Genomic DNA, 115,343 nt, shown 5'->3' on the forward strand with positions numbered 1-115,343 from the left:
TCTTCGGCTTCAATATATCCAATTTCTTGATCTGCACCATAACGAATAATTTGTCCGGCTTTTCCTTTTGTATTTGGTGCAAAATCGAAAGCTAAAAAATTACCATTTTGTAAATCGAAAAACGGAATCCAATAGGGTGTGGTGTACATTAACAAGGCTTTACCTTGGTTGGTTGAGTAGGTGTCTAACAGGTCTTCTTGCGTCCATTCATCGTAAATATCTTTCCATTGTTTCCATTCTTTATATATAGCTTCTGCGCCCATTATAGCACATCTATCAATACCATTATGCAACGTTAAGTATTCTTTTATTATTGTAGGAAAAGGAAAACCGGCCTCTTTTTCAAATTGAGCAAAAATGGCATCATTGTTAATTGGTGGCTTTAACTTTAATCTTTTTTCTGTAATTAAAGCGATAAAAGATTGTGTAACCTCTTTCATATTAATTTCAGCTTCTAACTGAATAAAAGGTTTTAAGAAATCGGCTTTTTCTTTTGCTAATTGTTCTGCTATAAATTGATTAGGAATAAATTCATTAATAAAAGCACCTGTGTTGTCTTGAAACGTAATATCTTTAAAATTAGAAACAGGCTGAGAACTATACAAACTCGTACTAAAGTTATAAACAGATTCTACAAAATTTTTAACGACGTCATCACTTCTAAAACGCTGAATATTTATAAACCATGCTTTAAATAGTGGCGTATTTTCTATTTCAAAAGTAGCAACAGTTCTGTCTTCTAAAAATCCAATTCCGTAAAATTTGGTATTAAATTTATAATCTGGTGTAATAAGTGATAGTTTGAATAATTTTTTCCCAGAGCGGGTTTCAATAGCCTCTAAAAGTGCATCTCTAAACGTAAAAGAATTCTTGTAATGTTTTGGATCTTCAAGAGTTGGAAGTGTCTCTATTTTGATAGGTTCAAAATTGAAATCATCCCATTTTAATAATTTGAAATCTTCTGAATACGTTACGTAATTATTCATGTTTTCTTAATTTTTGGCAATGCTAAAGTACTCTAGAAAACTAAAATTTTTATCCCTGAAACTAGTGATTTTATAAAAATGAAGGTATTGGTTTAAAACCTAATCTTACTTTTTAAAATGTCTTCTAATAATGGAAATTGTGTTGGTTCAATTTGACTGACCTGAATTCTTATCTTTTTTTCTTTTTCATTCGGGGTTTGATAGGTGATAATCATAACCTTTCTCTCAACAACATAAGATTTAAGGGCACTATAAGACACCTCTTTTTTACCTATAATTCCGGCTTGAAATACAAAGTGATGTTCTGAAAATTTAAACACTTTAAGGTTTTTGTTGAAGGCATATAGACTAAAAAATATTATACAAAATGCTATTGGAAAGACTATTTCTATTGATGTCGCTTGTAGAGTTATTAGGCTTAGTCCTATCATAAATAGTGCAAAAATCAAAGGTTTGTTTTTTGCTTTAGAACTTAGTTCAATTTCAGATTTAGTGTTTGTTTTGTTCATACGTTATAATATATCTTCTTAGATATTTTTATTATGGTTTTATAAAATCAATTTTGAAGTTTCTCTATGCATTCTCGTCTAGGGCCGTAACTTCCGTGAACAGATTTGAATGTTGTATCTAATTTTTGAAGTAAATTCTCGTAAGAAAAACCAGGTAACTGGTCGAGACAGGTAATCATTACATGCTTTTGAGGTTTTAAATCTTGATGATGAATGGCATCAGAACTTAAAGCATAATTAAGTAATTCTGGATCTAAAGCTTGTGTTCTAAACTCCCCTTGAAACTCGTTAGTTACATTCGCTTCATTTTCATTATTCTGAAGTGAAACAGGTTTTGTGTTAGACATTGGTCCGTTGCCATGTCGTGTTTGGTAACAGCGCGTTATGTAATAAATATCTATTTCTACTTCAGCTTTTAAATGTGTTTTTATAAGCTGAATAGCGTTTTTAGAAGTGGTATAACTCCACGTGGTATGCGGATGAAAACCATGTTGTGTATCTAATAAAATACCTTGACTGCCTTCAAAAATAAAATGCTCGAATGTTGTTTTTAATTCTGAAAGAGAGGTTAAACTATAATACTTTTTAATATCTAAACAACTGTCAGTAAAATAATCTTCGTTGTAATCTTTAAGTTCGTTTTTGTAATAATCTTGAATCGATTTTGGCTGACTTTCTAGTTTCGTTTCATAATACAATTTTATACTTTCTAAACGTTGTTTTAAAATCCATTGAAATTGTAAGTCGTTAGCATAAAGATATACTTCTGCTTTATTTCTAGCGATGGTTGTACCGAAACCCAATCCGCAAGAGCCGTGATTTTGTTGTTTTTCAATCGCTCTATTATAAGCAATATCGTAAAACGTAGTAATCATCGCCAATGGATGAAAATACAATTTTGGTTTATAGGTTTTTAAGAAATCACCTTCGTCTAAAATGGCAGGAGGAAATAGGGTAGTGTGCTCCGAATAATACGTTGGTACACCCAATAAAGTCCCAGAACCAAAATTACTAAACGTATGGGTAAGTGTGTCTGTACTTACGGTATGTCCAATTTGGTGACCTCCTGAAAACCGAACCACTACACTTTCTTTAGGATTTTGTGATGCCAGAAAATCGGTCGTTAACCCTTTTCCAGCATCACCAAAACCTAAATCTATAACCAAACTACACTTTGTCATTTATAGCATGTTTTCTACTTCTGTAGTGTCAGAAGACGTATTTGTTTTAGCATTATACGGTTTATGATTTTGAATCACCACCTCTGCAATACGTTTTGCTACGGTTTTAAAATCAGGAACTTCTATAAAGTTTTCTCCCAAAAGTGCCTTCCAATTACCTTTACGACTATCTTGTTTTGCCCAATCATTATGCTCTAAATGCATATGGAAAACATTATATTTTTCTTGTGCTTCTGCAATAATAGCTTCTGTAGTTATGGTTTCTGCTTCATTTGTACAGGTATATCTTTTAATGATTTCTGCAGGAATGGTAGGAAAAACAGGTTCATCTCCAATGGTGAATAAAAAACCTTTTTGCTGTCTTTTTTCCCAACAATCAATAGCGGTATGACGTGCAGCAAACAAATGCGCTAAGTTGTAACCTTCTTGATTGTTTCCGCCACCGCCACCTTCTAAATAGACGCGTGTTAACCAACGGTCTAACAATTCTGCAGACGATTCAAATTGTCCAACTTGTAAAGGTGCACTATCATAAATAAAATCTCCAATCCCTAAAAATAGTACTTGCGGATCTTCAATTCCGGCTTCCATTAAAGAACCTATAAGGTCTGGTAAGGCTTCTTTTACAATATGTTCTGGCACAAACCCCATACTTCCAGTCACATCTAAAGCGACAATAATAGATACTGTTTCAGGATGTTCTTCAGAATCTCTCGATTCTCTTACGACTGCTTTTGTAGGATCCATTTCTGGATCTATGTGTCTGGATGTAAATATTTCTTCTCTAGACTTGTTACCATAGTCTTTCATTTTTCGTAAACGCTTATAGGCGTCGTTACTAAATCTTCCTCCTCCCATAATTATAGTTCATTTATTATTCCGCCAAATAAGTGTGTATAGCGCTTTTTGGCTAATTCTAATTTAATTTCAAAATTTCTAATTTTCACTGACATTTCTAAGTCTTTGGCTACATAATCTTTGGCATCAAAATCTGAAGCTAAGACCAAACTATTTGCATCTGTAGGGCTCATATCTAGCATATTTTCTTGCTCACGTTTTAAACGTTTTAAAGACAAAGCTAAATCTTCTGTTTCGCGTTTGTACATGAGTTGTGCATCTTCTGCAATAGCATTGGCACGATCATCTCTTATTTTTTCGTTGTTACGTTTTAAGGATTCTAAAAACGCAGCACTTTTAACTTGGTCTTCCATAAAAAAGGTTTTAAGCAAAGTTAAAAGAAGCTATTGTTTTTTTTATCCCTGATAACCGTGATATTGTTTTGAGCTTTCTTATTCCGAATAAAAAATCACGGAAAACAGCCATTTAAACTCTTAAGGATGTTGTTATCTTTGGTCTTTTAAAAGCATGTAATTATGACGACAATACATTTATCTTCAACAGGTTTAAAAATTAATTTAGTGTCTATAGAATTTCCAGTTTCAATAGAAACTTTAAAAGATGGTTTAGATGCGAATTACAGAAGTGTAAAACTAAAAGAGAATACCATTTTTACTTGGGATGATTTAGGGATTTTAGGCTATTCAGGCGATGGAGAACATATCGATTCTCTAACGTTAGAGTTAGAACTTGATGCTTTCGATTTTTGTCCGAAAACCAAGTTCTCTGGAACATTTTATTTTAATGATGAAGAGATTATAAATTATTATAAAACGCATAAAGCAGAGCATATTGCGCTTTTTGAAGGTGATGATTGTGGTGCTTTAGTACTGAATAATATGAGTGCTTGGTTTGATGTTAATGATAACCGTATTAGTGCCATTGAAATAAGTACTTATGAAATTTATAACCGTTGGGAAGGTATTCCGGAAGATAAGTACAGTATTAAACCACTGAATGAAGAAGAAATCACCTTTGTAGATTTTGGATTTAAACTGTCAATTATTGAAGAACTGATGTATGTTAAAGGATTATTAAAACCTCTATTTGATATACACGAATTTGCAAGATGGTATAAAGAACGTGACATTGATATTAATGAAGAAGGCTACGAGCCGATTGCAGAAGTAGAGCAATATTTTAAAGATTTACCCATCCCAAAACGTTTAGCTTCAGAAATCACGGAGATTTATCAAGATGGTGGAAACGATATTTATATGAATTTATCTCCATTTTCAGGTGGGGCAGTAGAATATTGGGATATAGAATCTGCAGAAGATGCTAAACAGTTTCCTAATTTAAAAAAAGCAACATTATGTTATGCTAAAGATTGTGTTTATGATGAGTTTTCAGCACTAGGAATTGATGCAGAATCGTTATAGAATATTAATAAATTAAAGCCTATGATTCAAGATTTATATCAAAAAGCCATACAATTTGCAGGAGAAAAACATCACAATCAAAAGGTGCCAGGAAGTAATTCAAATTATGTATTGCATCTCTCTAATGTGGCGATGGAAGTTTTAATGGCTTATCAAAACGAACCAGATTTTAATTTGGCTTTAGCCATACAAATAGCATTATTACACGATACGCTTGAAGATACTGATACGAGTTTTAATGATATAGAAGCTACATTTGGTCTTAGTATAGCCGAGGGAGTGCAAGCGTTAACTAAAAATAATACCATTCCGATTAAAAGCGAGCGTATGCTTGATAGTTTAAATCGAATAAATAGTTTAGAGAAAGAAGTTGGTCTTGTAAAATTGGCAGATAGGATTACAAATTTACAGCAACCCCCAAGCTTATGGAATCCTGAAAAGATAAAAGCTTATCACGAAGAAGCCATTTTGATTGCATTTAAACTTCAAGATAAAAATAACTATTTAAATGTCAGGCTTCAATTTAAAATTGATGATTATGCAAAGTATGTTCATTAGGCGTGAGAGGCTTTTTTTAGTAACGAAAAAATGAAACAGGCTAAATTCAGTAAAAATAAATATCACTAGTTTCAGGGATAAAACAAAAAAGTATTAATTCTAATTTTGTCTTGTAAAATAAAAACAACAAGATAATGGGATTAGCAATTACAAGCGGAATATTAGTAGATTTCAAGGAAAATGAACCAGAAGGTTACGAAGCTTATCAAACATACTTCAACAATATAAATATAATATTGGCAAAGAATAATGTAACACCTCACCAAGAACCAGATGTTTTAGAAAGGGCACCTCTATCCTCAGGCGGTTTTCCTTATAGTTTTTTACATTATTTAAGACGTTTTGCTGCACATGTATGGGAGAATGAAGGTAATGATAATTGGAAGCCAATACTTTTTTCACAAGATGAAGAGCCTGGTGCAGATTCTATTTTAGAAGACCACTATTCTTATATGTCTAGTCATCTTTTAACACATTCAGATTCAGAAGGTTTTTATATTCCTGTAGAATTACCAGAAATTCTTTTTGACAATGATGAAGCACCCGTTCCTGGGGCAATGATTGGTTCTTCTTACGATCTTTTAAGGGAATTAAAAAGTCTTTCAAAACATTTAGGAATTACATTAAACGAAGATGATATTGTCTCAAATTTACCAGAATTGAATGAGAAAATTCAAGCTAAAGGTGATTTTTGGGTAGAGACATTGGTTTGTGCTACACTTTTAGATGCTTCAAAATTTAGCATCACTAACAACACAGCTATCGTTTTTAATTAAATAGAAACGCTTTAAACTAAAGATATTTCTAAGTAAAAAGGACAAATGGAGTTAACAAGTAAAAATATAGAAAACACTAAACAAGACTGGAATACTTTAGGAAGTAAATATGCTTCTGATGTAAATAAAATGGTTGCCTTTGGTGAAACTAACGGATGGGAAAATTGGAAAGGGGAAGAACCTAAAGATGAAAGAGGTCATTTGGCAGATATGGTCTATCAACTTTTAAAAGAAGCTAACAAAAATGATACGGTTGCTCAATTTAGAACAGATTTTCCACCCGCACACACGCCTTTTGTTCAATTTATGAAAGAAAAAGGACAAAGTGTAGAGCAATTACATTTTATAGATCATCAGAAAATTGTTTTTTTAACCGGAGCAGCTTATCAAAAAAGGCAAGCTTATCTTCTTAAAGACGGTGAGACTTTAGAGCTTGATTCATCTATTAAAGCCATAGGGAAATCAAAACAACATAATGTTTTTGCCATTGCCGCAAATAATACTATTGTAACGACACAAGGTTGGGAAGGTGAAATTATAGCAACTTTTACTTTAGATGAAGCTAAAAATATAGGGATTACAGAATTGATTCCTTTTAACGACGGACTTAAAGTTCTTTTAGTATCATCAGACGGTATTTACATTATTTCTAATGATACTGAAAATTTAATTCATCCTTTACCAGACCCAGAAGATGATGAGTGGGAGCCTTATTTGGATATGGAAAATGCAACGCTTTCTAATGATAATAAATATATCGTTGTGGGCGATCAGTGTTACGATCATAGAATTTTAGATCAGAATGGTACTGAAATTGGGGAAATTGGTCCGCAATCTGATTACCCCGATTTTTGTCTTTTTTCTAAAGACGATAAACAGTTAATTACAAATTCGTGTCACTTTTATAACGGTATAACTATTGGTGTAGATACTTCAAGTTTAAAAAACCTTAGTATACCTGCTTATGACGGAAGTGAAGATTGTACAACTATAGATTCGGAAATGAGAGTTTATTGCGGCGTTTCTACTTCGGAATTCTATATTTTAGGAGATGCATTCGGGTATATTAGAGCTGTAGATACCGCTGGGAATTGTATTTGGAGATATTTTTTAGGATCTACAATTACAGGTATTACCATTTCTGAAGATGAAAAGACGCTGTGGGTTGGTTCTGCTTCAGGAATGCTTCATAAACTACAACTAGAAAAAGGGCTTAGAGATAAACACACTATAGGGACTGGTAATCATTACGAAGAATTTAGGCTTGTTTTATGGAAAGATGAACCTATAATGAAATGGTAAAAAGGAATCCATAATTATTTCACTTTACTAATCGTATTTAGAGAAAAAAGCACGTCTATAAAAGCGTGCTTTTTTTGTTGTTTATTAGTTAGAAAATAAAACAACCTGAATTCAGTATGTATAAATCTCACTAGTTTCAGGGATAAAATAATAGAGTGTTAGTTCTAATTTTGAACTGTAAAACAAACACATTCAAAAATGAAAAATACTCTACTTTATTTCACGTTAATATTAGGCCTATTTTCTTCTTGTAGCAAAAAAAGTTATACAGCTTTATATAAAGAAGGTAGTACATTAACAGCTAATGAAACTCAATATCATTTGTCTAAAAACCTTTTAAAACTAGAGGTGATTTATACGCTAAATGAACCAAGAGTTTCTATAAATGGAATAGATCAAGCATTAACATCAAGTTCTACTAAAGTTACGATTGAAGATCCTATTAAAATCACAAAACTTTTAGTTGCAGATCAGTCACAAACATTTGTGGTTACCGGAAAGCAATTGTCCGAAACCTCATTTGTAAATACGGGAATAAATGGAAAAAACAGTATTCAAAAACAAACCATAAGTATTCCTTCTTCAGAAATAATGGCACGTAATACATTGCCAGTAGCTTCGCTTACAGATTCTAATATTGAAGCAGAAGCATATTCTGCAATTTTAGAAATGAACGATAAATTAGATAAGATTACGACTAAAGATGAGGCAGAATTAGCTTTGAATTTAATCTCTTTCTATAAAAGCCAGTTCAAAATGTTAAATGAAGATTTTAAGCCTTACGTTAAAAAATCGAAAATAAAATACACTGTAATTATAGATCCAACAGCATTATATTCTGAAGAAAATCGTTGGTCTAATACTAAAGATGATAAGATTTATCATACCATTTATCCAAAGCATATTTTTGAAAGTAAAGGTGTGTTAAAGGATATTTTAACATTAGAAATTCCAAAACCAGAAGCTTCGCTAGCATCTCAGTTAGAAATAGAAGAAGGTATAGAAGGTGTTGTTTATCGTAGTCCATCTACAGTGAATTTTACCTTATCGCTGAAAGATGTTTTTGTTGCATCAGATTCTTTAGCATTAGCGCAGTCCGGAACTGTTAAAACAATTTCAATTAAAGATTTAGAAAATAACGAAGGCGTAGCAATACAATTATTTAAGTCTAAAAATTTAGAAAACACTCAAGAATTTCAAGAAAAAATAGAGCCATTAGATTTTGATTATAATGATACTATAGAATCATCACAAGAAGTAATTAAAAGTGAGTACGAAGAAAAATTAAAAAATATAGATTTACTTGTTAAAGGACTCGAAAAACGTATAGCTGAACTATAAGAGCTCTTGTGAAATTGAATATCACTGAAAACAGTTAGGTGAAAAAGGACGTAAAGTTTCATCTTTGTAAGATGCATGTTTGGAAATTATTCTTTGATAGCACAATCTTATGACTGCGAAAATTTTGATGATACCACGATGTTTGGATAAAAAGTAAAAATATGACTGTAGAAGAATTAAAAAGTAAAATTTCTAAATCGGTGACTAAATTCAGTACTGGAGGATTTAGACCCAAAAATACTATTGAAGAAAGTTGGATCGGTAAAGTCTTTGCTTATAATGAAGATGAAGACATTCCGTTAGATAAAAACGGAGATCAAATGTTTCCGTTGGCGCAATTTTACCTTCCTAATTTACCTTACGTTCATCCAAGTCTTAAGGATACCAAACTCATCACTGTTTTTGTCTCTGCAGAATGGCCAGAATGTTTTGAAGATATGGGAGAACATTGGGTAATAAGAGAATATAACAACTTAGAAAATATTCAAATTAAAAATCTAGAAAATTCAGACTCGTTTATAAATGCTTTTCCGTTACACGCAGAATTAGACGAAAATGATTTCCCGTTATGGGATGGTGGCGGTTTATCTCTAGAAGATCAAGCAGAAATTTTAAAACTAGAAGACGAAGATGTTATCGACGATTATTTTGATATCACAGATGAAATTACAGCACATATTTACGACCACAAAATAGGTGGTTATCCTTCTTTTTGTCAATCCGGAATTGGAGATGCTGATGGTTTTGGAAAAGGGTTTCAGTTTGTGTTTCAAATTTCATCAGATGAAAAAGCAAATTTTAATGTGGTAGATAATGGTAGTTTAATGTTTGCTAAAAATAACGACACCAAACATTGGAGTTTGTATTACGATTTCTATTAATTGAAAATTGCAGAATGGAAAACATAAAAATTGAACAGGCCTACCAAAATACATTTTCAGGTTTAACAATGTATTATAGAGATTGCGAGCTTTCAGAAGATTTGGTTACGCGCTATAAAATAGACCAAATTATACAAGAGCGTGGTTTTACAGATGTCTCTAACCAAGCAGAAGGTTTAGCTAAAAATGTACGTTTTGCTATCGCCTCTAATTCGGCTTCTAACTTAGGAGGCATAAATCCGGATGTAGCAAAATATGGTTTTCATTTAATTGCTTCTGGAGCCTATTTTAAAGTTCTAGATATTTATAAAATTGGGCATAAAACACAGATTATGCTTATGCATTTTAATGAAGACTATTTAGAAATTTTCAACGGTACTAAATCTAATATAGAAGATAAAATAGTACTTGTGGGTAGAAAAAGTTTAGATACCAAAATAGTAATGCAACCACATTCTATTTTAAATAACGAAGAATGGATAGCACGAACAGCACATCCTATCGGAGTGTCTAAAACAGGGACGTTCTTTCTTTAATAATAACAAAAATCATAAATAAAACAAGAAACTATGAGTCAAGACAACAATATCGTTTTTGCTAAACAAAACGAAAAAATGAAAGCGGCTTACCTTAAAGCACAAGACACGTTTAACTATTTCTGGAGAGAACTATATTGGGAAGCAAAACGTGTGGTTCCTGCACATAATTTAGCGTTAGTAAAAATTCCTTTTCAACAAATGGCAGAAGGTGATGACCAACCTACAGTAGAACATATGTGGATTAGCGAAATAGCTTTTGATGGAGAACATATTACTGGTGTTTTAATGAATTCACCTAACCTATTAACCAATGTTGCAGAAGGTGATACCGTAACTAGAAAAGTCTCAGAAATATCAGATTGGATGCTAGCTATAGACCGAAAAACTTATGGCGGTTACACCATACAAGTCTTACGTTCGGATATGACGGCGGAAGCAAGAAAACAACACGATGAGGCTTGGGGATTAGATTTTGGAAACCCTAACCATATTCTAGTGGCTTATCAGCAAGAAGACAATGAAGAAAACCTTATTGAACACCCAATGAGTAAAGTGATGGAACAACCTGCTAGAGATTATTTTGAAGCTAATCTAGACGTAGTAAAGGCTGTAGATGAAAACGGGGTTACTAGATTACACACAGAAACTATTGCAGGAAACAAAACAGCAGTAGATATTTTATTGGAATTAGGCGCGGATAAAACGGCTAAAACCAATACAGGTAAAACCGCTTTAGACTTTGCTACGGCTTTAAATTGGTCACACCTTATACCTGTTTTAAAATAATGTAACGCATCATTTTTGAAATGAAAACCACATTTACATCCATTTTTATAGGAATTTTATCCATACTTGCACTTTCTTGGTTGTTTATTAACCATCAGGAAGATGTAAGCATGGATTTAATTTTTGATAAAAAAATTATAGATGGAGACCTTGTTTTTCGCTCTGTAAATACTGGAACTTTAGACGCAACACATTATAATGAATTTGGAATTATTGAAAAATCTTTAGGAAAACTATATGTTTGGGATAACCAAAATACAATGAAAAGAAGTTTTCAAGACTGGGTGAAAGAAGGAAACGGTGGGCATATTAAAGTTTATAGTATAAAATCTTCAAACTTTAATATCAATACCTTAGAACTTCAAAACGGAACTTATAGCCATGTTATGAATTCTGAAGCCTTAGAGTTCGTAACTGAGAGTAAGTGAAAAATTTAAAAAATCTAAAATGGATACGATAGCAAATAAATACATAGCAACACTCAAATGCGCTTATTATAATGCAAAAGGAAAAGACATTTGGGATCATTTTGAGAGCGTAAAACACGGTGCTGCATCCGAGCATTTAGATCAGGTAAAACTCATCTTTCCTGAGGTTCCTGAAGCACTATTGCATTTACTAACGTTTGTAGATGGCACGTATTGGAGAACGTATGGTGATGACGATATTATTTTGTTCTTTTTAGGTTCAGACATGGCTGAATATCCATATTATTTATTGTCTTCAGAACAGATTATTGAAAATGAAAATGTAGCAGCAAGCTATTATTCAGATTATATAGAAAGAGCTTATGAAGGTGTCGATATTGATGAAAAAATCACCAATAAATCAGAAAATCTAAAGTGGCTTCATTTTTCAGATTGTATGAATAATGGCGGAACGTCTCAGTTGTTTATCGATTTTAGTCCTTCAGAAAAAGGAACAAAAGGACAAATAGTACGGTTTCTTCACGATCCAGATGAATTTAAAGTGATAGCAGATAGTTTTGAAGCCTATTTACAAATGCTGATGGATAATGAAATAGGGTTTATTAATGAGGATAATTTAGAATAAAATGGACAAAACAACATATAAAAATAAATTTACAGAAGAAGATGCTGTGGGTTGGATAGCTATAGACAACGCTTTAGAAAATATTTACGGATACACCGAGCCAAAACATTACGGCCCTTTATGTGGTATTTATTTTAGTGTAGGCGGTACAGATCCTATAGATGGTGCCAGTATTTACGATTCTAATCATCAGGAAGCACACAAACATTTGGTGAGTTATGGGATGTCTGGATTGTATTATGATGAAGATAAGACAGAAGAAGAGTTTAGCAAATGGGGTTTTGAGTTTACTTTCAGATTAAAACCTTTTAAAGAGGATAAAGGCGAGCCAATTTGGGCGATTCAAGTTATGAATAATTTGGCGCGCTATGTTTTTAGCAGTGGTAAATGGTTTGAAGAGAATCATTTTATACCTGCAAATGGTCCAATTAGACGCAATACAGAAACTAAAATTGTAGGTTTTGTTTTTGCTGTTGACCCCGAATTAGGAAAGATTGAAACCCCGCATGGTGAAGTTGCATTTTTACAACTTGTAGGTATTACAGAAGATGAGGTAGAACGTTTAAAAGCAAACCCTACAACAACTGCAGTAGAAGAATTAATTAAGGAATTAAAAGAAACAAATCCATTATTAATAACAGATTTAGAACGCAAATAGTTTAAAGTGTTTATTATGAATTTAGAAAACACCATCACACTAATTGAAAACTTCCAAGTAAATGACGAAATTGAAGATTATGAAATTAGTGAATTTTTTGATGCTATTGGCTTCCAATTAGAAGCTATAAATCGTTTTACAGATGCACAAAAGCAGCAACTCATTCAAACGCTTTTCGATTTTTTAAAACGTCAAGATCCAGAATTAGATGAAGATTTTTCTTTTATTCATTTAATAGAAGCTATAGATCAACCCGATTACAAAATTTATAATGCTGAATTGCTGAAATTCAATACAGAAAATGGTACGATTACTTCGACACTTTTATTGAACCGGTTTATTAATGGTTTAAAAGAAGAAGAACGTAAAAAATACATTGATTTATTAAAATTGATTTCTGAGAATAGGAATTATACCGATTTAGTGAGAGCGGAAGCATTGAGTTATTACGAACATCAAATGGAAAAATAATGAACATAGAAAACGCACTCTCAAAAACTAAAAATATTTTACTTAATTTAAGTACTTCAGAGACTAAATCAGAAGCATTAGATTACTTGTTAGCCAACTTTAACGGATGTGTAGTAACACGTTTTTCTGATATTAAAAACACAGAAAAATCAATCCGAATTTTTGCTCTGGGAGATATAACTTTGTTAGACGTTAAATCTGAAGACGTTTTCATTATCAAAGAATTTTCTTCTAATTACGAAAACCATTCTACGTCAAATTTGAAGATGATTAGTGAAGGACAAGTCCCAATAAATGTACACAATGCAGGTGTGTTTTATCGTCAGTTGTTTGAAGACGAGAATTACTTTTCTAAAATAGAGACAGAGCATCAATTTCAACATTTAACAGAATCTACCAAACAATCTGTAGCTTTAAGAAAAGGCATTTATTTAAGTGAAATCACCAAAGGAAAATCGACTAAAAATGAAGAGCAACTTCATTTTAAATTATTACGATGTTCTACCAACTTAACAGGACCAACAGATAATTTTAGAGCTACAGATACGTATATAGTCAACAAAATTAATGAAGCGGTAAAATTTGATTTTGAAAAAGAGACCGAATTAAACCACGTATTAGCTCAGATTTACGAGAATAAAAAGAAAGATAAAGACCATCCTAAAGATGTAAAAGCGAAGATAAAAGCACATTCCGACAAAACGAAAGATATGCCAACAGAAGGTTTAATTGCCTTCTGTACGTTTTATGATACAACTAATTTTGATAAATTGAGTCCTTCTAAAACGAATAAGTTTGATAGAGTTTATGGTAAATCTAGCGGATTAAGTCGCTTACTTTTCAAACTTAAATCGTTTGTAAACGATGCTACTTTAGTTAAAGAATTTTCGGTGACTTTATATCCGAATTCTGTGTTTTTAATTCCGTTGTCTACCAATAGATTATACACGCACGAGATAAGACCATCGGTTTTAGATATCGATTTAATTCCGATTAGAATGGGGTATGTTATACGCTGTTCTAATCTAGAGGCTGTTTATACAAACGGTCAAACCTATATTAAAAATGAAGACGAGCGGATTAAGTTAGAACCAATGGTTACCGAAAATCTAGAAGATTTAAGAACGTCTTATTACGAAGAAAACAAGACCGTAAAACGTGTAGATTATGGTAAAGTTCACTTTAGTATGAATACAGGAGATTATAAAAAACCAATCTATTAATCTGAAAGCATTATTGTATGAATACGTATCCGTTTTATAAAACGACACTTCCTTTAAAAACCAATTGTTTCGAATCTTTATCTAAAGAAATCAGTTTTGAAGCCTTAGGCAAAGGACGCGTTGGAAATACTATAATAAAGTGCTTAGATAAAGGTATTCCTGTAGTAAGAACAACAACGAAGTTTAGTATTCCTGCTCATTATTTTACTGTAAATCATCTTGATATTTTAAATCATATTAATAACACATTAGAAGCCGAAAATCAACCAAAAACAGCTTTTAACTGTGGACTTATTGAAATATATGACGAGAATTATACCAAAATGGGCTATCATTCCGATCAAAATTTAGATCTAGAACCGAACTCTTATATTGGTTTGTTTTCATGTTATAAACATCCAGAAACGCTTACGGATGCAACAACTCGTATTCTCAGAATTAAAGATAAATCTACCGAAGAAGAATTTGATATCGCATTAACACACAATTCTTTTGTTTTATTTTCTGTGGAAATGAATGCTGAATATTCACATAAAATCATTTTAGAAAACCCAAACCGCGAAGCACTAAAATTAGCCGATAACAAATGGTTAGGCATCACTTTTAGAACCTCTAAAACCTTTATTGAATTTAAAAATAACAAGCCTTATTTTGAAGAAGGTGCAGTAATGGAACTCGCAAATGAAACGCAAGAAAAAGAATTTTACAAATTGCGGGGTCAAGAAAATAGAAGTCTAGATTTTACATATCCAGAGATAAAATATACGCTTAGCAAAGCTGATTTAATAAAGCCTATTAGCTAATAACAAAACTAAAAATGAACTTATGATACTCGCTTTTGACACTTATTATTACGACGGAAAAGCCAAAACCATTGCGGTAAGTTTTAACGATTGGGAAGACGACGAACCAACAAAAATTTATACTGATATTATTGAAGGTGTAGCACCATACGAACCAGGATCTTTTTACAAACGCGAATTACCGTGTATTTTAAGTCTTCTTAAACAAGTAAATCTAGAAGAAGTAGACTTAATCATTGTAGATGGTTATGTGATTTTAGAAGAAAAACACTTGGGCTTAGGTGGTTATTTGTACCAAGCTTTAGAAGGAAAAATTCCGGTTGTAGGTATTGCAAAATCTGAGTTTGTATCTAAAACTTCTGTATTTAAAGAAGTGTTTCGTGGCGAAAGTAAAAAACCATTGTATGTGACCTCTATTGGTACAGATAGAGATGAGGTTTGTAACGCCATAGAACGTATGCACGGTAAATACCGAATGCCAACATTACTACAGATTGTAGATACTAAAACAAAAGAAAATACTAAGAACTAATACTTTAAAAAGTTACAACTATGAATGAAAATTTAATTATAACCTCGGTAGATGAACTAAAACCAATGTTTAGAAAAAATTACAGGGAGTTTATTGCTGAAAAACCAAGGACTGTAATTTTTGAGGAAGAGGAATTTAAGTTATATAATTTTGAAAAGATGATGGAGCTTACCAACATAGATGGAATGGAAGTCAGTAAGATTCACGCATTAACCCCGTATGTTAAAACATTAAGTGAATTTATGAATCCTATATTTAATGATTTAAATGGATACAAGTGGAGTTTAGAAAAATTAGCTTTAGGTAAAGCTATTGGTGCTAATTCTGAAGGTGATTTATTATTTTTTGGTTGCTATGATAATACTAAAGTACATTTATTTCGTCACGATGATGGCAGTATAAAGAGAACTAAATTAACTTTGTTTGAAATTATTAAACAATTTTCTGAGTAAATTTTAGGTACTTAGTGTAAATAATAAAAAAAGCCCAATTATAAATTTTATAATTGGACTTTTTAGTTTTTTTATAACTGAAATTATTCGGTATATCTTAAAAACAAATGCTTTTTATTTTTAATGATATCTGCTAATTTTTCAAACTCTGATTCGGTGGTGTTATACAGTTTTGCCAAGTCAGTTACCAATGTTTTTAATTGATTGTCTTTTAAGGGTTCATTTCTAATAAATCCTAAAAAGGAAGCCCCTATGCCAAAAAGTTCAAAATTATAGGTTTCAAAGAGGTATTTTGATAACGCATAATTTTCAAAAGGACTAAAGTCGGCATCAAAATAACCATTCGGAAATCCGGTAAGTCCTTCGTATGGTTGTTCTACAGGAAGAATCTTCAGGACAACCTGTTGGTCTAAAAATGCTAAAGGGGATTCATTAATATTTTCTAAATCTAAAACATCGTCTTCAGAATTGCTTATGTCTTTTTTACAAACGGTTTCAAAATCAATTCCTTTTGTTTGTTTTAAAAAGTTTTCTCTTATAATGAAATATTCAGATGGTGTAGACAAATGCCCCAAATGCTCGTTATCTTCATCATAGCAGGCTTTATCAAGTCCAGATAAATCATAACCTTCTGTATCCAGCAGAGCATTGTAATCACAAGCGTGCCCACTAGTATATTCGGCTTGACCTAAATCATCTAAGGTTAAGATTATAGTCTTGTCAGGATGATTTTGTTTATAGGTTTGATAAACCTCCATAAGTTCCTCGTACGATTTTATATTTTCGATTAAGAAACTGTCAAATAACCTTTCTTGGTAAGGCTCCCGAGTTCTAATTAATTTTTCTATATTCATAGCTTTGGTTTAAATACTAAATAGCATCAAAAATTACACATTTGATTCTTTACTGAACTCTTTTTTCAATTGGGTATAACCTGGCGTTATTAAGTTCTTGTATTTTTCTGGATTCATATTATGTCCGCCAAAACCAGAGAGGTAATATTTTAGTTCTTTCAGTTTTAGTTTCTGAAAATATTCAGGAACTGCATTTTCAAATTTACAATTGTCAATATCTAAGCGTTCTAAATGAGGTAAATCGGCTATCCAAGTCGGTAAATCTACAAAGTCATTTCCGCCTAAGGATAAGGTTTTTAAAGTTTTAATCTGCTGAATGAATTCTGGCAATACTTCAAACTTATGGTTGATTAAAAACTCGGTTAGTTTTAATTCTGAAATACTTTCAGGAATGCTGTTGACATCGTCGCCAATGCCCATAAAACTTAATTTTTTCAAGGCTTTAAACTGATTTAGTTTTGCATAGCCTGCCATTCCAAATTGATAACTTAAGGCAATATATAGAGATTCTAAAACGGGTGCTTCTAAAGTTTCAAGGCTTTCAAAGGTGGTGTAACTTAAATCTAAAGCTTTTAAATGTGGCAACTTGATTTTAGGAAACGTAGTAGCAATCTCATAATGCGCCATATTTAAGGTTTCTAAATTTGGCATATTAGAAATGATTTCTTCTAAATTTTCAGCTTTATAAAAGTCTAATTTTAAATATTTTAATTGAGGCGTGAGTTTAGGTGTTAAAGCCACAGCGCTAGCTTCATTATTATCTAAATGTAAATGCTCTAAATTGGTACAATAGACCAATACATTTTGAAAATGACCTGTATTTGTATAGGCTTTTAGGGTGGTTAACACTTCCGGTTTTGGTAAGTATTGTGTTATATCTTCTTGGGTGTTTTCGCACTCGTTAATACCCGAAAAATGAAGTGATGTCGTGATTAAATTTTGAAACAAAACTTGAGGTGCTTCAATCGCTAAATTCCCAAAATAAGCCTGTTCTGTTTCTAATAATTTTTCTGTGGCAACATATTCTTTAATGTCAAATAAGTGCAAGTCTTTAATCTTAAAAGGCAAATTTATAGCCTCTAAAACTAAATCACGACAACTGTTAAAACTTAAATACTCTAAATGTTGCAAGTCTTTTAAACCTTCAGGGATGCTTTCAATAGTAACACCATACAATTTTAAATAGCGTAATTGCGTACAGTTTTCAATATTTTGAAACAGGGTTTCGGTATGACTTCCTTGATGAATATCAATAGATTCAAGTGTTGTTAATTGTCCTAAATTAGCTGTAACCTCAGAGAAATTAGTGATGTAATGAATTTTTAACTTTTTTAGATCGGTAAACCGTTCAGGGTGCAATAAAACGTAATTTAAAATTTTGACATCTCTGATTAATAATTCAGAATTTGAAATTGGTGATGTACTAGGTATTATTTCTATGTTGTCATCTAACGTAATATACTCGCAATTAGAAGTAAATATTTGACTGTCTTCAATGGTTTTAATTAAAGGAACTGCTTTCAATTTAAATACAAAAAGCTTGTGCAATTTATCAAATCCGCTAGGTATCTCATTCAGATTTGGACATTTAAAGAGGTTGAATTTTTCGAGATGCATTAGTGTTGAAATGCTACTTGGTAGTTTGGTTAAATGTTCTAATCTTATAAAATTCAATTCCTTTAAACTTGTTGGTAATTGCAGTTGAGATGCGTTTTTTAAATTGACTAGAATGAAATCTAACTCTTCTAAATTTGTAAACTTTTCTAACTGAAGTGACTCTTGAAATTCTGTAGTAATATTGCTTAATTCTAGTTGCTTTATGTTGATTAAAGACCAAAATGATTCTGGAAATGTTGCGAGTTGAGTTAATTCTAGAGTAACGCTTTCTAACTGTTGTAAATTTCCAATAGAAAATGGCAACGCTTGGTAATCGCCTTTAATTTCTAAAGTCGATAAAGAGGTAATATCACAAATTTCTTCAGGCAAACCGTTGCTAAATACATCACTTACTTTTAGGTGAGCAATACCATTTAAACGTGAAATAAGATCAGGTTGCTTTTCTAGTGTTTCTGCAATCGCTTCCTGTCTTATAGAAAGTGATGAAAATTGAAAAGCATTGTAGATTTTACCTATAGGAAATAATGGATCTTTAAGTCCGTATTTGAGTAATGCTTTTAAAACTTCTGTAGAATTTTCACCATCTGCAGGCAATTTATTACGGGTGTTAAAAGCGCTAAGAAGTTCTGGGGTACCGTTTGTTTCTAAGATTTTAGAAATCTCATCAACAATAATAGGATCTCTTAAAGTTTTACCAACAGCAAAAAGCTCATAAAGATAAGCTTTTGGATAATTTGGTTGCGTTTTTAATTGCTTGTAATATCGATTAAGGTTGGAAGGGTCTAAGATCATTGTATAAATTTCTAAAGTAAAACGTTGATTTTTTTAGTAACAGAATTCAAAAGGAATGCGATGATATTTTAAGCCGACATTCGGTTAATCGCTTCCATACGTTTTAAAATAATAGGCACAAACAAAGCGAATTTAGCATTAAATTCTTCTTGAGTTTTTGCTGTATTTAAGTTTTCACCCATCGATACCCAAGTCACATACAAAGCGTCTTCAATATTAGATTCATCAGTATCTATATTTAAAGCTTTAATAAGACTAAAATTTTCATCCTGACTGTAAAACCCAGACTCTTTAACGATTTCAAAAACGAGTTCAAAAATGCTTCGGGTGTCTAAAAGTTCATTGATTTTAACTTCTGCTTCTTTTGAAGCACTAATCGATTCAAAGACATCCACCATTAAATTTTGTACTCTGCCGTTGATACTAAAGTCTAGATTTTTCAATTTTTGTGTTTTTAAGTTGAAAAAATAGTCACCGATGCGTGTGCACAGGTAACTATTTGTTTATTGATTTCTGAAAATTATAAAGGGATATGTCCTACAATGTCACAGTTTGTTACTGAATACACAAGGTCTGCGATACGTTCGTTAGGATTTTCATCATCATTCCAATTGTACTTATGTAGGTAAGCAAACTTATCTTTAGTTTCTTTATCTGCGTGTTGTGAAATAATCATTAGTTCACCATATTTGGATGTAGACACAAATAAATCTTCTGAATCTAGCATAGCGTGAGCTTTTGTCATTTCTACTTTGCTAAAGACGCGTTCACTAGCAAAATACGTATCAATAGAAATAAGTGCCTTATTGTCTAACGCTTCGGCATATTCTAAAGTAGATTCTAAATCGTCTAAGTTTTGATACGCGTCATTAAGTAGTGTTGTTCCATCATAAATTTCTAAATCGGCCATCGTTAAGTACACAAAACCATCTGGTGTGTCTATTCCATACACAGCAACTATTTTAGAAGGATCTCCTTCATTATCACCTTTTATTGCTGTGGTTTGTAGAATTTCACCATCTAAGCCTTCCCAAGTTCCAGCTTTTACAATAGGATAAACTTTATATTCTCCTTGGCTTGCTTTTTCCACGATGGTTTTAATCTCGGCTAAATTTTCTTTTCTATTAAGTGTATTAATTTTCATGTTATTTGTTTTATTATTTATGACAAAATTAAAGACACATAGAAGTTTTTTTGTCACTGTATTCAGCCATTTGTTTATTTAGTGGTATATCTTACAAGATCAATTTTGTTCCGTTTAATGCATAAAAAAAGGGTATTCACGTTTTTGTAAATACCTTTTTGTTGTTCTTCTTTTTGTTCGGATTTAATATTAAATTTTATTGAAGCATTATGTTTTATTAGTATTCAGACAAATTATCCAAGGCTATGTGTCCAGTAATATGTCCTCCTTTCATCGTAAAAAGGATATTGGCTATTGGCGCATTACCATAACTATCATCTTTCCAAGCATCTTTATGCATACTTAGAAACGCGCCAAGCAACTCGTCGTCTGAATCTCTTGAAATGACCATCATACAAGAACGCCTTGGTACGGAAACAAATAATTCCTCGGCATGTAACATAGCGTGTGCTTTTAGCATATGTGCATTAGAAAGAATGCGTTCACTAGAAAAATCATGGCCACTAGAGGTTAATATTTTATTTTGAAACGCTTTAGAATAGGTGAATTCTGTTTCATAATTTCCTAAGTTTCTAAAAGCTTCATTTGTAATTTCCTTTTGGTCCATAGTTTCTAAATGTTGTTGCGTTAAAAACACAAAATTATCAGGCGTATCTATACCGTAAGCAATAACTACTTTTGGCCCAGCTTCTGTTTTTATTAAATTAGAATTTAATGCCCCAGCTTTAAGTCCAACCCAATCACCTGGTTTTAAAATAGGATAGATTTTTTGATCCCTATTTTTAGTCTGCTCAATGATTTTTTCTATTTCTTCTTGAGATTTTTCTTTTCCGTAAAGTGTACCGCTCATAGTGTTGTGTGTTTATTGTTTGCTGCAAAATTAGAGTAGCAATTGTCATTTTTTATCACGGTATTCCGCTATTTCTAAGTGTACTTAATTAGTTATAACGCTTATTTATATAGCATTGAAGCCATAAAAAAGGCATTCTTAAAATTAAGAATGCCTTTTTTTATCTGTTTTTTTTAATTGAATTTATAATGGAATATGTCCTACAATATTACCATCTTTTACAATAAAAAATGAATTTGTTATTGGTGCGTTACCAAAACTATCATCTCCCCAAGTATGATTGTGTAAAAAAGCAAACTTATTAATGGTATCTTCATCTGCTTGTCTTGAAATAATAGTCATACAAGTTCTTCTTGGAATAGATACTAATAATTCTTCAGCGTCTAACATGGTATGTGCTTTTAACATATGGGTTCTAGAAAGAATGGTTTCACTAGAAAAATCGTTTCCGTTAGCACCAACGGCTTTATTATCTAAAGCTTCAACAAATGTTAATCCTGGATCACATTTTTCTAAATTGGTGAAGGCTTCTTGCGTAATTTGTTTAGCATCCATAGTCTCTAGGTGCTTTTTAGTTAAAAACACAAAGTTATCAGGTGTATCCATACCATATCCTATAACGACTTCAGCGCCATCTTCAGATGGTATTAAAGTAGAGCTTAAAGCTCCTGCTTTTAATCCAACCCAGTCGCCAGGTTTTAAAATAGGATAAATCTTTTTATCGCTATTCTCTGTTTGTTCTACTATTTTAGCTATTTCTTCAGGTGTTTTTTCTGGGCCATGAATGGTATTACTCATAAGATTATATGTTTTTTATTTATTTCAAAATTAGAGATACATCTCAGTTTTTTTATCACGGTATTCAGCTATTATGAAATATAATGGTTTGTCTAAACAGTGATTTTTTTTACTTTTTCATAAAAAAAGAAAAGGTGCTCTTGTTGATAAGAACACCTTTATTATTTGTGATAATTAGCCTGTTTTAAACTGAAGTTCTTTACGGACAATCTAGTAACTCTATTAAAAACAGACCGTCTTGATTTTTTATAATTGCGATACTACGTGTTATACCTATGCCTTTAAAAATGTATTTATTGTCTTTCTTTTCTATAAACTCAGGCATTAAAATAAAATTTCCTTTTGAAGTGATATCAATATTAGGATTATGGACTGGTAGTTGCTGGTAGACTTCATGCAATGTCATATGTTTATATAGGTAAGTATTCTCAAAACAATCATTAAAATCTGTATAGGTATGAATTATATGGTCATAGGTTGCTATCTCTTCTTCAATTTCAAATGGCTTGTCGTTAAATTTTTCAATTCTCTTATCCGTTGTTTTATGTATTATTTTTCCTTTAAAATTTGGAATCATAATACCATCGTAAATAGACTCTAATTGGGGTCTAAATGTTGTCAAGTCTGAACTATGAATAAATCCAGAACAGACTTGATTTTTTACTTTAATAAAATCCCCTTGAAGTTGAAACCCTTCGCTAATGTGTATAGATTGTTTTGTTTCAAGAATGTGCTCTGCAACAATTTTCTCTCCAACTGAAATGCGCTTTATTAATTTTGAATCTAACGCAGGTTTTTCATAAAGTTGAGCGCCAAAAACATTGATGACAAAGAACGTGTTTTTGTCACTTTTTTCTTTTGAAGAATTACCCGTTGCCATTTCTAGACCTGCGCTTTTCATTGTTTCAGTGTTTTGGATTGAAGCCTTTTTTATAATTATTTTTTATGAATAAAAGCCGTTACTAAATTTACAACATAGCGTTTAGATTTATAGATATACGATACCTTCTCTATTACCACTTTTTACGTATAAAAGTATATTAGCGATATGCGTATTGTCGTTAGTTTTATCGTTCCAATTATGTCTATGCACGTATAAAAACATATCTAAGAGCTCTTTGTCAGAATCTTTAGGAATAATAAGTATATTACCACGTCTAGGTATAGATACAAATAATTCTTCTGATTCTAAAAAATCATGAGCCATACGCATCTGTGTATAACTAAGAGCTCTTTCACTAGAAAATCGAGTACCATTAGAACTCAACACTTTATTATCAAATTCTTTTTCAAAATTAAATGCTTGTTCAAGCTCGTCTAAGTTGTCGCTAGCTTCTTGATATAAGTTTCTATTCCCAAAGAATTCTTTATGTTTCTTTGATAGATATACCAAACCATTTGGCGTTTCTACGGCATAAGATTTAACAACTAAAGGGATATGATCATCATTGTCTTCATAAACTTCTACATTATAGAGCGCTCCATTTTTAACACCTGGCCAACTTGCTGGTTGTAGTACAGGATAAAGTTTATATTCTCCATCTACAGCTTTTTGCACGTCTTGGTCTATTTCTGCTAAATATTGTTTTTTTTCTTGATCTGTCATGAGTATAGTGATGTGTAATTAATTTAATACAAATGTATAAGCGTATGTGATAGGTTTTATCACTGTATTCTGTGATATAAAAAACTCGTAAAACTATTATTAATTTCCTTTGTCTATAAAATACATTACTATTCTAACAACTTTTAGAGCTAATGATTCACTTAAAGAAGTAAGCTAATGTTATTTTGAGTTATAAAAAAAAAGTATTCTTAGCATTAAAAGCTCCTTTTGATAATAGAAAATTAGTCTATTATAGGATAAAAATTAATATTTTAAATACATAATATGATTGGGATTACTATGCGTCTCAGATATTTTGAAATCATAAGCGCCGGCAATTTTAAAATTCATTTTTTGATAAAAATGTAAGGCCTTTTGGTTTTCTGTCCATACGGCAAGCCAAATGCCATTTTGTTTATTTTTTATAGATAATTCGATATTAAAATTAAATAGTTGAGCACCTAATTTTTTGCCCTGAAACGATTCTAAAATATACAATCTATCAAACTTAGAAATATTAATATCTGCTATGTTTTTGTTGGTCGTGTGCAATTCTATTTTAGAAAATCCAGCAATAACTCCATCGCAATATATAAGATGATAATGTACATTGGAATTATCGAATTCTTTTAGAATGGCTGCTTTATTATACGTTCTAGAAATATAATCCTGTATATCTTCTTTAGAAGCACTATGTCCATGAGATTCTAAAAACGTTTGTTTTCCTATTTCTACAATGAGTTCGGAATGTGTTGTGTTTGCTTTTGTAATTTCAACCATTTCAATTCGTTTTATCTTTTATTCTTTATTAATTGAACTTAATAGATAAAGAAAGGTATTCTAGTGGATAAGCATACCTTTTTTAACATATAAATCGAGTAGGGGATTAGTCTACTTTATAAACCAATTTCATAGTAATTGAAGCTGTTTTTTTTCTATTAGCAGTATTAAAAGTTCCTCCTCAAAAATAATCTTCTCCTGAATTTTGACCTGTAATTTGAAAGATTTCCATTTTAGCAGATTCTAAAGTGCTTAAATTACCACCTGAAAATTTAGCTATATTTTCGGCACGTAATCTGGCATCTTCTGTAGCTTTAGAGATCATTTCAATCTTGAGATCGGCAAGTTTGGTGTAGTAATATCTTGGTGCTTGCGAATAAAACTGAACGCCTTGATTTAATAATTCTGTAATTTCTCGAGATACTTTTTCTATTTTATCGACTTCTTTAGATTCTATTTCTACAGACTGTGTATGCTTTTCCTAAGAAAATTGAAGATGCAACGATTGCTATTCCAAAAATAATTGCATTTGTATACTGTTTCATAATATGTAATATTTTTTTATTTTGATGTTCTAAAACCTTTATTTAAATGTGGTCTTCATATTTTATTCATTTAATAACTTCTCTTCTGTCATTATTTTTTTTGCTATTTCGGTTTGTTTATTTCCATGATGCATTGTACCGGGTAGCATAATTATTCGTTTCTTAATTTTTCCGTTTACGTCTTTAAAAAGGACTTCAAATCGAGAACGCGTTATTCCTAATATTGCTTTTTTTAATTTGATACTTTTAATATCTTTTCTTTCGATTATTGGTGTTGTAGAATTATTAATGCTTGTAAATATTCCATACATAAGAAATAAACTAATTATTGAATAAAATATTGATATCGGAACTTGACCTGTTTGAAAGCTATCAAATGCTGAATAAAGTAAGAAAGCAGAAATTCCTCCATAAATTATTAAAACTCGAGTTATGCTTTTTCCAACAGCCACCTTTGCTACATTTCCAATAATTCCATCTCTTGTGAGTATAATTTTATCTGGTAAAATATGACAAAATCCTGTTTTAGTTTTAAATTGTTTTTCCATTAACTTTCTATTCGTTTCTAAATCCTACGCTTCAATTTTTAGTTCTGTAAGATGAATTGTTTTGTCATCTGTAAATTGATAACTTCCTTTGCCCGAAACTTGTTTCGTTAAAATGCTAACATCATCTCCATAAGAAATACCAGAATTTACATCGCATATAAATTTGGCATTTTTAAAAGTGAAAGATTTATTATTAACTTCAACAGAAATGTTGATTGGTTCTAAAGTAAGATCCCAATAACTGGAAGCTTCATTTCCAAAATCTAGATAGACTAATAAATTGCTCCAGGTTTTATGATGATTTATAATTTGTGTGGTTAATTGGTTTTGTATGGTTTCGGTTGTCATGAATTATAGATCTACCAATACGTACCGACTAGAAACGTCATTCTTATGAATGCAATGATACTTTCTGAAGTCAGTTCTAGCGGTGCTTTTAAATCGGTAATTTCATCATCGTCTACAAAAACAACAAATAATCCGTCTTTAAAAGCTAACAATACATTGTCTATTGCCTTTTCTAAATTTGCTAAATCGGTATTAGCTAATTCGCCAAATTCTACTTTACCTGTTTGGGCTTTGTCTTGTATTTCGGCAGGACTAAGGAAACCAATGACATTAACTTCTGTTCGTTTTTTATTAAAGGCTTCCACTTGATTTTTTACACAACCAATTAATAAATCTTCTAAATTTTTCGGGTTTTCTTCTAGTGTAAAAGGGACTTGTTTTACCTTTTTTTTACCTAATCTTTTTAGTTGTAATGTTAGTTCCATTTGAATACGGATTTTTTTGCGTTAGGGATTGCCGTGGAAAGCCCACAGTGCGCTAGCACGCGGACTTGCAACATAAAGCCCGACCTCGCCTAAGCGAGGTAACGCCCTAATGCTTGTATTAACTATTAATTTGTGCCAAAATGGTTGGATCTTGGATTTTATTGTCTTCTGAAAGTAATTTCATTTTAGAAATAATTTCTGCCGATTTTGGATCTTCATCTACGAAAGGCAAGAACATACGACCGCGATGCTGACTATGTACCGGAATGATGGATAATGCCAATCCGTTTTTGCTAACCTGTCCGCTTCCTAAATGAATGCTGTATTCGCCAAGTTTTCCTTTAATAAACAGGTGACGTTCTTTAACGGTAATGTTTTTAAGTTTGAATAATCTTGCAGATTCTTCGGCCAAGGCAGCACGCATTTGCATGGTACTATGACTTGCTTCTGGATCTACACCACCAACATGCGCAACACTGACCACAAGATCTACGTCTCGCATAATTTCGCTAAAAACTACGGATGGGATCTCTGTAAGCGGAATTTTTTTGTAAGTATCTATGGAATGGAAACAGACATCTTCTAGTGTTGGTGCTTCGGCTTCAGACGGCGAATACCAATCTGCCATGGCGTACATGGTTGCTATAAAACCACGTTTATGATATACTTTTTGTAAGCCTTCTTCCATACTTACCGTCCAACCGCGAGTTCTTAAAAGTGCTACGGTTTTTTTAGGCTGAATTTGGTGTCCTTGGTAACGTTCGGAACGTGTGCTGTGTTCGCGTTCATCATCGGTAATTAAATACAGCTCTCTAAACACTTGTTTAAAGGGTTGTACTAAGCGTTCTGCAAACAGGTGTTTTTGATACAGATCCCATTCTACATTTTTGTACAAGTGAGATGGATGCGCTATAAGTAATACGTCGTCTTCTGCTAATTGGTGTGTTTTTCCGGTAGCATCTGTTAAAATACCTTTTTTGTAAAACCCTGAAATTTCTTTTTCTGGAACGTACATAACCAAATTGCTCAACATCACTTTAACGATAGGATGTTGCATCATATTATGAATTTCTTGTGCTGTAAATTCATCTTCGTTTACCATTGCGTTTTCTAATGATAAACGTGTTCTGCTATATTGTCTAGACAAGTATGTTTTGTTTTCTTTTAAAGCAATAACTTGTTTGTCTTTTCGCAATTTAGCAGGGATGTTTTTTAATGATTTTCCGGCTTTAGTGACTTTAAAATCTGTTTTACCAAGGTCATTAATTATTAATTCTATCTCTGTTTCTTCTATGGTAATTACGGCATTTTCCATGATTTTTTGGGTAGCTTTCGCTTCCATTGCCCAACTGAAACGCACACGGTCTTGGTAACCTGCGGTTCTTGATAAATTATCTAAACCAATTTCTACAGCGGTAGCTTCACTTTCTTGGCGTTGCGCCCCAAACTGTTTGCTTTCTTTTAAGAAATCTTGCAACAGGTTGTATCGCTTTAATAAATCTTTTTCTGGTATGGTTTTACTTAACGGAATTAAACCTAATGCACGTACGTAATCTTTATCGCGTTTGTCTTTGATTTTCTTTAGCGTTTCGGTGATTTTTACTTCGCCTAGCATGACGCTAGAATAGAGTTTTACTTGTCTATGTCCGTTTCCATCGGTAATATATTTGGCCGCATCGTGTAATAATTTCCAATTGGTTTTCCCAATAGTTTTGTACACCTTATTAAACCAATCGACATCTATAGCACCAAGGGCAAAATCACTTTTTGGAATGTTAGAATAACGCGAAATAATGGTTTCTTTTTCAGAATTCATATAATCTGAAGCGTGTGCCTGAAACCACCAGACTGCATCTTCAAGTTTTTCTAACCCTAAATATTCACCAATTACACCAGTCCATTGTGTGGCATAACACGCTAATTCTATTAATCGTTTTTTAGTGACTTTAGAAGCATCTGCACGTGCCGCAAAATCGGCATAACTTTCAGTATCTTTAAAAATCGATTTTTTTAGAAGACCACTAAATATTGTTTTTTTACTATCGCCGTAATAGCTATAACCACGTTCAAAATTATCTTTTCCTAAACGTTCTAAAATTCTAAAGACATAATCTACACCTTCTATGCTGTGAATACCATTCATGTATCCTGTGGCAGTGGTTTCTAAATCGCCACGTTCTAATTCTGTTTCTAATAAATTGGTTTTTAAAGGTGCTAATACGTGTTTAGGCACGCAATCTCTTTCTATCCATTTATAATTCATTCTGTAATTAAAACCACCGTCCATAATGACCATTAACTCACGAGAATTTAAGGCTTGAAAAAGGATGTCATCATCATTAATTAAGCCTTTTTTGTAAAGTCTTAATGTAACAGCAATACTTGGATATGGAACTATTCCTGGTCTACTGAATTGTTTTGTAATTACCTTTACATCGTCAGTTGTATTAGGATAAGCTATATCTTGAGCTACTAAATAGATATAAGTTCCCCAATATTTTTGAAGTTGTGCTTCTGTGAGAAGCTCTAAATTATTCATACTTAAACTTGGTACAAGTGGTAAAATAACATTTGTCCAGTTAAACGTTTTTTTATTATAGCGATAATTAGAGGTTTGATACTGTATTGCTTTGAGGTTTTTAGGAAAATTAGCAATCATATCTTCCATTATATCTAGCTTAAAATTAGCTATAATTCTTTCTTCTGCATAGACATTAAACAGACGTATTAAAATTTTGTTATAGGCATCAGATTTTGAATTGTACCGATCTTCTTTATCTAATTTTAAGCCACTTAAATCTGGATAATACTGTCTAGCAAAAGGCTCAAAATCTTTATAATCTCCAAATGGGTTATTATGATTCTTAATGTAACGAATTGCAGCATACATTTCAAAATCATTAAGCTTACTTTGCTCGTGCCAAGCGATCCAAATTTTAGCTAAAGGAATGTTATGTAACAGTTCTTCTGGTGTTGCATCATCGCCTAAACTTTTAATATCACGAATGCCTTTTTCTATGTAAGTTGTTGCTATTTCTCCTTGATATACTTCTGTTTGATATTCGTGATTTCTGTTTTTAGTTACAATATCAATTAACGTATTAACTGCTTTAATAATTTTATTTGCATCTATGAATTCTTTGAATTTAAACCCTGAAGATTCTGAAGTGGTAATTCCTAATTTATCGAAGAAACTCGTTTTTTTCTCAAAACGCGATTGTGGAATATATAATGGTGTTAAGTTGTCATAATCAATAGCTCCAAAACCATTACTGAAGTCGAATTCTTCGGCGTTATCTTTAAATTTATCTAAATAGACTTGTTCATTTTTGGTGATTTTAGGGCGTTCGTTATAGAGGCGAATTTGGTCTTCTACAAAATTAGACTGTTTATTTTCGTCGTGTAAAAGAGTCAACATCTCTAAACCTGCTATACGCTGGTCTATACTTTTTGCTGTCACTAAATTTGTAGCACTGTTTCTTAAACGGTCGGCTGGTAATTCTACTAACAATTTAATTAATGAGGTCCGTAAGTTTTTATGTTTTCGTCTTAATAAATCTTCAGCAATCTCTAAATCTTTATCATACAAGTGCATTCTACTAAATAAGTTAAGTCCTGTAGCCATTAATAACTCATTTCTGTTGTAGATTGCTTTTCTCGCTAAACCTCTTTTCCAAGAGTTTTCATCGTAATTTAAACGTTCTTTTTTCTCTGTATTTTGTTCGTAATTGTAAAAAGAATAGCTGTAATCTTTAGGGAATACTTTACGGATGTAGCTTTCTCTAAATTCTGTTGGAAGTATGTCTAAATCATTCGCGATTAATTCTAGTTGTTCTTCATTAGCACCATTGATTAAAAACTGGTAGAAATAATAAGAGTTAGGTGTAAAACTCCACCAAGAGAATATTTTACTTTCGAAGGTTTTCCCTTGGTCTTCGGCCGTTTTAGCGACTTCAAATAACCTTAAGAAGGTTGTGTTATCTATAACTACTGTTGATGGTAGGTTTACTGCCATCCAATGATCTAGAGCGTAATCTTTACCTAAGTTATTTTTGAAGTATTCGACTAAAGAATCGTTTGTTCTATCTGTTGAAGAAATAAAATATAAGGCTAGAATTTTTTTATTTCTATCTTCTGAAGTATAAACAATATCTAAAGCTTTTGCATTAGCTTTATCTACATCTAAAATAGCTATAGACCATAAGGCCACTAAAACTTCTAAGTTATCTTTACTTTTAAGAAGTGTATCAACTTCTTTTAAATCTAAAATTAAAGATTGTGCTAACTCTAGCACACGATTAATTACTGATTTTTTAGGGATTTCCCAATTTAAACCAAACCAAGTGCTTACCGCTCGAGTTACACTAGTAAAACGCGTTAAGTCGTTTTCTAAAACAATATTAATCATATATTTTAGAGCGCCAAGACTAGATTCATCTAAAGCTTCTAAAATAGTTTGTCTTAAACCTTCTTGACGTTGGGCAGCGAGTAATAACTTGGCTACCATTTCCCAATGTTTCTCATCTTCAGAAAGTAATAATGCTTTTATAATATCTGCACTAATACCACCAATTTCATCTTCAGCTTGAAGAATATCATCTAACAATTCGTCAAACATTCCATTTCCATTATGGAGTAAAGTCGCTAAAAAAAAGCTATTTCCGTGAGGAAAATAGGTGCTGTATTGAAAATGTTCATGTAATGTTAATCCGCCAAACCCCTTTCTGCTTAAACTTAAAAAATGCGTAAAAACTTGTAATTTATTACGTAATGTATCTTCTGTTTTTACAGATCTAAATGCTTTTCTATCATAACCTCTCTGATAAGGTATTGTATCCATAAAATCCCACATATCTGCTAAATACGGCGTTTGAATAATACCAAATAACTGCATTCCTAAACGCATACCTTCTTGAGTTCGCCAAGGATTATTATTAATAGCATCTTCAGAAACCGCAATGTAATCGGTGGCACTATAATAGGTTCTTCTTTCGCCTTTGTCGATACGTCCTAAAATTTTAGCTAAAACGCGATAAGGTTCAGAAAATGCACGAAATTCAAACCGATCTACATCTGGTTTCTTATTTTTTTCAACGTATTTAGTTGCTTCTTCTATTGGAATCATTACTTTTTCTTATTAAACTCTTACTCTACTAAGACGAGTTGTGATTATTGTTTCAATTTATTTCTTTATAAAAAAAGATTACTCTTAATGGTTGGCAAGATAAAAGTAATTCAAGTTTTTTTACTCACGGTATTTAGGGATGTTTTTAATTAAATATTTAGATGGAGTTTTAAATATCACAGAATACAGTGACAAATAACACCCTGTTTTAAAATAGGTTTGTAAAACCAAAATTAAACGGCCTTATGATACTTGCTAAACACGAACTTGGTTTCAATTTTTATGAAGATGAAACATCTTTTGAAAAAATTAAAGCTTGTAAAAATTACCCAGAAGATTTTTATTACGAGATTTTTGTACTTGCTAAATCTACTAAAAACAAGCAGATTAGAACTGAGTGTACCAATATCATAAAAAAACAGGCACCAGAAGCTTTACAACTCGCCTTTAAGAGTCGAAAAAAAATAACGACAATACAAGATTCTCAATCTTTTAACAAGAAACTGATTGCTGTATTAGAGTACGGCGTACTTTCAGAAGACTTAGACCTTTGTAAACTATACACACTTGTTTGTAAGCGATTAACGCTTTCGCTTGAATATAGAAGTAAAGAAGTTATTGAACTTCTCATAGAAACACCACGTCTTTTAAGTCAGTTTAACGGTGTTAAAGAATTAACAATTAGCACCTCTAGACAGGAAGAAGGTTTTAGAAACGTTGTAAACAACATAACGCAACTTTCTTCATTAGAAAAACTTGAGCTTGAAATTGATTATAAATACATACCAGAAGAACTAGAACGATTAGTTAACTTAAAAGCGTTTATACTAGCAGCACCAAACCTTGTCTGGATTCCTATAGGAATGACCAAGTTAAAAGCACTTAAAAAGTTGGAGTTTAGAGGAAGTTTTGCTTTTGGTAATGACGAGCCTAATCCTAACATCGTTAACTTTACTTGGCTTAAAGAACTTACCAGTTTAAAGCATTTAAAAATAGGCTCTTTTGCAGTACAAGATCTCTCTGATGTTGAGCTTCCGGCAAGTTTAAAAAAATTAGAGCTTTTTAGGTTAGAAAATCTAACCGCTTTACCCGAAACACTTGGTCACTTACCAAAACTAAAAACATTAAGGCTAAGTGGTATGAGGGAGCTAGAACACTTTCCTGCATCTGTTAGTGAATTTAAAACCTTAGAGGTTTTTGAAGCTGTTCATTTATCTAAATTAAAGAAAGTTCCTGCTGCTTTTATTTTTGGACCCAATATTAAACGTTTGCTAGGTTTGTATACAGAGTTTATACCTTATGGTGAAACACCTGTAACTAAGCTAAAAAGAATTGATTTCACCCATCCAGAGCTTCTTAGTTTTGTATTAGATAATGCCTTGTCTTTTACTAATTTAAAAGAGATAGAAATTAATTGTGATGCACCAAAAAGAAGAAGTGCACATACGCTTTCTTCATTTAAAAAACTTAAAAACCTTAAGTATAGATTAGCGCATCATTTAGAATGGGTTTTAGAGGATATTCACGAATGTAAAAAGCTAGAAGACGTTCTTATTTATGGAATATATAATAGGACTGATGCTGAAATAACAAACGCTGATGTTACTAATTTTCCTCAGGCATTTTCTAGAATAGAGCATTTGCAAACCTTAAAAGTACACAATGCAAAAGCACTAGTTTTAAATACAGATTATTTACCTATAAAGACAGACAGTCTTACCATTACAGATATAAAAGTCATTGAGCCAGGTATTGAAGATTTTGAGGTAACTAATCTAAAAGTAATAGATACACCTATTACCGCATTGCAAAAGTTTTATTCGGTAATACGTGCAAAAAAAATGAAGTTAGGCGATGAAAATAGCGTTAAAAATGAGACTTTAGATTTTGATAATTTTAAAGACCCTGAAAGCATTAAAGATTTTATATTTAATAGTAATGTAAAAGGCTTAGATAAGGCATTAAAAGCACTTTGTAATTTACAAACACTAACCATTGATTTTAATGTAGATAATGCCGAACAAAACAATGGTTTAACCGCTTATACGCACCATAATTTAAAAAACTTAACCATTAAAAATTTTAATGGTAACACTAATGTTATTAAATTATTATTAGAGCATACGCCTCATCTAGAATTTTTAGAAATTTACGATTGTGTAGGACTTGCCGATTTACCTAAGGTTACTTTAAATAAACTAAAAACGCTAAAATTATTTTATAGCGATGATATACAGTCTATAGAAAACTTAACAGTGCCCAACATAGAACTTTTTAAAGTTTTATCGTGTGACAATTTTGGTTACGATGCTATGGTTACGGCATCGCATTGGAAAACGCTTAAGTTTCTTTGGTTACAGAACATTAGTAGAGCTCTTGAAACCTACCCGGAGACCATTGCAGACTTAAATTTAGATACCTTTTTTATTGATGGATTTTTAACTAAAAGACAAATACCAAAATGGATAGGCAGAATGAAATCCTTACGAGTTCTAGGAATAGAACAGTTTTATTATTGTCCATTACCGGAAGAATTAGCCGAATTAACCCAATTAAAAATAATGAGTATCAGAGGCTGTGATTTTACAGAACAAGTATCTGATAAATTTAAGAATCTGAATTTAGAGGATTTAATTTACAGGTATTCAAAATTTAATGGAAACAATATGAAATCCTCTAAATTTTACGCATTAGCTAAAAATAAAATCTTAAAAGAGGATTTTGATAACAGATATGAAAAATATGATCTGTACTGTTAAAGAAATTAAAGCACAACGTACTGTATCTAAAAAAACTGTTTCCAAAAGAAATTTATACTTTAAAAATTAACGATTATTATGACAAAACCAGCAGAAACACCTGTTTTCAAGTTTTATACAATGGATGAGTATTATGAAGACATTAAAAAGTGTAAAAACTTTCCAGAGGATTTTTATTATGAAATTTTTGTGATTGCAAAAGCAACATCTAATAAAAAAAATAGAACAGAGTGTGCTAACATCATAAAAAAACAAGCCCCAGAAGCTTTACAAATAGCTTTTAAAAGTCGAAAAAAAATAACACAAAAAGGAAAGCGTGTAGCCAGAATGATTTCTATTTTAGAATATGGATTGCTATCTGAAGACTTAGACCTTTTTAAATTACATAACCTAATTGGTGGAGGATCAAAACTATGGCTTTTTCATTCTTCGACAGATTTTTTAGATCGCTTGTTAGAACATCCACATATATTAAGACGATTTAACGGCGTAAAAAGTTTAGAAATCCATTTAAAAGATTTTGGTAATAAATATGATAGTATTCTTAATGAGATATCAAAATTAACGTCGTTAGAAGAAATAGATCTCGAGGGAGAGTTTGAGCAACTACCAGAGGATTTTGGTAATTTATCAAATTTAAAAAAGCTAAAGCTTGTTGCGCCTTGTTTAAAAAGGTTTCCAAGTACAATGTCTCAGTTAACATCCTTAAAAGAAATACGTATTGAAGGCGCTTATTGGACTGGGAAATCTACTCCCAATATGAATCTAACTGATTTTAATTGGATTACAAAATTTACTGAATTAAAAGAGTTGAAACTACGTTTTATCGGCGTTCAAGATCTATCTCAAGTCAAGTTTTCAGCATCCTTAAAAATTATAGAATTTTTTGGCTTAGATGAATTAATAGCATTGCCTAAAGATGTTAGTAATTTAAAGCAACTAAAAGAGTTTCAGGTTTTATCTAAAAGCATAGATAGCTTACCAAATGGTTTTGAAGATTTACCAAAATTAGAACTTTTTAAACTTAATGCTCCTAAGATAGATTCCATATCGTCTACCCTCTTTTTTGGAGACGAATCAAGATGTTTTGAAGAAACGCCTAGACCTAAATTAGAAACAAAAATTACATATAGCGAAACTAATATATCACCAATGACAGAAGTAAGTCTGCGAGAATCTATAGAAATAGATTCGCCCAAACTACTTCATTTTGTGTTAGATAATGCGTCGTTTTTCCCTAATTTAAAGACGATAACAGTAGATTGTGAAGCACCAGAAATTCCACATAAAACATCGTTAGCTACATTTAAAAACTTAACAACACTTAACTACAAACTAGAACATAAACTAGATTGGCTTTTTGAAGAGATAGAGCAATGTACAAATCTTAAAAATGTAGAATTATACAGGTTTCAAGAGTCAGGTACTAGAGATATAAAATTAGCTGTTAGAATTTTTCCTAATGTGTTTTCAAAAATAGAGCAGTTAGAAAACTTGACGATTAAAAATGCGAGTGCTTTAGTTGTAGACACCGACCATTTACCTAAGCATATAACCAATTTAACTATTTCTGAAATTAAAGGCATAAAAGCAGGAACAGAACAGTTTGAAGTGTTTCACCTGGAAATTAAAGCCACACCAATTCTTAATTTACAGGAATTTTATGCAGTAATTAGTGCGACTAAATTTAATCTTGGACATAGAAATAATGATGTAAATAATGTTTTAAATTTTGAAACCTTTAGACATCCAGAAAAAATTGAATCGTTTGATTTTACCAGTAATGTGAGTCAGTTAGATAGCTTACTTAAAAACTTCATAAATTTAAAGGAACTTACCATTACATTTAAGAAGGCCAATTCAGAACATAATAATGGATTAACGGCCTTTAAACACAACAATTTAAAAGTGTTAAGAATTGATGATTATAACGGAACTACCGAAGCCTTAGAGCGTTTATTAACACATACACCAAACCTTGAATTTTTAGGAGTATTTGAAGCCACAGGTTTTGATGCTTTTCCTGCTGTAAGCTTGCCTCAACTTAAAAAATTAAGAATGCAGAGTGTCGCTCTTAAAACCATAGACAACCTAAACGTTGAAACTATTGAAGCGGTAAAACTGATACATTGTGATTATATTAACGATGAAAGTATTGAAGCAATATCGCATTGGAATTCTTTAAAACACCTTTGGTTAGAAGGCTTAGATGAAAATGGAGGCACATACCCTGAATCGATTTCTGAATTAAATTTAGAAACACTTTTTATCAGAGCACATCATAAAGAAGAAAAAATCCCTACTTGGATTGCTAATCTAAAAAATTTACGTGTTTTAGGAATAAACAATTTTAAACAAGTTGTTTTACCTGTTGAATTAGCCACATTAACACAGCTTGAAGTATTAAGTATTAGTGGATGTGAATTTTCAGAACAAGTATCTGAAGACTTTAGAACCCTTAACCTACAAAAATTGGTGTATTGGACCTCTAAATTTAATGGTAGTAATATGAAATCTGAACTCTATGAGCCATTGGAGAATAAGTTGGTGTCTCAACGTAATTTTGATGATATAGATAGTGAAGTCCCTTTTAGGGTGTAGCTAAAAAGAATAATTTACAGCGAACCGCAACCTAAAAACCCTGTTTCCAAAAGAAATTTATACCTTAAAAATTAACGATTACTATGACAAAATCAACAGAAATCCCTGAATTCACCTATTATAAAATGGATGAATATTATGAAGAGATTAAAAAGGGTAAAAACTTTCCAGAAGATTTTTATTACGAAATTTTTACGATTGCAAAAGCAACAACAGATAAAAAAAATAGAGCAGAGTGTGCTAACATCATAAAAAAACAAGCCCCAGAAGCTTTGCAACTAGCCTTTAAAAGCCGAAAAAAAATAACACAAAAAGGAAGGCACGACGATAGAATGATATCTCTTTTAGAATATGGATTGCTATCTAAAGACTTAGATCTTCTTAAATTACACGATCTAATGACGAGAAAGAATAGAGAACTGGATTTTTTTTGGTTTTCGGTACATTTTTTAGATCGCTTGTTAGAACATCCTCATATAATAAGCCGATTTAACGGTGTTAAAAAATTCACAATCCATTTAATAGGAAAAGGCAATAAGTATGATAGTATTATTAAAGAGATATCAAAATTAACGTCTTTAGAAGAAATAGATCTAGAAGGTGATTACGAACAACTACCAGAGGATTTTGGTAATTTATCAAATTTAAAAAAATTAAAACTTGTTGCCCCTTGTTTAAAAAAGTTTCCAAGTACAATGTCTCAGCTAATATCCTTAAAAAAACTACGTATTGAAGGTGATTATTGGAATAGAGCATGTAAGGACAACCTGAATTTAAATGATTTTAATTGGCTTACAAATCTTACGAAATTAAAAGTATTAAAGCTGTACCATGTTGGTGTTGAAGATATGTCTCAGGTCGTGTTTCCGGCAACCTTAAAACGTATAGAATTTTTTTGCTTAGGTGAATTAAGAGCATTACCTAAAGATGTTAGTCATTTAAAGCAACTAAAAAAGTTTCAGATTTTATCTAAAAGCATAGATAGCTTACCAAGTGGTTTTGAGGATTTACCAAAATTAGAATATTTTGAGCTTATTGCACCTAAGATAGATTCCATATCATCTACCTTATTTTTTGGCGATGCGTCTAGATGTTTTGGAGATACACCTAGACCTAAATTGGTAACAAAAATTACATATAGCGAAACTAATATATCACCAATGACGGAAGTAAGTCAGCGAGAATTTATAGAAATAGATTCACCAAAACTGCTTAACTTTGTGTTAGATAATGCGTCGTTTTTCCCTAAATTAAAGACTATAACAGTGGATTGTGAAGCACCAGAAACCCCACATAAAACAGCGTTAGCTGCATTTAAAAACTTAACAACGCTTAATTACAAACTAGAGCATAAACTAGATTGGCTTTTAGAAGGGATTGAGCAATGTACAAAACTAAAAAATGTAGAATTATACAGGTTTCAAGAGTCTGGTACTAGAGATATAAAATTAGCTGTTAGAGTTTTCCCTTCAGTATTTTCAAAAATAACGCAGTTAGAAAACCTTACCATTAAAAATGCTAGTGCTTTAGTTGTAGACACCGACCATTTACCTAAGCATATAACCAATTTAACTATTTCTGAAATTAAAGGCATAAAAGCAGGAACAGAAGAGTTTGATGTGTTTAATGTGGAAGTTAAAGCCACACCAATTCTTAATTTACAGGAATTTTATGCAGTAATTAGTGCGGCTAAATTTAATCTTGGGCATAGAAATGATGATGTCAATAATGTGTTAGATTTTGAAAACTTTAGACATCCAGAAAAAATTGAATCGTTTGATTTTACCAGTGATGTGAGTCAGTTAGATAGCTTACTTAAAAACTTCATAAATTTAAAAGCGCTTACCATTACGTTTAAAAAAAATAACCCAGAACATAACAATGCATTAACGGCCTTTAAACACTCTAATTTAAAAGTATTAAAAATTGATAATTATAACGGAACTACTGAAGCTTTAGAGCGTTTATTATCACATACACCAAACCTTGAGTTTTTAGATGTATTTGAAGCCAGAGGTTTTGATGCTTTTCCTGCGGTAACATTGCCTCAGCTTAAAAAATTATTAATGCAGAGTGTAGCTGTTAAAACCATAGACAATCTAAAAGTAGAAACTATTGAAGCGGTAAAACTGATACATTGTGATCATATTAGCGATGAAAGTATTGAAGTGATATCGCGTTGGAACTCTTTAAAACACCTTTGGTTAGAAGGTTTAGATGAAAATGGAGGTATATATCCTGAATCAATTTCTGAATTAAATTTAGAAACGCTTTTTATCAGTGCACATCATAAAGAAGAAGAAATTCCGACTTGGATTGCCCATATGAAAAATCTACGTGTTTTAGGTCTAAACATTTTTAAACAAGTTGTTTTACCTGTAGAATTAGCATCATTAAAACAGCTTGAAGTATTAAGTATTAGCGGTTGTGAATTTTCTGAAAAAGTATCTGAAGACTTTAGAAATATGAATTTAAAGAAGTTGGTATACTGGACCTCTAAATTTAATGGTAGTAATATGAAATCTGAACTCTATGAACCCTTAGAAAACAAATTGGTATCTCAAAGAGAATTTGATGACGAAGATAGTGAAGCGCCTTTTAGAATCTAAAGGTATACACTTTATTGCAAAAAAAAGAGCTTCATAGAAATATGAAGCTCTTTGAGCGAGAGACCAGGTTCGAACTGGCGACATTCAGCTTGGAAGGCTGACGCTCTACCAACTGAGCTACTCTCGCATTTTGTAATTAAATTACTTTAATTAATGGTATTTCAATATTTAAAATCGTCATGTTTATTTTTAGATTGATGACACGCAATCTGATAAATTTTTAAATTTCGTTTTAATAAAAAAACGTTGTATTAAAAATTATTTGTGGGGAGAGCAGGATTCGAACCTGCGAAGACGTAGTCAGCAGATTTACAGTCTGCCCTCGTTGGCCGCTTGAGTATCTCCCCAAAATTTTAATTCAATATTTCAATTTAATAATAAAAAAACTTCATAATAAAATGAAGTCTTTTTGAGCGAGAGACCAGGTTCGAACTGGCGACATTCAGCTTGGAAGGCTGACGCTCTACCAACTGAGCTACTCTCGCAGTATTGGTAAGCGGATGCAAATATATAAATATTTTATAAAATGAACCTAATTTTAAGCACGAGAATTCTAAAGAATTTATGATTTTTAATTCTTGAAAATTAAAAGACTTATTGGTAGGTGATTAAGGTTGTTTTTTGCTTATTAAAAATACTTCTAAAGAGAGAAATAAAAAGCTGAATAGGAATTTTTAAGATAATCTGATTAGATTAAGCTTTTAAGACTGTAATATAATAACCGTTTTTAAACGAGAAGAAATAATCAAATCCTCCCCTTTATCGCTAAAGGGGAGGTGTATTTTTTTATTTTTTTGATTCTGCAACAGAAACCTTACGGAATTCTTTTAACAATTTTTCTAATGCTAAAGATGATTTTCTAGCTCTAGTTCCAGCAGCTTTGTTTCCGCTTTCTAATTGTAAGTTTGCATCAGTTTGAAATGATTCAATTGTACTTTGGATGTTTTCGATTAATTCTTTCATATGTTCTTTGTTAAAATTTTAATTTGAAAAGGCGAAAATATAATTATTCCGTTGAATAACATATAAACAGGGGTTAAAATATAGCTAAAGTTCATTTAGAATAAATAAGGAAATTAAAGTGACAGATGTATTTAATGTCTTTTTTAGCTTTCTTAGTTTCTTAATGTGCTCTAGTTTAGTTGTGTATGTTTGTTTTTTTAATATGAATACGCAATGGTTATAAATTAAAATATTTTAGAATGAATGTTAAAATAAAAAGGCCTTATTCGCAAATAAGAGCTTTTTGTGATTATTTAATAATATTCTTTTATGAAGAAATACGATTAATTGTTTTTACTTTTTTCAGATTGTGATTTGTTGCTGCTAAATTTCCATACTAAAGCTACTAAAGCAATTGCAGGGATAACTAACCATGCCCATTCTCCCATAAAAGAGTCATGAGAATGATGTTCTACACCTGGGTGTGCTAATAAAATTTGAGAACTTATTACGAATAATAAAATTGAAAATACTTTTTTCATTGTTTAGAGTTTTAAGAGTTAATATTGAGTTTGCTTATAACCTGATAAGGCGTTTGATTTGTTTCTTTAGCCAGTCTTTGTACATCGTCAAATTCAGGCTTAATTTTTGTGTGATTTGTAGGTGTCGTTGTTTCTTTAACTTCAATTTCACCTAATGCTGTTTGCTTTTTTACTTGTACTCTTGGCAGTTCAATTCGATCTATAGGGAAATAACGAAGTCCAATAGTACTCGTATTATCAAATAGATAATTTGATACTTTTTTTAATTCATCTTTAGGAAGAATAACACTTAATAAAAAAGCGAATCTTCCTTTTTTCATAAGTTGTTGTGTTATACTAAAATCTACAGCTCCTGAAGTTAATAAACCATCTTGAAAGTCATTACCTAAGTATTCTGGAGACATATCGTCTATAGAAGCTTCTAATTGAAGGTAAGTGTCTTTCTCAGCTTCATCTTCAATTAAAGAAATACGAACCACATTAGCATTATGAAAATCTTTTTTGCCCGGTCCGTAAGCTGTTTTTATTGGAGTGTAAGCTTTACTTTTAAAATCTGGATTAAGATATCTTAAAATAGCAGCACCTGTTGGTGTAATCTTTTCACCTTCTTCATTACCAGGGTAAATAGGCATACCTTGAAGTAATTCTGCGGTAGCAGGAGCGGGAACCGGTAACATACCGTGTTGTGTTTTTACAATTCCAAAACCGGTACAAATAGGTGTGCAATATACTTTTGAAATATTCAACTTATCAATTAACACAGCATTTCCAACAATATCTATAATAGAATCGACTCCACTTATTTCATGAAAGTGAATGGTTTCTAATGGCATATTGTGAATTTTAGACTCGGCTTCTCCTATCATTAGAAAAATCTCGTGTGCTATTTTCTTTGCATTAGCGCTGATATGTGCATTGTCAATTATTTTTTTAATATCACTTAAATGACGATGTGCTCCATGATGGTGATCGTGAGAATGCTCATGTTCATGTGAATGTGAATGGTCGTCATGGCTGTGCGAGTGATCATGACTATGCGAATGATCGTGGCTATCTGCATGATCGTGACTATGTGAATGATCATGAGAATGAGAGTGTCCATGATCATCATGTTCATGGCTATGCGCTGTGCCTCCCTCTACATTTAAATCTAAGACTTCAACATACTTGCATGTAATCCCATTTTTATCGGCCTCTTGGATTTCTATTTTACCATCAGGTAAATGTAAATCTTTAGGTAAATTTAGTAATTTGTCGTAATCACCGAGCAATTCACTAAAAGCACTCAAAAACATGTTCCCTGAGAGTCCCGAAAAAGCTTCTATATATATTGTTTTCATTTTTCTATTAGTTTTAACATTCTAAAAGCACTCATGGCGGCTCCATAACCATTATCAATATTGACTACGGTAATTCCGTTTGCACAACTGGCAAGCATGGCACGTAATGCCGTTTCTCCATCTTTTGCAGTTCCGTAACCTACAGAAGTTGGTACAGCAATAATAGGCTGGGGGATAAGTCCACCAACAACGGTTGGTAATGCGCCTTCAAAACCTGCAACGATAATTAAAATATCGAATGTTTTTAAGATTTCTAATTTGTCTAACAAGCGGTGTAAACCTGCAACGCCTACATCATGAATTACACGAGATTTAATTCCCATATATTCTAAAGTATAAAAGGCTTCATTGGCAACACCAATATCTGAACTTCCTGCGGAAACAATTCCTATTTTAGGCGTTGTGTCTTCTGATATTTCTTGATGTGAAAGCATAAAGATTTCAGAATCATCATCATAGAATGCTGTTTTAAATGTTTTTAATAACACTTTTGCTTTCTTAGCTTGCAGCTTTGTTACGAGTACGTTTTTATTTTTTTCAACATAATCTTTCAATAAATCTGAAAGTAATGCTACGCTTTTTGAGGCTCCGAAGATGACTTCTTCAAAACCTAAACGGCGTTTTCTGTCTTCATCTATGATAAAGGCTTTATCCATTTAATACGCGATTTAATTTACCAGAAACAAATCCTTCTTCATCTATTGTGACTTTAGAGAAACCTAAGGCTTTTATTTCTTTAGTGATTTTTTTAAATTGACTTTTTAATACTTCTAATTCTGTTACAGGAACTTCTATGGAAGCTTCTTCTCCTTTATATCTGACTCTAACATTATTGAAGCCAAATCTGTTTAAAACATATTCAGCATGCTCAATTTGTTTCAGTCTTTCATTATTTACAGCAGTTCCATAAGGAATTCTAGAACTTAAGCAAGGACTTGGTGGCTTAAAAGCAGTTTCTAAGCCTAAGGCATTTGCCATTTCTATAACTTCAGCTTTATTAATATTTAGCTCGGCTAAAGGTGATTTTATTTGATGGTTTTTAGCGGCTTCTAAACCAGGACGATAATCGCCTAAGTCATCTAAATTAGTGCCGTTTAAAATAGTGTATTCAGGATAGCGTTCCTGAATAATATCTACCATAGCTTCGTAAAGATGCGTTTTACAGAAAAAACAGCGATTTGCCGGATTTGCTGTATAATTAGGATCTTCTAATTCGGTAGTTTTAATAACCTCTAAGTTTATGTTGTGTGTCTTACAAAAGTCCGTTGCGATTTTAAAATCCTTAGATTTTAGACTTTCTGAATTAGAGATTAATCCAATAGCAGCATCACCAAGCACTAATTTTGAAACATACAACACAAGGGAAGAATCTACACCTCCAGAAAATGCTGTAACGGTTCCTTTATGGTCTTTAAACCATTGTTTTAGCAATGCTAATTTTGACATATATTGATTTTTGTTTTTACTGAATGATTAAATTATTAAGCTTTATTACCTTTTTCGTCAACAGTATAGACTTTAAAACCATCAGCATTTGATTGTTCTATCTCAAAAGTGAAAGGCTTATCTTTTAAAACTTGTGGTTGATGCTTAACAGTCCCTAAAATATTTCCATTAGAAACAATTTCGTAATGAGATATAGGGTTTTCTGCAGCATAAGCGGTTTGCCAAGTAAGTTTTGTTCTTCCATTAACAACTTCTTGCTTAAGGTCTCTAGGTCCTGTCATATCTATTTTATCAAGCTGAAAGAAATTTGTTCGTTCTCCTGCTGCCTTTGCTGTTTTAGCTTCTATTTCAAGTCTTCTTTCTTTAGACATTGCATCAGGTTTTACTTGAGATGCATAATAATTTTGAGTTAACTGACATTTAAGAGGATCTTCATCTATTTTACCAATTCCTATAATTAAAGTATCTACACCAGGTGTGGTTAATACATATTCTATAAGATCGCTACTTGGCAATTCTGCAGAACCTACTTTACGATAAATTTGACTTGGTTTTCTAGAGAAACCTGGCACTTCTTTATACATGGTTCCTGCTCCAAAAACTTTCATACCAATAATACCTATTCCTTTTGCTTTAGCTAGTGGAATTACATTGTGTTTCATATTAAAATACAAGTGATCATTCGAATTAACTGACACTAATAAAGCATCTAGTAATCCATATTTATCACGTTGCATAAAGTCAATCATGGCTTCAGGATTATTATGTCCTGAAAACCCGATGTGTTTCAATAATTTTTCGTTTTTAGGATTTGTTCCTGTAAGATTGGTGCCATCTCTAAAATCTCTTAATACCACTAGAGCTCCAAAATTTTCATCTGGTTTAATTGGTGTTTCAATACCTTTGTATAATATATCGTTTTCCTCGATAGCTTGTAAAGCATGAACCATAACGATATCTACATAAGAACCTTCTGGATAGTAGCCTTTTCCATCACCAAAAAGTTGAGTCATAGTTCTTCTTATATCGTCTGCAGCTGTTTGCACATCTTCACCATTAGATTTGTTTCTTACATTTTCAACTTCTTTCCATCCTGGTTTTCCCCATCTCATTAATGTTTTACTTGTAATGGTAATAGATTCTCTAAGTTTTTTATCGTAATTCGATTTCCCTGGAATTAGGTTCATTTTTTCAAAAGCAGAGTGATAATGCATTTGACTTAGATCGTAAACATTTGATGTGTCATAATAATTTATTCCTAAATCAAAGGCTTTGGTAATAATTTTAACGGGATCGATATCATCTGCTGTCCATTGTATAGATGCTTGTCCACCTAAACCTAAAGTAGTTACTTTGTTTTTCATACGGCCAAATGGTCTCATCATAGGTGCAGGTGCTTTATCAGAGAAACTAGTTCCTAAAGGTAAAAACAATGCACCGGCAGTGGCCATACTTGATAGTCTTATAAAATCGCGTCTTGAAACTGGATACTTACTTTTCATGTGTTTAGGTTTTCGATGAGCTTCTAAGATAACAATACTAAAAGTGAACAATGATGAGTTTAAATCTATTAAGTTTTTTTTAACATGATAATGAAGTTTAAGGTTAATCCTACAAATATTTGGGTTAATATTGTAGATATAAAGTGTTTTAAACTGTGCTATATCGTTTAAGCATTAAGCTTTTTTTAAGAGTATTTTTTATGGTTTTTAGACTTTAGTTTCTTATCTTTTATTTTAAAGTATGCTACTTTGAAATAAAAGTTGTTCTTATCAGTTTAAATATTATGAGAGTAATAAAGTGGATTAAGTATTAAATAAATCAAAACCTAGATTTAAAATTCGGATTTCTATTAGTGATACTGTATATTCACGCCCTAACAATAATTTAGAAGCCCTGAAATATTATAAAATATTTTCAGGTTACATGAATCAGAAAGGATATGCTTCTAAATAAATAGCTTTTTTTTAAATTAAAATAAATGGATTTTACTAACCCTTTAGTATACGGAGTTCCGTGTTTTTTAGGTCTTATTGCCTTAGAGCTTACATACAGTAAGACTTCAGATGATAAGAAAAACCTTTACAATTGGAAAGATTTAACATCTAGTGTATTACTAGGTTTAGGATCTGCAGTACTTGCAGCACTAATAAAGACACTTTCTATAATTACTATTTTTTATTATGCAGATGAATTATTTAACCCATTAGTAAATGGTGTTAGAACTAATATTTTTGGATATGAATCGTTTGGCTATGCTTGGTATGTATGGTTGTTATGTATGCTATTAGATGATTTTAGCTACTACTGGTTTCATAGACAAAACCATATGGTCCGTTTTTTCTGGGCAGCACACATTGTACATCACTCTTCAGATAATTTTAATTTAGGAACCGCTGTTCGTAACGGTTGGTTTACTCTTTTTTATAAACCTTTCTTTTATGTTTGGATTATAATGATTGGTTTTCCGCCAGAAATGCTTGTTGTTTGTTTAGGAATTGAGGCGCTGTGGCAATTTCAATTACATACGCAATACATTAAGAAAATGGGCTTTATAGAAAAGATATTAAATACCCACACAATGCACCAAGTACATCATGCTCGTAATTTGGAGTATATGGATAAAAATCATGGTGGTTTTCTAAATGTTTTTGATCGAATTTTTGGAACTTGGAAAGAATTAGATGAATCTATTGATATTGAATATGGTGTTTCAACGCCTCCAGATTCTTATAATGTGTTTATAATTTTAACCCATGAGTATAAGAACATTTGGGAGGATACTAAGAAATCTAAAAATTGGTATCATAAGTTAATGTATATCTTTGGACCTCCAGGTTGGAGCCATGATGGAAGCACATTAACAGTCAAGCAAATGAGAAAAGAGCTTGCTGAAGAATCTAAAAAGGGAAATATACAAAGTGCCTAAATCTATGTTATAAGTTTATTGATAGAAGTAGAGTTCCTACAACCCATAATGTAGTAGATAAGATACCTCCAATAATTAGGAAGTGTTTAAATTTATAAGCTCCAGTTCCATATATAAGTGTATTAGTTTGATAACCTACAGGTGTGAAAAAACTAAAATTTGCACCAAACATTACGGCGAGTAAGAAAGATTTTACGTCTAAATTTAATCCGCTTGCGACTGCAATAGCAATAGGTGCCATAATAATTGCAGTTGCATTGTTAGATATAACTCCTGATAATAGTATTGTGATTCCAAAAAGTAATCCTAAAACTACTATTGGATTTTGATTACTCATTAAGGTTAATAAATGTTCTGATAACCAAATATCTGCACCACTATTAGTCATGGCAGTTCCTAGAGGAATCATGCCAGCAAGTAAGAATATAATCTGCCAATTTACTTTTTGATAAACGCTTTCAAGTTTAATACTATTAGTTAAAAGCATCATAGCAACACCAGCTAAAGAAGCTGTTAATATGGTTAGTACACTTGTTGCTGCTAATGCAATCACTCCAAGTAGTATTAATAAGGCTACAGTTGTTTTAGACTTAGCAATATTGGGTTTAAATTCATGTTCATTTAATATCGCTATATTTTCAATATTATATAGATCAGAAATCTTATGTTCTTGCATCTCTAATAAAACACGATCACCAGGCTTTAGGTTGATGTCTTCTATGTTTTTTCGTAATAAACGCTCTTTTGTATTTCTTAAATTTCTTCGCTTTTTAATGGCAATAGGGAATGCTCCTTCAAAAGAAATCCTTCTCAAGTCTTTTAAGGTTTTACCAATTAGGTTAGAGCCAGGTAGAATAAGTGTTTCTATGTAGGTTACATCATTTTTTTCTGTGTCATTATCTATTGTATTAACGTTTTCTAATTGTTGCTTTTGTCGTTTTTCATTCAGGACAAATCCATTTTTTTTAAGAATAGATTGAAAGTTCTCCAAATTACTCATTAACACTAAATTATCTTTAGCTTTTAATTTTATGTATTTACCAGGATCATTAATCACTTGCTGATCTCTAATTAATTTAAGGATTTTAGAATCTTCTTGATTTAGAAATTCTATGTCTCCAAATTTTTCTCCAAGTAAAGGAGAATCTTCAGTTACTTTAATAGTAAAAACATAAGAATCTATATGATAATCCGTGTTTAGATTGTTCTTTTTATTCTTTGGTAAGAAGCGAGAGGCAATGGTCATTATAACCAGGCCAATAGCTAAAAATATAAGACCGTACCATGAGAATTCAAAAAAGGTAAAAGATTCAACACCTTGTTTTTTCGCAATTGCGTTAACGATAAGGTTGGTTGATGTTCCCATAAGTGTGCAACTACCTCCTAAAATTCCAGCAAAAGATATTGGCATTAATAATCGAGAAGAAGAGAATCCACATTTTTCGGATAGTCTTGTAATTATTTTAATAAAAATAATAACGACAGCTGTAGTGCTAATAAAAGCAGATATACTCGCTGAAATAAGCATAAATGTTGGAGTTAATAAAATGAGAGGTAATATCTTTAGTTTTTTAATACCATCAGAAAGTAATTGAATCACTCCATTTTCTTCAAGACCAACAGCAAGTATCATTAAAGCTAAAACGGTAACTGTTGCAGGGTTTGCAAAGCCGCTGATAGCTTCTTCTGGAGTTGTTAATTGAAGCAATACCAAAGCAACTATTATAAAAAAGGCAATTTTATCTACAGGAAAAAACTCCGTGATAAATAAGATAATACTTATCCCTATTATAATAAAGACTAAAATTATTGAAAGCTCCATAGATTTTAATGCCAGAATTTAAATTTAGTGACAGAAGAAATAGAAGAGGTGCTCATTAAGATATTTAATTGCTTTGATTACAAATCGAACATTTTTAATTCTTTTTAGATTAGTTTAAGCCGTATATGAGTTAATGAAGCTCGGTTCAATTAGAGATCTTTGTTTTTTAATCTAAACCATCTAAAATTTTCGATTTCGTATGACTAAATTGAGTTTTAACCACCGACTAATTAAAACAATGGCTTTCATTGTTCTTTCATTTTTTACAATATCTACAGTACAATCACAAGCATATACCAAGCAAGAATTAGAGGATTCCTTGGCTACACAACCTTATTTTTCAATACACAAGGATAATTTCTTTGTTACTGGTGTTCCTACAAATAAGACAATAAATAGTTCTACGGCGAATGCTAAATATCAAATTAGTTTTAAACAGATATTAACTCGAAGTAAATTGCCGTTAGATACCTATTTGTATATGACATATACTCAAAAAGCATTTTGGAATATTTATAAAGAATCATTTCCGTTTAATGATATAAATTTTAATCCATCGATTGCTTTAGGTAAAGTTTTTTACGATAAAAATGAACGCTTAAAAGGAATAGGTACTTTAGCTTTTGAGCACGAATCTAATGGTAGAGATAGCTTAGCTTCTCGAAGTTGGAATCGTATAAGTTTAGAATATACCACAGGAATTTCTAAAAATACAGTCGCTAGTTTTAAAGCATGGGTGCCATTTTCTCATAAAGAAGGAAACCCAGACCTTTTAGAATATGTTGGATTAGGAGAAGTAAATATCTCGCATACTTATCAGCCCGATAAGTTAATTTTTGATTTAAGATTGCGAAAAGGTTTAAATTTTGAAGCCAAAGGTTCGGTTAGAGCAAGAGTTTATTATAATCCATTTGGTAACAATATCTCTAATCAATACTTAATGTTAGAATGGTATGTTGGGCAAGCTGAAGGGTTGTTAAATTATGAACAATCACAAAGTATGATTAGGGTTGGTTATGTGATTAGAACCAATGAATTTAAGTGGTTTAACGGTAAAAGTAAAAAGACTATAAATTAATTTCCTTTAACCCGTTTCCATAAATCTGATATTAATTTTTTGCCGTCTCGTTGTGTTTTTTCCTGTTCAATAAAGTTAATATTTCCTGCGGTATCTGTATCAATCAAATATTTAAAAACAAAATTTTGAGATTGAGGTTCCGTACTTAATAACCCAAATCGTAGATCATTATAATATAATTTATTTTCAGATTTAGTAATCGTATACCAACCTTCAGAAATCGCAATCATGCGTTTTACCTTTTCATTATTGATTAAATCTCCTAATAATTCGTGATTTTTAGGATAGGTTTCAAAGGAGATAGGTTTAGTGTCAAAAAAGGAATAAGTTCCTAATAAATAGTTGTTTTCGGTTTCAACATTCGCATTCCATAGAATGGTATTTAGTGCAGATGGTCTGGTGTCTATTTGTTTATAATTGATATTTTGATTTAATAATGCATCTTCAAACTGATTTATAGCCAAGTCTTTTAAAATAAAAGTGAATGCTAAATATGCCGTACTTAAAGTAAGACCAATTCCGTTGTATAAACGCCTTTTTTCTGAAGTTCGTTTTTGAAACATTGTTAGAATTAAGAACACTAAAAACGGGACAGTATACAAAGGATCAATTACAAAAATAGTTTTAAATGCGAGTCTTAAATCTAAAGGCCAAAAGAATTGTGTTCCCCAAGTGGTATGTGCATCTAGCATTGGGTGTGTTATTAAAGCCCAAAAGAATAACCAAGACCAACCTTTAAAATCTTTATATTTTTCATAGCGTGAAACGATCCAACCAAATATTGGAGCAAAAATCACAGAAAATAAAATTGAATGTGTAAATCCACGGTGTATTGCCAAAGCAGAAACTGTATCTGTAAAGTGAGAAGCAAATACATCTAAATCTGGAATTGTACCTGCAATAGCTCCATATAAAATGGCTTTATTACCTACTTTTCTTCCTAAAACAACTTCTCCTACAGCTGCTCCTAATACGATTTGTGTGAGTGAATCCATAATGTTTTCAAAGATAATCTTTAGTATTAAAGTATGCTATAGAAGTTTGTTATATAGTTAAGATTGTATTAAAGTGGTCATTTGTAATTATCCAATAAAAATGTAAGCAGATGTATAAAATGTAGCTTTTTAGAGAGGGTAATTACTGTAACATAAGTTGCTTAACTTAAAGTTTAAAGTTTGTAACTTTATTTAAATTTCTTCGTAAAATGAAAAATAGTATTTTAATACTTGTTTTAGTCCTTGTTTCTGTGAGTTGTAATTCTAATAAAAAAGAAGAAAATTCATATAGCAAGGTTAATAAAATTGAATCAGATCACCCAGGTAAAAAATTAATGGAGACCAATTGTTATGTCTGTCACAGTTCTACAGCTAGTGAAACAGATAGAATAGGACCACCGATGATAGCCATAAAAAGACGTTATTTAAGAAATGAAATGACTAAGGAACAATTTACAGCTTCAATGCAAGCTTGGATTAAAAATCCTTTAGAAGAAAACGCAAAAATGCTAGGTGCAGTTAAAAGATATGGGGTTATGCCTAAACAGCATTTTCCTGAAGAAACTATCGCTGAAATTTCAGAATATATGTTTGATTTTGAAATAGATCAACCCGAATGGTTTGAAGAACATTACAATAAAGGAAATAGAAATCAAAAGGGGAGAGGAATGAGTAATGGACAAGGAAATAAGAAGGGAATGCAACAAGCTCAATCTAATTTTGAAGATTTACCATATGGCGAACGTGGTTTAAAATATGCTTTAGCAACAAAGGCTGTTTTAGGTAAAAACTTAATGGGAACCATTCAGAAAAAAGGAGTGTTAGAAGCATTAGCTTTTTGTAATGCACAAGCATATCCTTTAACAGATAGCATGGCGGTTGTGCATAATGCAAGTATTAAACGTGTGACAGATCAACCAAGAAATCCAAAGAATAAAGCAAATGCAGAAGAATTAGTTTATATTAACACCTTTAAAAGCATGGTTGCTAGTAACAAAGAAGTAGAACCAATTGTAAAAGAATTAGAAAATAAAGTAAGGGTTTACTACCCAATTACGACAAATGCCATGTGTCTGCAATGTCACGGAAAACCAAATGAAACCATAGAAAAATCAACATTAACAAAAATCAAGAGTTTATACCCTACGGATAAAGCTATTGGTTATAATGTAAATGAAGTTAGAGGAATTTGGAGTATTAATTTCGATAAATAAATTCAAGTCAGGTATGAGTAAATTTTCAGAAATAATAAATCAAGATAAAGCTGTTTTAGTCGACTTTTTTGCAGAATGGTGCGGCCCTTGCAAAATGATGAGTCCTATTTTAAAGCAAGTTAAAGACGATTTAAGTGATGGTGTTTCCATTATAAAAATAGATGTCGATAAAAACCAAGCTTTAGCAGCTAAATATCAAGTTAGAGGTGTGCCAACACTAATGTTGTTTAAAAATGGAAAACAAGTTTGGAGACAATCTGGAGTGCTTCAAAAGAATGAGATAATTGATGTTATTCGTTCTAAAAATTAAGATCATAAAGACAAGATAATTGATGTCAATATGAAAAACAACCCAGCAGATTTTTGGAACGATCGTTTTAATAACGAAGAATTTGTTTATGGTACACAACCTAATGTCTTTTTTAAAGAAGCGCTAGATAAGTTAAAAGCAGGAACGCTTCTTTTGCCAGCAGAAGGAGAAGGTCGTAACGCTGTTTATGCCGCTACAAATAATTGGAATGTTTCTGCTTTTGATATCAGTAAAAGCGGAAAAGAAAAAGCATTGCTTTTGTCTAAACAAAATAATGTTTCAATAGCTTATGATGTCGTTGGCGTATTAGATTATACAAGCGATAAACAATTTGATGTTATAGGTTTATGTTATACGCATTTCCCTATAGATATTCGTAAACAAGCAAACCAACACCTATTAAAATTTCTTAAAAAAGGAGGTATAGTTATTTTTGAAGCTTTCTCTAAAGCGCAATTAAAAAATAATTCTGGTGGTCCTAAAAACGAAGCAATGTTATTTTCTATAGAAGAGATAAAACAAGAGTTTAAAGGTTTAGAATTTAAATTTTTGGAAGAAAAAATAGTAGAACTCTCAGAAGGTGAATTTCATAAAGGAAACGCAGACGTTATTCGGTTTATAGGTGTAAAACTATAAATGTATTTATACTGTGATGAGTGCTTTATATTATTGTGTTTTAGATTTAGTTATTAGACTTAATACCAAATATCTTTCCGTTGTAATTTTAACTAAATAGAACTTAAAAATTGTAACAAATGTAACGTAGCAAAACTTTCAAAAAGCATAACTTTGTATTATCCAAAATAAAGTTTATGGAAGACATGATTTTTTACGATAGATTGCAATTTGCATTTACTATCACATTTCACTACATATTTCCACAATTAACCATGGGATTATCCTTAATGATAGTCTATTTCAAATGGAAATACCTCAGAAATAAAATTGAAAAATATAACAATGCAGCAAAGTTTTTTATGAAAATCTTTGCCATTAATTTTACAATGGGTGTCGTTACAGGGATTCCAATGGAATTTCAATTTGGTACCAATTGGGCAAAGTTCTCTGAATTAACAGGTGGTATTATAGGTCAGACCTTAGCCATGGAAGGTATGTTTTCTTTCTTTTTAGAATCCTCATTTTTAGCGCTATTTATTTTTGGTGAGAAATTAATGGGACAAAAACTACATTTCTTAACTGGTTTTTTAGTCTTTTTAGGTTCTTGGGCAAGTGGTTGGTTTATTTTAGCCACCAATGCTTGGATGCAACATCCTGTAGGTTATGAAATCTTAGATAATGGAAAATTTGTATTAGACAATTTTTCAGAGCTTTTTACTAATCCTTGGTTACTACCAGCGTTCCTACACAATCAAATGGCATCTGTTGTAACTTCAGCTTTTGTAATGGCAAGTATTGGAGCTTTTTATATTTTAAGAGATAAACATTCAGAATACGGAAGATTATTTTTAAAAACAGGTGTTGTTTTTGGATTAATATCTAGTGTTTTAGTAGCTTTTCCTACAGGAGATTGGAACGCTAAAAACGTAGCAAAACATCAGCCAGGAGCTTTTGCAGCAATGGAAGGTATTTTTGAAACTGAAGATGCTGGTGCAGAAATAGTACTTATTGGTCAACCCAATATGGTAAAGAAAAAATTAGACAATAAAATTGCCGTTCCTAATATCTTAAGCTTTTTAACCTATCAAGAATGGCATAAACAGATTCCAGGAATGGATCAATTTGAAGAAGAAGAATTACCAGATAATATTCCTGCGCTGTATTATTCTTATCATATAATGGTCGGTTTAGGAACTATTTTTATAGGGGTCATGGCTTTAGCGCTTTTCTTTTTATGGCGTAAAAAATTGTACAACATGAAGTCTTTACTTTGGACCATCATGTTTTTGGTACCGTTTCCTTACATCGCAAACATTACCGGTTGGTATACTGCAGAATTAGGAAGACAGCCTTATTTAGTTTACGGTCTATTAAAAACAAGCGATGGTATTTCACCAACGGTTTCATCTGGGAATACCTTATTTACTTTACTCGGTTTTGTTGCTTTATATATGCTTTTAGGATTGTTATTTTTAGTCTTAGTTGGTAAAACTATTAACCACGGTCCAACACCTCAAAAACATTAATTATGGAAATATTTTGGTACATAGCAATAGGAATTGTCCTAACCGTGTTTTTTATTTTAGACGGTTATGATTTTGGTGCGGGAATTATTCATTTATTTTTTGCGAAGGAAGAAAAAGATAAAGAAGTCATTACAAAATCTGCAGGCTTATTTTGGGATTCTAACGAAGTTTGGTTAGTGGCTGCAGGAGGTATGCTTTTTATGGCGTTCCCAACATTTTATGCCTCTGTTTTTAGTGGATTTTATTTGCCACTAATAATTGTGTTATGGTTAATTATTTTTAGAGCCATCGGATTAGAGTTTAGAGGGCAATTTAAATATCAAATGTGGAAAGATATTTGGGATAAATCCTTTGGTGTTTCTAGTTTGTTATTAGCGTTGTTTTTCGGAATCGCTTTAGGTAATATCGTTAGAGGAGTAAACCTAGGAAGTGTAGAAAATGGCGTGTCTGCTCACGAAGGGCATTATTTCTTCTTACCGTTATGGGACAGTAGTTTTAGTCCATTAACAGACCATCCAGGAGTTATCGATTGGTTTACTATAATAATTGGTTTAATAGCTGTAGTTACTTTAGCAATTCATGGTGCCAATTGGATCATTCTAAAAACCAATTCCTCTATAAATAAGAAACTCAAAGGTGTTATTTTTAAATTAAACATCGCTTTAGCAGCTCTTACCATTTTTTCTTTAGTTGTATGGCAAAACGTGAACTCCAATTCATTAGATAATTTTATTCATAAGCCTTATTTAATGTTATTTCCTATCATTTATTTAACAGGATTGATAGGATTATTTTTTGTTAAAAAAATTAAAAAGAATAGTCATGCTTTTTTGTTGTCAACTTTGTTGATTTTAGGTGGAATTACCTCTTCATTGGCATCTTTATTTCCAGTAATATTACCTTCAATTAATAATAAGCATGAGGATTTAACCATTTATAATACGTCTGCATCAGAATATGGGTTGTCTGTAGCTTTAATTTGGGGGATTATAGGCTTTGCCTTGATTGTTGTTTACTTTATTATTCAAAAAAGATTAATGAGCGGAAAAATTGACAACATGGATTATGGCCATTAGAATATTCATAATATTATGACAGGAACACTAATCGCATTAATAAGTATTGTAATAGGAATAGTCGCAGCAAACGTAACCGGATATGTTTATAAAAAATATTCATTCGGAGTTATAGGCAATACCTTAATTGGTGTTTTTGGAAGTGTTTTTCTTATCAAATCATTTGGCAGATTAGGCTTCGATCCGTGGTCTATTATGAATGATGGAGACTTTGATGGTATGCGCTTAATTATTAATTTATTAGTGTCTGCTTTAGGTGGTGTTTTAGGTTTAATTGTAACTAAAATGATTTATAGTAAAATGAATAAAGAGTAGCTCATAACTTATAAGTTACTCTTTATTCATTTTCATGTTAATAAAATTAAAGATCAAGTGTTTTTTTATTTCAAACCAAATCCATATTATAAAAACCACCACAGTTTTTCTTTCGTTTTTTAGAAAATTTAGTGATTAAATAAGCGGTGATAATCAAGTTTCGTAATTCACATAAATCAGAAGATAATTCTGAGTGGTCATATAAACGTTTGTTATCTTTATGTAACACACGCAAGCGTTTTTCTGCACGTAATAAGCGTTCGTTAGATCTTACAATACCAACATAATTACTCATTATGGTTTTAACTTCATTTTTATCGTGTGTAATTAAAATGTTTTCCATGTTTTTAATCACGCCGCTATCATTCCATTCGGGGATTCCTTTTGGCATCGTCACGTTTTCAAATTTTTTATGAACATGAAGATAAGCTCGATGTGCGTAAACCAAACCTTCTAATAATGAATTCGAAGCTAATCGGTTGCCGCCATGTAATCCTGTTCGGGTTACTTCACCACACGCATATAAGTTTTTAATAGAAGTTCTTGCACTTTTATTAACTTTAACACCACCACAGATGTAATGAGAAGCCGGTAAAACAGGAATGTAATCTGTTCTAATATCGATACCAAGTGAAGCACATTTTTCGGTAATATTAGGGAAATGAGCTTTAAATTTTTCAAAATCTAAATGGGTACAATCTAAGTACACATGTGGCGAACCACTTTTCTTTAATTCATTATCAATAGCTCTGGCTACAATATCTCTCGATGCTAATTCTTCGCGTTCATCATATAGGTGCATAAAAGCTTTACCCTCAATAGTTCTTAATTTGGCTCCAAAACCTCTTACAGCTTCAGAAATTAAAAAAGCAGGATATTCCCCTGGATTATACAATGCGGTTGGGTGAAATTGAATAAATTCTACATCAGCAATTTCAGCTTTAGCTCTATACGCCATGGCTAAACCATCACCTGTTGCTACTTTAGGATTGGTGGTGGTTTCATAAATTTGTCCGCTTCCACCAGAAGCTAACATGGTAAATTTACTTACAAAGGTTTTTACAACCGCTTTTTTTTCATCTAAGACATAAGCCCCAAAACAAGATATTTTAGAGTGTCGCTTTGTTTTTGTTTTTTTAGCTTGGTGTTCAGTAATAAAATCAATGGCATAATGATGCTCTAAAAATTCAATATTAGGTTGCGCATTTACTTGGGCAATTAAAGCCCGTTCAATTTCTGCACCTGTAACATCAGTATGATGTAAAATTCGGTTTTGAGAATGACCACCTTCGCGGCCTAAATCGTATTCGCCTGCATCATTTTTATCAAATTTTGTTCCCCAATCTATTAATTCTTGCAAGCGGTCAGGAGCATGTTTTACCACCATTCTCACCACTTTTTCATCACACAAACCATCACCAGCAATTAAAGTATCTTGTATATGCTGTTCAAAGCTATCAACCGTTTTATCATAAACCGTTGCAATACCACCTTGAGCGTATTTAGTATTCGATTCTGTTTTTTCATCTTTGGTAATAATAATGATCTTAGAATCTTTATATTGAATTGCAATTTTTAAAGCAAAAGTTAAGCCTGAAACTCCAGAGCCAATAACTAAAAAATCGCATTCTATTATTTTTTTTTCACTTACCATTTTATATACTTATTTTGAAAGTTCTAACATTCTTTCAATCGAAACAATCGCCTTTTTAGCTAATTCAGCATCAACCTCAATGTTGGGCAATTCGTGTTTAATACACAAGTAAAGCTTTTTTAAGGTATTCATTTTCATATAAGCACATTCACTGCAGGCACAAGTGTTATCTTCTTTTGCAGGAGCAGGAATGATTTCTTTGTCAGGATTTTCTTGAAGCATTTGAAATAAGATTCCGGCTTCAGTCGCTACTATAAATTTTGTTTTATTACTGTTTTTTACATAGTTTAATAAGCCAGCGGTAGAACCAATATATTTAGCTACTCTTAATAAATGAGCTTCCGATTCGGGATGCGCTATAATCTCAGCATCAGGATGTGCTTTATGTAGTTCTATTAATTTTTCCATAGAAAAAGCTTCATGGACAAGGCAAGACCCATCCCATAAAACCATATTACGTCCTGTTTCTTTATTTAAATAAGCACCCAGATTTCTATCGGGTGCAAAAATAATGGGCTGTTCTTTAGGTATAGAATCCACTATTTTTTTAGCATTAGATGACGTACAGACATAATCGCTTAAGGCTTTTATTTCTGCGGAACAATTAATATAAGTTACTACGACATGGTTTGGATATCGTTTTTTAAATTCTGAAAACTTATCTGGCGGACAAGAATCGGCTAAAGAACAACCAGCAAATAAATCAGGAAGTAATACTTTTTTAGTTGGATTTAAAATTTTTGCAGTTTCTGCCATAAAATGTACACCTGCAAAAATAATCATATCCGCATCCGTTTTTGCTGCTTGTTGAGCTAAAGCTAAGCTGTCACCAACAAAATCGGCAATTTCTTGAATTTCGTCTCTCTGATAATAATGTGCAAGAAGAATGGCATTTTTCTCTTTTTTTAATCGCTTTATTTCTTTTACGTAATCAATATTTGGTGTTTCAATATCTAAATACCCTTTTTGTTTCAGGTTTAATTTGGCGGATTCTAATGTTATCATTTCTAATAGGAATCAATGAATAGTTTAAAATAAAGCATACGTCTTTTGCAAAAATAGAGTCTTCCTTTTTTTTAAAACATGATAAAAAACATATAAATATTATGAATTTATATGAGCGATAGTGTGTGAGTGTTGCTAAAGTTTTTTTTATAAAAGACGTTAGGCATAAGATTTATGCTGTAGTGTTTTGTGAATTTAAAAAGTTATAATTAACCAATTCTATGTGATTGATATCGTAATTTTTATTAAATTTAAAATTCTGATGTTACCATATTAATTCCCATAGCGATCATTTCCGTTTTAAGTTTTTCAAATCCTTCATTATCTAATGCTTTAGAGGCATCTTCAATAAAAGTACAGTTAAAACCTTCTTTAAAAGCATCGTAGATTGAAAAATAAACACAAATATCTGAGGCTAAACCGCATAAAAAGAGTTCGGTAGTTCCTTTTTCTTTTAAATAATTTGCCAATCCAGTTGACTTTAAATGTCTATTGTCATAAAACGCACTGTAACTATCAATATTTTTATTTGTTCCTTTTCTAAAAATAGCTTCAAAACTTTCTGTATTTAAATCAGGATGAAATTCAGCGCCTTTTGTGCCTTGCACACAATGGTCTGGCCACAGGGTTTGTGGCTTACCGTGAATTTCAATCTCATCAAAATTAGATTTTCCTTTATGATTGCTAGCAAAACTTACATGATTACTAGGATGCCAGTCTTGTGTGCCAATTATCAAATTAAATTTTGGTTGTATTTTATTAATTATAGGTACAATTTGATGTCCATTAGGAACAGGAAGTGACCCATTTGGCATAAAGTCGTTTTGTACATCAATTATCAGTAACGTTTTCATTAGTAGAATTTTTGTACAGGTTTAGTTAAAATTAACTTGGGCAAATTTGCATTAAAATCGCTTAGTGTAAGCAATCACAATATTCATAAAAATAGAGTGAATAAATTTAAGAATATTTTGTCACTCAAAAAACGTAGTGTTAAGAAAGTTCTATTTTTTATTATGAGTATACTTTTTAATAGTGAAATAATAAAGTAAAAAATAGAACGAATTAAAAAAGGAAAAAACGCCAAGTAACATTGGTTACAGACTTAACAAATACATTGTGCTAATTTTGTCATATAAATTAACAATCAATGAAAAAAACTGTTTCTATATTACTGTTATGCTTTGCTTTAAACCTGATGGTGCAAGCCCAACAATTAGTACCTATAACTAAAACAGAGGTCTTATCTAAAGTTTCAGAGAATAATACTTCTATTAAGATTTCTGAAGAAGAATTCAATCAAGCTAAAGCAGATTACAGACAAACCAATGCGGTGTTTTTGCCAAACATTACAGCAAGTCATACTGCTATGGCAACAACAAATCCATTAATGGCTTTTGGCTCTAAATTGAATCAGGAAATTTTGACCTCAAACGATTTTAGTCCAGCGTTATTAAACGATCCTTCACAAATAGAAAACTACGCTACAAAATTCGAAATTCAACAACCATTAATTAATGTCGATGGTATGTTTCAGCGTAAGGCAGCGAAATCTAAAATGGAAGCGATGTCTTTAAAAACGGAGCGTACACAAGATTATTTAGCCTTTGAAGTAGAGAAAGCTTATATGCAATTACAGTTAGCATATAAAGCGGTAGATGTTTTAGAAAAAGCCTTAGAAGCTGCAAATGCTAATAAATCATTAGCTGACAACAGTTTAAAACAAGGCTATTTACAAAGAGCAGATGTCTTAAACGTAGAAGTACGTGTTACGGAAGTGCAAAACCAATTACAATCGGCTAAAAGTAATGTGCAAAATGCTTCTAATTATCTGTCGTTTTTAATGAATGATGAAAGTTACGTGGTTTACACACCAACAGATAGTTTAACGGTTTCAACTTTTGGAATGGAAGACAAATCGATTTCAGAAAATCGTTCAGATATTAAAGCGATGCAACTAGCTTCAAATGCTTATGAGGCTATGAGTAAAGCAGATAAAATGGCTTTTTTACCACGATTAAATGCTTTTGGAAGTTATGAATTATATGATGATCAAATTTTTCAAGCCGATGCGAGTGGTTATTTATTTGGAGCGCAATTGAGCTGGGATATTTTTCAAGGCTCTAAACGTTTTGGAAAAGCTCAAAAAAGTAAATCGGAATTTGAAAAGTCAAAACTAGAATACAAACAATACGTATCAAAAAGTAATTTAGAACTTAACAAAGCGAAACGTGCTTTTACAGATGCTGAAAACAAACTAAAATTAACGGCCTTAGCTTTAGAACAATCGGAAGAGTCTTTAAGAATAAGAACCAATAGATTTAAAGAGGGTTTAGAAAAAACATCAGATTTATTAATTGCCGAAACACAGTATTCACAGAAGCAACTCGAATATTATCAAACCATTTTTGAATACAATTACGCACAAGCTTATTTACAATTTTTAACCAAGGAATAAAACCTCTCGACTGCGCTCGAGGAGACAGAATGTTGTCTGGTTGAGCGCAGTCGAAACCTAATTAATAAACAAATTACAAAATGAAAAAATATATTTACGTATTAACGCTAGCAGCAACAGCCTTTTTTGTAACAAGTTGTGGCAGCGAAGACAAAAAAGCCGTTGTAGATAATTCACCTGCAATTGTTGTAAAGATAAGCCAGGTAGATACTAATGGAAATAGTCCATTTTTAAGTGTAAGTGGAAAAATTCAAGCTTCAAATAGTGCGGATTTAAGTACTAGAATGATGGGATACGTTAATAAAGTACATGTTAATGTAGGTGATAAAGTAAATAAAGGGCAGTTATTAGTGTCTATAAATAATGCCGATTTACAAGCTAAAAAAGCACAAGTTAATGCTGGGATAACAGAAGCAGCAGCAGCTTTTAATAATGCACAAAAAGATTATAACCGTTTTAAAAATTTGTTTGCAGAAAATAGTGCTTCACAAAAAGAAATGGATGATATGACGGCTAATTTTGAAATGGCAAAAGCGCGTTTAGAATCTGCTAATCAGATGAAAAATGAAGTCAATGCACAATTCACTTACAGTAATATTACAGCACCATTTAGCGGAATAGTGACAAGTAAAAATGTAGAAGCTGGTAATATGGCAAATCCAGGTGTGCCTTTAATAAGTATTGAAACCCCTGGGAATTTTGAAGTGATGGCAATGGTGCCTGAAACAGAAATTTCAGAAATTAAAAAAGGAACGACTGTAGATGTTTTGGTAAAATCTATTAACCAAACCATTAAAGGTAAAGTTACAGAAGTAAGTACTTCTGCTAAAAATACAGGAGGTCAATATCTCGTAAAAATAGCTTTAGATAAAACTGAAGTAAATATTTTATCGGGAATGTTTACTACGGTTCAATTTCCTGTAGAAAGAAAATCGAAATCAGAACTGGTATTAGTACCTAGTGAAAGCATTATTACCAATGGGCAGTTAACCTGTTTATATACGGTAAGTCAAAGCAATACAGCACTATTACGTTGGTTGCGTTTAGGAAGAACTTACGGAGATCAGGTAGAAGTGTTAGCGGGTTTAAATGCAGGAGAAACTTATATCGTTTCAGCTGAAGGAAAACTTTATAATGGAGTAAAAATAAATGTTCAGTAGATAGTTTTTAGTCGCAGTTTGCAGTATCCTGCAAGGTTTCTGAAACCTTGTAGGTATAAATAAGAGTAAATCACATAAGAGTAAGCGCGTTAAGGATAGAAGTAGAAATCCTTTTTTTGCTGCCATAAATGGCGAAAAAAGATTGTAACGGATAGCCTGTTAAAACGCCCAAAAAATATAAAATAATGAAACGAGTAAAACGGATTTTAAAGTTTAAAAAGAAGTCTTATATACGAGTTCCATTTGTCAACTTTTCAAAATAATAAAAGTCAAATGAAAGAAGGTATCGCAGGGAAAATTGCCAAGATCTTTATACAATCTAAGTTAACTGTGTTGTTAATGATTGTATTTATGGTTGTTGGTGTGTATAGTTCGTTTTTAATTCCGCGTGAAGAGGAACCACAAATTGATGTGCCGATGGCAGACATTTTTGTTGGTTATCCAGGCGCAAGTCCTACGGAAGTAGAATCAAGAGTCATTAAACCATTAGAGCAATTAATCTCGAATATCAAAGGGGTGGAATATGTGTATTCTACATCGATGAAAGAACAAGGGATGGTGATTGTTCAGTTTTATGTGGGGGAAGATATTGAGCGTTCGTTTGTAAAATTATACAACGAAATCAATAAACACATGGATCAAATGCCAGCAGGGGTAACGTTTCCTTTAGTAAAAACACGCGCCATTGACGATGTGCCAATGTTAGGATTAACCCTATGGAGTGAGAATTACGACGATTACCAATTAAGCCAAATGGCACAAGAGCTTGAGGCGGAAATTAAAAAGGTGAATGACGTTGCTATTACCCATAAAATTGGAGGTCGAAACCGTCAGTTACGTGTGGTTTTAGATAAAGATAAATTAGCATCAAGCGGTTTAGATTTCTTATCAGTTTCAGAAATGATTAAGGCGAATAACAGTCAATTGAGTTCAGGGAGTTTTGATAAAAACGATACAGAGTTTTTAATTAATACAGGTAAGTTTTTAGAATCTGTTACCGATGTAGAAAATTTAGTGGTTGGTGTTCAACAAAATCAACCTATTTACTTAAAACAAGTTGCTAAAATTATTGATGGTCCAGAAGTACCGCAAAATTATGTGAGTTTAGGCTTCGGTAAAGGGAGTGTAAAATCAGCAGATTATAAATCAGAATATCCCGCAGTTACTATTTCTGTAGCGAAGCGAAAAGGTGCGGATGCAATGAAAATTTCAGAGGTGATTATTGATAAAGTAGATCATTTAAGAAGCACTTTGATCCCCGATGATGTTCATGTAGAAATTACTAGAAACTACGGAGAAACAGCATCTCATAAAGTATCGGAATTACTGTGGCACCTTATCGGTTCTATCTTTGCGGTTACTATTGTGGTAATGTTAGCCATGGGCTGGAGAGGAGGATTGGTCGTGTTTTTATCAGTACCAATTACGTTTGCTTTAACGCTGTTGAGTTATTACATGATGGACTACACATTAAACCGAATTACACTTTTTGCTTTGGTGTTTGTAACAGGAATTGTGGTGGATGACTCAATTATTATTGCAGAAAACATGCATAGGCATTTTAAAATGAAACGCTTGCCATTTAAACAAGCGGCTTTATATGCGATTAATGAAGTAGGGAACCCAACTATATTAGCCACATTTACAGTAATTGCTTCGGTTTTACCAATGGCTTTTGTTTCTGGATTAATGGGGCCCTATATGGCGCCAATGCCAATAGGAGCATCTATTGCTATGATTTTATCACTATTTGTAGCTTTAACTATTACACCGTATTTAGGTTATATTTTCTTAAGAGAAAAAGAGAAAAAAGGCGCTGAAAATAAACCAGAAGTTGCGATTGAAGAGACACGTATTTATAAGATTTATAACAAATTTGAAAGACCGCTTTTAGAAAATAAAGGAATGCGTTGGTTGTTTTTATTAGGAACTTTTGCGGTGCTAATGGGAACTATGGTATTATTTTTTACCAATTCTGTAGCCGTAAAAATGTTACCGTTTGATAATAAGAATGAATTTCAGATTGTGATTGATATGCCAGAAGGATCTACGCTAGAACGTACAGGTGTTGTGGCTCAAGAAATTTCACAATATTTATCTACACGACCAGAAGTAGTGAATTATCAAAACTATGTTGGGACTTCTGCACCAATAACCTTTAACGGTTTGGTACGTCATTACGATTTACGTGGTGGATCTAACATGGCAGATATTCAAGTGAATTTAATTGATAAAGAAGAGCGTACAGCACAGAGTCATGATATTGCTAAGTTATTACGACCAGATATTCAGAAAATAGCATCTAAATACAATGCGAATGTGAAATTGGTAGAAGTACCACCAGGACCACCGGTAATGTCTACAATTGTTGCTGAGGTTTATGGACCTGATTACGATGAGCAGATTAAAGTGGCTAAGCATGTAGAAAATATTCTTAATAATACAGCTGATGTTGTCGATGTAGATTGGATGGTAGAAGCAGACCAAACTGAATATCAATTTGAGATTAATAAAGAAAAAGCAATGTTATATGGCGTAGCACCACAGCAAATTGCTTATACCATGAATATGGCTTTATCTAACAGAGCGATTACTAATTTATATGATGAGGATGCGGTGAGCCAAATAGGCTTGGTGTTAGCTTTAGATGAAAAAGAGAAATCGACGATTACTGATATTTCACAATTAAAAGTGAAGTCTAAGCAAGGGAATTTAGTACCAATCGCGGATTTAGTAACTATTACAGAAGCATCGGCAGCTAAAAGTATTTATCGTAAAAATCAAAAGCGTGTTGTTTATGTGATGGCAGACATGGCAGGGGAGTTAGAGAGTCCGGCGTATGCTATTTTAGGAATGGAAGAAAAGTTAAAAGAAATTCCATTGCCACCAGGTTTTGCTATTAACGAAATGTACTTAGGTCAGCCAGAATTTGAAGATGATTATACCGTAAAATGGGATGGAGAATGGCAAATTACTTTGGAAGTATTTAGAGATTTAGGAATTGCCTTTTTAGGAGCCATCATCTTAATCTATATCTTAATTGTAGGTTGGTTTCAAAACTTTAAAGCACCAATTGTAATGATGGTTGCAATTCCATTATCGTTAATTGGAATTATTCTCGGGCATTGGATTATGGGCGCATTTTTTACTGCAACTTCTTTTATTGGTATGATTGCTTTAGCAGGAATTATGGTTAGAAACTCTGTTTTACTGATTGATTTTATAAACCTAAGAACAGCAGAAGGTGTACCATTAAAACAAGCTGCAATTGAAGCAGGAGCTGTGAGAACAACACCAATTCTACTAACCGCAGGAACCGTAGTCATCGGAGCATTCGTAATTCTATTTGATCCGATTTTTCAAGGATTAGCCATTTCATTAATGGGAGGAACGATTGTTTCTACAGTGTTGACATTATTAGTGGTGCCATTAGTGTATTACATGATAGAGAAGAAGAATTATAAATAACAGGTCGTCAAATAACAGGTCGTCACTTCGAGTAGTTTTTGAGGTATTAAAAAAATTGTATCGAGAATATATTAATCAAGACTTCTCGATATAGTTTTCTATCGAAAATCACTTGAAGTTACGGTCATAACATAATACAAAAACAACATGAAATTAGTCATAGTTACAGCAGTAGAAGAATTTCAAAAAGAGGTTTTGAAATTATTCAAAAAAGCCAATATTCAGAATCTAAGTAGTTCCGATATTGATGGTCATAAAACCGGACCATCTGTAACGATGGCTTCTAGTTGGTTTCCAGGAGAGCAATTTGGTAATGAATCGCGTTTATTTTTCTCGTTTGCAGAAGATGAGAATATTGATGCGTTATTCGATTTATTAAAAGAATTTAATACTAATGTAGAAACTAATAATCCTATTAAAGCGGTTGTGGTTCCTATTGAAAAATCTATTTAAACTTAAAAAAAAAGAAAACATGTTAAATACATATTTTAGAGTTATTGTTGGTGTCATGGTATTACTAAGTGTAGTACTTACCGTTTATGTAAGTCCAAATTGGATGTGGTTCACCGTATTTATTGGCGTAAATTTAATTCAGTCTGCTTTTACCAAATGGTGTTTATTAGAAACTATTCTGGTGAAATTAGGCATAAAAAAAGAAGGCGGTAGTTGTAAGTCTTGCTAACAACGGTTGCCTTCTTTTGTTTATAAATATAGATTTGGAGTTACTGTATAGTTTTAAAATTATACAGTAACCGTATTTCCGGTTTGTGTACTATATGTTTCAGAAAAAACAGTATCTACAAATATCCAATTAGATGTTGCAGAACCTGGGCTAAAAGTTACTTCCATATAACCACGTCTTGCAGAATCAAAATAATTTAAGTCATCAATAAGTATCGTAATGGCTTGTTGAAAACCGGCAACAAAACTCGCTTCAGAACCTAAATAGGTGTCAAAACCAGGAGAAGATACTGATGAGGTCGCAAATTCGGTTACTGTAGAGTTTCCGCTATTAGATGTTACTTCATTAGACCATGCATTGTGTGTGTCACCCGCTAAAACAACCACTTTTTTATCTGCAAAAGCTTCTAATATAATTTCGCGTTCGGCAGGATAACCGTCCCAAGCGTCTAAATTATAAGGTAAAACAGTATTTATTCGTGCTAATTCTGCTTCTGTAAGTGTAGGGTCATTGGCAAGAACTCTTAGTTTTAATGTTACAAGCTCTTCTAATTGTTGTTGAAAACTAGCCATTGATGTTGCAGAAGCAGATCCTGTTGCTGTTATTTCAGCTATAATAGTTGTTAAAGCCATTAATAATTCAGCAGGAACCATCATTTTACCCATTAAAACTTGTTGTCCTATTACTTGCCATTCTGCACTGTTACCGCTTACTTCATTTAAAAGCCAGTTTTTCTGAGTGGTTCCTAAAATGGTTCTACTTGTATCTAACCATTCTTGCTGAAATGTAGCAGCATCAAAACCACCCGTAGCATCAAAATAATCGGTAATTACTAATTGTTTATCTCTACCAACTAATCGTGTATCTAACATGACTAAATTAACTAAATCTCCTATTTGGAAACTACGATAGATAATGCTAATATCATTGGTTTTAGCAGGAAGGTATTCGCTATAAGCTTGTAATGCACTTTGTTTTCTAGCTTCAAAAGAACCTTCATCACTTTGGTGATTTTCAGCACCATCTTTATAAGTATCGTTTGATATTTCGTGATCATCCCAAACACAGATAAATGGTTTCTTCTGGTGAAGTAACATAAGATTTTCATCACTTCTGTATTGTTTGTATCTCGTTCTGTAATCGTCTAATGAAATTGTTTCATGAGTTGGGCTATGCGTTCTTCCTAAGGCTGCTGTATATTCATTTGTACCATATTCGTTTTCGCCATATTCATAAATATAATCTCCTAGGTGGATCACAATATCTAAGTCAGAATTTGCCATAGAATTATAAACGGTAAATAAACCAGCAGCATAATTAGCACAAGAGGTTACACCTAATTTAATTTGATTAACATTACCTGTTGGCAAAGTTATCGTCTCTCCAATAGGCGACGTACTTTCATCTTCTGTGTTTATAAAACGATAATATAATTTTAAATCGGCATCTAAATCTTGAATTTCAACGGCAGCAGTAAAATCTCTAGAGCTGTCTGTTATTACTTCACCATCTCTTATTATAGTTGTAAAATCTGCATCTGTAGCAATTTGCCAAATTAGTGTGATAGAAGGTAAATTAGTTGTGTAACGTGTCCAAATAATTACTTGTGATTGTGTGGGATCGAAACTAGCGACACCTTCATTGAAGTTTTGATTTGTATACCCTGTGAAATCTATATCTCCACTGGTAAAATCATCATCACTACTACAGCTAATGAAATTTGGAACTAATAAAATTCCTCCAGTTGCTAAGGCTGCATTTTTTATAAAATTTCTTCGGCTAAAATTCTTATTCATATCTATTATAACTTTTATCGCAAGTTATAATGTAAGGCGGTATAATTATTTTATCTAAGTGTTATATATGTATGTCTTTGATGTTAAACTAATAAGCTAATGTTAAATTAATATTTTAATATTTTAGATTATTCTTAAAGTATTCTGTAACATAATAAATATATGTGCGTCTTATAGTTGTAAAATCATCAATCATGGAATCAAATTATCACACCTTAAAACGAACAGACAATCAATTATTAGTTTTAACACACTTATCTCAACTACTAACTTATGCAACTGTATTTGGAGGTTTTATTGCACCATTAATTCTTTGGGCAACACAAAAAGAACAAGTAGAAGGTATGGATGTGCATGGGAAATCTATTTTAAATTTTCAGATTAGTATTTTCATTTACTCTATAATCAGTATCCCTTTAATCTTTCTATTTGGGTTAGGGATTATAACTTTAATACTTGTTGCAATTTTGGCATTTATTATGCCAATAGTGAACGCTATAAAAGCCAGTAAAGGCGAATTACCATATTATCCATTGTCTTTTATTTTTGTTAGTTAGGAATTTACATAATGGAAGTAAAAAGGCTCGCTATTTAGTGGGCCTTTTTTAATTTATATAATTATTATATTTTTTAATTCTCGTTTCAGTTTATAGCAAAAAAAAACACTCATATAAAATGAGTGTTTAAAATATTATTAAAGAGATTCCTTTTTTTTAAGGAATTTGTTAGCTGTTTAGCATAACTGGCATCACAAGCATTGTAACGTGTTCTCCTTCATCTAAACCATCAATAGGTGTTAAGATTCCGGCTCTGTTAGGTAAGCTCATTTCCAATTGTACATTATCTGCATTAAGGTTATTAATCATTTCAGTTAAGAAACGAGAGTTAAAACCAATTTGCATATCGTCCCCTTGATAATCACAAGTTAAACGTTCTTCTGCTTTGTTTGAGTAATCGATATCTTCTGCAGAAATATTTAATTCAGCACCAGCAATTTTTAAACGAATTTGGTGAGTTGTTTTGTTAGAGAAAATACTAACACGTTTTACAGAATTTAAAAATTGTGTTCTGTCAATTACTAATTTATTTGGATTCTCTTTAGGAATTACCGCTTCGTAGTTTGGATATTTACCATCTATTAAACGACAAATTAATATAGAGTTTTCAAAAGTAAATTTTGCGTTAGAGTCATTGTATTCAACTAAAACATCATCATCACTACCAGATAAAATACCTTTTAAAAGATTTAAAGGTTTTTTAGGCATAATGAATTCTGCAGATTCAGTTGCAGTAACATCTGCTCTTGTATATTTAACTAATTTGTGAGCATCAGTTGCAACAAATGTTAAGCTGTCTTGAGAGAATTGAAAAAACACTCCACTCATTACAGGTCTTAAATCATCGTTACCAGCAGCAAAAATAGTTTTGCTAATAGCCGTTGCTAAAATATCTCCTTTTATAGTTGTAGTACTTGCATCTTCAATAGAAACCGCATTAGGAAATTCTGCACCATCAGCATACGCTAAAGCATATTTACCATGATTAGAGCTAATTTCAACCGTATTATTTTCTTCAATAACAAAGGTTAATGGTTGCTCTGGGAATGTCTTTAAGGTATCTAAAAGTAATCTTGCAGGTAAAGCAATGCTACCTTCAGAGTCACTTTCAACATCAATTGTTGCAGACATTGTAGTTTCTAAATCACTAGCCGAAATGGTTAATTTAGATTGGCTTAGTTCAAATAAGAAATTATCTAAAATAGGTAATGTATTGCTGTTATTAATAACACCTCCTAATACTTGAAGCTGTTTTAATAAATAGGTACTTGAAACAATAAATTTCATACTGAATATATGTGTTTAATACTTTTAATTCTTCTTACAAATATATCTTAATAGAAGGGTTTTATAAAACAAACTTATTAACAAATTAATTGAATAAATGTTGTTTTATATCGAATTAATTATAAAGTTTTAAGAGGTGTATTTACGTTTTCTTAAATAATTAAAGATGAAACCAAACAATGCTAAAAGGATGATTGGCAAAGCAATATTAATGAATTGCCATTTTGATTTGCTCTCTTTTATTTTATCGGCATCTAAAAAAGCGATATTAATTTCTTTAGATCTTATGTTTATAAGTCCAGAATCGTCTAAAAGGTAATTGACTGTATTTAGTAAAAACTCTTTGTTACCAAATGATTTTCCTGTTAGTTGATCAAAACCCAATTGTTGAGGTTTATTTCTTAAAACTTCATTTTTTATAACATCTCCATCAGAAATAACAACCATTTTAGTTGCTATACTTTTAGACTTAAAATTCTTTACTTTAAAAGGTAAAACACGTTGGTCGTAAACAGAAGAAAACTCACCTTCTAAGAGTACCGCTAAATTTTGAGAACCTTGGTTATAGCTTTCTTCGTCTGGCGATTGTGTTACGGCGTCTAATGAAATTGTGGTTGGTGCGCCTTCTAATTTAGATTTTGGTGAACTTTGTAATAAGATCGATTTTTTAATACTATTCTTTAAAGTATCAATTGGACTTGCAAAATCAAATTTCACTAAATTTAAATTCTTAGTAATAGAATGGTTAGGATTAGATGCTGCCAAAGGTGAATATTGCCATTGTAAAGGTTGCATTTGTGCTTGGCTACCTTCGCCAATAGATAACATAATTGGAGCAGAGTAGAGGTCTTTTACTAATGTAGGGTTAACTCTTACTCCGTATTGAAAGAAAAAATCATTGAGGAGTAAGTCTTTCATAATAGAAACACCGCGTCCTGCAGCATTGTAAAGACTATCTTTATCCATGGCAACAGCTTCTGTTAACCATAAACTTTTACCACCATTCATTGTGTATTGGTCTAAGACTAGTTTTTCATTTTCAGAAAAAGGGATGCTAGGTTTAGCAGCGATAATTAAGTCGTAATCTTGTAATTTATCTAAAGTGCCTTGCGGATTACTGGCAACACTATCTAAAGTAAATGGAGCTAAATTGTAATAAGGTTTCACGGTTGTTAGAAAATCAGCCATGTAAATATCTTCTAACTCACCATTTCCTTTTAAAATGGCTATTTTTTTAGATTTAGCATTGACAAGTTTGTTAAATCCGTCTGCAAAAGCATATTCTAAAGCTTGAACAGAATTATTAATTTGTTCTTGTAAACCTTGAGTAATGCTTCTTTTTAATAAAGGAATTTTTACTGTTGCACCTTTGTAACTAGCAAATGCCCATGGAAATATAATGTCTTGTGTTACTTTTCCTGTACTATTATCTGTATTGATATAAGGTTCTAATCCGGATTTTGTTAACTCTTCTATATTGCGTTCTCGTGTTGTTTCATCTTCAATAGGGTTGATATAATTGATGAAAATTTGATCAGTTTCAAGTTGAAATTCTTCTATTATCTGACGTACTTCAGTTTGAAGTAATCTAAATTCAGATGAAAAATCGCCTTCCAAAAAGACATCTATAACTAAAGGGGAATCTAAATCGGTAATTAAAGATTTAGAATTATCAGAAAGTGTATAGCGATGGTCTTTCGTTAAGTCAAACCGTTGATATATTGAGCTAGATATTGCATTTACAATGATGAGTCCAATAAGAATAGCAACGATATATAGTATAGATTTATTCTTTTTCATCTTCAGTCTTTTCAAAAGTTATGGCTTCACGATAAGGTTTTAAAGAAATAAGCTTATTATTTTCAAAAATGATTTCTACACATTCTCTATGTTCTGTAAAAGCTCCTGGTTCTATGCCTAATCCATAATTCCATTTATTAGTATCGTGTGCTTTTTTTGCATCATCCCAAGTCAGCCATTCTTCAGGACCTAATAATGTTTTTATTTTCTCTTTTGAAATACCAACTAACGTATCAGATTCAATAGTATAATCAATCATTTCGTAGCGTAAGTTTGGATTTTCTATCCAAGCTTCACTATTAAAATATTTTTGATGGTGATAATTACTTACGATGTTTAATAGGGGGTAAAACATAAAATAAAAAGCAAAAGGTGTAAGCACTAAACTAATGAGAGCAGTTAACCATTTACGATTATCTACCGTGTTTAAGAATAAAAAAAGCAGTATAAAAACGACGATTAAAAATGTGATTAATAGGGGTGTGATGATCATTTTATTGTTTTTGAATTCTAAGTTTTGTGAATAATAAAAATGCGATTGAAATACTTATAAAATAGATTAAATCTCTAGTGTCAATAACACCGCGACTCATACTGTTGTAGTGCGCAGACATACCGATATTTTCCATATAAACAAAGTCGTTTAAAATATTGTAATTAGAAAGGCCTTCAAACCCAAAATAAAAGAAGAAACATATAAAAACGGCAATAATAAATGCAACAATCTGATTATCTGAAAGTGTCGAAGCAAATACGCCAATTGCAGTGTATGCACCAACTAAAAATAAAAGTCCAAAGTAAGAACCAATTGTACTTCCCATATCTAAATTTCCTTCAGGATTTCCTAATGATGAAATTGTATAGACATATAAAAGCGTAGGAATTAAAGCCATTATTATTAGAGTGAAAGCACCAAAATATTTACCTAAAACAATTTGAAAATGTGAAATAGGTTTGGTTACTAATAACTCTAAAGTGCCTTGTTTTTTTTCATCACTAAAGCTACGCATTGTAACTGCTGGTACTAAAAAAATAAGAATCCAAGGTGCCAGTAAAAAGAAAGAACCTAAACTGGCTTGTCCATTATCTAAAATGTTGAATTCTCCTTTAAAAACCCATAAAAATAAGCCATTGAGTAATAAAAACACCCCAATAACCAAATAGCCAATAGGTGAAGCGAAGAAGGTATTTATTTCTTTTTTTAGTATTGCTAACATAAATTAGTATTCGATCTTAATTATTGTATTTAGACTCAATTATATTTTTAATTAAGTTCTGTGATAGGCTATTTGAGTGATGCAATTTTATCTACACTCCAAGCTTCTGGTTTTGCATTAAACATTGGTTTTATTTTGCTCCAAACGCCTTTAAATAAATCAGAATGCCTATAAGTATTTAAGTCATCATCAGAGTTCCAATAGCTATATGTAAAAAAAATATTGGTATCGTTTTTATCTCGATATAGCTCTAGAAAGTTACAACCTTCAAAATTTCTAATCTTTTCTTTTACTGTTTCAAAATTAGCTAAGAATTCTTCAATTTTAGAAGGTTCAAAACTCATTTTTACAATTCTTACTAACAAAGCTTTATTTATTTATTTATTTATTTAAAAAGTTAACGGTTACAGTATCCTTAGTTTTTAAGCCCATTAAAGTGGTTGCACTACCAACAGTGCTATTATTACTTTTATAGACTGCAATTTCTAGATATTGAGAAGAGTTAAATACCGCCATTGCCTTGCCTTCAGCATTACGTATAGAATCTTCACTATCATGATTTAAAATATCACTGTACTTATTTAATATTGTTTTAAACTTATGGTTACGAGCAGAAACTTCATAAGCTCTTCCTTTCTGAATATTTTCAAACAGCTTACGTTTAATATTGGTTACTACATTACCATAATTGTCAATATAAATTACATTTCCAATAATTTGATTTTGTTCGTCATTAACGAAAGGATTTAAGTTTTTAATTGGCTTAATTGTGTTAATAACTTTTCCTATGACTTCTAAAGTTCCACCTCTAGCTATGTGGCATGCCACCTTTACAAAAATATCTAAAACAGGAAAACTTGTTTCTACTCTGTCATGAATATTAATCTCAACAATCTTATCTGGCGTAATATCTGAGCAAATCATACTCATTATACCATTATTAGCACATATAAAGTAATGATCATCTAAAAATACAGCAATGTGTTTGTTTTCAGGACTTAACTCAGAATCTATTCCTATTAAATGAATAGTTCCTTTTGGAAAAGAGCTATAAGCATTTTGTATAATATAAGCGGCTTCACAAGTATTAAAAGGAGATATAGAATGCGAAATATCTACAATGTTAATCTGATCAAGCTCACTATAAATAGCGCCTTTTATGGCACCAGTAGAGTGATCTTTTTGTCCAAAATCAGTCGTTAAAGTGATTATTGCCATAGATTTATTGTTGATATTTTTTTGAGAATTATGATTGTAAAATTGTTAAATTTGTGTGTGTACAATAGAATTACAAAATTAAGAAAAGAAAATATATTAACGCACTAAATAGAGCTCGCTTTTGAATGAACTTATCCTAGAACTCGAAGAAATATCTCCTAAAGAATTTTTCGGAGCCCAAAATGCTAATATTGAACTTTTAAAAAAATATTATCCCAAGCTTAAAATTGTTGCTAGAGGCAATACATTGAAAGCATACGGTGATGAAGATCTTCTTGAAGAATTTGATCGTAGAATGACCATGCTTATGCAACATTTTGGGAAGTATAACAAGATTGATGAGAATGTTATAGAGCGTGTTTTAACCAGCCAAAGTAAAAACGATTATGAATCAACAGCAAAAAGCGGTGAGATTTTAGTTCATGGTGTTGGTGGCAAGTTAATTAAGGCACAAACGGCTAATCAAAGAAAGTTAGTTGATAGCATGTCTAAAAACGATATGGTTTTTGCTATCGGGCCGGCAGGTACAGGTAAGACCTATGTTGGTGTTGCTTTGGCGGTACAAGCTTTGAAAAATAAAGAAGTTAAACGTATAATATTAACACGTCCTGCTGTTGAGGCAGGTGAGAATTTAGGATTTCTTCCCGGTGATTTAAAGGAGAAATTAGATCCATATATGCAGCCTTTGTATGATGCATTACGCGATATGATTCCTCATGAGAAATTAGAAAGTTATATAGAAAAAGGAGTCATTCAAATTGCACCATTAGCTTTTATGCGTGGACGAACATTAGATAATGCTTTTGTAATCTTAGATGAAGGTCAAAATACAACGCATGCTCAGATGAAAATGTTTTTAACTAGAATGGGAAAAAATGCTAAATTTTTATTAACGGGAGATCCTGGACAAGTCGATTTACCGCGTCGTAGCGTATCGGGGTTAAAGGAAGCACTTTTAGTATTGCAAAATATAGAAGGGATTGGCATTATTTATTTAGATGATAAAGATGTCATTCGTCACAAGCTTGTGAAGAAAGTGATTGCGGCTTATAAAAGTATTGAAAATATAGAATAACATTTAAGTGTTTATTAGTTATATCTTTAAGTATTTTGTCTTTTAATTATATAATTTAAAAGAGAAATTATATAAATTCTTAAGTGTAATCTTATATAAATTTGCTGTTATATTAAAAATTTATAAAAAAGGAAAGATGAAAAAAGTATTTTTGATTATAGGATTATCATTAGGATTAAGCCCATTATTTGCTCAGGATGATGAAATAGATTTTAATTCAGACAACTCATGGCTTAAAGCAGGTTTAACAGCTGGAGTACCAGTAAATGATGCAGGTGATGCGTCATCTTTTGCTTTAGGTTTGGATTTGAGAGGACAATACTTGTTTAATCCTAACTTAGGTATTGGTTTGGCTTCAGGTTATACCAATTATTTTGGGAAAGATGGAAATGATGATTTTGGTATTATTCCAGTAGCAGGGTTTATACGTTATTATTTTACACCTAGTGGCCTATTTATAGGTTCTGATGTAGGTTATGGTTTTTTAACAGGTGTAGATGAGAACGAAGGTGGTCTTTATGTTAACCCACAAATTGGTTACCATAATCGTGATTGGAATATTTATGCATATTACCAAAACACCTTTGCAGAGAACGATATAGATATACAATCTGTAGGTATTGGAGCAACTTATAATATTAGGTTTAAATAAATAATCATAAGATTATTTAAATTAAAGAGGGAGAAATTTTATTTCTCCTTTTTTTATGCAGTTTATTGTGTGGAATAAGTAAAGAAATTACATTTGTAGTACATAATTAAATGAAGACTAGATGAACACCATAATAGATACCAATTTCAATTTTCCAAATCAGAAAAGCGTTTATAAAGGAAAAGTAAGAGAAGTTTACAATATAGACGATAAGCAATTAGTAATGGTCGCTACAGATCGTTTAAGTGCTTTTGATGTGGTGATGCCTAAAGGGATTCCGTATAAAGGGCAAATCTTAAATCAGATTGCAACTAAAATGATGAAGGAAACAGAAGATATAGTGCCAAATTGGTTGGTAGCTACTCCAGATCCTAATGTTGCTATAGGTCATTTATGTGAACCGTTTAAGGTTGAAATGGTGATACGTGGTTACATGTCTGGACATGCAGCTAGAGAGTATAAAGCAGGAAAGCGTATACTTTGTGGTATTGCTATGCCAGAAGGAATGAAGGAAAATGATAAATTTCCTGAAGCAATAATTACACCGGCTACAAAAGCAGAAATGGGGGACCATGACGAAGATATTTCTAGAGAAGATATTTTAAAACGTGGTATTGTTTCTGAAGATGATTATATTGTTTTAGAAGATTACACAAGAAAATTATTTCAACGAGGAACAGAAATTGCTGCTAACCGTGGATTAATTTTAGTGGATACTAAATATGAATTTGGTAAAACAAAAGAGGGTAAAATTGTATTAATTGATGAAATTCATACCCCAGATTCTTCACGTTATTTCTATACTGAAGGTTACCAAGAACGTCAAGATAAAGGAGAAGCTCAAAAGCAATTGTCTAAAGAATTTGTAAGACAATGGTTAATTTCTAACGATTTTCAAGGTTTAGAAGGACAAACGGTTCCTTTTATGAGTGACGAATATATTACATCGGTTAGCGAGCGTTATATTGAACTTTATGAAAATATTACAGGAGATACTTTTGTAAAAGCTGATCTTTCAGATATCCAGAAAAGGATAGAAGATAATGTATTGGTGTATTTAAAGTAATTCAATTTATTAGAAATTATAGTTTTCAAAATTGATTTAAACCTGACATATTAATGTCAGGTTTATTTTTTAGGTCAATTTCTTAATAATTAGCCTTTAATATTTCTGTATGATGTTCAACATGATGTGCTGTCCACATAATAATTTCTCGAACGGGCATTTTTCCCATTAAAGGATGTGGTAATACAACAGTATCTAGATTTTCGTCACTGATACGTCTCGTTTTATACTGTAGTTTCTTTTCTTCAGTTTGCAATCTGTTTAAGAGGTATTGCTTGTCTTGAAGTGTAGGAACTTTCATGTTTCTAGATCCTTTAAAAGTTTTACCTTTAGTGTTTTTTAAGCGCTCTTGAGAACGTTTTACAATAGCGTCATAAGACCTAACAGGTCTATTTGCTCTTCCATATTTTAATCGGAGTAAAAACTTAGGTAAACTTAAAGCGTTGTTTAGTGGAACTATACTTTGAAGTAGATGTAATGTTTGTTGTCCTGTTGTCCATTTTCCGTCTGGGCCATGTGTCCAAGATTCGTCAGGCTGTTGCTCTAGCCAACTAATTAATTCTAAGTGTTTTAATTCTATTAAATTGGCAATATCTTCTTTATCCATAAAGGGGAATTTGATAAAGGAATGTACGTATTTATTAGATTAAAATCAACTAATATTTTAATAAAAAAGAGAGAAATAGCGTGTTTTTAAAAGTTGAAAAGGTTAAGTTTTAAGACCTTTTATTCCTCAACTTCTTTATCTTGAATTATAATTTTATCTTTCTTAAAAATTGGGACTAAATAAGAGAGATTAAAACCAAAACCACCACCAAAACGGCTACTATCGTAAGTTCTATTATAACCAGGGATATATAGGTTTTCGTAATTATCAATTTCTTTGTCAGATACAAGTACTTTTAATTGTACATTAAGTCCTGCGTAGAAATTATTAAATAATTCGGCTTTTAATCCTATTTGCATTTCTACCCAAAACGCAGTTAGTCCATTGAATTCTTGACCTTCTTCAACGGAATATTGGTTATCCCAATACTGGTTGTAAACATCGTAAACTGTATAATTATTTAACTTTTGGCTAAACGTTGATGCTCCGATACGAAAACCTGTATAAATCATGTTTTCCATGTCTAACCAGTTTTGATAGAAATTCATATCAATTCCGGCTTTAAAATAACTACCCGTTGTGGTGTTATTTATATAATCGGTTTCAAGTGTTCGTTCTTCATTTCCAATTTCTCCTGCGATATAAATACGTTTAGTAAGGCGGTAATCTCCCATGATTTCAAATCCAGAATAATCATCATCAAAAAAAGTAAGTGCGAATTTACTTATATCTGCACCAATTCTAAGTCCATACTTTTGTTTAAAAACTACGGTATCTTTAATAGTTTTAGTCTTTTCTTGTTGGGCAAAAGCTATTGTAGAAAACAACAGCATTAAGATTACGCTTCTAATGATAGATACGTACATGTGTTGTGTTTTCATCTTCTATACTTTGTTGTGTTGTTTCTTCAATCTCAATATTAGAAATCCAATTATCACCGTTTGTCTCTGTCTCTCTTGAAACACCTAAACTATTAAAATTACTTTTATAACCACAGGCTCTAGAAACATAAACAAACTCTGTGTTATAGGTGATTTCTATGATGTCTATATTTGAGTTGGTTGTATCATCTTCATCTTCAATTCTTAAATCGGTGTCTTTTTCTAGCACATAGCGTGTGGTTATCGTGGCTTCGACTCCTTCTGCACCTATAATAAGTGGTAATTCTATGGTATTTGCATTTTCATTAAAGAGTAGTGTAGCATCTGACTCTTCTAATGGTTCAATAATATTACCGTCATCATCGGTTACTAAACCTTCACCATAAACGGTAATTCTAGATACGTTTAGTAATTCATCTGTATCTGTAGCATCATAGAACTCAACAATTAGCCGAGGCGTAGTTTGCGTTGTAGAAGCACAAATATCATCGCGCTCACAGTTGATAAGAGCAATGGCTATTAAAAGAATTAAGAATTTTACGTTTTTCATTTATTGTTTTTCAAATAGCACAACTGTTTCTATATGCGCTGTATGTGGAAACTGATCTACTAAGCTCATTTTTTTGATGATATAGCCAGATTCCATTAATAGTTCTGTGTCTCTAGCTTGCGTAGCAGGATTACAAGATACATAAACCAAACGTTCTGCATTTAGGTTTATTATTTTTTTTAGGGTTTTAGGCGCAATACCAGCTCTAGCAGGATCTAAAATAATAGTTCTTATTTTATTGGTGTATTCTGGGTGTTCAGTTAAGAATTTACCAACATCAGCAGCAAAGAATTTTAAACCTTCAATATTATTACGTTTAGCATTCTCTTTAGCGTCTTCAATTGCAGCAGCTACAATATCTACACCAACAATTTTAGTGTTTTCAGATTTATTAGCAATGATTTGACCAATAGTCCCTGTACCACAAAATAAATCTAAAACAACAGTATTATCAATAGCTTCTTTATTTTCTAAAGCATAATCAACAACTTTAGTGTAAAGTTTTTCAGCACATTTTGGGTTGGTTTGAAAAAAGCTTTTCATGCTAATTTCAAAGTTAAGACCTAATAATTCTTCAACAATTTTATCATCACCATAGATAAGAGAAATACTTCCTGTTGTAGCGATTGTTCTATCTCCTGTTTCATCATTAATAGTATGTAATAAACCAGCAACACGATCACCAAGTAATTCTACGAGGTAATTTGCAAATTTATCTAAATCGAACTTAGGTAAGTCGTAAGATGTTGTTACCAAGTTAAATAAAAGTTGATTGGTTTTGTAAGATTTTCTAACTACAAAATATCTAAAGAAACCTTCTCTTTTAGGAGCATGCCAAGGATCTAGACCTGTTTCAATACAATAGGTTCTAATATCTTTAACTAGGTTTTCAAATTCGGCATCAAATAAACCAGATTCTTTATTTAAATTATCTCCACACCACCAAGTACCACGTTTTTTAAACCCTAGCGTAAATTCATCTACATCCGTTTTTAATTCGTGATCATAACCAATAGCAGAAAAGCCATATTCCATTTTATTTCTATAATGAAAGGTATTTGGAGACGTAACAAATTCATCAAACTTATCTTCAATATCAGCAACTTTACCAATACGTTTAAATAACTCTAAAGTACTTTGCTTCTTGTATTCGTGTTGTTTTTCAATAGGTAAATTGATATAAGGTGCGCCAGGAATACTTTGGTAAGGCATGTCAATTTCATCTTCAGATGCTTTTAAAACTTCAAAAAGTTTACCTTCTGCATACTTTTTGCTCGTTTTTTTAATCTGAGCTTTTACTAATTGACCAGGTAAAGTATTAGGAACAAAGACTACAAATTCGCCATGCTCGTTACGGATACGACCAATACCTTTTCCTCCATAGGCATAACCTTCAATTAGGATTTCTATGATTTCTCCGCGTCTTACAAATTTGTTACGTTCTCTTTTTGGCATTTCTTATATAAATTAGGGTGCAAAGATAGTTGCAATTTTACAAATAGCATAACGTTAATTGATGTAGGCGCTAGCAATAAATTTCTATTATTTTTTGTAATTTGCAACATTCAGGGATGATTTCTTTCCCACGCTGAATTTTCGGACATTTCGAAAGGATAAAGGTAGATAAGGAATGGTTATTTTAGATATCCATTTTTTTGGATATTAACTTTTAAAATTTTTAAAATGGCTGTTTTAGACCAATTAAATTCGCAACAAGCGATAGATTTAGAAAACAAGTATGGTGCGCACAATTACCATCCGTTACCTGTAGTATTAAACAGGGGAGAAGGTGTGTTTGTTTGGGATGTAGAAGGTAAGAAATATTATGATTTTCTTTCTGCTTACTCCGCAGTAAACCAAGGGCATTGTCATCCTGAAATTGTAAAAGCAATGACAGAACAGGCGCAAACGCTAACGTTAACGTCAAGAGCTTTTTATAATGACATGTTAGGGAAGTATGAGAAATATGCTTCTGAAACATTTAATTTTGATAAACTTTTACCAATGAATACGGGAGCTGAAGCTGTAGAAACAGCTTTAAAAATCTGTAGAAAATGGGCTTACGAAGTTAAAGGAATTGCAGAAAATGAAGCTGAAATTATTGTATGCGAGAATAACTTTCACGGAAGAACAACAACGATTATCTCTTTTAGTAACGATCCTGTAGCGCGTAAAAACTTTGGACCTTATACTAATGGTTTTATTAAGATTGCATATGATAATCTTGAAGCTTTAGAAGACACATTGAAAAGCAATGCTAATGTTGCCGGTTTCTTAGTAGAGCCAATTCAAGGTGAAGCTGGTGTTTATGTACCTACTGAAGGTTACTTATCTAAAGCCAAAGCATTGTGTGAAAAATATAATGTTTTATTTATTGCAGATGAAGTACAAACCGGTATTGCAAGAACAGGAAAAATGTTAGCAGTAGATCATGAAAACGTAAAACCAGATGTTTTAATTTTAGGTAAAGCCTTAAGTGGTGGTGCTTATCCTGTATCTGCAGTTTTAGCTGATGATGCTATTATGAATGTTATTGGACCAGGAAATCATGGAAGTACCTTTGGTGGAAATCCTATTGCAGCAGCTGTAGCTATTGCGGCTTTAGAAGTTGTTAAAAATGAAGATTTAGCAAACAATGCAGAAAAATTAGGGCAATTATTTAGAAGTGAAATATCTAAGTTTATAGAAACTAGTCCTATTGTTAATTCTGTAAGAGGAAAAGGTTTATTAAATGCTATTTTAATAAATGATGACGAAGACAGCGAAACTGCTTGGAATATTTGTCTAAAATTAAGAGATAACGGCTTATTAGCAAAACCAACGCATGGAAACATTATTCGTTTTGCACCACCTTTAGTAATGACAGAAGCACAGTTATTAGATTGTGTATCTATTATTACAAAGACTTTAAAAGAATTTGAAGCTTAATAAGCATTTGAAATAAGAGCAAAAAAAAGCGATTTTCTTAATTGAAAATCGCTTTTATATTTATTAAGAATTAGGAAACTACTATTGTCCTAATAATTCTTGCATTTTAAGCTCCATTAATTGAGGGTCTTGCATTGCTTCTAATCCAATTGTTGTGTACATCCAAACGTAAAATAAAACCATTGCAATACTTAATACTACACCGATAATTCCCATTATTTTACCTGCTTTTACATTTCCAAAACCAGAATAAGTTTCAGGTGCTAGCATGTAAGTTTTAGTGGCTTTACCAGCTAATACTATTGCTACGATTCCGAAAATTAATCCAGGAAGACCATAACAACAACAGCCGATGATTGATAAAATCCCCATGACAAGGACTAAAGTTCCATTTGGTATTGGTTGTTTTTCCATTATATAAATTGATTTTTAGTTGATTAAAAAAGTTTTAATAATAAAGCTTACCACAATAATACTAATATTTAATATAAAAAAGCCTAAAATAATGCGATGACCATTTTTAAATTGAAATTTTAGATGCAATAGTAAAAAGGCAAACATTGCAATAAGTGTGTAAATTGCAGGATACATAAAAAAAGCAGCAACAAATTCTCCTTTAAAAATGAAGTTAATAGCCCTTTGCATGCCACATCCCATACAATCAACATTAAACGTTTGTTTCCACATGCATGGTAACATATATTCTTCAAGTCCTTTTGCTAGTATTAACATGGCGCTAAATTAACAATTTGATTTATTACTTTTATAATTGCGAGAAATATTTTTCTAAATTGTACTTTTACGACCTGTTTTAATTAATGAATTATGGATATTTCGAGAAGCTTAAATTTTATGTGTATTCTAGTTGGAGGTATAATTGCATTTTATGCTCAAGCACAGCAAGAACAAAATACGTACTTATTAATAGGAGGTATTGCATTATTAATGGTCGGTGTTTATAGAACCTCTAGAAATATTCCGAGCAAACATGAAGAATCAGAAGAATCATTTGTAAAAACAGAAAAAGAAGATGAAATTTAAAATAAGTGATAAGGTTGAAACAATTGACGATGATATTTCAGGAATAATAACAAAGATTTCTGGAGATATAATTACAGTTGAAGATATTGATGGCTTTGATTTACAATTTGAAGCTCGTGAACTTATGTTAATGTCTTCAGGTAATTCGCTTGAAAGTGCTGTCTACAATACAGATTTTGAAGCCGTAAAAAAAGAAAAAGAATCTTTAAAACGAAAATCTGCTCCAACAATAAAACCTAAAGAAAGAAATGCACCTAAATTTGAAGTAGATCTACATATTCATCATTTAACCAAATCTTCAAAAAGAATGTCTAATTATGAAATGCTTAATCTACAACTAGATACAGCAAGAGGCCAATTAGAATTTGCCATGCGTAAGCGTATCCCAAAAGTAGTTTTTATACACGGTGTTGGCGAAGGTGTGCTACGCCAAGAATTAGAAACACTTTTTAGTCGTTATAATAATGTAAGATTTTACGATGCCGATTATAAAACCTACGGTTTAGGAGCAACAGAAGTTAGTATACTTCAAAATGTAGCGCCTTAATCTTAGAAATCGTAATCATAATCATCAGGATCAAAGTCTTCTATAATTGTTGTTAGTGTACCAAGTGTAATTTCGGTAGTTCTAAAGATTGTTAAATCTGTATTATTAATTACAAATACTGTTTCAACAGTTCTGGTGTAAGAATTTTCAAAAGCATCATAATCATCAAAAACGTAAGAGGTATTTTCGGCAGCATTTAGATATAATTCTACTAAAACATCATTCACAGCAATTCTGTCATCTCCAGGGCCATTCTCTCCATTCGCATCTTCTAAACGGGTAGGAATTAGGTCTCCATCATCATCATCATCTAGGTAATTAGGAAGATCATCACTATTCGTCGGATGATTTGCATCAGTATTTAAAGGGTTAGTTAAAGGATCTCCATCTCCGTCTTCATCCAATTCGTCTAGTTCATTTTCAGTTAAAACATTATCACCATCATCATCAATATCTAAATAATCTGGAGTACCGTCTGTGTCTGTGTCTTGAGGATCATCTATTCCTCCAGGACCATATTCATAAATACTAGGAACACCATCATTATCATCATCTACAATCGTAGACGTTATGTAAACATCTCCAGAGCCAGCTTCATAATCTTCTCTTATTGTTAAATCTGAAGGTGGTACAACAGCACAAATGTCACTAGAAGTTAATTCTCTATTGTATGTTCTATAAATAAAACGAGTTGTACTAGCGTCGATTGTTAATTCTGTTGGAGAACCTTCAGTTGTTGCATGTGTAAATAATGCGTCATTGGTATCATCTCCTTTTTCAAAAATTAAAATAAGCGCTTCGTTAGGATCTTCTCGTGTATCATATACAAGGTGATAGTCTTCAAAATTAGTACATTGTGCTAATTCTTCATCAAATTCTAAATCTACAGTTAAAATGTCACCATCATCACAAGTAGTTAAAAAAGCAAAACATAAGAGTATAAAAAAACGACGTATCATAGATTCTATTTTTAGCAAAAATAAAGGATTTGTAAAATTATAACGTTGCATTATCTAAATAATTTTATTTACAATATTTTTGTAGGATGAATTGATCATCTACAAAATTGTATCATTCAAAGAAATGATGACTAATCAATTGCACTACTGTACTGAGCTTAGAAGAAGTATGACCATAAAAATACTATAAATAACATGAATTCAATCTATTTAGATAACGCAGCCACTACAGCTTTAAGACCCGAAGTTGTAACGCGTATGACGCAAGTGTTAAATGAAACTTATGGAAATGCATCTTCTAGTCATAGTTTTGGTCGTGCGTCTAAAGCACTTTTAGAACAATGTAGAAAAAATATAGCAAGCTATTTTAATGTGTCGGCATCAGAAATTGTTTTTACTGCTGGCGGAACAGAATCCGATAATTTAGCTTTAAGAAGTGCCGTTAGAGATCTAGGTGTTACAGAAATTATTACATCTCAGATTGAACATCATGCTGTTTTGCATACGTTAGATCAATTGCAGAAAGAATATGACATAAAAGTCACTTATGTAAAACTGAAAGCTGATGGAAGTATAGATGAAGAAGATCTTGAATCTGTTTTAGGTCATTCTGATGGAAAAAAATTAGTGACTTTAATGCATGTTAACAATGAGATTGGTAATGTGTTAAATTTGAAAAACATAGCTAAGATTGTAAAATCTTATGGAGCCTTATTTCATTCTGATACTGTACAATCTGTCGGACATTATAAAATAGATTTAAAGGAAATACCTATAGATTTTACAGCCGCAAGTGCACATAAATTTCATGGACCTAAAGGTGTTGGGTTTTGTTTTGTACGAAAAGAGTCTGGATTAAAACCATTGATTTTTGGTGGAGAGCAAGAACGAGGCCATAGAGCAGGGACGGAGTCTCTTCATAATATTGCTGGGATGGATGCGGCTTTAAAAATAGCTTACGCAAATCTTGAAGAAGAACATGCCTATGTTTTAGATTTGAAGAACTATTTTATCACGGAACTTCAAAATAATATTCCTAATGTGAGTTTTAACGGTTGTTCAAAGTCTGAAGAAAGCACATACACATTAGTAAGCGTTCGTTTACCAATGGCTCCTGGAAAAGCATCAATGTTACAGTTTCAACTCGATTTAAAAGGGATTGCGAGTTCTAGAGGTAGTGCTTGCCAAAGTGGAAGCAGTCAACAGTCTCATGTATTAAAAGCTATTTTACCTAATGATGAATTAGCAAAACCTTCTATTCGTTTTTCATTCAGTATATATAATACTAAAGAAGAATTAGATTATGTAGTTGGTGTTTTAAAAGCTTTAGTTAATTCTTAAAACCTTGCAGACATTCTTATATTAAAAACACGTGGTGTTAAGTAATTAGGAATTGCATATTGTTGTTTACTGTAAACGTCTCTAACCCAAGTATTTGTAATTGAGTTTTGGTTATTAAACATATTATAGATTTCAAAACCAATTGAGAGTTCCTTAAAAGCGGCTTTCCATTTAGAATTATAAGTTTTTTCAGGATTCACTAATTCGTAAGAAATTCCTAAATCCGCACGTCTATAATCACGTAATCTTATCTGGTAATTGTATGGATCTGCATAGCTTGGAGAACCTCCAGGAACACCTGTATTATAGACTAAATTTAAATACATTTTAAGGTCTGGCATGTTAGGGACGTAATCTTGAAATAAAGCACCAAATTTTAAACGTTGATCCGTTGGTCTAGCAATATAACCACGATCATCAATGTTTTCTTCAGTCTTTAAATATCCAAAACTAAACCAAGACTCTGTACCAGGAACAAACTCTCCATTAATTCTTAAATCTAAGCCATAAGCATAAGCGACAGCATTATTATCTGCACTATAACGAATTCTAACGTTTTCTAACGTGTAAGGATTAACATCTGTCATTCCTTTGTAATAAGCTTCAGTTACTAACTTGAATGGTCTGTCCCAAATTTCAAAACTATACTCGTTTCCTAAAACAACATGAAATGATTTTTGAGCTTTTACATTGGGTTGCACCGTTCCTGAAGAATCTCTTAATTCTCTATAAAATGGAGGTTGGTAATATAAACCAGCAGCCACTCTAAAAAGCATGTCTTTATCCCAATTGGGTTTAATAGCAAATTGTCCTCTTGGACTAATTACGGTTTGCGTATCACCTGTTTCAATATCATCACCGCTTACAACCCAACTATGAGATCTTACACCGGCGTTATAAAAAACCTCATGTCCATTCCAATCCGTTTGTTTACTATATTGAACGAAAGCTTGAAATCTATTAATTTGAATTCGGTTAGTCGCTCTAATATCTTCATAAGCAGTTAAAGGGCCAGAAAAAGAATTGTAAGGTTGATCGTTAGGCTGACTTATTGAAGGTGGTCTAATTGAAAAACCAGCAGAATCAATAATTTCATATTCAACTAAACGGTCTCTAATATCTTCGTGTGTGTATTTTGCAGACCATTCTAATGTACTTTCGTCATCAATTTTATAATCTCCTTTATGTTCAGCGTTAACTATAAAAGCATCTAAATCATTTCGGGCATGTGTAAGTTGAGAGCCAATCCCTTCGCTAAATTCAACTTCACCTAAATTTTCATCACCAATACTTGTGTTTACTTCACCTAAACGGTATTCTGCTAAAATATCAAAATATTCTTGTTCTGTAGTATGGTAAGCAGAGGCAATAAGTTTAAGCGTTAAATCGTCATTTACAAAGTAATTAGCTTTGAATGCTCCAAAATAGGTTTGGTATTGATCTTTTTCTTGTCCATCGTAAAATACTAATAACGCAACAGGATCATCAATAGTACCAAAGTTAGTTTGTCTATTTTCGGGTTGAAAGTTGTATTTATTTGAAGAAATATTTCCAAGGAAATTTAAATGAAACTTACTCGAAAAACGGTAGGTTAAAAATGTTTGCGCATCTGCAAAAACCGGTTCTACATTACCTTCTGTTTCTAAGCTGTTTAATAATAGGCTATTGTCTCTATAACGTACACCTGCAATACCAGAAAATTTACCATCTTTTGAAACTCCTTCAGCAGCAATACTTCCTCCAAGTAAACTTAAATCGGCTCTTATTCCAAAATTAACAGGATTACGATATGTAATATCTAATACAGAAGATAATTTATCACCATATTTAGCTTGAAAACCACCTGCCGAGAAATCAACATCTTGAACCAAATCGGTATTTACAAAACTTAATCCTTCTTGATTTCCAGAACGAATTAAAAAAGGTCTATAAATTTCTATGTCATTTACATAAACTAAGTTTTCGTCAAAATTACCACCACGTACAGAATATTGTGTACTTAATTCATTAGAAATATTTACTCCAGGTAAGGTTTTAAGAATATTTTCTACACCAGGCTGCGCACCTTTGATGGTTCTTATCATTTGTGGTGAAATAGAAGTAACACCATCTACAGATTGTCTTGTATTTGTATTAATAACAACGGTAGCAATTTGTTCAACTTCAATAAGCATCACAGGGTTGTATTCAATTTCTTGTCCGTTTTTTAAATTGAATTTTTGCTCAACTAATTTATGTGAAACGTGCGTGAAAATAACGGTAACTTCAATGCCGTAAGGAATTCTAAGCTCGTAAAAACCGTTGCTATTGGTTGCTGTGCCTTCTCCAGTGTTGGTTTTTATATTAACTCCTTCAATAGGAGTGTTGCCTTCATCTAAAATGACACCTCTAATAATTGCATTTTGTGAAAACGAAAGTAGACTAAAAAATAAGCCTAAGAGGACGGTGAAAATTAAGCGTTTCAAATATTTTGTTTTTAATCTTAGTTAGGTTGAATAGCGGTTTAGAATATAGATTAACAATCATAATGATTCTATAATTTAGCGTTTAAAATGTAACAGTCTAAGGTCTAAATTTCTACTTTCTAAAAAATGTTGCTTCAAATGTAGAACTATTTCCAACATTATCAGTGACAATTATTTTTAATTCGTTCTTAGTATCTTTAACGATATTATCACTAAAATCGTGTATAAGCGTATTTTTTTTATAATCATATTCCATTAAAATCCACTTTCCATTTACTGTAGCTCTGTATTTACTAATTCCGGTTAACTCATCATCAATTTTAAGTTTGAGATAACGGTAGTTGCTAATCCATTTTTTATCTGTAAAATTTGTAGGTTTTATGGTTGGTGGTACAGTATCCATTGCTAAAGCATAAGTGCCTAAAGCTTTAGTTTTTGCTGTTAAAATATTGCCTTTGCGTGAGGTTAAAGCATAATATGGTTTTTTATAAGACCCATAAAATCGAGCAATATAAAGCTTGTCTTGATGTTCTTTTTTATAATTACTTAAGTCGTAATTAATGTAGAAATTCTTTTGCATTGCAACATTATCATCTCCTAAAAAGAGCGTGTCAGAGCTTACCTTAAAATCTACATAGGTATCATCATACAATGTGTTTTCATAAAAGTTGACAGTATAATTACCTGAAGTTAATGTCGACATTTTATTGCTATAAACCAGTGATTGTTTAGAGCGATCTATGGTGGTAGAATCTTTTTTTATAGTTTCAAATTCTCCATCTACAGGGATTACAACCCAGGATTCATTTCCGTTATAATCTCTAATTCTCATCTTATAAACTGAAGCTGTACTGTCTTCAATTTTAACGTAGCCCTTATCGTAAGCGTCTTTATAAATACTTAGAGGATTATTTTTTTCAATAAAAAGTTTCTGAATTTTAGAGCGTTTACGAACGTAGTATTCATAATCGACAAAACGTTTAATATGTTTACTTTCATCGAAGCTAATACGTTTAAAATCTATTTCTAAACTTTTATTTCCATTAAAAAAAGTTTGAATATTACTTACACCGTTATTATTCGGTGCTAAATCTTGTTTGTCGTTAGAGGTAACACCAAATCCAATATTTCCGTAAGCTTTAATCTTTTCAACAGCATAATCACCTGTTTTCTGTGGAATTAAGCGTAAGGACACTCTTTCATTTTTTCCATTAATAATTGCGTTTTCGTCTTTAGGATAGGCAAATACCGCAGTGACGTAGGGTGCTGTAGAATCTTCTACTTCTATACCAAAGAGTAATGGATTCATTGTACGTTCTAAGTTGTCTCTAATTTCGAAATGTAAGTGAGGACCTCCAGAACCACCCGTATTTCCTGAATATGCAATAACTTCATCAGGCTCTATTAAAAGTTCTTCAGAATGAGGAAAAACTTCAACTTCATAACTCTCTTTATCATATTGACATTGTTTAATATAATCTTCTAATCGTTTAGAAAATTTTTGAAGATGCCCATAAACAGTTGTATAGCCATTAGGATGTGTAATGTAGATGGCTTTTCCGTAGCCAAAATGAGAGATTTTAATTCTACTTATGTAACCTAGTGCCGCCGCATAGACTTTTAAACCTTCTCGTTGTTGTGTTTTAATATCTAATCCAGCATGAAAATGTGTAGAACGTAATTCGCCAAAAGTACCTGAAAGTACAATAGGAATATCTAAAGGAGCGCGAAAATAATCTTGAGGATATTCCGATTGTCCATATAATGAACTAGTTAATAAAAAGAGGATTAAAAATTGTTTCATAGGATTAGCTCTGACAGCGAAAATATTACTTTGTTTACATTTTGCAAACACTAAAACGGTATAATTTTAGCATTTTATAAATTATATTGAACCTCTAATAATACCAAATAAAAATTAAAAATACGAATATTGTTTTTTCTATTTAGTTGTTTTTTATAAGCGTATACATTTATAACTATTAGTATCCTTGTATATTATAGAAGGATATAAGTTAAATAAAATCCAATTTTATTATTATAGAATTTTAAACTTATCTGCTTTAATAAAAAATAATTGTAAAACAATTGTGATTGTTGATTAGGTATGTTAACTTTGTTTCGATAGTATTGAATTACTTTAATGAGTAAAATAGAAGACATTGTTGATGCATTAGAACATAAAATCAGTAAGATTTTAGATAAGCAAGCGATTTTAAAACAGACTAATGAGAAACTCGAAAGTCAATTAAAAGCGCAACAGCAAAAACTTTTAGAACAACAAGAAGAGATTTCTGCTTGGGTAGAAAAACATGACACACTCAAAATTGCAAATTCAATGCTTGGTAGTGACGAAAATAAACGAGAAACAAAACTCAAAATAAATGCACTGATTAGAGATATTGACCATTGTATTGGTCAACTCTCTGAATAAAGTTGTAAATTTAAATTATAATGCCTGAACAATTAAAAATTAAACTTTCTATAGCTAATAGAGTTTATCCGTTAACGATAAACCCTGGGCAAGAAGAAGGTTTACGCAAAGCTTCAAAAAATATTGAGGCGATGATTGGGCAATTTGAGCAGAATTACTCTGTAAGAGATAAGCAAGATGTTTTGGCGATGTGTGCCTTACAATTTGCTTCTCAAGTAGAGCAAAAGTCTATAGATAAAGAGTATGTAAATGAAGAAGTACAGGAAAAGTTAGAAGCTTTAAATGAACTTTTAAATCAACATCTTTAACTCGTACGTTCTTTAAAATAAAATAAGGTTACTGCCTACATTAGTTACATTTTTGATAAACTCAACGATCAATTCTTTAAAAAGGGTGAGTTTAAGTTGTAAAATCGTGCTGTTAGTACTGAACTCGTTTCGGTATCTTAGACAGATTTTTGATCAGCTTGTTAGCCCTAAACTTGTTTTAAGGAGTTTATACAAAACCAAAACTGATGTAGGCTTTTTTATACACTAAAACTAAATAAGAAAGATGGATAATTACGCAATAATATTTATTGTTGGAGGAATAATAGGAGGAATAATAATAGGGTTCTTTATAGCTAAAGCTTTAGAAAAAAGTAAAGCTTCAAAATTAATTGCTAATGCAGAAATTGAGTCTAAATCAATTTTGAAAGAAGCTAAATCAGAAGGAGAATCAATAAAAAAAGAAAAAATATTACAAGCTAAAGAGAAATTTATTGAGTTAAAATCAGAGCACGAAAAGGTGATTTTTTCTAGAGATAAAAAAATGTCTGAAGCAGAGAAACGCATAAGAGACAAAGAATCTCAGCTTTCTAGTGAATTAAATAAATCTAAAAAATCTAATCAATCTTTAGAAAGTAAGATTAAAGATTACGATTTTAGATTAGAGTTTCTTGATAAGAAACAAGAAGAAATTGATAAATCTCATCAAAATCAAATCAAACAATTAGAAGTGATTTCTTCATTGTCTGCTGAAGAAGCAAAAGCACAATTAGTAGAGTCTTTAAAAGAGGAAGCTAAGACAGATGCCATGGCTTTCATTCAAAATCATGTTGAAGAAGCTAAATTAACAGCACAGCAAGAAGCTAAAAAGATTATTATCAATACCATTCAACGTATTGGTACAGAAGAAGCAGTTGATAACTGTGTGTCTGTATTTAATATTGAATCTGATGACGTTAAAGGTCGTATTATTGGTAGAGAAGGTAGAAACATTAGAGCAATTGAAGCTGCAACAGGTGTAGAGATTATTGTAGATGATACACCAGAAGCAATTATCTTATCTTGTTTCGATTCTGTAAGACGTGAAATTGCACGTTTATCATTACACAAGTTAGTTACGGACGGAAGAATACACCCTGCTAGAATTGAAGAAATTGTAAGAAAGACAGAAAAGCAGATTGAACAAGAAATTATAGAAGTAGGTAAGCGTACGGTTATCGATTTAGGAATTCATGGTTTACATCCTGAATTAATAAAAATGGTAGGTCGTATGAAATATCGTTCTTCTTACGGACAAAACTTGTTACAACACTCGCGTGAAGTTGCTAAGCTTTGTGGTGTTATGGCTGCTGAGTTAGGGTTAAATCCTAAATTAGCTAAACGTGCAGGTTTATTACATGATATAGGTAAAGTACCGTCATCAGAAACAGATGTTGAAACGCCACACGCCATTTTAGGTATGCAATGGGCTGAGAAACATGGAGAGAAACCAGAAGTATGTAATGCTATTGGGGCTCACCACGACGAGATTGAGATGACAACATTACTAGCGCCAATAATTCAGGTTTGTGATGCTATTTCAGGAGCAAGACCAGGAGCAAGACGTCAAGTATTAGATTCTTATATACAACGTCTTAAAGATTTAGAAGATGTAGCCTTTGGATTTACAGGAGTAAAGAAAGCTTATGCTATACAAGCAGGTAGAGAATTACGTGTTATTGTAGAAAGTGAAAAAGTTACAGATGAAAAGGCAGCTAGTTTATCGTTTGAGATTTCTCAGAAAATACAAACAGATATGACATATCCAGGACAAGTAAAAGTAACAGTGATTAGAGAAACTAGAGCTGTTAATATTGCGAAGTAAATAGTATTTTAATATAAAGTAAAAAGCACTCTAAATTAGAGTGCTTTTTTATTTTTTAAGCGTTATGGAGAAAGAAGTACCATGATTTAAAGTGCTTTCTACTTGTATTTCTCCGTGTATGGCTTCAACTTGTGTTTTTGTAATATATAAACCAACACCTCTAGAGTCTGCTCTTTTAGTACCGTGAAACGTCTTGTACATTTCAAAAATGTGATTTTTATATTTATCCATATCAATACCAATACCATTATCTGAAATTAAAATTTTAATGGTATTGTTTATGTGTATGGCTTCAATAATTATTTGACTATCCTTTTTAGGGTCAGAATATTTTATACCATTAGAAATTAAATTATAAAATATACTTTCTAAATAAGGTTTGTTTGTAAAAAGAGTATCTCCTTTTTTTATCGCATTATGTACGGTGATTTCTTTGTTCTCTATATCTATTTTTAGGCTTTCTATTATTTTATTAGTAAAATCATAAAGATTAATGTGCTCATTAAGATCTTGAGAGTCACTCTTAGATTTTATACTTACAATATCATCTAGATCGACAATAGTAGTGGTTAAAGACTTTGAAATAGTTTGTAGATGTCCTATTAATTCTTCTTTTTCATTTTCAGACTCAGCTTCATCATAAAACTCTAAAATATTTTTAAAATTACCAATATGAGTTTTTAAGTTGTGAGAAACAATATGTGTAAAACTATAAAGTCTTTTATTTTGACAAGTAATTAATTGAAGATTCTTTTCTAAAAGTTCTTCGCTAACTTTAGAACTTGTAATATCTGTATGTGTACCAATTATACATGTAGATTTATTGTTTTTGTCTTTTTCTACAACCTTAGCTTTATCTAATATCCACTTGTAACTCCCATCTTTACAGCGAATTCGGTATTCGTTTTCATAGAAATCAATATAACCTTCTAAAAACCTATTAAAATCTTTAAAATATTCATCTTTATCGTCTGCGTGTACTTTATCATCCCAGAACTTTGAGGTGTTTTTTATATCGCTTTCAGAATAACCAATGATTTGTATAGATTCTTTAGAGTAGAATACTTTATTTGTGTTTATATTCCATTCCCATAGTCCTATATTAGATAGCTCTATTGCAATTTTATACTTTTTGTCTTTATGAGAATTTGAAGAATACTTATTATTATAAAGATTATGGATCTGTTTTATTAGGTTGAGATTGGGGAATTTCATGGTCTTTTTCTTTATTATTTAGAGCATAATATTTTGATTTTGTCACATGTGTGCTGACAATTAAACCTTTATCTCATAAAAATAGTTCATAATTCTAAGTATAACTTATTTTTTATTGATTATTTAATATAAAACAATCAACTTAACACTTTATTTTCTAGGATGAAATTTATTTAAAACCTCACTTAAATGAGAACGATCTACATGCATATAAATTTCTGTAGTTGTTATACTCTCATGACCAAGCATCATTTGTATCGCTCTAAGATCAGCTCCATTTTCTAATAAATGGGTTGCAAATGAATGTCTAAAAGTGTGAGGCGATACGGTTTTATTTAAGCCTGTTTCTTTTACAAGTGTTTTAATAATGGTAAAAATCATAGCCCTTGTAAGTTGTTTTCCTCTTCTATTTAAAAATAAAACATCTCTATATTCCTCAATAACTGGTTCATGAGGCCGAATTTCTTTTACATAAATGCTAATAAATTTTTTAGTTAAATCACTTATGGGTACAAAGCGTTGTTTGTCTCCTTTACCGGTCACTTTTATAAAACCTTCATCAAAAAATAAATCTGAAAGTTTAAGGTTTGTCAATTCACTAACTCTTAATCCACAACTATATAAGGTTTCTATAATGGCTCGGTTACGTTCGCCTTGGGGAGTGCTTAAGTCTATACTAGAAATTAAAGTATCTATTTCTTTTACAGATAATGTATCGGGTAATTTTCTTCCTATTCTAGGGGTTTCTATTAAGTCTAATGGATTTGAGGTTCTATAATTTTCAAAAATAAGATAATCGAAAAAATTACGAAGTCCAGAAATTAAGCGCGCTTGAGACCTAGGATTGATATCTTTTGAAACAGAATAAATAAATTCCTTAACAACATTTGTATCTATTGTGATAGGAGATTCTTTTATATCATGACTTTCAAGATATGAAATCAATTTTTTAATGTCATAGCTGTAATTTTCAATAGAGTTTTTAGATAAACCACGTTCAATTTGTAAATAATGTTTGTAGTCTATGATTGCTTGTTCCCATTTCATAGTTAAAAATAACAATTTGTAGTTTATTAAATTTTATAATAGCTACATTTTTTTTCAAAATTAAAATCCTTTAGTCTATTCATTTAATAAAAAAATAAACTTAATATAAGGTCTATTATTTTTTTTTGTCTATTGAAAAAAGTAGATTTTCATTAATTATTTACAAATCAATTAGTTAGTGTTTTTTTTAGATTAACGAGCTAGAATCATCGATAAAATGCGTTAAAATTTAACATTTTAAGGTTTTTTTTACAATTTTCAAAGGCTATTTTTGACCATCAATTTAATCAAAAATAAATTTAAAATTATGAAAAAATTATTATTTACAGCTGCAGTTGCAGTTCTTGGATTTTCAAACGTAAATGCACAAGAAGTTACTTTTGGTGCTAAAGCAGGTGTTAACTTTGCTACATTTGTTGGTGATGTTGAAGATACTGATGGTTTAACATCTTTTCATGTTGGTGGTGTCGCTGAAATTTCTTTTTCTGAGAAATTTTCTGTACAGCCAGAATTATTATATTCTATGCAAGGTGCTAGTAATGAGTATTCTGAATCTTTTTCTGGATATGCTTATGCTTCAGAGTATGAAGTAAACTTATCTTACATTAGTGTTCCTGTTATGGCTAAATATTATGTAGCTGAAGGTTTTAGTATTGAAGCAGGACCTCAAATAGGTTTCTTAGTTTCTGCTAAAGCTGATTCTGATTATACAGAATCTTTTGACGGAGAAGTAAGTTACACTGAATCAGAAGATGGTGTAGATGTTAAAGATGATTTTAACTCAATTGATTTTGGATTAAACTTTGGTGCTGGTTACAAAATGGATAATGGTTTAAACTTCGCTGTTCGTTATAACTTAGGTTTAGCAAATATAGCTAAAGATGCTGATGATGACTATAGTGTTCAAAACAATGTATTTCAAGTATCAGTAGGATATTTCTTTAACTAAAAGAAATAATTACATAATAAATTAAAACCGAAGCAATCAGCTTCGGTTTTTTTATGCGTATATTTTAATATCTTTACTTTATGAAGCTCACATGTTAAAAGTTCCGCTTCAAATTATATGTTTTATAACAAAAAAAACATATTACAATTAAATATATATAATATACAGATGAAAAAGCTAATCATTATAAATGGACCAAACCTTAACTTGTTAGGTAAAAGAGAAACTAATATTTATGGAAGTATGACTTTTACGGAGTTTTTTGATTCTGTAGTTAAAAAATATCCCAATATAGACTTAGCATATTTTCAATCTAATATAGAAGGAGAGCTTATTGATAAAATTCAAGAAGTAGGTTTTACTTATGATGGTATTATTTTAAATGCAGCTGCCTATACGCATACATCTATAGGTGTCGGAGATGCTGTTAAAGGAGTGACAACACCTGTTGTAGAAGTTCATATTTCTAATACGTTCTCTAGAGAAGAATTTAGACACCAATCTTACATATCACCTAATGCAAAAGGAGTCATTTTAGGTTTTGGTTTGCAAAGCTATGAATTGGCTATTGAGAGCTTTTTAAGCTGATTTTAATCTTTTGGTGTATGTGATTTATTAAGAATATTTAAATTTTTATATATGAAGCGCTTTATTTTTACAGTCTTAATTTTAATAACCCTAGGTTGTTTTAATGGTTTGAAAGCGCAATCAGAATTTGGAATTAAAGGAGGGGTTAATTTAACTTTTTTTAATGTTGAAGAAGGTTCTTTTGGATCTAACCAAGAAGTAGAACTCGGATATTATGCAGGCTGCTTTGTTGATTTTGAAATTGAAAATGGTTTTAATTTACAAACCGAATTACTTTTTATAGGTCTTGGAGATTTTAAGTTTTTAAATGCTCCTATTTATCTCAAATATAATTTTGATGAGGATTTTAATATTCTTGTTGGTCCTAGTATAAATTATTTTCTTAATTTTTTTTATACGAAATTAAAAGTTAGAGCAGATTTAGCTTTTGCGTATAATTTAACTTCAAAATTAGATCTTCATATGAAATACACCATCGGTTTTGAAGAAATTTCACCCAACGTATTGTTTTTAGGATTAGGATATAAATTATAAATTCTTGTCTTTTTTTACAAATGAGTTAACCTTTTTCTTCATAGAGTTTAACCTATTGTAATTGATTTTCGATTGTTTTTTGACTAAAAAACGAAAGTTGTTAAACTGCTGTTAAGCCTTGTTTTATTGGTGTTTAGCTCTTTAGTTTTGTGGTATTAACCAAAATAAATCAATAATAATTATGAGAAATTTAATTGTATTTGCAACCGTATTTATATTCACATTATCATCTAGTTATTCGTATTCGCAATCAGATTCTAAAGCTGTGCAATTAGGAGCAAAGGGAGGTGTTAACTTCTCTAAAATTACAGGAGATGATTTTGAAGATGTAGATTCAAGAACAAGTTTTAATGCAGGATTAGTTGCTGAAATTCCATTATCGGAAAGAATTTCATTTCAGCCAGAAGTGTTTTACTCAGGTCAAGGTTTCAATGTTGTACAAGCCGAAGATCGATTTTTTAATACCAGTGAAGATATAGAATATCAGTTAGACTATATTCAGGTTCCTTTGTTGCTTAAAGTTTATTTAATTAAAGGTTTAAGTGTAGAAGCAGGACCACAATTTGGATTTAAGATTCATGAAGAATTTGATTCTGAACCTAACTCTGATGGTGGTGATTTTGAAATCAATGAAGACGATTCTTATGTGAAGGATTTTGATACAAGTTTAGCATTTGGAACATCTTATAAGTTTGATGGAGGTTTTTTTGTTAGTGCCCGTTATACTATGGGATTATCAAGTGTTTTTAAAGACGATACGCTTTTCGAAAATGTAGATGGTAAAAATGAAGTTTTACAATTAGGTCTTGGATTTATGTTTTAAACGATATCCAATTCATTTAATTACATAAAAAAAGTTCCAGAATTATATTCTGGAACTTTTTTATTTTTCTAGCTTCTAGCTTCTAGCTTCTAGCTTCTAGCTTCTAGCTTCTAGCTTCTAGCTTATAGGTGAATTACTTCATCATAAGCAGCAGCAACAGCTTCCATTACCGCTTCACTCATAGTAGGGTGAGGGTGAACTGTTTTTAATACTTCGTGTCCTGTTGTTTCTAATTTACGACCTAAAACAGCTTCAGCAATCATATCTGTAACACCAGCACCAATCATATGGCATCCTAACCATTCGCCATATTTAGCATCAAAAATTACTTTTACAAAACCTTCTTTGTTACCACCTGCACTCGCTTTTCCTGATGCAGAGAAAGGGAATTTACCAATCTTAACATCTAAGCCTTGTTCTTTAGCTTGTGCTTCAGTTATACCAACACTAGCAATCTCTGGTGAACAATAAGTACAACCAGGAATATTTCCGTAGTCTAAAGCTTCAACATGTTGTCCTGCAATTTTTTCTACACAAAGAATCCCTTCAGCAGAAGCAACGTGTGCTAAAGCTTGACCAGGTGTTACATCTCCAATAGCGTAATAACCTGGCATATTTGTTTGGTAGAAATCGTTAACTAAGATTTTATCTCTATCAACAGCGATACCAACATCTTCTAAACCGATGTTTTCAATATTAGATTTAATACCAACAGCAGATAATACAATATCAGCTTCTAGTACTTCTTCTCCTTTTTTAGTTTTTATAGTTGCTTTAACACCAGATCCAGAAGTATCAACCGAAGTTACTTCTGCAGAAGTCATAATGTTAATTCCTGCTTTTTTAAAGCTACGCTCTAATTGTTTAGAAACGTCATCATCTTCAACAGGTACAATTTTATCTAAATACTCAACAATAGTTACTTCAGTTCCTATTGAATTGTAGAAATATGCAAATTCAACACCAATAGCTCCAGAACCAACAACAATCATTTTCTTAGGTTGTTTTTCTAAAGTCATGGCTTGTCTGTAACCAATTACTTTTTTACCATCTTGTGGTAAGCTAGGAAGTTCACGAGAGCGTGCACCTGTAGCTATAATAATATGGTCAGCAGAATATTCTTTTCCGTCAACTTCAACTTTTTTCCCTGGTTTAAGAGTTCCATAACCTTCAATAACGTCTATTTTATTCTTTTTCATTAAGAATTTAACACCGCCACTCATACCTTCAGCAACTCCACGACTACGCTTTACAATAGCATCAAAATCATGTTCTGCATCTTTAACTTTTAATCCGTAATCTCCAGCATGCTTTAAATATTCAAATACTTGAGCAGATTTTAAAAGGGCTTTTGTAGGAATACAACCCCAATTTAAACACACACCACCAAGACTTTCTTTTTCTACAATTGCAGTTTTAAATCCTAATTGTGATGCTCTAATTGCTGTTACGTAGCCACCAGGACCACTTCCTAATACTATAATATCGTATTTACTCATGGGTAAGTTTTATTTATTGAATTATTGAATTTTTGTTATTACAAAAATAAGAAATTCAAAAACATAACCCCACAATCTATAGGGTTTAAATTATACTAATTTAAGATAAATTGATATTTAGAATCCTTTTAATTAAAAAGGATAGAAACATCGTTATAAGAGCTTCAGAGAAAGCTTTTTTATGTCTAATTACTCCTTGTCTTCTACAAAGGTTAGTGCATCACCATTAATACAGTGGCGCTTTCCTGTCGTTTCTTTTGGTCCATCATTAAAAACGTGTCCTAAATGTCCGCCACAATTAGCACAATGTTCTTCATCTCTAGTATATCCAATTTTGGTATCTGTACCAAAAGCAACATTACCTTCTATAACGCGATCAAAACTTGGCCAACCAGAACCAGATTCAAATTTATGTTCGCTTTTAAATAAAGGGACATTACAAGCAGCACAATGATAAACACCTTTTTTGTGGTTATTATTAAAAGGACTTGAGTAAGGGCGTTCAGTACCGGCTTCTCTTAATATAAAATATTGCTCCTTGGTCAGTTGAGCTTTCCATTCAGCTTCTGTTTTGGTAACATTAAAAGTTACTTTTTCGTTTTCTTTTTGATTGCTTTTCTGAGCAGAACTATTGCAACTAAAAAATAATGTAATTAAGGCAATTATGAAGTATTTTTTCATTTTATAAGTTTATTTATACAGTTTGCTATTTAAGTCGTAATAGTCTTTTGATAATTACGATAGTCTCTTAATTTATTTACTAAAAGCTTGACTTTTTATGAAAAAAAAATGTTAAATTTATAGACAAAATTGTTTGTGTAAATGAAGATATTCCATTTAAGTGCAGAATGTTATCCTATTGCTAAAATTGGAGGTTTAGCAGATGTTGTAGGGGCTTTGCCTAAGTACCAAAATGAAGTTGGTGAAGACAGTGCTGTAATAATGCCATTTTATAATAATAACTTTACAAAGGCTCATAAATTTATAACTGTTTTTAATGATGAAATTGATCTGGGGAATGTAAAGTATCCTTACAGTATCTTAAAAATAGCAGATGATAGTTTAGATTTTGATGTGTTTTTTGTGCATGTAGAGGATTTACTCTATAAAGACTATGTGTATTCCGAAAACGATATCGATAGATTCTTAGCGTTTCAAATTGCGGCATTAGATTGGATTTTAACTTTAGAAAATAAACCAGATATTCTTCATTGTCACGATCACCATACAGGGTTAATTCCTTTTATGGCTCAAGAATCCTTTAAATATCAGTCATTAAATAAAATTCCTGTTATTACAACAATCCATAATGCACAATACCAAGGTTGGATGTCTTATGAATACTTATATAAAATTCCAGAATTCAATATGAAAAATATAGGATTATTAGATTGGGATAATAGTATAAATCCACTAGCGGCAGCTATAAAATGTGCTTGGAGAGTAACTACAGTTTCTCCAAGTTATATGGAAGAATTGAAAAAAAATGCTAACGGATTAGAGCATTTGTTAGCGAATGAAAGTGCTAAGTCTTTAGGGATTTTAAACGGAATTGATACAGATGTTTGGAATACTGAAACCGATGCTTTTATTATAGATAATTATAATCAAGCCTCAGTAGCTTCAGGTAAGCATGGAAATAAAAGATGGCTTTGCGATACCTTTAATTTAGATGAAAGTAAACCTTTAGTAGCATTTATAGGTCGTTTGGTAGGAGAAAAAGGAGCGGAGTTATTACCTGAAGTATTTCGAAGCATATTGCAAGATAAGGAAGCAAATATTTTACTTCTTGGTTCTGGTCTTAAAGACACAGAAGAGCAGCTTAATGCTCTTAAAAATGAATACAAAGGAAATTACAATGTTTACATTGGTTATGACGAAAAACTGTCTCATATTATTTATGCTGGTGCAGATTTTTTAATTATGCCATCTCGCGTAGAACCTTGTGGACTAAATCAAATGTATTGCTTGAGATATGGAACAGTTCCTGTAGTGAGAAGTATTGGCGGACTTAAAGATACCGTTGTAGATATAAATAATAATGGTTTCGGAATATGTCATAACGAAGTTACAATTACCGATATTAATAATGCGATTAATCGCGCATTAGATTTTTATAAGAATAAAACCCAATTTAACTCCAATAGAAAATTCATCATGAGTTTAGATCACTCATGGAAAGCCTCAGCTAATGCCTACATAAACTTATACAACTCAATAAACTAATAAACAATATGATTAACAACAGAGTATTATCAATTATCTTAGGAGGAGGTCAGGGATCTCGGCTTTACCCATTAACTGAAAAAAGATCTAAACCAGCAGTACCAATTGCGGGTAAATACAGGTTGGTAGATATTCCTATTTCTAATTGTATTAACTCAGGGATGAAACGTATGTATGTCTTAACGCAGTTTAATTCTGCCTCTCTAAATAGGCATATTAAAAACACATATAACTTTAGTTTTTTTAGTTCGGCATTTGTAGATGTACTTGCAGCTGAGCAAACGATAAAAAGTGATAAGTGGTTTCAAGGTACAGCAGATGCTGTTAGACAAAGCATGGATCATTTTTTACAACATGATTTTGAGTATGCTCTAATACTTTCTGGTGATCAACTGTATCAAATGGATTACAATGATATTATTGAAAAACATATTGAAAGTAATGCTGATATTTCTGTAGCAACTTATCCTGTAAATGCAAAAGATGCAACTTCTTTTGGAATTTTAAAATCTAATGAAGACAATTTAATTACTTCATTTATAGAAAAACCTTCTTCAGATTTATTAGTCGATTGGAAATCTGATGTTGGAGAAGAAATGAAAAGTCAAGGTCGTGAATACTTAGGTTCTATGGGGATTTATGTGTTTAATAGAGAGTTGCTTATTGAGCTTATGGCAGATGAAAGTACTGTGGATTTTGGTAAAGAAATCATTCCACAATCTATAGAAAAATATAAAACAGTAAGTTATCCGTTTGAAGGATACTGGACAGATATCGGAAATATAGATTCGTTTTTTGAAGCTAATATTGGTTTAACAGATGCCATGCCTCAGTTTAATCTCTATGACTCTAAACAACGTGTTTATACTAATGCTCGTATACTTCCTACATCTAAAATATCAGGAACAAGTTTAGATAGAGCTGTTATTGCAGAAGGTTGTATTATAGGTGCAGCTAAAATTGAAAAATCAGTAATTGGTATTCGCTCGCGTATTGGTCAAGATTCTACCATAATTAATACGTATATGATGGGGAATGATGATTATGAATCTTTAGCTGGAATTAATAAAAATCATACCGAAATTTTAATAGGAATAGGGGAGCGTTGTTATATTAAAAATACAATTATAGATAAAAATGTGCGTATTGGTGATGATGTAAGAATTAATGGTGGAGCACATCTTGAAGATACAGAAACAGATACTTATGTCATAAAAGAAGGTATTGTAGTCATTAAAAAAGGAGTTGTTATTCCTAAAGGTTTTGTACTTTAATTTATGGGAAAAGTAATCGCACACAGTCGTTTTACAGATTTTGATATCAACCTTTTTAAATCCGGTAAACATTATCGTTTATATGAGAATTTTGGATCACATTTAACAACTGTAGATGGCGTAGAAGGCACTTATTTTGCTGTTTGGGCACCTAGTGCTAATCAGGTTTCTGTGGTAGGAGATTTCAATTTTTGGAAGGATGGAGAATACCTTTTAAACGTCCGCTGGGATTCTAGTGGAATTTGGGAAGGTTTTATTCCTAATGTCAATAAAGGAAGTATCTATAAATACAAAATCCATAGCAATAATAATGGTATTGTTACCGAAAAAGCAGATCCTTATGCAAGACGCTGCGAATATAATCCTAGCACAGGATCTATTGTTTGGGAAGATGATTATAAATGGAAAGATAAAACATGGTTAAAAAAGAGAACTAAGCATAACGCTTTAGATGCACCATATTCTGTATATGAAGTTCATTTAGGCTCTTGGAAAAAGCAAATTGAAGAGAATCGATTTCTCTCTTATGTAGAATTGGCAGATGAATTGGTCAACTATGTAAAAGAAATGAATTTTACACATGTAGAATTAATGCCTATTATGGAGTTTCCATACGATCCATCTTGGGGCTATCAAGTTACAGGGTATTTTGCACCAACTTCTCGATTTGGTTATCCTGAAGAATTTAAACTTTTAGTCGATAAATTACATCAAAACGATATCGGAATTATTTTAGATTGGGTACCTTCTCATTTTCCAGAAGATGCTCATGGTCTAGGATTCTTTGATGGTTCTGCACTTTACGAACATCCAGATAAAAGAAAAGGCTATCACCAGGATTGGAAAAGTTTAATATTTAATTACGGACGTAATGAGGTAAAGTCTTTTCTTATCAGTAATGCTTTATTTTGGTTAGATCAATACCATGCCGATGGCTTAAGAGTCGATGCTGTTGCCTCTATGCTGTTTTTAGATTACAGTAGAGAAGATGGCGAATGGGAACCAAATATATATGGTGGAAACGAAAATTTAGAAGCCATGTCATTTTTAAGAGAAATGAATGAAGCTGTCTATGCTTCTTTTCCAGATGTACAAACTATAGCAGAAGAATCTACCGCATTTCCTATGGTATCTAAACCAACGTTTATGGGAGGTTTAGGTTTTGGAATGAAATGGATGATGGGCTGGATGCACGATACGCTTCAGTATTTTGCAAAAGAACCGATTTACAGAGAATATCATCAAAATGATTTAACATTCTCTATGACGTATGCGTTTACAGAGAATTTTATGTTGCCGTTAAGTCATGATGAAGTGGTTTATGGTAAAAAATCTATTTTAGGAAGAATGCCAGGAGATGAGTGGCAACGCTTTGGAAACTTGAGACTTTTATACAGTTATATGTTTACACATCCAGGAACTAATTTATTGTTTCAAGGCTCAGAATTTGGACAAAGTAACGAATGGGATTTTCAAAATAGTCTCGATTGGCACTTATTAGAATTTAGTCCTCATCAGGGGGTACAACAATTAATAAAAGATTTAAATACATTATACAAGAAACAACCTGCATTATATGAAAAGCAATTTTCAATAGACGGCTTTGAGTGGATTGATTATGGCGATTCTAAAAATTCAGTTTTCACTTATATAAGAAAAGGAAATGATAAAGCAGAAGATTTAATTATAGCTTGTAATATGACGCCAAATCCTAAAGAAAACTATAAATTAGGAGTACCAAGAAAAGGTAAGTTGAAAGAAGTTTTTAATAGCGATCTTGAGAAATACTTTGGTACAGGTCAGTATAAAAATAAATTAAAAACAACAAAAGCTATTTCTTGGAATTATAGAGATCAATCTATAGAGATAACTATTCCTCCTTTAGGAATGGTGGTATTTAAGTATTCTAAATAATAAAACCATAGCCCTGTTAGTTTCTCAATCTAAGAGGGTTTTACTGTAATAAATAAAAAGGCTTTTAAGGTTTCCTAATCTTAAAGGTCTTATTATTTTAGCCAGTAGAGCATCTAAATAATGTTAATATTGTAGTTTAATCATAATTTATGACTGAAAAAACAAAAGAGTATATTTTAAAATATAGCATTCCAAGCCTTGCTGTTTTGGTTATTGCTATTCACTTCTTTTTTGTTAATACTCAAAATCTAAATGCATGGAAAGGTGGAGGATACGGTATGTATACAGGTATTCATTATCAATACAATCAAATATATATACCAGGAATGTCTGTAGATTCTTTAATTAGTAAGAAAGGTGAAATGAAAAGCATATTTGATCGCTTAAAATTAATGCCTAATAAAACGAACCTAAAAAAAGCAGCAATATTAGTTTTAAAAACAAGAGATAAAGATAGTGTTCATATACAGATATGGAAGCCCGCTATTAGCAGGGTAGATAACACATATACAAGAGTTTTAATAGATGAAATTTACTTAAAAAACTCTGAATTGTGAAATATTGGATGACGATAGAAGAAAGGCTAAAAAACAACATTGCGTTGGCATTACAGTTGTTGCTATTACTTGTTGGTGTTTATATTATAATCATGGCCGAAGAATTCCGTATTTGGAAAATTCCTTTGCTTATTATTGGTTTATTAAGTTGGTTTTTTTTCGGTAATAAAACCAAATATCCTATTATTTGGATTATGCTTTTTATGATCCTTATTGTTGATTTATGTAATTTGTATTTTGGTGTTGCTAATCACCATTTTATGCTTTTATACATGGTACTTTCGGTATTGCTTTACTTTTACCATAAACGTACTGAAATTTTACAAAAAAATATCCAAATGCTATTAGTTGTAGTAGTAATAACCTCTGTTGTTCAGAAATTGATGTCAAGTCAGTTTATTAATGGAGATTTTTATTACGATATGATGAATAAAGGAGGTTTATTCCGCGTTTTTTTTAGATTTTTTCCTGAAAAATTCGAGTTGATAAAAAGTAATTATCAAAGTTTTTTAGACTTAAATAATACAAATCCAAATTTATATAAAAAAATAGAATTGAAGACTATTATTCCACATCAAGCTAGTGTTAGTTTGGTATTTGCTTGGGTAACTATTTTTGTTGAATTTTTGGTAGCTTTATTTATACTTGTTAAACCTAAAAATACTTGGACTCACTTACTTTTTGCTATGATGATTTTAGGTGTATTATGTACAAGATTAGAAACAGGTTTTATGGCGTTATTGTCAATTTGTGGACTGCTTTTATGCCATAACTTAAAATTGAGATTATTATATGTGTTAATGGTAGTTGGTTGTATTACATTAGTAGTTACAAAATTTGGATTTCATTAAAAGGAATAAATAATTCCCTTTTTTCTGGAAATTAAAAAATAGAAAGTATAACAATTAAGTTTTTGTAAGTATCTATTTATACCTTTTTTAGGTATAAATTATTGATTGCGTATTTGTTATTAATAATATAATTATTGATTTTTTATCAATAATTAATTCGAAAACGTTATAGTTGATAATAATATTTAATAACCAAACAGAACCTTTTTTAATGTTGGTTTTTTTCCGTTTTTTTGTTAGTAATTTTTGCTTAAAAAATTGACTTATGATTATAAATACAGAATTAGAAAATAAAGGAAACCTATTTCCTTCAAAAATCATAGACTTTAAAAAAGACGTTGATAAGTTATACTTCACTGCAAATAATGATGTTATTTTAGAATTAACTGTTGTAAGAGATAGTTTGCTAAGATTTAGGTATACAACAGTCGGTAATTTTAATAATGACTTTTCATATGCTATCACTAAATATGCAAGTATTGGTTATAATAAACTAGAAATTGAAGAGAAAGAAACGTGCTATGTCGTTACAACATCAAAATTAAGGTGCGAAATTTCTAAAGACGATATGCGTACTTCTATTTACGATGCTGTTGATGGTGTTTTAATAAGTCAAGATGAAAGTGGATTCCATTGGGAAGAAAGTTACGAGCATGGAGGGAATGTTGTAAAAATGAGTAAAGTCTCTAATGATGGAGAAAGTTATTACGGGCTAGGAGATAAGCCAAATCATCTTAATTTAAAAGGAAAGCGTTATAGCAATTGGGTTTCAGATTCTTATGCCTTCGGAAAAGATACAGATCCTATTTATAAGGCCATTCCTTTTTACACAGGTTTGCACAAAGGAAAAGCTTACGGAATATTTTTTGATAATACTTTTGAATCGTCTTTCGATTTTGCACACGAACGTAGAAATGTAACAAGCTTTTGGGCACAAGGAGGGGAGATGAATTATTACTTTTTCTATGGACCTAAAATGAATGACGTCGTAGAAAGTTATACTGATTTAACCGGAAAACCACATCATTTACCACCACTTTGGGCATTAGGATTTCACCAATGTAAATGGAGTTATTACCCTGAAAGTAAAGTAAAAGAAATTACATCAACCTTTAGAAAACTTAAAATTCCTTGTGATGCTATTTATTTAGACATCGATTATATGGAAGGTTTTAGATGTTTCACTTGGAACAAAGAATATTTCCCGGATCCAAAACGAATGGTTAAAGAATTATTAGATGATGGATTTAAAACCGTTGCTATTATTGATCCAGGAATTAAAATAGACAAAGAGTATTCTGTTTTTAATGAAGCTTTAGAGAAAGATTATTTCTGTAAACGTGCCGATGGCGATTATATGAAAGGTAAAGTATGGCCAGGAGAATGTTATTTTCCTGATTTTACAAATCCTGAAGTTAGAGATTGGTGGTCAGGGCTGTTTCAAGAATTAATTGAAGATATAGGAGTTAAAGGGGTTTGGAATGATATGAATGAGCCAGCCGTAATGGAAGTTCCTAATAAAACATTCCCTAATGATGTACGTCACGATTACGACGGAAACCCTTGTAGCCATAGAAAAGCTCATAATATTTATGGGATGCAGATGGCCAGAGCAACGTATCAAGGTTTAAAAAAATACTCATTTCCAAAACGTCCATTCGTTATTACGCGTTCTGCCTATTCTGGTACACAACGTTATACTTCAACATGGACAGGAGATAACGTAGCAACTTGGGAGCATCTATGGATTGCAAATATCCAAGCACAACGTATGGCAATGTCTGGTTTCTCATTTGCAGGTAGTGATATTGGAGGGTTTGCAGAACAACCACAAGGAGAATTATTTACAAGATGGATTCAATTAGGTATTTTTCATCCCTTTTTTAGAGTACATTCTTCTGGTGATCATGGTGATCAAGAACCTTGGGCTTTTGATGAAGATGTTACAGATATTGTAAGAAAGTTTATTGAAATTAGATATCAATTATTACCTTATTTATATACTGCATTTTGGAATTATGTAGATCACGGAACACCGTTATTAAAGTCTTTAGTTTTATACGATCAAGAAGACGTGCAAACACATTATAGAACTGACGAATTTATTTTTGGAGAACAAATTTTAGCTTGTCCTATTTTAGAGCCTAATGCTAAAGGACGTAGAATGTATATTCCTAAAGGACAATGGTATGATTTCTGGACAGACAATGTTGTAAAAGGAGGAAAAGAAATGTGGGTTGATGCAGATATAGATAGTATGCCTATTTATATTAAAGCAGGAGCTATAATTCCAAAATATCCTATTCAACAATACGTTGGAGAGAAAGAAATTACAGAAATTACCCTAAATGTTTATTATAAAAAAGGGAAAGAAGAAAGTGAACTTTTTAGTGATGCAAATGATGGGTTCGATTATACTAAAGGGCGTTACAGCTTAAGAAACTTTAATCTAACAGGGAAATCAAATGAATTAATTATTAATCAATATAAGGAAGGCAAATTTGTGACACCTTATGAGACGTTTAAAATTCAACTTCATGGGTTACCTTTTGATATTTATGAAGTATATTTAGATAATGAAAAAGTAGATTATAAGAGTCAAAAAATTGACAATATTGAATATATTATAGTCGACAAGAATTTTTCTCAGTTACATATTAAAGGATTAAAGGTAAAATCATAGTGACTTATTGCCTAATTTTGTGTCCTAATAGTATCGTTGAAAATAATAATATTTACAAAAGAATTAAATATGAAGCTAAATAAAATAATATTGAGTTTTGTGATAGTCATTGTGGCAGTTTCATGCGCTACAAACCCTTTTACAGGGAAAAAAACAATGGCATTTGTTGGTAATGATGAATTGTTTCCATCAGCTTTTGCACAATACAGCCAGGTTCTTACAGAAAATAAAGTTATTACAGGAACATCAGATGCAGAGATGATTACTCGAGTAGGACAAAGAATCGCAGTTGCAGCCGAGCGTTATTTAACAGCGAATGGTTTTGAAGGGTATTTAGAAGATTATAAATGGGAATATTCACTTATAGAATCAGATGAAGTTAATGCTTGGTGTATGCCAGGAGGAAAAATAGCTTTTTACACAGGGATTTTACCTATTGCAGCTAATGAAACAGGTGTTGCAGCAATTATGGGGCATGAAGTTGCCCACGCACTTGCTAATCATGGACAACAGAGAATGAGTGCTGCTTATATTCAACAAGGTATATCTCTTGCTGGTAATGTGGCTTTGGCAGATGATAAAAACTTAGGTATTTATAACCAAGCTTTTGGTATCGCTTCTAATGTTGGAGGTATGTTACCTTTTAGTAGAAGTAATGAGACAGAAGCAGATAAAATAGGAGTTTATCTTATGGCTATTGCAGGTTATAACCCAGATGAAGCAGCAGAACTTTGGGTGCGTATGAAAGCAAATAGTGGCGACTCTTCTACTCCAGAATTTTTGAGTACACACCCTAGTAATGATTCTAGAATAGAAAATTTAAAAGCTTTAGCTCCAAAAGCAAAAGAAGAGGCTGCTAAATTTGGTGTAACATCATTTAGAGCTATAAATTAAAATTTTAATAATATTTGATTACTTTCGAAGCTGCTCAATTTGAGTGGCTTTTTTTTTTTGATTTTTTTTGATGAAGTGATGTAAACTCAGTATAAAGTTTCACTTTATCAAGTAAACAATTAACGATATAATTCTTATGGATCAACTTCAAAAAGGGAGTAAAAAACTTCTTAATGCTTGGGCTTTTTACGATTGGGCAAATTCGGTTTATACCTTAACAATTGCTTCTTCCATATTCCCAATATTTTACTCGGCTTTATTTGTTTCACAAGTAGAGAAGAATGTTTCTGCTTTTGGAATGGTTTTTAAAAGTACTGCACTAATTACTTACGTTACAGCATTTACGTTTTTAATTGTCGCTATTTTTTCTCCAATTCTTTCCGGTATTGCCGATTATGTGGGGAATAAAAAGACTTTCATGAAATTCTTTTGCTATGTCGGTGCACTTGGTTGTATAGGTTTATATTGGTTTAGTTTAGATAGTATTCATATCAGTCTGTTGTTTTATTTTATGGGATTAATAGGCTATTGGGGAAGTTTAGTTTTTTACAATTCATATTTGCCAGATATTGCTTTTCCAGAACAACAAGATAGCATTAGTGCAAAAGGTTTTAGCATGGGATACTTGGGGAGTGTTTTACTTCTGGTACTAAATTTAGCTATGGTAATGTTTCCTAACTTTTTTGGTTTTGATATTAGTATTTCTAAAACGTTATTAGAAACAGGAACAGAAAAAGAAATTGCAGAAGCTTTAAAAGAAGCTAAAAATAGTGCTTCATTTGAAGCCATGCGTATTTCTTTTATAACCGTTGGTTTATGGTGGATTATTTTTAGTCAATATACATTTTACATTTTACCAAAAGGAATTTCTAAAGGTGGTAAAGTAACTAAAGATGTTGTTTTTAATGGTCTTAAAGAATTAAGACAAGTTTGGTTACAGTTGAAGCAGAATCTACGACTTAAACGTTATTTAGTCGCCTTTTTTGTGTTTAGTATGGCTGTACAAACTATTATGTTAGTTGCAGTTTACTTTGGAGAAGAAGAGATTGCTTGGGGTGGTGCTGATGCTAAAACATTTGGACTAATATCAAGTATTTTAATTATACAAGTTGTTGCTATTTTAGGTGCATTTTTAACATCTAGAGCATCTGCTAAATTTGGAAACATAAAAACATTGATTGTTATTAATTTCTTTTGGATGGGCTTATGTTTTTACGCTTATTTTATGGTGACCGCAATGCAGTTTTATTTTGCAGCTTCACTTGTTGGTTTAGTAATGGGAGGTGTGCAATCTTTAGCAAGATCTACATATTCTAAATTCTTACCTGAAACAGAAGATACAACCTCATATTTTAGTTTTTATGATGTTGCAGAAAAAATAGGAATTGTTATAGGAATGGTCTTATTTGCAACAATAGATCAATTAACAGGAAGCATGAGAAATGCAATTTTGTTTTTGGTTGTCTTCTTTATTGCAGGAATTCTTTTGCTTTTTAGAGTACCAAAAGAAGCTAACTAGTTTCTTTTGTGATATAAATGAATAGAATTAATCTTTACTTTTTAATATCTAAGATGAATATAAAAGTATAGATATAAAAAATGGTCAGAATTTCTTCCGACCATTTTTTATATCTATAAATCTGCTTTTTTTAGTTCTTTACAAGTTTCTTCGTTATAGTAGAATTGCCTTGTGTGATTTTCACAATATAAATACCTGTTTTTAAACTTTGAACATTTAATGTACTCGTCTTAGTAATCATGTTATTAAAAACACGTTTTCCAAGAATATTAAAAATTTCAATATTGGTATTAACTTCAGATTTTAAATTTACCGTTAAGTTATCTTTTACCGGGTTAGGGTACAGATTTACTGTTTCTAAGGTGTTTTGTTCAACACCTAATGCAGAATAGCATGTGTATGATAAATCATCAAAAGCAACTCTATTTCCAGTACCACTATTATTGTTAATAATTACAGATACATTACCTTCAATATTAATATTTGAAATTGTAACCGTTTGTTCTGTATCCGTGTAAGAAATAGTTCCTACTGAATTTCCATTAACGTTTACATTAAAAGTTCCATCAGATCCAGAAAATACACGTTTAGTTGTTACGGTTAAAGAACCAATTCCACCTGTAGTTGAAGGAAGGGTTAAAACTCCATCTCTTACAGTAATTGCAGCAGAAGGATTAATTTGTTGATCTGATCTGGCATCTGTAGCACTCCAACTTCCTCCATTGTCACCTGTCCAGTCTATATTTGAATAAGAACTAATTGAAGTATCTAAGTTTTCAAAAGTTTCAGCTAAACAATCTTCACCACTAACACTTCCGTTATTAGTTGTAGTTTCGCAATCTTCATTGCTAAAACCAGATATATTATTTGCTGCATCTTTAGCTTTAACAGTAAAACAGTAATTAGAATCAGGAGTTAATCCTGATGCTGTAGCAGTTGTACTAGCGGAGTTAAAACTATAAGTCCCATCAATATAAACATCATAAGATGTTACAGCGATATTATCTGTAGATGCTGTCCAAGTTAGAGTAATACTATAATCTGTAGAGGTAGAAGCGACTAAATTTATTGGATTAGTTGGTGCTTCTGTATCTGTCGTTGGGTTCCATATAAGGTTCGCATATTCAGGATGATCTACAAACGGATTTGCATTACCTTGGTAATTATAAGCAGCATTATTTCGTTCTATTTCTACTTGATCTACAGGATCTACATTATAATGCCAATCTAATAACATGGTAATAGCCCAATCAGAAAGTGCTTGGTTTTCAGTTCCATTAAACATAGCAAAACCACCATAGTTATCCATATTATCTTCGTAACGTGTGGCAAAATAAAGTATTGCTCTAGCGATATCTCCTTTAAATTCGTCTATAGGTTCAAAAACAGTTCCTGAATATCCAGAAACATTACTAGATCCTTGTTTCGACCCGTTTAAAGAGGTCCAATCAGCAGATCCTACTGTTCCGAAAGGAAGATTTCCTCGTTTTCCGTTAGCATAGCCATCACTAGGAATAACGTGATGTATGTCATTTTTCATTGGAGAAGCACTTCCAAAAGCAGATTGCGGTACTAAATGCTCACGATTGTAACAAGAGCCTTCTTGTGTGTAATTACCACATTGATTAGAACCTTGTTGATATCCATACGCGTCAGTTCCGTTAGGATTTTCAGTATAAAATAATAAAACAGATCCGTCATTTTCATAGCCACCATCTTGTACATTATCTACATGAGTCGTTTCATATCCAAAATATAATGATCCATATCCTTGATCAGAATGACCATCAGTAACAATGGTTTTCAATGCTGTTTTTAGATCATAACCTGTTAAACCTTCTGCATCATCATAATAGTTAGATGGAATTTGAGCAAACCCAATGTAGGAGATTAGTAAAGTTATGCTTAGTAAGTAAAAGTTTTTCATTCGAGATTTTTGTTTAAAAATGATTTGGTTATTTTCTTTCTAACAAAGCCATGTAAAATCCATCATATCCAGACTTATAGGCTAAAACTTTTTTGTCTTTTACAAAAGTAAAATCTTGTCCTGCTTCAGATTTTAAGAATTTATCAACTTGTTTCTGATTTTCAGAAGGTAAAACAGAACATGTTGCGTAAACCATTTTACCACCAGATTTTACCATTTTAGAATATTGTTCTAAAACCTCTTGTTGTATTTTTTTGATATTTTCAATAAATTCGGGTTGTAATTTCCATTTAGCATCAGGGTTTCTTCTTAAAACACCTAATCCAGAACATGGCGCATCAATTAACAAACGATCAGCTTTGCCATGAAGTTTTTTAATTGGTTTAGTAGAGTCAATAACCTTCATTTCAATATTATGAACACCATTTCTACGAGCTCTAATTTTTAGTTTTTTCAATTTACTTTCGTAAATATCCATTGCTATTAATTGCCCTTTGTTTTCCATAAGTGAGGCTAAGTGTAAAGTTTTACCACCTGCACCAGCACAAACATCTACAACCTTCATCCCTGGTTTTACGTCTAAATATTCTGCAACAAGTTGAGAAGAAGCATCTTGTACTTCAAACCATCCGTCTTTAAAAGCTTCAGTAACAAAAACGTTAGCACGCTCTTTAAGTTTTAATGCTGAAGGATGATCTGGTAACAAATCAGTTTCAATACTCTCAGATTCTAACTTTAATTGTAAATCTTGCTTGTTAGTCTTTAAAGTGTTAACTCTAAGAATCACCTCTGCTTGTTCGTTTTGTTTAGCAATTTCTTTTGTCCATTCTGCTTCACCTAATTCTGAAACTCCTAATTCATCAATCCAATCCGGAATAGATTCTTTGTATTTTCTAGTTTTGGATAATTCATCAAAACGACCTTTAATTTTTCTTGAAGGTGTATCTGCAAAGTATTTCCAATCAGGTAATTTTATTCCTTTTAGTGTTGCCCAAACCGCAAAAATTCTCCAAAGGTTATCTCTATCATATGGCCCTTTAACATCAGCTATTTCTGCATATAATCTTTGGTAGCGAACGATAGTGTAAACCGTTTCTGCAACAAAACCTCTGTCTCTGCTTCCCCAACGTTTATCGCGTCTTAGTAATTGTTGTATTACTTTATCAGCATATTCACCTTCATTAAAAATAAGGTGTAATCCGTCAATCACTGCAAAGCATAAATTTCTATGTAATCTCATAATAAGTATTCTTGTTTAGTCTTTCTTTACAGTTTTTTATTTGTAAAAAAAGAACGTGCAAAGGTAAGGGAAAAGTTTAAAGTTGTAAGGTTTTATTCAAAAGTGTTACCTTATCTATATCGTTGAAGTTAGAATAGGTGCTTTTTTTGAGGTAAAGTGTTATTTTTTAGTGTAGTAATTACGTTATTTAAAGTTGAAAATTGTAAATAAAAAGAATTAAAGTAAAGACAATTATAGTCGCGTTTTTTAGCTATTATTTTTAAATAATCTTTTTAATAACTCTTAGTTTGTGTGTATGTGCATTTTTGTCAATATTATAAATACCACTGTGGTCTAAACGATCAATTCTTACTTTTCCGTGTGCATGAATAATATAATTGTCTTCCATTATAATGCCAACATGTGTAATATCTCCTTCTGCATTATCAAAAAAGGCTAAATCTCCAGGCTCACTTTCTTCAATAAAACTTAAAGCTTCACCTTGTTTAGCTTGTTCTGAAGCATCTCTTAGAATCTTGTAACCATTTAATTTATAAACCATTTGGGTAAACCCAGAGCAGTCAATACCAAAAGGTGTTTTGCCTCCCCATAAATAAGGAGCATTCAAATATAAAAATGATGATTTTACAATATTTTCTTTAGCACTTTTAGAGGTTAAAGCAATGCCATCGAAATGATGATTCAATAGATCTATACCGTTTAACTCAGATCCAACAGGAATAGGGTAGAGGTTATCAGTAT

106 protein-coding genes, 3 tRNA genes, 1 other RNA gene and 2 pseudogenes (2 of these 112 cut by a window edge) are annotated in these 115,343 nt (G+C 31.6%); 56 read left to right on the forward strand and 56 right to left on the reverse strand.

Features of this window, described 5'->3' with window-relative positions; translation table 11 throughout:
* The 5 genes from HSX10_RS12780 to HSX10_RS12800 form a co-directional block, all read right to left on the reverse strand.
* Positions 1-986 carry the 5' portion of an SMI1/KNR4 family protein gene (locus HSX10_RS12780; RefSeq protein WP_173588626.1) on the reverse strand. 76 nt of this gene lie to the left of the window's left edge, so only the first 986 of its 1,062 coding nucleotides appear in the window; it begins with the start codon at positions 984-986; its stop codon lies beyond the left edge, outside the window.
* Between the two features lie 92 nt (positions 987-1,078).
* A complete protein-coding gene (locus HSX10_RS12785; protein WP_173588627.1) occupies positions 1,079-1,495 on the reverse strand; it encodes a hypothetical protein in 417 nt (138 codons plus the stop codon).
* A 47-nt stretch (positions 1,496-1,542) separates the two neighbouring features.
* Positions 1,543-2,676, reverse strand: a complete 1,134-nt coding sequence (locus tag HSX10_RS12790) for an adenylosuccinate synthetase (protein WP_173588628.1) — start codon at positions 2,674-2,676, stop codon at positions 1,543-1,545.
* Positions 2,677-3,534, reverse strand: coding sequence for a hypothetical protein (locus HSX10_RS12795; protein ID WP_173588629.1), 858 nt, complete (start codon positions 3,532-3,534; stop codon positions 2,677-2,679).
* Positions 3,535-3,536: 2 nt separating this feature from the next.
* Positions 3,537-3,887: a hypothetical protein gene (locus HSX10_RS12800; RefSeq protein WP_173588630.1), complete on the reverse strand. Its 351-nt coding sequence runs from the start codon at positions 3,885-3,887 to the stop codon at positions 3,537-3,539.
* 162 nt (positions 3,888-4,049) lie between these two features.
* Between HSX10_RS12800 and HSX10_RS12805 the strand changes: the two genes are divergently transcribed.
* The 16 genes and pseudogenes from HSX10_RS12805 to HSX10_RS12880 all read left to right on the forward strand — a co-directional run bounded on the left by HSX10_RS12805 (position 4,050) and on the right by HSX10_RS12880 (position 16,330).
* Entirely contained in the window at positions 4,050-4,955 is a 906-nt protein-coding gene (locus HSX10_RS12805) for a DUF6892 domain-containing protein (protein ID WP_173588631.1), read from the forward strand.
* A gap of 21 nt (positions 4,956-4,976) precedes the next feature.
* On the forward strand, positions 4,977-5,513 hold the full coding sequence (locus HSX10_RS12810) for an HD domain-containing protein (protein WP_173588632.1): 537 nt from the start codon (positions 4,977-4,979) through the stop codon (positions 5,511-5,513).
* 134 nt (positions 5,514-5,647) lie between these two features.
* Positions 5,648-6,289 carry a putative DNA-mimic protein gene (locus HSX10_RS12815; protein ID WP_173588633.1) on the forward strand — a complete coding sequence of 214 codons (642 nt, stop codon included), beginning with the start codon at positions 5,648-5,650 and terminating at the stop codon, positions 6,287-6,289.
* Between the two features lie 45 nt (positions 6,290-6,334).
* Complete coding sequence (locus HSX10_RS12820) at positions 6,335-7,591, forward strand: hypothetical protein (protein WP_173588634.1); 1,257 nt, start codon at positions 6,335-6,337, stop codon at positions 7,589-7,591.
* Positions 7,592-7,789: 198 nt separating this feature from the next.
* Positions 7,790-8,932 (forward strand): hypothetical protein, encoded by a 1,143-nt coding sequence (locus HSX10_RS12825; protein WP_173588635.1) that lies wholly within the window; start codon positions 7,790-7,792, stop codon positions 8,930-8,932.
* 161 nt (positions 8,933-9,093) lie between these two features.
* Positions 9,094-9,813: a DUF1963 domain-containing protein gene (locus tag HSX10_RS12830; RefSeq protein WP_173588636.1), complete on the forward strand. Its 720-nt coding sequence runs from the start codon at positions 9,094-9,096 to the stop codon at positions 9,811-9,813.
* Positions 9,814-9,827: 14 nt separating this feature from the next.
* Entirely contained in the window at positions 9,828-10,349 is a 522-nt protein-coding gene (locus tag HSX10_RS12835) for a hypothetical protein (protein ID WP_173588637.1), read from the forward strand.
* A gap of 33 nt (positions 10,350-10,382) precedes the next feature.
* Positions 10,383-11,138, forward strand: a complete 756-nt coding sequence (locus HSX10_RS12840) for a DUF2314 domain-containing protein (protein ID WP_173588638.1) — start codon at positions 10,383-10,385, stop codon at positions 11,136-11,138.
* Between the two features lie 20 nt (positions 11,139-11,158).
* Positions 11,159-11,566, forward strand: coding sequence for a C40 family peptidase (locus HSX10_RS12845; protein WP_173588639.1), 408 nt, complete (start codon positions 11,159-11,161; stop codon positions 11,564-11,566).
* A 19-nt stretch (positions 11,567-11,585) separates the two neighbouring features.
* A complete protein-coding gene (locus tag HSX10_RS12850) occupies positions 11,586-12,191 on the forward strand; it encodes an SMI1/KNR4 family protein (protein WP_173588640.1) in 606 nt (201 codons plus the stop codon).
* 1 nt (position 12,192) lies between these two features.
* On the forward strand, positions 12,193-12,849 hold the full coding sequence (locus tag HSX10_RS12855) for a suppressor of fused domain protein (RefSeq protein WP_173588641.1): 657 nt from the start codon (positions 12,193-12,195) through the stop codon (positions 12,847-12,849).
* A gap of 15 nt (positions 12,850-12,864) precedes the next feature.
* Positions 12,865-13,320, forward strand: coding sequence for a hypothetical protein (locus HSX10_RS12860; protein WP_173588642.1), 456 nt, complete (start codon positions 12,865-12,867; stop codon positions 13,318-13,320).
* Positions 13,320-14,543 (forward strand): hypothetical protein, encoded by a 1,224-nt coding sequence (locus tag HSX10_RS12865; protein ID WP_173588643.1) that lies wholly within the window; start codon positions 13,320-13,322, stop codon positions 14,541-14,543. Before HSX10_RS12860 ends, HSX10_RS12865 begins: the two co-directional genes overlap by 1 nt.
* 17 nt (positions 14,544-14,560) lie before the next feature.
* Positions 14,561-15,346, forward strand: a complete 786-nt coding sequence (locus HSX10_RS12870; protein ID WP_173588644.1) for an alpha-ketoglutarate-dependent dioxygenase AlkB — start codon at positions 14,561-14,563, stop codon at positions 15,344-15,346.
* Between the two features lie 19 nt (positions 15,347-15,365).
* Positions 15,366-15,878, forward strand: a pseudogene (locus HSX10_RS12875) (endonuclease V); the annotation flags it as partial.
* A gap of 20 nt (positions 15,879-15,898) precedes the next feature.
* Entirely contained in the window at positions 15,899-16,330 is a 432-nt protein-coding gene (locus HSX10_RS12880) for a hypothetical protein (protein ID WP_173588646.1), read from the forward strand.
* Between the two features lie 83 nt (positions 16,331-16,413).
* Here HSX10_RS12880 and HSX10_RS12885 read toward each other — a convergent pair whose 3' ends face one another.
* From HSX10_RS12885 to HSX10_RS12950, 14 genes and pseudogenes are all read right to left on the reverse strand, one after another.
* Positions 16,414-17,184 (reverse strand): hypothetical protein, encoded by a 771-nt coding sequence (locus HSX10_RS12885; protein WP_173588647.1) that lies wholly within the window; start codon positions 17,182-17,184, stop codon positions 16,414-16,416.
* 33 nt (positions 17,185-17,217) lie between these two features.
* A complete protein-coding gene (locus HSX10_RS12890; RefSeq protein ID WP_173588648.1) occupies positions 17,218-19,593 on the reverse strand; it encodes a leucine-rich repeat domain-containing protein in 2,376 nt (791 codons plus the stop codon).
* 68 nt (positions 19,594-19,661) lie between these two features.
* Positions 19,662-20,036 (reverse strand): hypothetical protein, encoded by a 375-nt coding sequence (locus HSX10_RS12895; RefSeq protein ID WP_246293631.1) that lies wholly within the window; start codon positions 20,034-20,036, stop codon positions 19,662-19,664.
* 77 nt (positions 20,037-20,113) lie between these two features.
* Positions 20,114-20,737, reverse strand: coding sequence for a hypothetical protein (locus HSX10_RS12900; protein WP_173588649.1), 624 nt, complete (start codon positions 20,735-20,737; stop codon positions 20,114-20,116).
* Positions 20,738-20,954: 217 nt separating this feature from the next.
* A complete protein-coding gene (locus HSX10_RS12905) occupies positions 20,955-21,587 on the reverse strand; it encodes a DUF1444 family protein (protein WP_173588650.1) in 633 nt (210 codons plus the stop codon).
* Between the two features lie 183 nt (positions 21,588-21,770).
* Positions 21,771-22,385, reverse strand: coding sequence for a DUF1444 domain-containing protein (locus tag HSX10_RS12910; RefSeq protein ID WP_173588651.1), 615 nt, complete (start codon positions 22,383-22,385; stop codon positions 21,771-21,773).
* 199 nt (positions 22,386-22,584) lie between these two features.
* On the reverse strand, positions 22,585-23,286 hold the full coding sequence (locus tag HSX10_RS12915) for a hypothetical protein (RefSeq protein ID WP_173588652.1): 702 nt from the start codon (positions 23,284-23,286) through the stop codon (positions 22,585-22,587).
* Positions 23,287-23,373: 87 nt separating this feature from the next.
* Positions 23,374-23,991, reverse strand: a complete 618-nt coding sequence (locus HSX10_RS12920) for a DUF1444 domain-containing protein (RefSeq protein ID WP_173588653.1) — start codon at positions 23,989-23,991, stop codon at positions 23,374-23,376.
* A 264-nt stretch (positions 23,992-24,255) separates the two neighbouring features.
* A complete protein-coding gene (locus tag HSX10_RS12925; RefSeq protein WP_173588654.1) occupies positions 24,256-24,771 on the reverse strand; it encodes a GNAT family N-acetyltransferase in 516 nt (171 codons plus the stop codon).
* Positions 24,772-24,877: 106 nt separating this feature from the next.
* Positions 24,878-25,243, reverse strand: a pseudogene (locus HSX10_RS12930) (SIMPL domain-containing protein); the annotation flags it as partial.
* Positions 25,244-25,378: 135 nt separating this feature from the next.
* On the reverse strand, positions 25,379-25,864 hold the full coding sequence (locus tag HSX10_RS12935; RefSeq protein WP_173588655.1) for a phosphoribosylaminoimidazolesuccinocarboxamide synthase: 486 nt from the start codon (positions 25,862-25,864) through the stop codon (positions 25,379-25,381).
* 24 nt (positions 25,865-25,888) lie between these two features.
* Positions 25,889-26,212 carry a hypothetical protein gene (locus HSX10_RS12940; RefSeq protein WP_173588656.1) on the reverse strand — a complete coding sequence of 108 codons (324 nt, stop codon included), beginning with the start codon at positions 26,210-26,212 and terminating at the stop codon, positions 25,889-25,891.
* Positions 26,213-26,223: 11 nt separating this feature from the next.
* Positions 26,224-26,637 (reverse strand): hypothetical protein, encoded by a 414-nt coding sequence (locus tag HSX10_RS12945; protein WP_173588657.1) that lies wholly within the window; start codon positions 26,635-26,637, stop codon positions 26,224-26,226.
* Between the two features lie 118 nt (positions 26,638-26,755).
* Positions 26,756-31,762 (reverse strand): DUF4132 domain-containing protein, encoded by a 5,007-nt coding sequence (locus tag HSX10_RS12950; RefSeq protein ID WP_173588658.1) that lies wholly within the window; start codon positions 31,760-31,762, stop codon positions 26,756-26,758.
* A gap of 245 nt (positions 31,763-32,007) precedes the next feature.
* Between HSX10_RS12950 and HSX10_RS12955 the strand changes: the two genes are divergently transcribed.
* The 3 genes from HSX10_RS12955 to HSX10_RS12965 all read left to right on the forward strand — a co-directional run bounded on the left by HSX10_RS12955 (position 32,008) and on the right by HSX10_RS12965 (position 39,731).
* Positions 32,008-34,521: a leucine-rich repeat domain-containing protein gene (locus HSX10_RS12955; RefSeq protein WP_173588659.1), complete on the forward strand. Its 2,514-nt coding sequence runs from the start codon at positions 32,008-32,010 to the stop codon at positions 34,519-34,521.
* A 78-nt stretch (positions 34,522-34,599) separates the two neighbouring features.
* Positions 34,600-37,122, forward strand: coding sequence for a leucine-rich repeat domain-containing protein (locus HSX10_RS12960; protein ID WP_173588660.1), 2,523 nt, complete (start codon positions 34,600-34,602; stop codon positions 37,120-37,122).
* 83 nt (positions 37,123-37,205) lie between these two features.
* Positions 37,206-39,731, forward strand: a complete 2,526-nt coding sequence (locus tag HSX10_RS12965) for a leucine-rich repeat domain-containing protein (protein WP_173588661.1) — start codon at positions 37,206-37,208, stop codon at positions 39,729-39,731.
* Positions 39,732-39,785: 54 nt separating this feature from the next.
* Here the strand turns inward: HSX10_RS12965 and HSX10_RS12970 are convergent.
* From HSX10_RS12970 to HSX10_RS13010, 9 genes are all read right to left on the reverse strand, one after another.
* Positions 39,786-39,858: transfer RNA gene (locus HSX10_RS12970), tRNA-Gly, on the reverse strand.
* A 138-nt stretch (positions 39,859-39,996) separates the two neighbouring features.
* A tRNA-Tyr gene (locus HSX10_RS12975) sits at positions 39,997-40,078 on the reverse strand.
* A 65-nt stretch (positions 40,079-40,143) separates the two neighbouring features.
* Positions 40,144-40,216, reverse strand: a tRNA-Gly gene (locus HSX10_RS12980).
* Between the two features lie 301 nt (positions 40,217-40,517).
* Positions 40,518-40,694 (reverse strand): BF3379 family histone-like protein, encoded by a 177-nt coding sequence (locus tag HSX10_RS12985; RefSeq protein ID WP_173588662.1) that lies wholly within the window; start codon positions 40,692-40,694, stop codon positions 40,518-40,520.
* 323 nt (positions 40,695-41,017) lie between these two features.
* Positions 41,018-41,215, reverse strand: a complete 198-nt coding sequence (locus HSX10_RS12990) for a hypothetical protein (protein WP_173588663.1) — start codon at positions 41,213-41,215, stop codon at positions 41,018-41,020.
* An 11-nt stretch (positions 41,216-41,226) separates the two neighbouring features.
* Positions 41,227-42,555, reverse strand: coding sequence for a nickel pincer cofactor biosynthesis protein LarC (gene larC, locus HSX10_RS12995; RefSeq protein ID WP_173588664.1), 1,329 nt, complete (start codon positions 42,553-42,555; stop codon positions 41,227-41,229).
* Positions 42,552-43,211 carry a nickel pincer cofactor biosynthesis protein LarB gene (gene larB, locus HSX10_RS13000; protein WP_173588665.1) on the reverse strand — a complete coding sequence of 220 codons (660 nt, stop codon included), beginning with the start codon at positions 43,209-43,211 and terminating at the stop codon, positions 42,552-42,554. Before larB ends, larC begins: the two co-directional genes overlap by 4 nt.
* Positions 43,204-44,001 (reverse strand): ATP-dependent sacrificial sulfur transferase LarE, encoded by a 798-nt coding sequence (gene larE, locus HSX10_RS13005; protein ID WP_173588666.1) that lies wholly within the window; start codon positions 43,999-44,001, stop codon positions 43,204-43,206. Before larE ends, larB begins: the two co-directional genes overlap by 8 nt.
* Positions 44,002-44,036: 35 nt before the next feature.
* Complete coding sequence (locus tag HSX10_RS13010) at positions 44,037-45,503, reverse strand: aldo/keto reductase (RefSeq protein WP_173588667.1); 1,467 nt, start codon at positions 45,501-45,503, stop codon at positions 44,037-44,039.
* A 479-nt stretch (positions 45,504-45,982) separates the two neighbouring features.
* Here HSX10_RS13010 and HSX10_RS13015 point away from each other — a divergent pair, with 479 nt between their 5' ends.
* Positions 45,983-46,930: a sterol desaturase family protein gene (locus HSX10_RS13015; RefSeq protein ID WP_173588668.1), complete on the forward strand. Its 948-nt coding sequence runs from the start codon at positions 45,983-45,985 to the stop codon at positions 46,928-46,930.
* 7 nt (positions 46,931-46,937) lie between these two features.
* On the opposite strand, the gene HSX10_RS13020 is transcribed toward HSX10_RS13015, so the two are convergent.
* Positions 46,938-48,752 (reverse strand): SLC13 family permease, encoded by a 1,815-nt coding sequence (locus tag HSX10_RS13020; protein ID WP_173588669.1) that lies wholly within the window; start codon positions 48,750-48,752, stop codon positions 46,938-46,940.
* 238 nt (positions 48,753-48,990) lie between these two features.
* On the opposite strand from HSX10_RS13020, the gene HSX10_RS13025 reads away from it, so the two are divergent.
* Entirely contained in the window at positions 48,991-49,830 is an 840-nt protein-coding gene (locus HSX10_RS13025) for a phospholipase A (RefSeq protein ID WP_173588670.1), read from the forward strand.
* Here the strand turns inward: HSX10_RS13025 and HSX10_RS13030 are convergent.
* Positions 49,827-50,825: a metal-dependent hydrolase gene (locus HSX10_RS13030; RefSeq protein ID WP_173588671.1), complete on the reverse strand. Its 999-nt coding sequence runs from the start codon at positions 50,823-50,825 to the stop codon at positions 49,827-49,829. The two genes, HSX10_RS13025 and HSX10_RS13030, sit on opposite strands and share 4 nt — an antisense overlap.
* A gap of 209 nt (positions 50,826-51,034) precedes the next feature.
* Here HSX10_RS13030 and HSX10_RS13035 point away from each other — a divergent pair, with 209 nt between their 5' ends.
* The 6 genes from HSX10_RS13035 to HSX10_RS13060 all read left to right on the forward strand — a co-directional run bounded on the left by HSX10_RS13035 (position 51,035) and on the right by HSX10_RS13060 (position 55,884).
* Positions 51,035-52,039, forward strand: a complete 1,005-nt coding sequence (locus HSX10_RS13035) for a Tll0287-like domain-containing protein (RefSeq protein ID WP_173588672.1) — start codon at positions 51,035-51,037, stop codon at positions 52,037-52,039.
* A 13-nt stretch (positions 52,040-52,052) separates the two neighbouring features.
* Positions 52,053-52,349 (forward strand): thioredoxin, encoded by a 297-nt coding sequence (gene trxA / locus HSX10_RS13040; RefSeq protein WP_173588673.1) that lies wholly within the window; start codon positions 52,053-52,055, stop codon positions 52,347-52,349.
* A 30-nt stretch (positions 52,350-52,379) separates the two neighbouring features.
* Complete coding sequence (locus HSX10_RS13045; RefSeq protein ID WP_173588674.1) at positions 52,380-52,985, forward strand: class I SAM-dependent methyltransferase; 606 nt, start codon at positions 52,380-52,382, stop codon at positions 52,983-52,985.
* A 176-nt stretch (positions 52,986-53,161) separates the two neighbouring features.
* On the forward strand, positions 53,162-54,493 hold the full coding sequence (locus HSX10_RS13050) for a cytochrome ubiquinol oxidase subunit I (RefSeq protein ID WP_173588675.1): 1,332 nt from the start codon (positions 53,162-53,164) through the stop codon (positions 54,491-54,493).
* 2 nt (positions 54,494-54,495) lie between these two features.
* Positions 54,496-55,569 carry a cytochrome d ubiquinol oxidase subunit II gene (cydB, locus tag HSX10_RS13055; protein WP_173588676.1) on the forward strand — a complete coding sequence of 358 codons (1,074 nt, stop codon included), beginning with the start codon at positions 54,496-54,498 and terminating at the stop codon, positions 55,567-55,569.
* A 15-nt stretch (positions 55,570-55,584) separates the two neighbouring features.
* The gene (locus HSX10_RS13060) at positions 55,585-55,884 is read left to right on the forward strand and encodes a hypothetical protein (protein ID WP_173588677.1); all 300 of its coding nucleotides are present in this window, start codon (positions 55,585-55,587) and stop codon (positions 55,882-55,884) included.
* Between the two features lie 70 nt (positions 55,885-55,954).
* Here the strand turns inward: HSX10_RS13060 and nadB are convergent, their stop codons facing one another.
* The 3 genes from nadB to pncA all read right to left on the reverse strand — a co-directional run bounded on the left by nadB (position 55,955) and on the right by pncA (position 59,397).
* Complete coding sequence (gene nadB / locus HSX10_RS13065) at positions 55,955-57,538, reverse strand: L-aspartate oxidase (protein WP_217363272.1); 1,584 nt, start codon at positions 57,536-57,538, stop codon at positions 55,955-55,957.
* A 9-nt stretch (positions 57,539-57,547) separates the two neighbouring features.
* The gene (gene nadA, locus HSX10_RS13070) at positions 57,548-58,543 is read right to left on the reverse strand and encodes a quinolinate synthase NadA (protein WP_173588678.1); all 996 of its coding nucleotides are present in this window, start codon (positions 58,541-58,543) and stop codon (positions 57,548-57,550) included.
* A gap of 251 nt (positions 58,544-58,794) precedes the next feature.
* Positions 58,795-59,397 carry a bifunctional nicotinamidase/pyrazinamidase gene (pncA, locus tag HSX10_RS13075; RefSeq protein ID WP_173588679.1) on the reverse strand — a complete coding sequence of 201 codons (603 nt, stop codon included), beginning with the start codon at positions 59,395-59,397 and terminating at the stop codon, positions 58,795-58,797.
* 296 nt (positions 59,398-59,693) lie between these two features.
* Here pncA and HSX10_RS13080 point away from each other — a divergent pair, with 296 nt between their 5' ends.
* The 5 genes from HSX10_RS13080 to HSX10_RS13100 all read left to right on the forward strand — a co-directional run bounded on the left by HSX10_RS13080 (position 59,694) and on the right by HSX10_RS13100 (position 66,311).
* A complete protein-coding gene (locus tag HSX10_RS13080; RefSeq protein WP_173588680.1) occupies positions 59,694-61,001 on the forward strand; it encodes a TolC family protein in 1,308 nt (435 codons plus the stop codon).
* Between the two features lie 80 nt (positions 61,002-61,081).
* Complete coding sequence (locus tag HSX10_RS13085; RefSeq protein ID WP_173588681.1) at positions 61,082-62,161, forward strand: efflux RND transporter periplasmic adaptor subunit; 1,080 nt, start codon at positions 61,082-61,084, stop codon at positions 62,159-62,161.
* A 273-nt stretch (positions 62,162-62,434) separates the two neighbouring features.
* Positions 62,435-65,629, forward strand: a complete 3,195-nt coding sequence (locus HSX10_RS13090) for an efflux RND transporter permease subunit (protein ID WP_173588682.1) — start codon at positions 62,435-62,437, stop codon at positions 65,627-65,629.
* 147 nt (positions 65,630-65,776) lie between these two features.
* Positions 65,777-66,082 carry a hypothetical protein gene (locus HSX10_RS13095; RefSeq protein ID WP_173588683.1) on the forward strand — a complete coding sequence of 102 codons (306 nt, stop codon included), beginning with the start codon at positions 65,777-65,779 and terminating at the stop codon, positions 66,080-66,082.
* A 19-nt stretch (positions 66,083-66,101) separates the two neighbouring features.
* Positions 66,102-66,311, forward strand: a complete 210-nt coding sequence (locus HSX10_RS13100; protein WP_173588684.1) for a YgaP family membrane protein — start codon at positions 66,102-66,104, stop codon at positions 66,309-66,311.
* Positions 66,312-66,370: 59 nt separating this feature from the next.
* On the opposite strand, the gene HSX10_RS13105 is transcribed toward HSX10_RS13100, so the two are convergent.
* On the reverse strand, positions 66,371-68,107 hold the full coding sequence (locus tag HSX10_RS13105) for an alkaline phosphatase D family protein (RefSeq protein WP_173588685.1): 1,737 nt from the start codon (positions 68,105-68,107) through the stop codon (positions 66,371-66,373).
* 194 nt (positions 68,108-68,301) lie between these two features.
* Between HSX10_RS13105 and HSX10_RS13110 the strand changes: the two genes are divergently transcribed.
* On the forward strand, positions 68,302-68,664 hold the full coding sequence (locus tag HSX10_RS13110) for a DUF4870 domain-containing protein (protein WP_173588686.1): 363 nt from the start codon (positions 68,302-68,304) through the stop codon (positions 68,662-68,664).
* Positions 68,665-68,832: 168 nt separating this feature from the next.
* Here HSX10_RS13110 and dnaN read toward each other — a convergent pair whose 3' ends face one another.
* The 6 genes from dnaN to HSX10_RS13140 form a co-directional block, all read right to left on the reverse strand.
* On the reverse strand, positions 68,833-69,951 hold the full coding sequence (dnaN, locus tag HSX10_RS13115; protein ID WP_173588687.1) for a DNA polymerase III subunit beta: 1,119 nt from the start codon (positions 69,949-69,951) through the stop codon (positions 68,833-68,835).
* A gap of 129 nt (positions 69,952-70,080) precedes the next feature.
* On the reverse strand, positions 70,081-71,751 hold the full coding sequence (gene gldG, locus HSX10_RS13120) for a gliding motility-associated ABC transporter substrate-binding protein GldG (protein WP_173588688.1): 1,671 nt from the start codon (positions 71,749-71,751) through the stop codon (positions 70,081-70,083).
* A complete protein-coding gene (locus tag HSX10_RS13125) occupies positions 71,738-72,244 on the reverse strand; it encodes a hypothetical protein (protein ID WP_173588689.1) in 507 nt (168 codons plus the stop codon). The genes gldG and HSX10_RS13125 overlap by 14 nt, the downstream gene beginning before the upstream one ends.
* A gap of 1 nt (position 72,245) precedes the next feature.
* A complete protein-coding gene (gene gldF / locus HSX10_RS13130; RefSeq protein ID WP_173588690.1) occupies positions 72,246-72,968 on the reverse strand; it encodes a gliding motility-associated ABC transporter permease subunit GldF in 723 nt (240 codons plus the stop codon).
* 68 nt (positions 72,969-73,036) lie between these two features.
* Entirely contained in the window at positions 73,037-73,333 is a 297-nt protein-coding gene (locus HSX10_RS13135; RefSeq protein WP_173588691.1) for a putative quinol monooxygenase, read from the reverse strand.
* Between the two features lie 16 nt (positions 73,334-73,349).
* On the reverse strand, positions 73,350-74,186 hold the full coding sequence (locus HSX10_RS13140) for an SAM hydrolase/SAM-dependent halogenase family protein (protein WP_173588692.1): 837 nt from the start codon (positions 74,184-74,186) through the stop codon (positions 73,350-73,352).
* 121 nt (positions 74,187-74,307) lie between these two features.
* On the opposite strand from HSX10_RS13140, the gene HSX10_RS13145 reads away from it, so the two are divergent.
* The 3 genes from HSX10_RS13145 to HSX10_RS13155 all read left to right on the forward strand — a co-directional run bounded on the left by HSX10_RS13145 (position 74,308) and on the right by HSX10_RS13155 (position 76,979).
* On the forward strand, positions 74,308-75,261 hold the full coding sequence (locus HSX10_RS13145; protein ID WP_173588693.1) for a PhoH family protein: 954 nt from the start codon (positions 74,308-74,310) through the stop codon (positions 75,259-75,261).
* Between the two features lie 136 nt (positions 75,262-75,397).
* Positions 75,398-75,913, forward strand: coding sequence for a hypothetical protein (locus HSX10_RS13150; protein ID WP_173588694.1), 516 nt, complete (start codon positions 75,398-75,400; stop codon positions 75,911-75,913).
* Positions 75,914-76,034: 121 nt separating this feature from the next.
* On the forward strand, positions 76,035-76,979 hold the full coding sequence (locus tag HSX10_RS13155) for a phosphoribosylaminoimidazolesuccinocarboxamide synthase (RefSeq protein ID WP_173588695.1): 945 nt from the start codon (positions 76,035-76,037) through the stop codon (positions 76,977-76,979).
* An 82-nt stretch (positions 76,980-77,061) separates the two neighbouring features.
* On the opposite strand, the gene HSX10_RS13160 is transcribed toward HSX10_RS13155, so the two are convergent.
* The 4 genes from HSX10_RS13160 to rlmD form a co-directional block, all read right to left on the reverse strand.
* Positions 77,062-77,586: a DinB family protein gene (locus tag HSX10_RS13160; RefSeq protein ID WP_173588696.1), complete on the reverse strand. Its 525-nt coding sequence runs from the start codon at positions 77,584-77,586 to the stop codon at positions 77,062-77,064.
* Positions 77,587-77,705: 119 nt separating this feature from the next.
* On the reverse strand, positions 77,706-78,467 hold the full coding sequence (locus HSX10_RS13165; RefSeq protein WP_254453242.1) for a DUF6048 family protein: 762 nt from the start codon (positions 78,465-78,467) through the stop codon (positions 77,706-77,708).
* Complete coding sequence (locus tag HSX10_RS13170) at positions 78,433-79,017, reverse strand: DUF6452 family protein (protein WP_173588697.1); 585 nt, start codon at positions 79,015-79,017, stop codon at positions 78,433-78,435. The genes HSX10_RS13165 and HSX10_RS13170 overlap by 35 nt, the downstream gene beginning before the upstream one ends.
* Entirely contained in the window at positions 79,018-80,472 is a 1,455-nt protein-coding gene (gene rlmD, locus HSX10_RS13175; protein ID WP_173588698.1) for a 23S rRNA (uracil(1939)-C(5))-methyltransferase RlmD, read from the reverse strand. It abuts the gene before it with no gap.
* 228 nt (positions 80,473-80,700) lie between these two features.
* Between rlmD and rocD the strand changes: the two genes are divergently transcribed.
* Positions 80,701-81,945: an ornithine--oxo-acid transaminase gene (gene rocD, locus HSX10_RS13180; RefSeq protein ID WP_173588699.1), complete on the forward strand. Its 1,245-nt coding sequence runs from the start codon at positions 80,701-80,703 to the stop codon at positions 81,943-81,945.
* Between the two features lie 81 nt (positions 81,946-82,026).
* Here rocD and HSX10_RS13185 read toward each other — a convergent pair whose 3' ends face one another.
* Positions 82,027-82,359, reverse strand: a complete 333-nt coding sequence (locus tag HSX10_RS13185; protein WP_173588700.1) for a CCC motif membrane protein — start codon at positions 82,357-82,359, stop codon at positions 82,027-82,029.
* A gap of 15 nt (positions 82,360-82,374) precedes the next feature.
* A complete protein-coding gene (locus HSX10_RS13190) occupies positions 82,375-82,677 on the reverse strand; it encodes a DUF2752 domain-containing protein (protein ID WP_246293639.1) in 303 nt (100 codons plus the stop codon).
* 120 nt (positions 82,678-82,797) lie between these two features.
* On the opposite strand from HSX10_RS13190, the gene HSX10_RS13195 reads away from it, so the two are divergent.
* Both HSX10_RS13195 and HSX10_RS13200 read left to right on the forward strand, forming a co-directional pair.
* Complete coding sequence (locus HSX10_RS13195) at positions 82,798-82,986, forward strand: hypothetical protein (RefSeq protein ID WP_173588701.1); 189 nt, start codon at positions 82,798-82,800, stop codon at positions 82,984-82,986.
* A complete protein-coding gene (locus HSX10_RS13200) occupies positions 82,976-83,533 on the forward strand; it encodes a DUF8465 domain-containing protein (protein WP_173588702.1) in 558 nt (185 codons plus the stop codon). The genes HSX10_RS13195 and HSX10_RS13200 overlap by 11 nt, the downstream gene beginning before the upstream one ends.
* A gap of 2 nt (positions 83,534-83,535) precedes the next feature.
* Here the strand turns inward: HSX10_RS13200 and HSX10_RS13205 are convergent, their stop codons facing one another.
* Positions 83,536-84,492, reverse strand: coding sequence for a hypothetical protein (locus tag HSX10_RS13205; RefSeq protein WP_173588703.1), 957 nt, complete (start codon positions 84,490-84,492; stop codon positions 83,536-83,538).
* 195 nt (positions 84,493-84,687) lie between these two features.
* Here HSX10_RS13205 and HSX10_RS13210 point away from each other — a divergent pair, with 195 nt between their 5' ends.
* Positions 84,688-85,833 (forward strand): cysteine desulfurase family protein, encoded by a 1,146-nt coding sequence (locus HSX10_RS13210; protein ID WP_173588704.1) that lies wholly within the window; start codon positions 84,688-84,690, stop codon positions 85,831-85,833.
* On the opposite strand, the gene HSX10_RS13215 is transcribed toward HSX10_RS13210, so the two are convergent.
* A complete protein-coding gene (locus HSX10_RS13215) occupies positions 85,830-88,298 on the reverse strand; it encodes a TonB-dependent receptor (RefSeq protein WP_173588705.1) in 2,469 nt (822 codons plus the stop codon). The two genes, HSX10_RS13210 and HSX10_RS13215, sit on opposite strands and share 4 nt — an antisense overlap.
* Positions 88,299-88,410: 112 nt before the next feature.
* Positions 88,411-90,102 (reverse strand): M23 family metallopeptidase, encoded by a 1,692-nt coding sequence (locus HSX10_RS13220; protein WP_173588706.1) that lies wholly within the window; start codon positions 90,100-90,102, stop codon positions 88,411-88,413.
* Between the two features lie 339 nt (positions 90,103-90,441).
* Between HSX10_RS13220 and HSX10_RS13225 the strand changes: the two genes are divergently transcribed.
* The 4 genes from HSX10_RS13225 to rny all read left to right on the forward strand — a co-directional run bounded on the left by HSX10_RS13225 (position 90,442) and on the right by rny (position 92,862).
* Positions 90,442-90,732 carry a hypothetical protein gene (locus tag HSX10_RS13225; protein ID WP_173588707.1) on the forward strand — a complete coding sequence of 97 codons (291 nt, stop codon included), beginning with the start codon at positions 90,442-90,444 and terminating at the stop codon, positions 90,730-90,732.
* A gap of 20 nt (positions 90,733-90,752) precedes the next feature.
* The gene (locus tag HSX10_RS13230; protein WP_173588708.1) at positions 90,753-91,040 is read left to right on the forward strand and encodes a cell division protein ZapA; all 288 of its coding nucleotides are present in this window, start codon (positions 90,753-90,755) and stop codon (positions 91,038-91,040) included.
* Positions 91,041-91,099: 59 nt separating this feature from the next.
* Positions 91,100-91,229: non-coding RNA, 6S RNA (gene ssrS, locus HSX10_RS13235), on the forward strand.
* A 55-nt stretch (positions 91,230-91,284) separates the two neighbouring features.
* Positions 91,285-92,862 carry a ribonuclease Y gene (gene rny, locus HSX10_RS13240; protein ID WP_173588709.1) on the forward strand — a complete coding sequence of 526 codons (1,578 nt, stop codon included), beginning with the start codon at positions 91,285-91,287 and terminating at the stop codon, positions 92,860-92,862.
* A 48-nt stretch (positions 92,863-92,910) separates the two neighbouring features.
* Here the strand turns inward: rny and HSX10_RS13245 are convergent, their stop codons facing one another.
* Both HSX10_RS13245 and xerD read right to left on the reverse strand, forming a co-directional pair.
* A complete protein-coding gene (locus tag HSX10_RS13245) occupies positions 92,911-94,077 on the reverse strand; it encodes a sensor histidine kinase (protein ID WP_173588710.1) in 1,167 nt (388 codons plus the stop codon).
* A 150-nt stretch (positions 94,078-94,227) separates the two neighbouring features.
* A complete protein-coding gene (gene xerD, locus HSX10_RS13250; protein ID WP_173588711.1) occupies positions 94,228-95,124 on the reverse strand; it encodes a site-specific tyrosine recombinase XerD in 897 nt (298 codons plus the stop codon).
* 307 nt (positions 95,125-95,431) lie between these two features.
* On the opposite strand from xerD, the gene HSX10_RS13255 reads away from it, so the two are divergent.
* From HSX10_RS13255 to HSX10_RS13270, 4 genes are all read left to right on the forward strand, one after another.
* Positions 95,432-96,073 carry a porin family protein gene (locus HSX10_RS13255; RefSeq protein WP_173588712.1) on the forward strand — a complete coding sequence of 214 codons (642 nt, stop codon included), beginning with the start codon at positions 95,432-95,434 and terminating at the stop codon, positions 96,071-96,073.
* Positions 96,074-96,241: 168 nt separating this feature from the next.
* Positions 96,242-96,661, forward strand: a complete 420-nt coding sequence (aroQ, locus tag HSX10_RS13260; RefSeq protein ID WP_173588713.1) for a type II 3-dehydroquinate dehydratase — start codon at positions 96,242-96,244, stop codon at positions 96,659-96,661.
* A gap of 51 nt (positions 96,662-96,712) precedes the next feature.
* Entirely contained in the window at positions 96,713-97,195 is a 483-nt protein-coding gene (locus HSX10_RS13265) for a hypothetical protein (protein WP_173588714.1), read from the forward strand.
* 181 nt (positions 97,196-97,376) lie between these two features.
* Entirely contained in the window at positions 97,377-98,018 is a 642-nt protein-coding gene (locus HSX10_RS13270) for a porin family protein (RefSeq protein ID WP_173588715.1), read from the forward strand.
* A 122-nt stretch (positions 98,019-98,140) separates the two neighbouring features.
* Here the strand turns inward: HSX10_RS13270 and lpdA are convergent, their stop codons facing one another.
* Both lpdA and msrB read right to left on the reverse strand, forming a co-directional pair.
* Entirely contained in the window at positions 98,141-99,517 is a 1,377-nt protein-coding gene (lpdA, locus tag HSX10_RS13275; RefSeq protein WP_173588716.1) for a dihydrolipoyl dehydrogenase, read from the reverse strand.
* A gap of 189 nt (positions 99,518-99,706) precedes the next feature.
* On the reverse strand, positions 99,707-100,198 hold the full coding sequence (gene msrB / locus HSX10_RS13280) for a peptide-methionine (R)-S-oxide reductase MsrB (RefSeq protein ID WP_173588717.1): 492 nt from the start codon (positions 100,196-100,198) through the stop codon (positions 99,707-99,709).
* Between the two features lie 141 nt (positions 100,199-100,339).
* On the opposite strand from msrB, the gene HSX10_RS13285 reads away from it, so the two are divergent.
* The 8 genes from HSX10_RS13285 (at position 100,340) to HSX10_RS13320 (ending at position 111,435) form a co-directional block, all read left to right on the forward strand.
* Entirely contained in the window at positions 100,340-101,743 is a 1,404-nt protein-coding gene (locus tag HSX10_RS13285; protein ID WP_173588718.1) for a glycogen synthase, read from the forward strand.
* 8 nt (positions 101,744-101,751) lie between these two features.
* Positions 101,752-103,017, forward strand: a complete 1,266-nt coding sequence (locus HSX10_RS13290) for a glucose-1-phosphate adenylyltransferase (protein ID WP_173588719.1) — start codon at positions 101,752-101,754, stop codon at positions 103,015-103,017.
* Positions 103,018-103,020: 3 nt separating this feature from the next.
* Positions 103,021-104,931, forward strand: a complete 1,911-nt coding sequence (gene glgB / locus HSX10_RS13295) for a 1,4-alpha-glucan branching protein GlgB (protein WP_173588720.1) — start codon at positions 103,021-103,023, stop codon at positions 104,929-104,931.
* Between the two features lie 149 nt (positions 104,932-105,080).
* Positions 105,081-105,488: a hypothetical protein gene (locus HSX10_RS13300; protein WP_173588721.1), complete on the forward strand. Its 408-nt coding sequence runs from the start codon at positions 105,081-105,083 to the stop codon at positions 105,486-105,488.
* Between the two features lie 8 nt (positions 105,489-105,496).
* The gene (locus tag HSX10_RS13305; RefSeq protein ID WP_173588722.1) at positions 105,497-106,339 is read left to right on the forward strand and encodes a hypothetical protein; all 843 of its coding nucleotides are present in this window, start codon (positions 105,497-105,499) and stop codon (positions 106,337-106,339) included.
* Positions 106,340-106,604: 265 nt separating this feature from the next.
* Entirely contained in the window at positions 106,605-109,022 is a 2,418-nt protein-coding gene (locus HSX10_RS13310; protein ID WP_173588723.1) for a glycoside hydrolase family 31 protein, read from the forward strand.
* A gap of 69 nt (positions 109,023-109,091) precedes the next feature.
* On the forward strand, positions 109,092-109,916 hold the full coding sequence (locus tag HSX10_RS13315; protein ID WP_173588724.1) for a M48 family metallopeptidase: 825 nt from the start codon (positions 109,092-109,094) through the stop codon (positions 109,914-109,916).
* 136 nt (positions 109,917-110,052) lie between these two features.
* On the forward strand, positions 110,053-111,435 hold the full coding sequence (locus HSX10_RS13320) for an MFS transporter (RefSeq protein WP_173588725.1): 1,383 nt from the start codon (positions 110,053-110,055) through the stop codon (positions 111,433-111,435).
* 130 nt (positions 111,436-111,565) lie between these two features.
* Here HSX10_RS13320 and HSX10_RS13325 read toward each other — a convergent pair whose 3' ends face one another.
* From HSX10_RS13325 to HSX10_RS13335, 3 genes are all read right to left on the reverse strand, one after another.
* Positions 111,566-113,362 carry an endonuclease gene (locus HSX10_RS13325; protein WP_173588726.1) on the reverse strand — a complete coding sequence of 599 codons (1,797 nt, stop codon included), beginning with the start codon at positions 113,360-113,362 and terminating at the stop codon, positions 111,566-111,568.
* A 28-nt stretch (positions 113,363-113,390) separates the two neighbouring features.
* Positions 113,391-114,602, reverse strand: a complete 1,212-nt coding sequence (locus HSX10_RS13330) for an RsmB/NOP family class I SAM-dependent RNA methyltransferase (protein ID WP_173588727.1) — start codon at positions 114,600-114,602, stop codon at positions 113,391-113,393.
* 259 nt (positions 114,603-114,861) lie between these two features.
* A protein-coding gene (locus tag HSX10_RS13335; RefSeq protein ID WP_173588728.1) for a C40 family peptidase crosses the window boundary here: on the reverse strand, positions 114,862-115,343 show its 3' portion. 268 nt of this gene lie beyond the right edge of the window; 482 of the gene's 750 nt are visible here — the last part of the coding sequence; its start codon lies off the right edge, out of view; its stop codon occupies positions 114,862-114,864.

The sequence above is a fragment of the Winogradskyella undariae genome, from assembly GCF_013285155.1.
Lineage (GTDB): Bacteria > Bacteroidota > Bacteroidia > Flavobacteriales > Flavobacteriaceae > Winogradskyella > Winogradskyella undariae.

What these genes read in the sequence shown, in the direction of transcription:
- HSX10_RS13090 (WP_173588682.1), top strand. Translation starts at nt 62,435, where the DNA reads ATGAAAGAAGGTATCGCAGGGAAAATTGCCAAGATCTTTATACAATCT.
- HSX10_RS12910 (WP_173588651.1), bottom strand. Translation starts at nt 22,385, where the DNA reads ATGAGTAATACCATTCATGGCCCAGAAAAAACACCTGAAGAAATAGCT.
- HSX10_RS13170 (WP_173588697.1), bottom strand. Translation starts at nt 79,017, where the DNA reads ATGAAAAACGTAAAATTCTTAATTCTTTTAATAGCCATTGCTCTTATC.
- cydB (WP_173588676.1), top strand. Translation starts at nt 54,496, where the DNA reads ATGGAAATATTTTGGTACATAGCAATAGGAATTGTCCTAACCGTGTTT.
- HSX10_RS12850 (WP_173588640.1), top strand. Translation starts at nt 11,586, where the DNA reads ATGGATACGATAGCAAATAAATACATAGCAACACTCAAATGCGCTTAT.
- HSX10_RS13150 (WP_173588694.1), top strand. Translation starts at nt 75,398, where the DNA reads ATGAAAAAAGTATTTTTGATTATAGGATTATCATTAGGATTAAGCCCA.
- HSX10_RS12945 (WP_173588657.1), bottom strand. Translation starts at nt 26,637, where the DNA reads ATGGAACTAACATTACAACTAAAAAGATTAGGTAAAAAAAAGGTAAAA.
- HSX10_RS13160 (WP_173588696.1), bottom strand. Translation starts at nt 77,586, where the DNA reads ATGGATAAAGAAGATATTGCCAATTTAATAGAATTAAAACACTTAGAA.
- HSX10_RS12785 (WP_173588627.1), bottom strand. Translation starts at nt 1,495, where the DNA reads ATGAACAAAACAAACACTAAATCTGAAATTGAACTAAGTTCTAAAGCA.
- gldF (WP_173588690.1), bottom strand. Translation starts at nt 72,968, where the DNA reads ATGTTAGCAATACTAAAAAAAGAAATAAATACCTTCTTCGCTTCACCT.
- nadB (WP_217363272.1), bottom strand. Translation starts at nt 57,538, where the DNA reads ATGGTAAGTGAAAAAAAAATAATAGAATGCGATTTTTTAGTTATTGGC.
- HSX10_RS12870 (WP_173588644.1), top strand. Translation starts at nt 14,561, where the DNA reads ATGAATACGTATCCGTTTTATAAAACGACACTTCCTTTAAAAACCAAT.
- HSX10_RS13325 (WP_173588726.1), bottom strand. Translation starts at nt 113,362, where the DNA reads ATGAAAAACTTTTACTTACTAAGCATAACTTTACTAATCTCCTACATT.
- HSX10_RS12955 (WP_173588659.1), top strand. Translation starts at nt 32,008, where the DNA reads ATGATACTTGCTAAACACGAACTTGGTTTCAATTTTTATGAAGATGAA.
- HSX10_RS13045 (WP_173588674.1), top strand. Translation starts at nt 52,380, where the DNA reads ATGAAAAACAACCCAGCAGATTTTTGGAACGATCGTTTTAATAACGAA.
- HSX10_RS12830 (WP_173588636.1), top strand. Translation starts at nt 9,094, where the DNA reads ATGACTGTAGAAGAATTAAAAAGTAAAATTTCTAAATCGGTGACTAAA.
- HSX10_RS13165 (WP_254453242.1), bottom strand. Translation starts at nt 78,467, where the DNA reads ATGAAAACACAACACATGTACGTATCTATCATTAGAAGCGTAATCTTA.
- HSX10_RS12880 (WP_173588646.1), top strand. Translation starts at nt 15,899, where the DNA reads ATGAATGAAAATTTAATTATAACCTCGGTAGATGAACTAAAACCAATG.
- HSX10_RS13050 (WP_173588675.1), top strand. Translation starts at nt 53,162, where the DNA reads ATGGAAGACATGATTTTTTACGATAGATTGCAATTTGCATTTACTATC.
- rocD (WP_173588699.1), top strand. Translation starts at nt 80,701, where the DNA reads ATGGCTGTTTTAGACCAATTAAATTCGCAACAAGCGATAGATTTAGAA.
- HSX10_RS12820 (WP_173588634.1), top strand. Translation starts at nt 6,335, where the DNA reads ATGGAGTTAACAAGTAAAAATATAGAAAACACTAAACAAGACTGGAAT.
- HSX10_RS13100 (WP_173588684.1), top strand. Translation starts at nt 66,102, where the DNA reads ATGTTAAATACATATTTTAGAGTTATTGTTGGTGTCATGGTATTACTA.
- HSX10_RS13195 (WP_173588701.1), top strand. Translation starts at nt 82,798, where the DNA reads ATGTGTATTCTAGTTGGAGGTATAATTGCATTTTATGCTCAAGCACAG.
- HSX10_RS12960 (WP_173588660.1), top strand. Translation starts at nt 34,600, where the DNA reads ATGACAAAACCAGCAGAAACACCTGTTTTCAAGTTTTATACAATGGAT.
- HSX10_RS13015 (WP_173588668.1), top strand. Translation starts at nt 45,983, where the DNA reads ATGGATTTTACTAACCCTTTAGTATACGGAGTTCCGTGTTTTTTAGGT.
- HSX10_RS13245 (WP_173588710.1), bottom strand. Translation starts at nt 94,077, where the DNA reads ATGAAATTCCCCAATCTCAACCTAATAAAACAGATCCATAATCTTTAT.
- HSX10_RS13300 (WP_173588721.1), top strand. Translation starts at nt 105,081, where the DNA reads ATGACTGAAAAAACAAAAGAGTATATTTTAAAATATAGCATTCCAAGC.
- HSX10_RS12940 (WP_173588656.1), bottom strand. Translation starts at nt 26,212, where the DNA reads ATGACAACCGAAACCATACAAAACCAATTAACCACACAAATTATAAAT.
- dnaN (WP_173588687.1), bottom strand. Translation starts at nt 69,951, where the DNA reads ATGAAATTTATTGTTTCAAGTACCTATTTATTAAAACAGCTTCAAGTA.
- glgB (WP_173588720.1), top strand. Translation starts at nt 103,021, where the DNA reads ATGGGAAAAGTAATCGCACACAGTCGTTTTACAGATTTTGATATCAAC.
- aroQ (WP_173588713.1), top strand. Translation starts at nt 96,242, where the DNA reads ATGAAAAAGCTAATCATTATAAATGGACCAAACCTTAACTTGTTAGGT.
- HSX10_RS13210 (WP_173588704.1), top strand. Translation starts at nt 84,688, where the DNA reads ATGAATTCAATCTATTTAGATAACGCAGCCACTACAGCTTTAAGACCC.
- HSX10_RS12990 (WP_173588663.1), bottom strand. Translation starts at nt 41,215, where the DNA reads ATGAAAAAAGTATTTTCAATTTTATTATTCGTAATAAGTTCTCAAATT.
- HSX10_RS13265 (WP_173588714.1), top strand. Translation starts at nt 96,713, where the DNA reads ATGAAGCGCTTTATTTTTACAGTCTTAATTTTAATAACCCTAGGTTGT.
- trxA (WP_173588673.1), top strand. Translation starts at nt 52,053, where the DNA reads ATGAGTAAATTTTCAGAAATAATAAATCAAGATAAAGCTGTTTTAGTC.
- HSX10_RS12965 (WP_173588661.1), top strand. Translation starts at nt 37,206, where the DNA reads ATGACAAAATCAACAGAAATCCCTGAATTCACCTATTATAAAATGGAT.
- HSX10_RS12855 (WP_173588641.1), top strand. Translation starts at nt 12,193, where the DNA reads ATGGACAAAACAACATATAAAAATAAATTTACAGAAGAAGATGCTGTG.
- HSX10_RS13110 (WP_173588686.1), top strand. Translation starts at nt 68,302, where the DNA reads ATGGAATCAAATTATCACACCTTAAAACGAACAGACAATCAATTATTA.
- nadA (WP_173588678.1), bottom strand. Translation starts at nt 58,543, where the DNA reads ATGATAACATTAGAATCCGCCAAATTAAACCTGAAACAAAAAGGGTAT.
- HSX10_RS13105 (WP_173588685.1), bottom strand. Translation starts at nt 68,107, where the DNA reads ATGAATAAGAATTTTAGCCGAAGAAATTTTATAAAAAATGCAGCCTTA.
- HSX10_RS13205 (WP_173588703.1), bottom strand. Translation starts at nt 84,492, where the DNA reads ATGATACGTCGTTTTTTTATACTCTTATGTTTTGCTTTTTTAACTACT.
- HSX10_RS13060 (WP_173588677.1), top strand. Translation starts at nt 55,585, where the DNA reads ATGACAGGAACACTAATCGCATTAATAAGTATTGTAATAGGAATAGTC.
- msrB (WP_173588717.1), bottom strand. Translation starts at nt 100,198, where the DNA reads ATGAAAAAATACTTCATAATTGCCTTAATTACATTATTTTTTAGTTGC.
- HSX10_RS12800 (WP_173588630.1), bottom strand. Translation starts at nt 3,887, where the DNA reads ATGGAAGACCAAGTTAAAAGTGCTGCGTTTTTAGAATCCTTAAAACGT.
- HSX10_RS12835 (WP_173588637.1), top strand. Translation starts at nt 9,828, where the DNA reads ATGGAAAACATAAAAATTGAACAGGCCTACCAAAATACATTTTCAGGT.
- HSX10_RS13190 (WP_246293639.1), bottom strand. Translation starts at nt 82,677, where the DNA reads ATGTTAATACTAGCAAAAGGACTTGAAGAATATATGTTACCATGCATG.
- rlmD (WP_173588698.1), bottom strand. Translation starts at nt 80,472, where the DNA reads ATGCCAAAAAGAGAACGTAACAAATTTGTAAGACGCGGAGAAATCATA.
- HSX10_RS12885 (WP_173588647.1), bottom strand. Translation starts at nt 17,184, where the DNA reads ATGAATATAGAAAAATTAATTAGAACTCGGGAGCCTTACCAAGAAAGG.
- HSX10_RS12950 (WP_173588658.1), bottom strand. Translation starts at nt 31,762, where the DNA reads ATGATTCCAATAGAAGAAGCAACTAAATACGTTGAAAAAAATAAGAAA.
- HSX10_RS12805 (WP_173588631.1), top strand. Translation starts at nt 4,050, where the DNA reads ATGACGACAATACATTTATCTTCAACAGGTTTAAAAATTAATTTAGTG.
- xerD (WP_173588711.1), bottom strand. Translation starts at nt 95,124, where the DNA reads ATGAAATGGGAACAAGCAATCATAGACTACAAACATTATTTACAAATT.
- HSX10_RS12925 (WP_173588654.1), bottom strand. Translation starts at nt 24,771, where the DNA reads ATGGTTGAAATTACAAAAGCAAACACAACACATTCCGAACTCATTGTA.
- HSX10_RS13270 (WP_173588715.1), top strand. Translation starts at nt 97,377, where the DNA reads ATGAGAAATTTAATTGTATTTGCAACCGTATTTATATTCACATTATCA.
- HSX10_RS13080 (WP_173588680.1), top strand. Translation starts at nt 59,694, where the DNA reads ATGAAAAAAACTGTTTCTATATTACTGTTATGCTTTGCTTTAAACCTG.
- HSX10_RS13140 (WP_173588692.1), bottom strand. Translation starts at nt 74,186, where the DNA reads ATGGCAATAATCACTTTAACGACTGATTTTGGACAAAAAGATCACTCT.
- HSX10_RS12935 (WP_173588655.1), bottom strand. Translation starts at nt 25,864, where the DNA reads ATGGAAAAACAATTTAAAACTAAAACAGGATTTTGTCATATTTTACCA.
- HSX10_RS13125 (WP_173588689.1), bottom strand. Translation starts at nt 72,244, where the DNA reads ATGATCATCACACCCCTATTAATCACATTTTTAATCGTCGTTTTTATA.
- HSX10_RS12865 (WP_173588643.1), top strand. Translation starts at nt 13,320, where the DNA reads ATGAACATAGAAAACGCACTCTCAAAAACTAAAAATATTTTACTTAAT.
- HSX10_RS13030 (WP_173588671.1), bottom strand. Translation starts at nt 50,825, where the DNA reads ATGGATTCACTCACACAAATCGTATTAGGAGCAGCTGTAGGAGAAGTT.
- HSX10_RS12790 (WP_173588628.1), bottom strand. Translation starts at nt 2,676, where the DNA reads ATGACAAAGTGTAGTTTGGTTATAGATTTAGGTTTTGGTGATGCTGGA.
- HSX10_RS12810 (WP_173588632.1), top strand. Translation starts at nt 4,977, where the DNA reads ATGATTCAAGATTTATATCAAAAAGCCATACAATTTGCAGGAGAAAAA.
- HSX10_RS13330 (WP_173588727.1), bottom strand. Translation starts at nt 114,602, where the DNA reads ATGAGATTACATAGAAATTTATGCTTTGCAGTGATTGACGGATTACAC.
- gldG (WP_173588688.1), bottom strand. Translation starts at nt 71,751, where the DNA reads ATGAAAAAGAATAAATCTATACTATATATCGTTGCTATTCTTATTGGA.
- larB (WP_173588665.1), bottom strand. Translation starts at nt 43,211, where the DNA reads ATGGATAAAGCCTTTATCATAGATGAAGACAGAAAACGCCGTTTAGGT.
- HSX10_RS12890 (WP_173588648.1), bottom strand. Translation starts at nt 19,593, where the DNA reads ATGATCTTAGACCCTTCCAACCTTAATCGATATTACAAGCAATTAAAA.
- HSX10_RS13220 (WP_173588706.1), bottom strand. Translation starts at nt 90,102, where the DNA reads ATGAAACAATTTTTAATCCTCTTTTTATTAACTAGTTCATTATATGGA.
- HSX10_RS13315 (WP_173588724.1), top strand. Translation starts at nt 109,092, where the DNA reads ATGAAGCTAAATAAAATAATATTGAGTTTTGTGATAGTCATTGTGGCA.
- HSX10_RS12795 (WP_173588629.1), bottom strand. Translation starts at nt 3,534, where the DNA reads ATGGGAGGAGGAAGATTTAGTAACGACGCCTATAAGCGTTTACGAAAA.
- lpdA (WP_173588716.1), bottom strand. Translation starts at nt 99,517, where the DNA reads ATGAGTAAATACGATATTATAGTATTAGGAAGTGGTCCTGGTGGCTAC.
- HSX10_RS12840 (WP_173588638.1), top strand. Translation starts at nt 10,383, where the DNA reads ATGAGTCAAGACAACAATATCGTTTTTGCTAAACAAAACGAAAAAATG.
- HSX10_RS13255 (WP_173588712.1), top strand. Translation starts at nt 95,432, where the DNA reads ATGAAAAAATTATTATTTACAGCTGCAGTTGCAGTTCTTGGATTTTCA.
- larE (WP_173588666.1), bottom strand. Translation starts at nt 44,001, where the DNA reads ATGTCAAAATTAGCATTGCTAAAACAATGGTTTAAAGACCATAAAGGA.
- HSX10_RS13290 (WP_173588719.1), top strand. Translation starts at nt 101,752, where the DNA reads ATGATTAACAACAGAGTATTATCAATTATCTTAGGAGGAGGTCAGGGA.
- HSX10_RS13320 (WP_173588725.1), top strand. Translation starts at nt 110,053, where the DNA reads ATGGATCAACTTCAAAAAGGGAGTAAAAAACTTCTTAATGCTTGGGCT.
- HSX10_RS13010 (WP_173588667.1), bottom strand. Translation starts at nt 45,503, where the DNA reads ATGAAAAGTAAGTATCCAGTTTCAAGACGCGATTTTATAAGACTATCA.
- HSX10_RS13230 (WP_173588708.1), top strand. Translation starts at nt 90,753, where the DNA reads ATGCCTGAACAATTAAAAATTAAACTTTCTATAGCTAATAGAGTTTAT.
- pncA (WP_173588679.1), bottom strand. Translation starts at nt 59,397, where the DNA reads ATGAAAACGTTACTGATAATTGATGTACAAAACGACTTTATGCCAAAT.
- HSX10_RS12900 (WP_173588649.1), bottom strand. Translation starts at nt 20,737, where the DNA reads ATGAAAATTAATACACTTAATAGAAAAGAAAATTTAGCCGAGATTAAA.
- larC (WP_173588664.1), bottom strand. Translation starts at nt 42,555, where the DNA reads ATGAAAACAATATATATAGAAGCTTTTTCGGGACTCTCAGGGAACATG.
- HSX10_RS13200 (WP_173588702.1), top strand. Translation starts at nt 82,976, where the DNA reads ATGAAATTTAAAATAAGTGATAAGGTTGAAACAATTGACGATGATATT.
- HSX10_RS12825 (WP_173588635.1), top strand. Translation starts at nt 7,790, where the DNA reads ATGAAAAATACTCTACTTTATTTCACGTTAATATTAGGCCTATTTTCT.
- HSX10_RS12860 (WP_173588642.1), top strand. Translation starts at nt 12,865, where the DNA reads ATGAATTTAGAAAACACCATCACACTAATTGAAAACTTCCAAGTAAAT.
- HSX10_RS13020 (WP_173588669.1), bottom strand. Translation starts at nt 48,752, where the DNA reads ATGGAGCTTTCAATAATTTTAGTCTTTATTATAATAGGGATAAGTATT.
- HSX10_RS13310 (WP_173588723.1), top strand. Translation starts at nt 106,605, where the DNA reads ATGATTATAAATACAGAATTAGAAAATAAAGGAAACCTATTTCCTTCA.
- HSX10_RS13025 (WP_173588670.1), top strand. Translation starts at nt 48,991, where the DNA reads ATGGCTTTCATTGTTCTTTCATTTTTTACAATATCTACAGTACAATCA.
- HSX10_RS13185 (WP_173588700.1), bottom strand. Translation starts at nt 82,359, where the DNA reads ATGGAAAAACAACCAATACCAAATGGAACTTTAGTCCTTGTCATGGGG.
- HSX10_RS12985 (WP_173588662.1), bottom strand. Translation starts at nt 40,694, where the DNA reads ATGAAAGAATTAATCGAAAACATCCAAAGTACAATTGAATCATTTCAA.
- HSX10_RS13285 (WP_173588718.1), top strand. Translation starts at nt 100,340, where the DNA reads ATGAAGATATTCCATTTAAGTGCAGAATGTTATCCTATTGCTAAAATT.
- HSX10_RS13035 (WP_173588672.1), top strand. Translation starts at nt 51,035, where the DNA reads ATGAAAAATAGTATTTTAATACTTGTTTTAGTCCTTGTTTCTGTGAGT.
- rny (WP_173588709.1), top strand. Translation starts at nt 91,285, where the DNA reads ATGGATAATTACGCAATAATATTTATTGTTGGAGGAATAATAGGAGGA.
- HSX10_RS13155 (WP_173588695.1), top strand. Translation starts at nt 76,035, where the DNA reads ATGAACACCATAATAGATACCAATTTCAATTTTCCAAATCAGAAAAGC.
- HSX10_RS13305 (WP_173588722.1), top strand. Translation starts at nt 105,497, where the DNA reads ATGACGATAGAAGAAAGGCTAAAAAACAACATTGCGTTGGCATTACAG.
- HSX10_RS13085 (WP_173588681.1), top strand. Translation starts at nt 61,082, where the DNA reads ATGAAAAAATATATTTACGTATTAACGCTAGCAGCAACAGCCTTTTTT.
- HSX10_RS13225 (WP_173588707.1), top strand. Translation starts at nt 90,442, where the DNA reads ATGAGTAAAATAGAAGACATTGTTGATGCATTAGAACATAAAATCAGT.
- HSX10_RS12905 (WP_173588650.1), bottom strand. Translation starts at nt 21,587, where the DNA reads ATGAGCGGTACACTTTACGGAAAAGAAAAATCTCAAGAAGAAATAGAA.
- HSX10_RS12920 (WP_173588653.1), bottom strand. Translation starts at nt 23,991, where the DNA reads ATGACAGATCAAGAAAAAAAACAATATTTAGCAGAAATAGACCAAGAC.
- HSX10_RS12815 (WP_173588633.1), top strand. Translation starts at nt 5,648, where the DNA reads ATGGGATTAGCAATTACAAGCGGAATATTAGTAGATTTCAAGGAAAAT.
- HSX10_RS12915 (WP_173588652.1), bottom strand. Translation starts at nt 23,286, where the DNA reads ATGAAAAGCGCAGGTCTAGAAATGGCAACGGGTAATTCTTCAAAAGAA.
- HSX10_RS13095 (WP_173588683.1), top strand. Translation starts at nt 65,777, where the DNA reads ATGAAATTAGTCATAGTTACAGCAGTAGAAGAATTTCAAAAAGAGGTT.
- HSX10_RS12845 (WP_173588639.1), top strand. Translation starts at nt 11,159, where the DNA reads ATGAAAACCACATTTACATCCATTTTTATAGGAATTTTATCCATACTT.